Source organism: Candidatus Manganitrophaceae bacterium (genome assembly GCA_016200325.1).
Lineage (GTDB): Bacteria > Nitrospirota > Nitrospiria > SBBL01 > Manganitrophaceae > Manganitrophus.
This window is the reverse complement of sequence record JACQEZ010000006.1, coordinates 1-96,165: the sequence shown is the minus strand read 5'-3', so window position 1 is coordinate 96,165 and position 96,165 is coordinate 1. Positions and strand designations below refer to the sequence as shown.

Below are 96,165 nucleotides of genomic sequence, written 5' to 3'. Positions count from 1 at the left end.
TGGGTCGATGTCTATGTGCCGCAGGGAACCCCTGCCGGCCTCTATAAAGGAACGGCGCAGGTCACCATCGGATCAACGGTCGCCGCCAAGATCCCCGTTCAGCTGACCGTTCGCGATTTTGATCTCCCCTCGGTTCCCACTCTCAAGACCGCTTATTCGGTCGGCATGGGAGAGGCCGCTTCGGGCCACTACGGGACGAGGGACATCTCCGACACCCAATATTGGGAGCTGATCTGCCTCTATACGAAAGAGATGCTCCTCCATCGCCTCTCGAACAGCAATGTCATCTGGCCTGCCCCGGCTTGGAACAGCAGCCTCGGCAAAATTAACTGGTCGCTCCCCGCAGTCTCAACGAGCTGCAACCAGCGCTATCCGGAGTTCCTCACCGGAGGGAATCCGAATCTGCTTCCCAATGGGAAGCTCCCCAATGCGAAAGTCAGCCGTGCGCGGCTGCGAGATGGAATGGGGTTGAGCACGACGGACGTCGAATCGGTCGCCTATTATCGAGATTACACCCGGCATATCGCCGACATGGGATGGAAATCCCAGATCTTTTATTATCTCTGGGATGAAGCCCCTTATCCCTTGGTGGGGGGCGTCCGCCGCTGCGACCAAACCTACAGCGGCGCCGCCACGACCGCTTGGTCCGGGCTCTACAAAAAGGCGAGATACTTTAAGGACAATGCGATTGACGTTCCGCTGATGGTGACCAGCAGCCGTCAGGCGACCGACGATTGCTTCATCAATTATCTGAAAGTGCCCGACTACACCCAATATATCGATATTTGGACCGTTCCCAATATTTGGATGAACGGAAAACCGACGACGAACTTTCCCTTCAACGCCAACCTGCGGGGCAGCTATGACGCGATCATCACCCCCGGCAAAGCGCTCTTGTGGTATCAGGCCTGCGGCAACCAAGGCTGCAACGGCTCGGAGACCGGCTATCCCTCCCCGATGGTCGATCTGCCGGCGATCTACAGCCGTGCCTATGAATGGCTGACCTACCAATATCAGATCGGCCACACCGCCCCCGGCCCTTCCACCGAGCTCTACTTTGAGACCCTGTATGCTTATGCATGGCCCAGCAACGACCCTTGGAAGAACCTCTATTACTATACCGGCAACGGAGATGGCACCTATTTCTATCCCGGGCGCCCGGACAAGATCGGCGGTACCCACCATATTCCGATCCCCAGCATTCGGCTGAAGATGCTTCGGGAGGGAATCGAGGATTATGAATATCTCACCTTGGCCGCGGCAAAGAAGGACGGACAGGGGATAGACGGCCAGGCATGGGTCAAGGCGAATATCCTGAATCCCTATATGGCGGCGGTCGATCCGGCCGATGGGGTCAGCAAACTGGCTACCTATATCTGGAACAAAAACCCGGGGAGCCCCACCTCCGCCACGGGACTGCTGCGGGCCAGAGAAGAGTTGGCGAAAGCGCTCTCTTCGACCACCCCCCTGAAACCCGATTTTAGCGTGACCGCCGCTTCATCGTCGGCGGTGGCCGGGAACAGCAGCGCCTCGAACATCTCGATCTCTTCGGTCGATGGTTTTCACGGCACCGTCAATTTGACCTGTGCGCCGTCCGATCCGACGCTTACCTGTCGCTTTACCTCTTCTTCATTGGCGGTTCCCAGCGACGGCAGGATCAGCACCTCGATGACCGTCGGCACGCAGGGATCGACCCCCGTCGGAACCTATTCGATTGTGGTCAAGGGGGTGTCCGGAACGCTCGTTCATCAAATCACTTCGACGCTGACCGTGCAGGGGTCGGGCCAGAACGTTTCATACGGAGACAACTTCGACCGCGCTTCGGCCACCGGTTTGGGGAACAACTGGAACGACTACCTCCCCCGCTTTGAGATTTTCAACAACCAGGCCCGGAATGAAACCGGAACCACGCTGGAAGCGTTATTTACCCCGGTGATCGGCCCGGACCAGAGCGTGGCCGTCGATTGCAAGCTGACCGTCAGCGGCAATGGCTGCGGCGTGATGGCCCGTTGGTCCAACGCGGACAATTTCTACTATGCGATGGTCGATGTCGGCCAGCAAAACCTCACCCTCTTTAAGAATGTCGGCGGAACCCCCACCCCGCTGGCGACAGCAAAAAGGGCGATGAGTTACAACAGCTATTATCGGGTCCGCCTGGTGGCAAAAGGATCGACGCTCTCGGTTTATTTTGCCGCTGAAACCGGCCCGGCCATTCTGTTGACCGATGCCAGTTTGAGCTTTGGAAATTATGCCGGGATTCGCTCTTATGCCAATGCAACCGCCACGACGTGGTTCGATAATTTCGTTCTAACGACGCCGTGATATCAGATGAATCGCGTTCCGAGTTGAGAGGATGATTGATTCAGGCTGTTGGGAAAGGAAGGTTCTTGGGAAAAGCACGCGATTGTTTTCACCCGATCTTCCTATTCATTTTGGGCTTGTCTTTGTTGATAACTGAGGACTGACCAACTCAAAGCGAAAGACCGGACCCAAGAGTTGCAAGGGCGCTTCCAATTCCACGAAGCTGGGCGCTTCATCGGCCAGGATCGCGCAGCGGTAGTGAAAATCGGCCGGCAGCTTTCCGAAGAGCCTGCCGAAGAATTGTTTAATCTTTCCGATCTGCGGCTCAAAGGTATACTCCATCGCCTTTTTGGAGAGATCGCCTCCGATCCGGACGGTCTGCTCCCCGACCCAATGCAGTCGCAGTCTGATGACTTCAGGCGCAGGGGTAAATGCGAGAATGCTCACCGTTTCATCACTGCTTTTCGGTATATTCTTCAATACGGTGATGAGCATCCCGTTGTAAGCATCCTCCGGCAGATCGACCTCCCCGGTCCGCTCTTCCTCCTTGCCTTCCTTCCCCGTTTGAGATCTGATTTTGTACCGAGCGGTGTTCCGATCGACAGAGACGTCGACCTGCTCGGAAAATGCGGGCCCACGTTGGATCAAGTGATAGCTGACCATCCTAAAGAGGTGCTGCTGCGCGAAAACCACTTTCTCCTCATGGACGGAGCCGTCTTTGAAACGGAAGATCAACCGGCTTTCGACCCGTTCTTTCTCTTTGACGGTTTGGATGAGCTCTCCCTCGCCGACGGTCTCCCCATCGAGTGAACGGACGAGCAGAAAGCCATGGGTAAAGCCCTCCGGAAAGAGGACTGGGACCGGTGCCGCCTCGACAGGAGCATCGAGCAGGGCTCCTATGATTAGAAGAAATGGGATGAAAAAGGCTGTCATTCGTTTAAAGCTGAACCGATCGCCTACAGAAAGCTTCAGACTCAACATCGTTGCGTTATCCTTTTATTTTGAATCAACATTCCGCTAAGGGACGAACCGATAACGCGTTCACTCCAGAGAAGGGGAGGACACAAAAATGAACCGGGATTGAAATTGAACCTAACGAGGTGGGAATACCGCTTTGAATGGAAAGAAAACGGTGAAGGTCGACCCCTTTCCCTTCCCGAGGCTGTGGGCCTGTACGATCCCGCCGTGGAGTTCTACCAAATGGCGGACGATCGACAGTCCGAGGCCGAGACCTTCATGCGGGCGGGTGTTGGAGCTGTCGGCCTGACGAAATCGATCGAAGACATAAGGGAGAAAGCCGGGATCGATCCCCTCTCCGGTGTCGATCACCCGTAACACCGCATCGGTGTTCGTTCGCTCCAGACCGACCTGAACCTGTCCGCCTCGCGGCGTAAATTTGATCGCATTGGACAGGAGGTTCCAGACGATCTGCTGCAATCGGTTCGGATCGCCGAAAAGGGGTCCCGCCGACGGATCGAGGGTCAGGAGCAGCTCGATCTCTTTTGCCTCGGCCGCCGGTCGAACCGCCGCCACCGCCGCCTCGATGGTCGGAATGAAATCGATCTGCTGAATCTCCAGACGCAGTTTTCCGTTGATAATTCCGGAGACGTCTAAAATATCCTCAATCAGCTTCGTCTGCGCGACGGCATTCCGCTCAATCGTCTCCAGGCCGCTGGCGCGGGTATCCTCATCCCACTCCATCGTCCGAAGCGCAACCGCCCATCCGAGAATCGCGTTGAGCGGGGTTCGAAGCTCGTGGGAGAGCATCGCCAGGAATTCGTCCTTCGCGCGATTGGCCTGCTGGGCCTCATCGCGGGCCTCCCGCGCTTCCCGAAGCAGCCGCTCCCGTTCCTGTCCGGCTTCTTGCTCCGCCGTGACGTCGCGGGTGATTCCGACCATTCGCTCGGGCCTTCCGTCTGCGTCGACCACCACCCGTCCCCGCTCCTTGAACCAGACGATGCCGCCGTCCGGCCGAACTGCCCGGTATTCGGCTTCATAGGTCCCGGTCCTGAGGGCGGTCGTGAGCGCCTTGTCGGTATGTTTCTTGTCGTCCGGGTGGAGCATGCGGACGGGGTTCAACTCGGCTCCGAAGGAGCCCCGGGGAAAACCGAAGAGGACCTCCGGGTCGGTCGACCAGGTCATCCGACCTGAGGCGAGGTGCCATTCCCACGCGCCGATCCTCGCCACCTCCATCGCCATGCGCAAGCGTTCTTCATTTTCCTGGACCCCTTGATGTGCGCGGGTGAGCTCCGCCGTCCGCTCTTGCACCCGCCGCTCAAGCTCCTGGTTCGCGAGCTGCAACGCCTCCTGCGCCTGCTGTCGGTCGGCGATCTCGCGGTGCAGCGCGCCATTCAGCTCTCCGAGCGCCCGACTCTTTCGATAAAGGTCGATGAAGACGCCGATTTTGGATCGGAGAATCCCCGCATCGATCGGCTTGCTCAAGAAATCGACGGCGCCGACTCCATATCCGCGCAAGACATCGGGTTGGTCCACCATATAGGCCGTCAGGAAGAGGATCGGAATATGCTGCGATCGCTTCCGCTGCTTGATCAGCGTCGCGAGCTCGATCCCCCCCACCCCCGGCATCTTGATGTCGAGAACGATGGCGGCGAAGTCATGCTGAAGCAGCAACAGCAAAGCCTCGTCGGCGGAATGGGCCCGGACGACCTTGCAGTCGGTCCCTTCCAGCATCGCCTCCAGTGCATTGAGGTTCATCGGTTGATCGTCGACGATCAGGACCGCGGGGGCTTCCAGCTTTTTTAACGTTTTATTGTCGATAATCATCGATACCCCTTAGCGATAGAGCCAGACGCGAAGCAAGGAGAGAAGCTGGTCGGTATTGACCGGCTTGGCGATATAGTCGGATGCCCCCGCGGCGAGGCACTTTTCACGATCCCCCTTCATCGCCTTCGCCGTGAGGGCCAGAATCGGCAGCGTTCTGAATTTGGAATCGGCGCGGATCTCGCGCATCACCTCGTAGCCGTCCATCTCAGGCATCATGATATCCATCAACACCATGCTCAGATCGGCCGTCTCCTGAATCAGCTCGATCGCCCGGCGGCCGTTGGTGGCGCTGATCACCTCCATCTCATGGTTCTCGAGGACGGTCGTCAGCGCAAAGATGTTTCGGGCATCATCGTCGACCACCAACACTTTGCGGTGGCGCAAGACCTCGTTCGATCCATGGAGCCGGTCGAGGATCTGCCGTTTCGAATCGGGCAGATTGGCGATGATCCGGTGGAGGAAGAGGGCCGTTTCGTCGAACAACCGCTCCGGCGATTGAACGTCTTTGAGGACGACACTCTTTGCCGCGACTCGGAGCTGCGCTTCCTCGGCCTCCGAGAGTTCCTTTCCGGTAAAGACCACCACCGGCAGATCTCGAATCGCTTCGTTTCCTTGGATCCGCTCCAGCAGCTCAAAGCCGGTCATGTCGGGCAATCGAAGGTCGATGATACAACAATCGAAGGTGCTCTCGCCGAGCGCGTGAAGGGCTTCGCCTCCGCTCGCGACGCCGGAGATTTCGATGTCGTCGTGCTCCAACAGGGCGATCACACTCTGGCGCTCGATGTCATTGTCCTCGACGACGAGGAGCCGCTTCTTTTGTCGGGCCACGTAAGTTTTGATCCGATCCAACGCCCGCTCGAGGTCCTCCGTGGTCGTCGGTTTGACCAGATAGGAGAAGGCCCCGTGGGAGAGTCCATGCTGGCGCTCCTCCTCGACCGAAAGCATCTGAACCGGAATGTGACGGGTGGCCGGATCGAGCTTCAGGTTATTGAGGACGGTCCACCCGAGCATATCGGGGAGGAAGACGTCGAGGGTGACCGCGGTCGGCCGGTACTGCCGCGCAAGAGACAGGGCCGCCTGGCCCCGGTTCGCGACGATCCCTTTAAACCCTTTGTCGCGGGCGAGTCCGAGGAGGACGCGGGCGTAGTGCGGATCGTCTTCCACGATCAGCAGCACGGTCTCTCCCTCTTCGATCTCGTCCCGATCGTCGGCGACGCTCTCCTCCGCTTTCGCGATCGTCAAGACCGGAACGGTGCTGGAGGGCGGTGCGACCTGGCGAGTCTCGCTGGTCACGGGCGCCGTGACCGCGCGCGCCGGGCCGGCATACGAGAGCGGCAGGTAGAGGGTAAAGGTGCTCCCCAAACCGGGGGTGCTCACCAGTTTGATCTCTCCCCCGAGCAGCGAGGCCAGCTCGCGGCTGATCGCCAGGCCGAGTCCGGTGCCGCCGTACTTTCGGCTCGTCCCCGCGTCAGCCTGTTGGAACGCCTCGAAGATCAGCCGCTGCTTGTCGGCCGGAATACCGATCCCACTGTCGGCGACGTCGATGGCGACTGCGTTCTGGGCGAATCGGAGGATCGGATGGTCGAGCGACCAGCCCGATTTGACCAGCTGAACTTTCATCGCGACCTGGCCGTGCGACGTGAATTTGAAGGCATTCGAAAGGAGGTTCTTCAGAATTTGCTGCAGACGTTTGGGGTCGCTCGTAAAGGTCCGCGGCAACGCAGGATCGATCTCGACATGAAAGGCGAGGCTCTTCGATTCCGCCAGATGGTGGAAGTTCCGCTCGACGCTGTCGCGAAGGAACGGAAATGCGATCTCCTCGGCTTCGACGGTGACTGTTCCCGATTCGATTTTCGACAGATCGAGAATGTCGTTGATGAGGGTGAGAAGGTCGGTCCCGGCCGAGTGGATGTTCTTGGCATATTCGACCTGCTTCCCCGTCAGATTCCCATTCGTGTTGATGCTCAACTGCTGCCCAAGCATGAGGATCGAATTGAGCGGCGTGCGGAGCTCGTGAGACATGTTCGCCAGGAACTCCGATTTGTATTTGGAGGTGAGCGCCAGCTCGGCCGCTTTTTCCTCGAGCGCGCGCCGGGCCTGCTCGACCTCTTTGTTCTTCCGTTCGACCTCGACATTCTGCTCGGCGAGCTGTTTCGCTTTGGTCCCCAGCTCTTCGTTCGTATTCTGCAATTCCGCCTGCCGCGTCTGCAGCTCAATCGTCAGCTGCTGCGATTGCTGAAGGAGGTTCTCGGTTCGCATCGTCGCCTCGATGGTGTTCAAGACGACCCCGATCGACTGGGTCAGCTGCTCGAGGAAGGTGAGATGGGTCGCCGTGAACGACTGGAGCGACGAGAGCTCGATGACCGCTTTGGTCTCCCCCTCGAACAACACCGGAAGGACGACGATGTTCTCCGGCGAGGCGCCCCCCAAGCTGGAATAGACCTGGGTGTAGCTCTCGGGCACTTTCGTGAGGAGGATCCGCTGCTTCTCCATCGCGCACTGTCCGACGAGCCCTTTGCCGATTTCGATCCGCTTGGTCTGCTCGTCGCCGATCGCATAGCCGGCGAGGAGGAGCAATGCCGGTGACGTATCGGTCCCTTCACCCAGCATCTGGTACACCGCGCCCTGTTGCGCATTGACCAGAGGGGCGAGCTCCGAAAGGAGCAGCTTGCCGACGGTTACGAGGTCCCGCTGACCCTGGAGCATCCGGGTGAATTTCGCTAAGTTCGTTTTCAACCAGTCCTGCTCTTGGTTGCGGTCTGTGGTTGCCCGCAAATTGTTAATCATCGTGTTGATGTTATCTTTGAGCTCGGCCACCTCACCCCGGGCCTCGACCTGGATGGAGCGGGTGAGGTCTCCCTTCGTCACCGCGGTTGCGACCTCCGCGATGGCGCGGACCTGGTTTGTCAGGTTCGCCGCCAGCAGGTTGACGTTGCCGGTGAGGTCTTTCCAGGTTCCCGCGGCGCCCGGCACGTTCGCCTGGCCGCCGAGCCGTCCTTCGACGCCGACCTCGCGCGCCACGTTGGTCACCTGCTCCGCGAAGATCGCGAGCGTGTCGGTCATGCTGTTGATCGTTTCGGCCAGCGCGGCGACCTCCCCCTTCGCCTCCACCGTCAGCTTCTGACGGAGGTTGCCGTTCGCGACCGCCGTCACCACCTTCACGATCCCCCGGACCTGATCGGTCAGGTTGGCCGCCATCACGTTGACCGAGTCGGTCAAGTCTTTCCAGGTTCCCGCCACCCCCGGCACTTCGGCCTGGCCGCCGAGTTTTCCTTCAGTTCCGACCTCGCGGGCCACGCGCGTCACCTCGGAGGCGAACGACCGAAGCTGATCGACCATCGTATTGATGGTGTTCTTCAATTCCAAAATCTCCCCTTTCACGTCGACCGTGATTTTCCGAGACAAGTCGCCGCGGGCCACCGCCGTCGTCACCTCCGCGATGTTCCGGACCTGCGCGGTGAGGTTGGCCCCCATGATGTTCACCGAGTCGGTCAGATCCTTCCAGGTCCCGGCGACGCCGGGAACGACCGCCTGCACCCCCAGCCGGCCTTCGGTCCCGACCTCGCGCGCGACGCGCGTCACCTCGGAAGCGAATGACCGGAGCTGCTCCACCATCGCGTTGATCGCCTCTTTGAGCTGGAGGATCTCCCCCCGGACGTCGACCGTGATTTTTCGGGAGAGGTCGCCGTTCGCCACCCCGATCGTTACCTCCGCGATGTTTCTCACCTGTCCGGTGAGGTTGGAGGCCATCGAGTTGACGTTGTCGGTCAAATCTTTCCAGGTTCCGGCGACCCCCGGCACCGCCGCCTGGCCGCCGAGCTTCCCTTCGGTCCCGACTTCGCGCGCCACCCGGCTGACCTCGGAAGCAAACCCGTTGAGCTGGTCGACCATGGTGTTGATCGTGTTTTTGAGCTCGAGAATTTCTCCCTTCACATCGACGGTGATTTTTCGGGAAAGGTCGCCGCGGGCAATGGACGTCGCGACGTCGGCGATATTCCGCACCTGACCGGTGAGGTTCGACGCCATGGAGTTCACGTTGTCGGTCAAATCTTTCCAGGTTCCGGCGACCCCCGGCACCTCGGCCTGGCCGCCGAGCTTCCCTTCGGTCCCGACCTCACGGGCGACGCGGGTGACTTCGGCCGCGAACGACCGGAGCTGCTCCACCATGGTATTGATAGTGTCTTTGAGCTGAAGAATTTCCCCCCGGACGTCGACGGTGATTTTCTTCGAGAGATCCCCGTTGGCGACCGCGATCGTCACCTCGGCAATGTTGCGCACCTGCGCCGTCAGGTTCCCCGCCATCTGGTTCACGTTGTCGGTCAAATCTTTCCAGGTCCCGGCCACCCCGGTCACTACCGCTTGACCGCCGAGCTTTCCTTCCGTGCCGACCTCGCGCGCCACCCGACTGACCTCGGAGGCAAAGGCATTGAGCTGGTCGACCATCGTGTTGATCGTGTCCTTGAGCTGTAAGATCTCCCCCTTCACGTCGACCGTCACCTTGCGGGACAAGTCGCCACGGGCGACGGCGGTCGCCACCTCGGCGATGTTTCTCACCTGCCCGGTGAGGTTGGACGCCATGAAGTTGACATTGTCGGTCAAGTCTTTCCATGTTCCCGCGATCCCCGGCACCACCGCCTGGCCGCCGAGCTTTCCGTCGGTGCCGACCTCACGGGCAACGCGCGTCACCTCCGAGGCGAAGGCGTTGAGCTGGTCCACCATCGTATTGATCGTGTTTTTCAGCTCCAGAATTTCTCCCTTCACGTCGACTGTGATCTTCTTGGAGAGATCGCCGTTCGCAATGGCGGTGGCCACGTTGGCAATGTTTCTCACCTGTCCGGTGAGGTTGGAGGCCATCGAGTTCACGTTGTCGGTTAAGTCTTTCCATGTTCCCGCGACCCCCGGCACCGCCGCCTGGCCCCCTAATTTTCCTTCTGTTCCGACTTCTCTTGCCACACGGCTCACCTCGGAAGCGAAGCCGTTTAGCTGGTCGACCATGGTATTAATCGTGTTCTTTAACTCCAGAATTTCTCCCTTCACGTCCACCGTGATCTTGCGCGAGAGGTCGCCCCGCGCAATCGCCGTCGCGACGTCGGCGATATTCCGCACCTGACCGGTGAGGTTCGACGCCATCGAGTTCACGTTGTCGGTCAAGTCTTTCCACGTTCCTGCGACCCCTGGCACGGCGGCCTGACCGCCGAGCTTCCCTTCGGTGCCGACCTCCCGCGCCACACGACTCACTTCAGAGGCGAAGCCGTTCAGCTGATCGACCATCGTGTTGATCGTATTTTTGAGTTCGAGGATTTCTCCCTTCACGTCGACGGTGATCTTGCGCGAGAGGTCGCCGCGGGCGATGGCGGTCGCCACGTCGGCGATGTTTCGGACCTGACCGGTGAGGTTCGACGCCATCGAGTTCACCGAGTCGGTCAGGTTTTTCCAGGTCCCGGCGACCCCCGGCACGACCGCCTGACCGCCCAACTTTCCTTCCGTTCCGACCTCGCGGGCGACGCGGGTCACCTCGGAGGCAAAGCCGTTGAGCTGATCGACCATCGTATTGATGGTGTCTTTCAACTCGAGGATCTCCCCTTTCACATCGACCGTAATTTTGCGCGACAAGTCGCCGCGGGCGACCGCCGTCGTTACCTCGGCGATATTCCGGACCTGCGCGGTGAGGTTTGTTCCCATCGCGTTTACCGAGTCGGTCAAGTCCTTCCAGGTCCCGGCCACGTCGGGCACCTCGGCCCGGCCGCCGAGCTTTCCTTCGGTGCCGACTTCGCGCGCCACGCGGCTTACCTCGAAGGCGAAGGAGTTCAGCTGATCGACCATGGTGTTGATGGTGTTTTTTAATTCGAGGATTTCCCCCTTCACGTCGACCGTGATTTTGCGCGACAGGTCGCCGCGGGCGACGGCGGTCGCCACCTCGGCGATATTTCTCACCTGTCCGGTGAGGTTGGAGGCCATCGAGTTCACGTTGTCGGTGAGATCTTTCCAGGTCCCGGCGACCCCCGGCACCACCGCCTGTCCGCCGAGCTTCCCGTCGGTCCCCACCTCGCGCGCCACACGGGTCACCTCGGCGGCGAACCCGCGAAGCTGATCGACCATCGTATTAATCGCCTCTTTGAGCTGGAGGATCTCGCCGCGGACGTCGACGGTGATTTTTTTCGAGAGATCGCCGTTGGCGACCGCGATCGTCACCTCGGCGATATTCCGGACCTGGGCGGTCAGATTCCCTGCCATCTGGTTCACCGATTCGGTGAGGTCTTTCCAGACGCCATAGACATCCTTCACCTGCGCCTGTCCACCGAGCTTCCCCTCCGTTCCGACCTCGCGGGCGACGCGGGTCACTTCCGATGTGAAGACCGAGAGCTGATCGATCATTTTGTTCACCAGCTGGGCCGATCGGAGAAACTCCCCTTCCAGCGGACGGCCGTCCACCTCCAGCGCCATCGACTGTCCGAGATCCCCCTTCGCGACCGCGCCGACCGCCCGGGTGACTTCGGTCGTCGGCCAGACCAGATCGTCGATGAGCGTATTGATGGCGGCGACTTCGTCGGCCCATCCCCCGGAAGCGGCCGGCACCGCCATCCGCTGTTTGAGCTTCCCTTCCTTGCCGACCGCATGGCAAACCCGCGCCGTCTCCTGTGCGCGGCGTTCGGTTACAGCGACGATGTTGTTAAAGGCATCGGCGATCTTCCCATCGACGCCGGTCAGGTCGACCGGCATCCGGATGGCGAATTGGCCGTCGCGGAAGGAAAGCATCGCGGTGAGCAGCTGTTTCGAAAACGAATCGCCGTTTAGGGGGTTGCTTGGGGTATTCGGGTCGACGGTCGCACTTGGACTGTTGCTCTTGTCCATCAATAGGCCTCTTAGTAAGGGTTAATCAGGGTTCCAGCAGATGGAGACGGAAAAGAATTCAAATGGTTTTTATGCCCGGGGCTTGAGAGACGGCGATGAAGGATTGCGGAGTTTTCAAGGCGCATGCGCGGGCCTGTTCACCTGCCAAGTTTTGCTGAGTGGCTGACGCTTGGATACGCGAACCAGACGGTTCGTGTTCCCGGCCGCCGCCGGTTCATCCATACAGTAATTTGGAATAATTTTGCTCTAAAGTCAAGCAAAAGTTGGGCTGATCGAAAGCCATGGCCGCCCCGTCCTGGCCCGCCTTGACCCGCCTTGGCCTGCCCTGGATGGCGGGCGGCGCCACCGATCACGGCCGAGCATTGCTTGGAGGCCCCTTCAAAGCGCTTCCGACGAGATGGGGCGGAATCGGATCGATTTCGAGGAAATTACATTTCTTTATGTATAGTCAGAAAAGAGATATCGGGTATAGTTTATTCAAAGGAGCTCCGATGCCTAATAAAAGCACGGTCTTAATTGTCGATGATGAGGAGGGACCGAGGGCCTCTCTAAAAATGGCCTTGATGCCGTTTTATCAAATAGAAGAAGCGACGGACGGTTTTCAGGCGCTCGACATTGTTCGTCGGCGCAAGATCGATTTGGTGACGCTCGATCTGCGGATGCCGCAGATGGATGGAACCGCCGTCATGATGGCCATCAAAATACAGGACCCTCACATTGAAGTGCTGATCATCACCGGATATGGAACGATCCCCAAGGCGATGGAGTTGGTGTTGATGGGGGCTTGCGGTTTTTTAATGAAACCGTTTCAGATTCCCCGGCTCCTTGACGACGTTGCGCGGGCCATCGAGAAGAAGAAAAAATCCGACCGGTTGAATCTCCAATCCCACTAGATCACCGTCCCCTTCCCTGATGTGACACCCCCAAAGAACCCTCACCCCCTTCGTCCGGCCCGACCGTTATCACGCCGGAGTCTCAGGCCATTCGTTGAGGAATCGAGAATCATCCTTGCGCTGGGGCCGCTCGTTGGTATTAAATAAAGGGAGGCTCTTTTATGTCGCTCTGAAGAGAATTTGGTTTATTAGAAGAAGGCGAACCATGATCAAAGTGGCCATTATCCTGGGGAGCACGCGGCCGGGCCGCAACGGCGAAGCGGTCGCCCAATGGGTCTATCAGATTGCAGATTGCAAAAAAACGTACCGATGCTGAATACGAGCTCGTCGACATTAAAGCGTTCAACCTGCCGCTCCTCGATGAGCCGATGCCCCCTCCTTGGGTCAGTATACAAAGCCGCACACCAAAGCCTGGTCGGCCAAGCTCGATCCCTTCGATGCCTATGTTTTCGTCACCCCCGAGTACAACCATGGGACCTCCGGCGCCCTCAAAAATGCGATCGATTATTTATATCGGGAGTGGAACAACAAGGCGGCGGGGTTTGTTGGCTATGGCAGCGCCGGCGGCACGCGCGGTGGAACAACTGCGGCTGGTGATGGCCGAGCTGCAGATTGCCGATGTGCGTGCCCAGGTGATCCTCTCCCTCTTCACCGATTTTGAGAACTTCAGGGTCTTTAAGCCGGGCGCAGGCCAGGAGGAATCGGTCAACATAATGCTCGATCAGGTGATCCGCTGGGGCGGGGCGATGAAGACGCTGCGGAAATAATCTATCCTATTTACGAATCAAAACCATTCTGCACCTAAAGCGAGCGTTTAACCGACAGGACATTCCTCTCGGCGCTCGCTCCACCTCCCTTTAAAAATACCCCGTTTGGGGGATTGTCCAATTCCCTTAAATATTTCAGAATGGCTAAGGATATAGAACATTCTGGTCCGGCCTGATGCTGCCGCCGGAAGCAGATGCGCTTCGATGTTTTTCGCTGGAGGTCTGCCGGACACTCGGATCGAATCAGCCATTCTCTTTGGAGGAGGACTCAATCATGAAAGCACTTGTCTATCACGGTCCGGGCAAACGGGCCTGGGAAGAAAAACCGAAACCGATCATTCAAGCGCCGACCGATGCCGTCGTGAAGATCACGAAGACGACGATCTGCGGAACCGACCTGCACATCCTCAAAGGAGATGTCCCGGAGGTCACCGACGGGCGGATCCTCGGCCATGAGGGGGTCGGCGTGATCGATCAGGTCGGCGATGCGGTCGGCAGTTTCCAGGCCGGCGACCGGGTATTGATCTCCTGCATCACCTCTTGCGGCCGCTGTGCCAACTGCAAGCGGGGGATGTATTCGCACTGCGAGAACGGCGGCGGCTGGATCCTCGGCCATTTGATCGACGGAACGCAAGCCGAATACGTCCGGATCCCTTTTGCCGACACCAGCCTCTACAAAATTCCGGAAGGGGTCGATGAAGAGGCTTTGACGATGCTGAGCGATATCTTCCCGACCGGCTTCGAATGCGGCGTGCTGAACGGCGCGGTGAAGCCGGGAGACCTCGTCGCAATCGTCGGGGCCGGACCGATCGGGCTCGCCGTCTTGGCGACGGCGCAGCTCTACTCCCCGGCCGAGATTCTCATGATCGATGTCGACGACAACCGCCTGGAGGTCTCCAAAAAATTCGGAGCGACCAAAACGATCAACAGCAGCGACGGCCGCGCGGTCGAAAATGTGATGGGGTTGACCGGCGGAAAAGGGGCCGATGTTGCGGTGGAGGCGGTCGGTATTCCGGCGACGTTTGATCTCTGCCAGAAGATCGTCGCCGCCGGCGGACACATCGCCAACATCGGGGTTCATGGAAAACCGGTGACGTTCAATATCGAGAAGCTCTGGTCCCACAATATCACCCTGACGACCCGCTTGGTCGATACCGAGACGACACCGATGCTCCTGAAAATGGTAAAATCAGGGAAGCTGCAGCCGAAGCAATTCATCACCCATCGGTTTAACCTGAATGACGTGATGAAGGCGTATGACACCTTCGGAAATGCCGCCAAGGAAAAAGCGCTCAAGGTCGTCATGTCGGCGAACTAAGCATACCGTCTAAAGGGAGGGGACCGGTTCAATTCCCGCTCTGCCGCTCCCCTCCTTTAACGAATCACCCCCACGGAGACTGAATGTCCAAGGAAAAACCGAAACGTCCGGCATCCCACGTTATCCCGGAGCGGGAGCCGGCCCATGACCTCCTTCGCGCCCGGCACCATCCCCTCGATCTCTTCTTCTCCCCGAAGACGGTCGCGCTCGTCGGCGCGAGCGAGCAGGAAGGGAGTGTCGGGAGGACCCTCCTCCGCAACCTGGTCGGCAGCCCGTTCGGCGGCGTGGTCTTTCCGATCAATCCCAAGCGGGTGAGCGTCCTCGGAATCAAAGCGTATCCCAATATTGCGTCGGTGCCGGAACCGGTCGATCTCGCCGTCATCGCCACCCCGGCGCAGACGGTGCCGGAAATCATCCGAGAATGTGTCGACGCCGGCGTTCGAGGAGCGATCATCATCTCGGCCGGCTTCAAAGAGGCGGGGGCCGCCGGGGCCGAGCTGGAGCGGCAGATTCTTGCCGAGGCGCGGCGGGGAAAGATGCGGATCATCGGCCCCAACTGTCTCGGGGTGATGAACCCGTTGACCGGCCTCAACGCGACGTTCGCAGGGGCCATGGCGCGGGGAGGAAGTGTCGGCTTCATCAGCCAGAGCGGCGCGCTCTGCACGGCGATTCTTGATTGGAGTCTTCAAGAGCTGGTCGGCTTCTCCGCGTTCGTCTCGATCGGATCGATGCTCGACGTCAACTGGGGCGATCTGATCGATTATCTCGGCAACGATCCCCGGACGCAGAGCATCGTCCTCTACATGGAATCGATCGGTGATGCCCGCTCGTTCCTCTCGGCGGCCCGCGAGGTCGCGCTGACCAAGCCGATCATCGTGATCAAAGCGGGACGGACCCAGGCCGCGGCGAAAGCGGCCGCTTCGCACACCGGCGCCCTGACCGGAAGCGATGAGGTGCTGCATGCCGCGTTTCGCCGATCGGGTGTCCTCCGGGTCGACCGAATCGCCGACCTTTTCTACATGTCGGAGGTCTTATCCAAACAGCCCCGGCCCAAAGGCCCGCGTCTGACGATCGTGACGAACGCCGGCGGACCGGGGGTGCTCGCAACCGACGCGTTGATTCTGGGCGGAGGGGTTCTCTCGGAGCCGGCGCCGGAGACGATCAAAGCGCTCAACCAATTTCTTCCCCCGCATTGGAGCCACGGCAATCCGATCGACATCCTCGGAGACGCCAGCGCCGAACGTTACGCGAAAGCGGTGGAGACCGCCGCCCAGGACCCTCACAGCGACGCGCTTCTCGCCATCTTGGCCCCGCAGGCGATGACCGATCCGACCCAAACCGCCGAGCGGTTGAAGGCGCACGCGCGGCTCGACGGCAAGCCGATCCTCGCGAGCTGGATGGGGGGCGCCGACGTGGCCGCCGGCACCCAGATTCTAAACCAGGCCGGGATTCCGACCTTCCCCTATCCCGACACCGCCGTCCGCGCCTTCAACTACATGTGGCGATACAACTATCATCTTCGAAGCCTTTATGAAACCCCGGTGCTTACCACCGAAGAGGGGATCCATCCCGGCGCCGCCGAGCGGCTGATTCGGTCGATCCGCAAATCAGGACGAACGCTCCTGACCGAATTCGAATCAAAGCAGCTGCTCTCGGCCTACGGCATCCCCACGGTCGAAACCCGTATTGCAAAAAGCGAAAATGAGGCGGTCGAGACGGCGGCGGAGATCGGCTATCCGGTCGTCCTCAAACTCGATTCGAAGACGGTCACACACAAGAGCGATGTCGGTGGGGTGCAGCTCAACCTGGCGAACGCCGCCGCCGTCCGACGCGCCTACCGGGCGATCGAGAAAAGGGTACCTGCACGGGATTTCCTCGGGGTCACCGTCCAGCCGATGGTCCGGCAGGAAGGTTATGAATTAATTTTGGGAAGCAGCCTCGACCCGGAGTTCGGTCCGATCCTCCTTTTCGGCACCGGGGGAACCCTCGTGGAAGTCTTCCAAGATCGGGCGCTCGGTCTTCCGCCGTTGACGACGACCCTCGCCCGACGGATGATGGAGCAGACACGGATCTTCACCGCGCTCAAAGGGGTGCGGGGTAAAGCGCCGGTCGACCTTGCGGCGCTGGAGCAGCTCTTGGTCCGGTTCAGCCGTCTGGTGGTGGAACAGCGCTGGGTGAAGGAGATCGACATCAATCCGCTTCTCGTCTCATCGGCGCGGCAGATCGCGCTCGACGCCCGGGTGCTCCTTCATGGAAAAGAGGTCCGGGAGGAGGCCCTTCCGAAATTGGTGATCCGCCCCTACCCGACCCAATATGTCGGTGAATATACGCTCAAAGACGGAACGAGGGTGACGATCCGACCGATCCGTCCGGAAGATGAGCCGATGATGGTCCGGTTTCATCAAAACCTCTCCGACCAGAGCGTCTACCTCCGCTACTTTCAGGCATTGAAGCTCAGCCAGCGGACCGCCCACGAGCGGCTGACCCGGATCTGCTTCATCGACTATGATCGCGAAATGGCGCTGGTCGCGGAGCACAAAGATCCCAAAACGGAAGCGCGGCAAATCTTGGCGGCTGCCCGGCTGACCCAGATTTCAGGGACGGAGGAGGCCGAGTTTTCAATGCTGATCAGCGATCCCTATCAACGAAAAGGACTCGGCACCGAGCTGCTCCGTCGGCTCATCCAGATCGGCCGAGACGAACATCTCAAACGAATCCGCGCCGATATCCTGGCCGACAATCTCCCGATGCAACGGATCTGCAAGAAGCTCGGGTTCCGCCTACGGCGCCAGGTCGGCGATCCGTTGGTTGCGGCGGAGCTCGATCTTTAAGGACGATTCGTCGGCGGTTCGCTTTTTGGACCCCTGAGGCAGATCAGCCAAACGTGAACGCATAAACCGCCACACCCTGATCTAGAAATTCGATCTCGAACAGTCGGTCCGCGATCGGCGTCGGTTGTCGTATCAGCTGATAAAGCCGCGGTTCGGTCACCATGCCGTTGCCCTGTTCGTCCACGTCGACGCCGTGCGCCGCGCCCGGCGGCTCTCCATCGATCCGGACGCGAAACCGGATGGAACCGCCTTGCATGGCCGGCCCCATGACGAGATGAAGATCGCGGGCGTGAAAGCGGGATCCGATCCGCCCGTTGGCCGAGTTCAGCACCGAGGCTTCGTTTCCGACCGTCCAATCCCCTGAAAGGGCCCACTGATTGAGCCCCAATCGCACGGGGGCGGCATAGACGCGGCGCTGGTTCAATGTTGCGCCGCCGGGGGAGGCAAAGCGCTCGGTCCGGTCATATCCGAGATAGTTCTCCGGGGATTTCAAGCGCCCCCAGTCGGCCGTCGCTTCCACACCCCGGGCGTCGACTGAAACCAGGTCACGACCGATGCCGCCGAATCCAGCCTCGGCCAGCAATTGCTGAATGATCCTTTCGGACTGATTATATTTCCCCTCGCCGAATTGATGATGTCGGATTTGTCCCTTCGCATCGATGAAATAGAGCGCCGGCCAATATTCGTTATCGAACGCACGCCAGATCGCATGGTCGTTATCGACCGCCACCGGATAATCGATCTTCATCGCATTCACCGCGCGGCGAACGTTCTCGATGTTTTTCTCGAATGAGAACTCGGGGGCGTGCACGCCGATCACCACCAATCCGTGATCCTTGTATTTCTCAGCCCACGCCCGGACATAGGAAAGGGAGCGGAGCCAGTTGATGCAGGTGTAGGTCCAGAAGTCGATGAGGATAACTTTTTCGCGCAAGCCGGCCGGCGTCAGCGGTTTTGAATTGAGCCACGCGGTGGCATGGCCGAGAGAAGGGAACGTCCCTTCAATCGGTAATTGGGCCGCCGGGGATTTCATCTGCTGCACCTCTCTTTCGTTTTCGGCCAGCGTCTCAATCGACACGCCGAGGATGCCGACGAGTATCACGGTAAGCAAGAGCCGGGTTGCTTTCATGACGGATCCTTCCATAAGATTCCACGCAGGCGAATGCGGATCGATTACGGTCGCCGTCAATGACCGGCTCGGCATCCTGTTCCGGCATTCCGAAGGAAAGAGCGCGCTCCTTTCCAGCCGGTCCAGCCGGCGGTTGTTACGACTTGATGAAAGCCAGCAGGTCGGCGTTAATGGTGTCGGCCTCGGTCGTCGGCATGCCGTGCGGAAAGCCTCTATAGGTTTTTAGGATGCCGTTCTTCAGCAGCTTTGCCGACAGCGGCGCGGAATCGGCATACGGGACGATCTGGTCGTCATCGCCATGCATCACCAGCACCGGCACCGTGATCTTCTTCAGGTCTTCAGTGAAGTCGGTCTGGGAGAAGGCGACGATGCCGTCATAATGCGCCTTCGCCCCTCCCATCATCCCCTGGCGCCACCAGTTCCCGATCACCCCCTGAGACGGTTTCGCGCCGGGCCGGTTATAGCCATAGAAGGGTCCGGCCGGCAAATCGTAATAAAACTGGGCGCGATGGGTGGCGAGCTGCGCCTGAAATCCGTCAAAAACCTCCTTGGGCAGCCCACCCGGATTGGCGGCTGTCTTTACCATCAGCGGCGGCACCGCGCTGACAATCGCCGCCTTTGCCACCCGGCTTTCACCATGGCGCGCCAGATAATGGACCACTTCGCCGCCGCCGGTGGAGTGGCCGACGTGCACGGCATTTTCCAGATTCAGATGCGCGGTCAAAGCCGCGAGGTCGTCGGCATAATGATCCATGTCATGGCCGCCGCCGGTCTGGGTGGAGCGACCATGGCCGCGGCGGTCATGGGCGATCACACGGAAACCTTTGCCGAGGAAGAAGAGCATCTGCGTGTCCCAATCGTCCGCCGAGAGCGGCCAGCCATGGCTGAACACGATCGGCTGACCGGTGCCCCAATCCTTGTAATAAATCTCGGTTCCATCCTTCAGCGTTATCGTACTCATGATTTTCTCCTTCTCAGTTTGATGGTTCTCTTGCGAGACGTTATTGTGCATGACAAGACCAGACCCTGTTCATCACGCCTTGCGCAAAAGGTTCCCCCCTACCCTTCCTTCATTTGAAGGAGGTGCACGCCTCGCATATCGAGCAAGTAGCTCCCCCGGATATGTGTGATGCGGATGAGCGTATTGTCGCACCGGGAACAACGGATGATCGTCCCCATCCGGTGCATGTAGGCAGCGGCCGCGCCGATCACATCGTGGGCGCCGCAGCCGGCGCAGGTGGCCTGGGCGAGGGTCATTTCAAAGGGAAAGATTTCTTGCAAGATGCCGGCGGCAGCGTTACCGTCTAGCTTATTCTCCATCATGCTTTTTCTCTCCGGTCGGTCCGAATCGTTCCGTCTTGAGGCGTGCCGGTTCATGTCCCAGTTTGACCAGAATGGCTGCGGCCGTTTCGACGAAAGGGGTTGGCCCGCAGATAAACGTCAGCGGACGCTGCTCGACCGGCCAGGCCACCTCCCGCAGCATCTGGAGATCGATCCGGCGGGAGTAGCCGGTCCATCCGGGCGGCTGCGCTCGGGTCAGCGTCTGCAACACCTCCAACATCGCGCTGCTTTTCATTCGCCGGTTGAGTTCGTCACGGTAGATCATCTCCTCCAGAGCGCGCGACGAATAGAGCAGACGGGTCGCCACCGTGCCGGCCGCGGCGTCCCGGTGGCGCAGCATCGCCATCAGCGGCACGATGCCCGACCCTCCGGCCACCAGCAGGAGCGGGCCGCCGATCTCCGCCTCCCAGACGAAGTAGCCTCCGATCGGGCCGCGCAGCTCCAGTTTGTCGCCGACGCGCAGCTCCTCGGTGAGGTAGGGGGACACCTCCCCGTCATCGAGCCGTTCGACGGTGAGCGTCACCCGCGGCGCCTCCTCGGGCGGAGAGGCGATAGAATAGCTTCGCTCGGCCCGGTAGCCGTCTTCTGCCGTGAGTCGCACGTCGACGTGCTGCCCCGCGCGATGCCCCGTCCAGCCGGGGAGATCGAGTGTAATGCTCTTCGTCCGGGCGGTTTCCGGCCGCGTCGCCACCACCTCGCCGAGCTGCCAGCTCAGTCGCCCCAGTAGCGTTCTTCCTTCCATGGATCACCGTGATTGTTGTAGCCGAGCGACTCCCAGAAGCCCGGCTCATCCTTCTCAAGCAGACGGAGGCCGCGCACCCACTTGGCGCTCTTCCAAAAGTAGAGATGGGGGATCAGCAAACGCGCCGGGCCGCCATGTTCAGACGCCAGCGGCTCCCCTTCATAGGTATCGACAATCCAAGCCTTCCTCCCCGTCACCTCTTCCAGCGGCAGATTGGTGGTATAGCCCCCATCACAGAAGGCGATCACGTATTCGGCCGCCGTGGCGACCTGCGCGAGCAGGAGATCGAGGGAGACCCCCTCCCAGTACGTGTCGAGCTTCGACCACTTGGTCACACAGTGAATGTCCCGGGTGATTGTCTCGCGTGGGAGCGTATGAAATGCATCCCAGCTCCAGCGTTTCGGCTGATCGACCTCCCCGACAATGGAGAAATCCCAGCTCGCGAGGGGCGTCTGCGGGGTCGGCCCTGCCGAGAGGACGGGAAAGTCACGCTCAAGGTATTGTCCCGGCGGGAGTCTCTCGCTGAGGTCACTCGTCCGGCGTCGACCGTGAAACCCGCGTGAGAAGAAACCTTCACTCATCTCTTCGCCTCCTGTTCTTTCTCGCGTCCGGATCGTGAGCACGGCGATGACCTTGAGAGAGCCCGGCCGTACATATCCTCTCTTCTTCGTTGATCACTCCCCTATTTACGCAGAGGTCGGAAGCCGGCGCGGACCTCTTCTGAAAAGAGTTGCGGCTGCTCCCACGCCGCGAAGTGTGTCCCCTTATCGAGCTTGTTGTAGTGAATGAGCTTCGGATACGCCTGCTCCGCCCAGCTCCGCGGGGCGGTGTAGATCTCCTCGGCGAAGGCGCTCACGGCGACCGGGATCCGGACCCCCCTCGCGTCGAAGAAACCGCCCTTTGCCGGAAGCTGCCGGGTGTCCCAGTAGAGGCGCGCCGAGGAAATCGCGGTGTTCGTCAGACAGTAGAGGGTGACGTTGTCGAGGACGTCGTCCCGCGACAGCCCCTCCTTCTTCCCGTCGAAGACCCGGGCGATCATCTCTTCGCTGCGCGCGTCGTGGTCGAGCATCCAGGCCGCGAGGCCGATCGGAGAGTCGACCAGCCCGTAAAGCGTCTGCGGGCGGAGGCCCATCTCGTTGGCGTAGCCGAGCCCCTTCTTGTAGAAAAAGTCGAGCTGACCCCACGCGTGCCGCTCGTCGGGTGTGAGATCGGTCGGCGGGGCCTCGTTGGACGCGAGCGCCTTTGCAATGTCGGCTGGAACCGTGGCCGGCATGTTGGTGTGAATGCCGAGCAGTCCCGGCGACTGCTGCAGGGCCATCGTCTCCGAGACGGCATTCCCCCAGTCGCCCCCCTGCGCCACGAACCGGGTGTAGCCGAGACGCTGCATCAGCGTCGTCCAGGCGCGAGCGATGCGGGCGGGGTTCCACCCGGGCGCCGTCGGCTTACCGGAGAAGCCGTAGCCCGGCAGCGATGGAATCACGACATGGAACGCGTCCGAGGCGCTCGCACCATGCGCTGTCGGATCGGTCAGCGGCCCAATAACTTTCATCTGCTCGATGATCGAGCCGGGCCATCCGTGCGTGATGATCAGCGGCAGTGCGTTCTCATGCTTCGAGCGGACGTGGATGAAATGAATGTCGAGCCCGTCGATGTTCGTGATAAAGTTCGGCACCCCGTTCAGCCGCACCTCAACCTTGCGCCAGTCATAATCGGTCGCCCAGTAGCGCGCAAGCGATTGCATCGTCGCGAGCTGCACCCCCTGCGAGTCATCCGAGACCGTTTCCCGCTCAGGCCACTTCGTTGCGTTGATGCGCCTGCGCAGATCGGCGAGGTCTGTATCTGGAAAACTCACGCGAAAAGGGCGGATCGCATTCTGATCAGCCACCTGCTCGCTCCCTCGTTGTCTCGGACTGGTTTGGGCCACGGTCTCCTCCCTTTGAGTCGTTTTGGATTTTTGGGTTTGTGCGTAGGCAAGTCAGCGAGCGCGGCGGCTTGAACGCGGCTCGGAGCTCCGCCGTGAAGTGGCGACCCTTGTCGACCTTGTTATATTAGATAAGATAAGTTTGGAATAAAGCGGTACCGGGTCGGCGCGAACGATATTGCGACCATGCACATTTTCCTCTTTGAGTTTGAGTCTATGAACGTCAAACCAGATGTCATATCGCAAATCGAATGCCAACCGTAAGCCATTGAAGTCGTTCGAGCCGCGAATCGCAATGCCTCTTGTTTTCAAGGTCTGGGGTAACGATTCGTTCTTAAACGTATCAAAATGTATCGTAAGGAGAGAAACCCCATTTGGAGATTCCGCCCGGCTCGAATTCACGGCAGCGTTTAGGATGACCAAGGTCTGTTTAATGACGGTCGGTTCTCAACGGATGCGCTTGCGCGATTTAGTAAATCTTTTGATGATTTGAAGAAAAGGGTTTCTGAGCAGCAGCTTCGTCGAATAAAGGACTTGTGAGGAGGTAAACAATAGGCGGACTGGGAGGGTAATGAAACAAACGGTTTATAAAATGGAAAATCTCTGGAAATTCTTACCGAGAATATAATATTTTAGGATAATTGAAAGATCAATTGAATATTTCTTAAGTCGTTTCCGTCCCCGATTCGGGAAATGGTTCCCGAACCGGCCGGCGCCTCTTTTCGCAAAATATTTGACAACGACATACAAAGTGCTACCCTTTCCTATTATTATTTTGTATACAAAGTAAGCGCTCAAGCAGGTGGAGGAAGCGACCTTGTCCCTTCATAAAAAAATAAATAGCCCCGATCCAGGCGGTACGTTGATTAAGGCCGCTTGAGTGAACCCCGGGACCCGCTGCCGCTGTTTTGCGAAATAGGAGAAAGCGGTCCCTTTCTGATCCAACAAAGGAGAAAAAAGATGAACCGATGGAAGATGACCCTACTTCTGCTTGCAACCCTGACGGTTGTTTTGCCGGCGTGTAACCGGAAGATGGAAAACAGCGCCTTAAAGACCGAAGGAACAGAAGCTCCCGGTCTGAGCGCGCATGCCGCCCCTTCGACGGAGGGGATGCCCAGACACGATTTAATGGAAGTGATTCCTCCCTCTTCGAGTTCGGCGCAAGTTCCAAAGCAGACGGCGATGGGGGTTCCCAAGAAGGCGCTTCAACTTCAGGATACCTTCTTTGATTATGACAAGGCGCTCCTTCGGCAAGAAGCAAAAACCGGATTAATAGAGGATGCAAAAGCGTTAAAGGAACATCCTGAAACAAAAGTCACGATTGAAGGGCATTGCGACGAGCGAGGGACGACCGAGTATAACTTAACTCTCGGAAACCGTCGGGCGGAGGCGGTAAAGCGATATCTGATCGATTTGGGTGTTGCCCCCTCCCAGCTCTCGACCATCAGCTATGGAAAAGAGAAGCCGTTCTGCTCCGAACAGAGCGAGGGATGTTACCGTGAGAATCGGCGAGCCCATTTTGTTTCGCCGGGTGCAGAAAATTGAGAGAGGTTGTTTCAGTGTGAATGTTTGAGAGAGGCGCAGGGCCTCTCCCAAACGGTATTCCGTGACCAAAGATTCGAAGATCAAGGATGGTTTTGCATCGTCAGGCCGACTTCAGGCGTTGTCTGCGTTTCCGACGGGCGGGAAACCGGCTTCTGCGCGCTTTGCAAGAGGTCACATCCGCTCTCAATGTAGTGGGGACAGGAGGTGCAGACCTCTTTCGACATTCTCTCGGCGGCGGCCATGATCGCTTCGCTCGCCCGATCGAAAATCCGCCACTCCGGGATGCGGTCGATCAGCTCCATTTTTGTCAATACGGAGCGAACCTGCGGCTGTAACCCGCTGATATAAAGCTTCGCGCCGATATGCTCCGTATGGTCGAGAATGGCACGAAAGGCCATGACGCCGGTGGCGTCGATCATCGTGACCAGCCGGAGACGAAGAATCAGGACTTTCATGTCAAATCTTTTCTTCACCTCATTGACGAACTTCTCCGCCGCGCCGAAGAAGATCGGCCCGCCGACCTCGAAGACCACGACATAGGGACAGACCTGAATCGGCTCGGCCTTTTCGGGGGTTTTGAGGATTGAATCGACCGACTGGTTAAGCATTCCGAGGCCGCTCATTCTCCGGATGAAGAGGAGCCCCGCGGCGATCAATCCGATCTCAACCGCCAGGATCAGATCGAACGCCACCGTGATACCGAAGGTGATCAGCAAGACGATCCGGTCGGCTTCGGGGGCGCGAAAGACCGCCCGGGTGCTCTCCCACTCCACCATGCGGAAGGAGGTCATCATTAAGATTCCGGCCAATGCGGCGAGGGGGATATGGGCGGCGAAGTCGGCGAGGAAAAACATGATGATCACCAGCGTGACACTGTGAAAGATGCTGGAGAGGCGCGACTTCGCCCCGCTCTTGACGTTCACCGCCGTCCGGGCGATCGCGCCGGTAGACGGAATCCCCTGAAAGAAAGCGGTCACAATGTTCGCCAGCCCCTGCCCGACCAGCTCCTTATTGCTGTCGTGGCGTTCGGAGGTCATCATGCTGTCGGCGACCACCGCCGAGAGGAGCGATTCGATGGATCCAAGCGCCGCCAATGCCAGCGCCGGCCGAATCAAAAGTGAAAGATCTCCCCACGACCATTTGGGAAGCTGGGGGCTTGGAAGGAGGTGGGGAATCGCCCCGATCGTCGGGACATTCAGGTGGAGCAGGGCCGCCAGTGCGGTGATCAAGGTGAGACCGATCAAAGAGGCCGGCACCCGGCGGGTGATGGAGACCGGCATCATCCACATGATCAGGAGGATCGCGGCCGTCAGAAGAACCGCCGAAAGGTTCGCCTGCGGAAGGTGGGTAACCGTGATATAGATCTTTTCAAAAAAATTCGCATCTCCGGCGGCCGGGAACTGCAGGCCGAGGGCATTGTTCAGCTGACCGGCAAAGATAATCACGGCGATTCCATTCGTGAAGCCGGTGATCAACGGATGAGGAATATAAAGGACGAACCGCCCCATCTTCGAGAGACCGAGGGCGATCTGGAAGACGCCGGCAAGAATCGCAGCGACCCAGAGCTTCTGTATCCCATACTGCGCAACAATCCCGGCGAGGATCACCGCCATAGCGCCGGTCGGTCCGGTAATCTGTACTTTCGAGCCGCCGAAGAGGGCCGCCACGACAGCGGCGACGATCGCGGTGTAAAGCCCGTATTTCGCATCGACCCCTGAGGCGAGCGCAAAGGCGAGCGCCAGCGGGAGGGCAACAATCGCCGCGGTTATCCCTCCCCAGAAATCGCCCGCCACATCGACGAGATAGTTTGTTTTTGTAAACATCCATACCCGATCGACATAAGAAACCGACGACGTAACCACCGGCGTCGGCGTAACCACCCCCGTTTTCATCTGGTCCCTTTCTCAAATAAATCAATTAGACATGAACAACGTGTTCAAATTAACTATAGCAAATAATGCAACATGTCGCAAATAAATATATGTTGCATTTGCATGATGAATCGTGTAGCATCTGGAGGGTGCATCGTCCACGATGACATCGCCGAGTGGACCGGAGGGAATATGAAAAAACATAAAGATTTGATTGCCGTGCTCCGTCATAATCAGCAGCGGATTACACCGGCCCGGCAGATTTTGCTTCAGTACTTCATCGATCATCATTCGAGGGACCTCTCCCTGCCGGAGATCGTCGCGCATCTTCAGGACAAGCTCCCCGGCATCAACCGGTCGAGCATCTATCGAAATCTGGAGATGCTCAAGCAGCTGAGCGTGATCCAGGAGATCAGCGTTCCGGGAAAAGGGAAGCGGTATCAGTTTATCTTCGAGCAGCCGGTCCACCATTTCATCATTTGCAAAGCGTGCGGTAAAGTCAGCAAAGGGAACCGGAGCTTCTTCGAACAGGTGGAAAGGGCGCTGCGGGAGATCCACGATTTCCAAAAAGCGAATCTCTCGGTCACCTTCTACGGCTTTTGCTCCAAATGCCAGACGGCGTAGGACCGATTCGATCGGGATGGACCGGGTTTACGCGGGCGGCGCCATCAGCTATGGGCCGACACAATTTCAATCGTCCCTCTCATCCCCTTGTGATACGGGCAATAAAAATCGTACAGCCCCGCCTTTTTCTTCGGCACCCTGATTTTCTGGACCCCGCCCGGTTGAACGACCCCTTGATATGCAAACGCCGGGATGATCAGCCCGTGGGTGTTCGCTCCCTTGTTCTCGATTGAAAGGACGCTGCCGCCTCTCACCTTCACCTGAAGGTAACGCGGAGAGTAATAGTTGTCCCGGGCGACGAGGAAGGGGGCGCCGGGGTTTTGCTCGATCAGCTTCGGGACCTTCGGAACATGGACCTGGGGGCCGACGCTGGCCGATCCGAATGAAACGAATCCGAATAAAGCTGATGAGATTAGAAGCGTGACCGCCGTGCGGAGCCGGGCCTTCCTCCCTGTCGAGCCGCTGAACGACGACCGTTTTCCTGAAACCCTTTTCGAAAAATCTCCCCTGCTTTCCATCGGCCCCTCCCAAAATAAAAAAGCCCCCCGCCTGTTTTCTGTGAGGAGCGCCCTTGCTCCAGAAAGGTCCCCGTTGTCCTTCTCCGCTTTAAAAGAGCAAGCCTTATACCAGAGTGGAGTGACAATGCTTTTTGAAGAAAGAGAGGGGGCCGGCATGGGTTTTATACAAATGAAATATATTTTCTATGCATCACCGGCAGGCAGAGGCGCCGATCACTTCATTGGATCGGCCGACGTTTTTGCATGAAATGCGACAGAAAGAAGGGAGACCGGTTTGAGCGAGGGACGATCACGCTGCGTTGGGGAGAGACGACGTTGAAAAAGAGTTCGATTAAAATCTAGGAAGAGGATGCCGTGGCAGGGCCCGGACGGAAAGCAACCGCAGGCCGTTGTGACGTCGGTCGGCTTGCATGAGGGGCCGGTTGGATCGGCTTGAAACGGATGAGCGCGGCCGGCGGACGCTCCTCCGGCGGCTGAAAGGAAGGGGTTTACTACCCTCCTTGGTTTAGGACGGTGCCAAGGATCGGAACCCCCCTCAGCAGATGCAGCGCCCGCTCCACTTCTTCCGTCTGCGTGCGGCCGGCTTGAACGACGAGAAGCATCGCATCGACATAGGGAGAGAAAGCGAGCGCATCGGCGGTTTGGAGAAGCGGGGGGAGATCGAAGAGGACCACCCGGGAGGAATACCGGTACTTTAATTCATTGACGAGCCCCAGCATCTGCGGAGAGGTGAGGAGCTCGCTCGAGTTTTGAACCGCCCTTCCCGCGGGCAGGATGACCAAGCCGGGAATGCCGGGATGGATCAGCAAATCTTCAATCGGTTTTTGATCGACGAGATAATCGACCAGGCCGGGTCCCTTTCCGAGGCCGAAGAGGGTATGAATTCCGGGATTGCGTAGGTGGGCATCGACCAGCAGGACGGTCTGGTGAACCTCCATCGCCAGGCTCATCGCCAAATTGGCCGTGGTCACCGTTTTCCCCTCGCCGCTCCCGGGGCTGGTCACGGCCAGAAGGTTCCATCGATTCTCCCGCATCCGAAGCATCACCTGGGTTCTCAGCATCTTAAAGGCGTCGGCCAAGGGACCCTCCTCTGCAGCGGTAATGATCCGTCGCTCTCTCAAGCGTTCCAGCGAGGTCGGGACGAGACGGGTGCGGGTGTAAACGATCTCCGCCGACCTCACGGTCCGTTGAAGCGGTTGGGAGAGCTCCCCGTTTCCCTTTTTTTCCAGCTGTGGTTTGCGTGTTGACTCGACCCCTTCCATTTCCCCTCCGTTCATCGATGCTCCATCTCTCTTTATTTAGAAACAAACTTTATTTAGAAACAAAATAAAATATTGATTAATATTCGATCCCGAACCGCCGCAGCGTAGAATACCAAATGACATCGAGTGGAACCCAAAAGAGATGGCAGAGGGTCAGGAGCGATGCCACGAGAATCATCGTGATTAAAATCGTTTTGATCCGTCGTCGCCGGCGGAGGCGAAGGTCCTCCGAGGTGACGATATAAGGGACGACGACCAGCGGCGGCGCTTCCGTAATCTGCCAAAGCCGGTCGGCCGTGTAGATCGAGTGGTCGAGGTTCTCTTTGGCCGCCCCATAGCCGACCCCCCCCACCGTCGCGAAGATCATCGACAATAAGAGGATCACAGAGCGGCGCGGTTTCTCCGGTTTTTCCGGGACCGCCGGGGGATCGATCAGCGAGAAGCGCTCTCCCATCCGCTGCGATTCAAGCCCTTCCGAGACCTGCGCTTCGAGCAGCTTCGATCGAATCTCATGGTACTTCAGAACAGAGTTGTCCCGGTCGCGGGTGAGGTCGAGGTATTGCTGTTCGAAAGAAGGGGTTTTCTCAAGCCGGCGAGCCAGATCGGCGGCCCGTCTTTTGAGGCTCTCCCGCGTTGCACGCATGGAGCTCAGCTCGTTGATCGCGGAGGTCAACTGCGTCTGCATCATAATATAAGCGGGGTTTTCCGGCTTGGGAGGGGCTGCTCGCTCCGGCCGGCTCTGCCGGATCTGCTCCTCCAACGATGCAACAATTTTCCGGGCCTGAATGACGTCCGGATGTTTATCGCTGTATCGCTGGGTGAGCGTCGCCAACTTCGCCCGTTCATCGGTCAGCCGCTTCCAAACAACGTCGGAATTGTCCCGCTCCTGCGTCTCTTTTTCCAAAGCCTCCAGCTCCCGTTTCATCTTGATCAGGTCGGGATGCTGCGGCGACAGGTTGGAGGCGGCGCTCAAATATTGGGCCCGCAGCGCCTTGAGCCGCTCGTCGGTATCCAAGATCCGCTCCCCGCTCGCGGTCATGATCGGGGTATTCGGCTTCAGCGTGGCGAGCTGGCCTTCCAGCAAAATCTTTCGGTCCTCCAGGTTCCGGATCTCCCGATCGACATCCATCAGCTCCCGATCCGACTGGTTCATCAGCTGCATGTTCAGCTGCACCATCTCGGGAAGGGCGCCGTCGGCCCGTTGCTTGAAGAGGGCGATTTTTTTCTCCAGCTGCTCGATCCGGTTCGACAGCGTCTGCGCCTCCTTATTCAGGAACGCGGTGGTTTCCTGGACATTCCGCGAACGGGTCCGGATGTTCTCGGAGAGAAAAAGGCTGGTCAATTCATTGGAGACCTTCTGCGCCAGCTCCGGTGTTTCACCGTCGTAAGAAAGGGTAAAGGCAATCGTCGCATGGGTTTGCTGGCCGGTCCGCCGGTCGACCACCTCGGCGTTGATGACCTCGACATTGATATCGTCGGCAAACCGTTTTAACAACGCTTCGGTCGTCTTCTTTTTTCGCATTTTCGGATAGAGCCCGTCTTCGTCGATGATCTTCAGGAGGTTCGCGCGGCTCATCACCTGATGTTTAATCGTCTCGATCCGCTGGTCGGCATAGCTGGTGACGGTCGAACGGACCAGATCGGCCGGCACCTCCTGCTCCTCGATGAGGATCGTGGCGGTCGAGCGGTAGACCGCCGGGAGAGAAAAGGTGACGATTGCGCCGAGGACAAAAAGAGACAAGAAAGGGATGAGCATCTGCTTTCTTCTCCGTTGGAAGAATTGCAGATAATCCCGCAAATCCTTTGTCCGCTCTTCCACGGAGTGGCTCTTTACGTCAATGGCATTTGAAGGAAGCATCGGTTCATTCATTTTAACTCCTTATCGGGATGAAGTCCAGACCGGACCGTGATAGGTCAACATCCCTGAAATCGAATGGGAGGCCACCCTGATATTGCTCCGCTCGTTGGTCACCGCTGCATACCGGTAGGAGAGGACCGCCTCCCACAGCTCGGCCCATTTCCACGACCATCTCGGCTCGACGCTGTATGAATGGCTGTCCGAGATCGGCAGGTCGTTTCGAAGCGGGTGGGTCTGATAGAAATGGGCCGCCAGATGCCCGGCGGTGTTCTCGGTGAAGGAGCGATCGACCGACCCCCAGAGATGATCGACCTGGAGAAGATATCCCGCCCCGCTCGGATCGACCCGACGGCTGAAGCTCCCCTGAAGTTGGGTCCGCTCGAACCTCTTATCGACCGTTCCCTCCGTCAGCCATCCCGACTCGCGATCGTTCCGGTGAAATTCCCCGATCGAAAGGGTCGTCCACATTTCCCGGGCGCCGACCAAGAGCGTTCCATGGAACGTCTCTGAAAAGGCATGAACGAATCCGAACTGAACTCCCGCCACGTTGGATTCAATCCCTGCGTCGGAGGATTGATACGACAAGAGCTGCGCCCCGCCGGTAACCTGCTCCCTCTCCGAGAGGGCATAGGTCAGATCATACGTCGCCAGATGAGACTGGTAATTAAAAAGCCCCGGCGGCTGATGGCTGTAGCGGGCGTCTCCAAATTGATATCGTGCCACCCCGGAGAGCCGCTCGGTGATCACCCGATTCCAGGTTAGATTCATGATTTGCAAATCCCGTCTCCCCGTCCCGAGGACCAGCCCCGTCTCCTGCAACTCGCTCCGCCAGGTCGAGTCATGGGCGGAGCTCCCCTCCAAGCCGAATGTATCGAGCTCGCCCTTATACCGGGCCGAGAGCTTTAAAAAAAGATCGTTCGCGTCGAGTTCTTCCGTCTTCCAAAACCGGGAGAAGACGGCGGAGAGATCGCCGCTCACCTCCCACTGCTCCATCGCCGCGCGCCCCCGGACCGACGGCGAGAGCGAGTATTCCCAGATCGTATCGTGCGGCGCGGCCGTCATCAAAAGGTTCGTGTTCACCTGCTCTCTCAGGAAGAGCGAAGGGACCACGGTGTATTCGACGGCATCGCACGTTCGGGCCGAGATCCAGAGGAAAAGCACGCCGAGGAGAATCGCTGTCCGGCCCATTTCCCACGCCCGGGGACAAGGAAGCCGTCCGCCGAGTGTCTGGCTCACGGCACAACCACCACGTCACCCCGTCTGAGCAGGATATTCTGTTCCAGATGCTCTCCTTGAATCGCCTCCGAATAACGGAAGAGATAGGTCTGCTGCGCTCCGTTTTCCCGGCGCAAGACCCGGATCCGGTTCTCGGCGGCATAAGGGGTCAAGCCGCCGGCGAGGCTGAGCGCCTGCATGACATCGGTCTCATGTCCGACCAGGTATTCGCCCGGCCGGGCGACCTTTCCCAAGACGTAAATTTTGTAGCTGTTCACCTTTTGAACCTCGACCGACAAGGTCGGGTTCGGAATAAAAGGGGTCAGCCGCTTCGTCAGCTCCGCCTTCAGATCTTCCACCGTTCGACCCGCCGCCTGAAGGTCGCCGACCAAAGGGAAGGAGATCCGGCCGTCGGGCCGAACCAACACCTCCCGGGTGAGCGCCTCATCCTTCCAGATCGACACATGTAAGACATCTTCCGGTCCCAGCAAATATCCCGGCTCGATTCCTTTTCCGTCTACGCCGAATAAGATGGAAGCCTGGAAAAAAATCCCCCAAAGGGTTAACCAACCGATACCTTTTTTCATCCTACCCCTTTTTCTCAGCCAACAGCGCTTTTGCCTCTTCCGACCCTGGAAATGTTTTGCCCGATTGGAGCGCCTTTGTCAAGGCTTGTCTCCCCTTTTTGACCTCTCCCGCCTTGTAATAAGCGACCCCGAGGTGATAATGAAAGACCGGTCGGTCGGGCGCTTCCAGCGTCGCACGTTGAAGGAGCCGGACCGCCTGGTCGGCCTGTCCCATTTTGACATAGACCCAGCCGAGGGTGTCGAGAAAGGGGGCCTGCGGGGCGGTATTTTCAAAATCCCGGCTCAGCGCCAACGCGCGCTCCAGACTCTTCGGATCTCCCTTCTTATCGGCCAGGAGGGAGGCCAGGTTGTTGGCCGCCACGACCGATTTGGGATTCTCCTTCACGATCGATTCATAAACCCCGATCGCCCGATCGATCTGCTGGGTGTCGCTCAGCACCGACGCCAGCAGCAGTCGAAGCTCATCCGATTTAGGATTGGAGGCGATCCCCGACTCCAGCAGGGAGACCGCTTCGGCCGGCTGTTTTCGAGAGAGCCGAATTTGTGCCCGCTCGATCCAGGGATTGACCCAATCGGGCTTCAGCCGGCTCGCCTCTTGAAGCTCCCGCTCCGCCGCCGCCCACTCCCTCTGGACCAGCCAGACCTCTCCCAACATCCCGTGGGCGTAGGGATGGGTCGGTCGGGCGGCCACGACCTGCTGAAGATATTGAAGCGACTCGCGCGTCTTCCCCCGGCTTAATTCAATTCGAACCCGCGCAAAAAGCGGGTCGGCCGCGTCCGGGCGGAGCGCGGCGGCCCGATCAAACGAAGCGATCGCTTTGTCCCACTCCCGGCGGGCGGAATAGAGCTCCCCTTCCGCCATCCCGACCACAAAGTCATTCGCCCCGATCGCGCGCGCCTTCTGAAGGGTTACCTCCGCGCCATGCAGATCGGGCTCGGTCATCTGCAGACCGAACAGCATCAAGGTCGATTCCAGATCGTTCGGAGTCTCTTTGAGGATCGCTTCCACCCGGTCACGCGCAGCCTTCCGCTTTCCGGCCGACGCATCGATCCGGGCGAGGGCGCGGCGGGCTTCCAACTGACTCGGGTTCAGTGCGACCGCCCGTTCAAAACTCTCTCGTGCCAGATCCGCTTCTTGGGTCAAGAGATAGGCCTCTCCGAGCTGGGCATGAATGTCGGCCCGGTCGGGCTGGTCTTTCAAGACGCTCCGGAAGGCTTGAATCGCCTCTTTCCCTTCCCCTTTTCCGAGGGACATCTTTCCCTTTAACACCAGCGCCTCGGAGGCGGCCGGATTCTCCTGGAGCACCTCTTTCAACCGGGCCGTCGCCTCCTCCTTTTTCCCTTCGGCGAGATCCAACGTCGCCAGCTTCACCTTTGCTTCAAGCCCTTGCGGATGGGTCCCCTCCTGATCAATAATTTCCTGATAGACCCCCCGCGCCCGGCTCCCCTGCCCGGTCGTTTCATAAAACTGGCCGAGTGCAAACGGAATCTTCATCGACCGGGGGAGCGCCTTTTTCGCCTCCAACAAGATCGCCTCTCCCTCCTTGAGATTGCGCTCTTTCGCGAAGAAGTCGGCGAGGACCAGCCGCCGCTCCTCGCTCTCCGGATCGAGACGGACCGCTTCGCGGAGCGCCGCTTCCGCTTTGGCCGACTCGTTTCGAGAGCGGTAGAACGCCGCCAGCCGGACCCGGTGTTCAAAGGCCTTCGGTTCCATTCCGACGATCTGTTTGAGGATTCCTTCCGTTTCACTGAACCGTTCCAACCGGACCCACGTATTGCCGAGGTTGTTCAGCAGGACGACGTTTTCGGGGTGGAGCTGGACCGCTTTTCGCAAGACCTTTTCCGCTTCCTCCCAGCGTTTCTGGTCGGTATAGACGGCGGCGAGGAGGCTGGTGGCGTCGGGCTCGCCGGGGTTTCGTTGAAGAATCTTCTGGAGCTGCGCGATCGCCTCCCCCTTTTGTCCCTTCTTGAGGAGGACGGCCGCCTGGAAGGTTTCGGCCACCGGATCGTTCGGATGTTTGACCAAGATATGATGGGTCAGCTCCGACACCTTGTCGGTCGCTCCCCCCTCCAGATAAAACCGGCTCAGCTTGATCAGGCCGTCACGATGGTCGGGATCGAGCTCAATGACTTGAGCGTAATAGCGGAAGGCATTCATCCAGTTCTTTTCCTTCTCCTCGACCAGGGCATAGAGATAGGTCGCATCGGCATCTTTCGGATCGATCTTGAGGACGTTGCGAAGGGCGACGCGCGCCTTCGGCCAATTCTCTTCCTGAATATATTGCTGGGCCCGTGCGGTATATTTGGCCTTTCTCGCCTCCGGTCCGCCGCACCCGACCAGAAGGATCAGGAAAACCAGCATTGCTGTTTGGACCACACCCCGCTTCATGACCTTCCTCCCGCCTGGACGCTGACGCCCAAGATATCCGAACCGATCCGATTCAATTCAACCCCATTCACTTCAATCCGACCCCGCCCTTACACCACCCAGGCGCGAACCCCCAAAACCAACAGCGCCCAGAGGGCCGACAGGCCGAGCTGCATCGTCCGCTCCGAAAGCCGGCTGAGGAGCAGCTCATACGCGAAGAAAAGGATGATTAATTTCCCTGCGATCAGGCCGACGAGGATCTCGCCGACCCGCATCTCCGGCAACACCGGAACGATCAACGTGAAAAAAAGAACGAGATAATCGAGCGGGGTCATCTGAAACGGCTGCTCCCGGTTGACCTGGATTGCAATCAGCACCATCACCGCCACCCCGATGAAAAAAAGATTTAAAAAAGTATGGATCGGCCAGCCGCTCCCGCTCGGCGACTGCTCATTCAGATAGACGATAAAAGCCCCTCCGACATAAAGCCCCAGCCGGATCAGCAGCGGCGCGGAGCGTCTAAAGAAGAGCAGCCCCAACAGAAGCAGGCTGAAAAGAATGATCGCCAAGAGTCCGAAATCGCCCGGGATCTGCCGCGGGATAAAGACACTCACCACCAAGAAGAGCGGAATCCCGGCGCCCAACAGCTGGGTCGGAAGCTCGGAGAAGAGGCGGCTCTCCCGGACTTTCCGAACCATGCTGATCGAGAGAGCGTGTTCCCGGTCGGGCCGATGGAGCTGCACCCGGCCCTGCCCGGCGAGAAAGAAAAGAGAGGAGACCGAAAGGGCCATCATCCCCCATGCCGCCATCAGGAACATCTCTCCCCGCCAATGCAGGAGCACCGCCAGGCTGACCATCATCGCTTGAAAGGCGTAAATCAGCGTGACCGCCTCATGATGATAAGAGCCGATCGCCAAAAGCTTGTGGTGAAGGTGGTTCCGGTCGGCGACGAAGAGCGATCGCCCCTCCGTCCATCGCTGCGCCATCACGCCGAGGGTATCGAGGATCGGCAAGCCGAGAATCAGGAGCGCCACCCAAGGGCTGTATCCGCCGCGGATCCCGTCGGTCAAAAGAATCGCGGCGACGCCGAGCGAAAAACCGAGGAACTGACTCCCGCCGTCTCCCATAAAAATCCGAGCGGGATAGGTGTTGAAGCGTAAGAATCCCAAGATTCCCCCCATGGCGGCGAGGGAGAGAGAGAGAACGAGCGGATCGGCGGCCAAATAGGCCAGATAGGCAATCCCGCCGAAGCTGAGGAGCGAGAGCCCTCCCGCCAGGCCGTCGAGACCGTCCGACAGATTGATCGCATTGGTCACCCCGAGCAAGGTCAACACCGTCAGAGGAACGCTGACCCAGACCGGTATCGCCATCTCATCCATAAAGGGGAAGGTGGTCAGATGGACCTCGCCGACCTCCACCACGATCACCGCCGCCGCCAGCTGCGCCAAGAATTTTTTCTTAAAATGGAGGCCGAACCGGTCGTCCAAGACGCCGAAGCAGACGATGACGCCGGCGCCGAGGAGGTAGGCGACCATCAACCGGTCGAGCGGCAGCCAGATAAGGAGCGAGACGAGGGCGCCGGTCGCAAAGGCGATTCCTCCGATTCGCGCGATCGGCTCCGCATGCATCTTTCTCCCGCCCGGAAGATCGACCACATGGAGGTAAGCGGCCGACTTCATCAAGATCGGAATCAATGTCATGCAGATCACCATGGAAGAAACAAAAATAAAAAAGAGATTAATCATCTGATTGCACTTTCTCCCATCCTTGGGTCTCTATTCTGGAATATATCGGTCCAACAGCGGACGGACCGTTTTTGCAAATTGCATCAGCTTCTGGTCGGCGGCGGCATCGTCCGACCCTGCCGGGAGCGGCACCGTTAACCGAACCAACGCCCCGTCGGTCCGGTTTTTCATCAGTGCATCCCAGAGAAGATAAAACTTCACGAGGTATTCGTTGGTAAGCATCCTTCCCCGTTGTTGGAACCAGTAAAAAACAACCTGCCGTTCTTGCCCTTTTTGAATCAAGACCCGATTGACCTGCAGCGCCTCTTTCCCCGCCGCCGGGCCGTCGATCTGCATCTCTTTGAGCGATGTGATCTCCCATCCCCCGCCCGGAATGCAGGTTCGGGGCGAATGCGCCGACTGCCCCTTTTTCTGAGAACGATAGTAGGCGGCGTAGAGGTTGACGGGAGGATCGCCCGGCTGCTGATAGTTGGCGAGAAGATAATCGTCGAAGCGGAGCGCCTCCCGATAAGCCTGGTCCATCACGAGCGGCTTTCCCTTCCATCCGGCGACCCGCATCGGAAAATCGGAAAAGAAAAGGCGGGGGGGGACGATCTCTTCCCGCGCTTCCAGCTGAAACGAGAGGAGGAGGACCGGGACCAGCAATGCCAATGAGAAAAGATAGGTCGGGGCCGAGAGGGCCGGAATCGCGAATCTTCGAGGGGGTCCTTCCGATCGCGTCGACCCTTTTCCCGGAGAATCGGCGCTCTTCCCGAACCACTCTCGAAAGGGGCGGGGCTTTCCTCCCACGCCGATCCGGCTGAGAAGCCACATCTCCCCGAAGAGGAGGGAGAGACAGACCATGAAAAGGAGCCATCCCGAAAAGCTGTGGAAAAATCCCTCCGCCGTTCTCTTTCCGTAAAGCTCGACCAGCACCCCGGTCATCCCGATACGGAATCCGTTCAAGAAAACGGCGATCGGGAGGCTGGAGAGAAAGAGAACGGCCCGTTTCCAGAAACGGTCTTTAAAAAGATAGGCGCAGAGCAACGCGAACGTCGCCAGGGGGAAGAGGTATCGGAGCCCGCTGCAGGCCTCCACCACCTGGAGCTGGATCGGCCCGAGGTCGATGACATTCCCCTCGCGGAAGGCGGTCACGCCGACCCATTGAAGGCAGCCGACCCCGAGCGCCGAGGAGACCAGCTGCAGGCGGCCCGAGAGCCCCTGGTTGATGAAATCGGGGAGCGGAATCATCGCAAGGAGATAGAAGATCGGAAAAGCGATCGCCCGCGTCCCCTCCCGCCCAAGGGCGGCAAGGGTGAGGCCGATCAAGACGATCCAGAGCGACAGATGGACCAGGACATAGAGGGTGGTCAGCTCGCCGACGAGGTAGAAGGCCACCCCGACCAGGAGGACCGGAATTCCCCACCACGACCCTTGCGGCGACATCTCCCGGAGGCGCTGTCGCCGCTGCCAGAGAAGGGCGAGACTGATCAGCGGGACGAAAAAGCCGTGGCCGTAATTCTCGTCGGCGGACCACTTGTAGACCATATACGCAATCCCTTTGCTGTATATGATTCCAAGAAGAACGGCGGGAATGACCATGCCGAGCCAAAAGAATCGATTTGAAAAGAGCGGTTTCGAACGGAGACGCATCACGGTTACCCGGTTACCTTTTGTCGCAATACCAAAAATGCAAATTTCGGCAGGGCGGTCTGTCGCACAAGCCGTTTCGGTTGAGAGGCCAACCGGTAGAACCATTCCAGATGGAGCCTTCGAAAAAAGAGCGGCGCCCGCTTTACCCGGCCCGAGAGGACATCAAACGTTCCGCCGACCCCCTGGCAGACCTTGATTCGAAGCTCGGGAAGATAGCGTTCCATCCAGAGTTCTTGCTTCGGGCTTCCCAAGGCGACGAAGAGGATCTCGGCCCCCGACGCATTGATTTTTCCGATCACCGCCGGCATCTCCTCCTCCGCCACATAGCCATGCTGGCGCCCCACGATCCGAATCTGAGGAAGGCGTTTGCGAAGCACCTCGGCCGTCTGCGCATTCACTTCCGGGCTTCCTCCAAAGAGAAAGATCGAATAGCCCTTTTGAGCCGCCCGCTCGCAGATTGCCGGCATCAATTCCGATCCGGGAACCCGGTCCATCCGGCCGAGCCGGAGGAACCGCGCCGCCAGGACCACCCCGATGCCGTCCGGAATCAACAGACCGGCTCTCCTCAGTTGGCTCAGAAGCCGCGGATCTTGTCTCGCCTTGATCACCTTCTCGGGGTTGACTGCGATTACCGTTTCCGGCCGGTTTCCCGCGACCATCGCCTCCACCCGCTCCAAGGCCCGGCTCATATCGACGCAGTCGGTCGGGACCCCGAGGATGTCGATCCGCTCCGCGCTCATGAAACCCACCTCCGCAACAAAGAGAGCGCTTCCGAAATTCCAGGATCCTTTTCCGAAAGAGAGGGGATCCCGATCCGGGTGATAAACTCGTGCGGCAGCGATCCGCGATAGCGGACCCGCGCGGTCGTGATCGGCTCCTTTATCCCATAGCCGGGCGATTGCCACCCCAAGATCGGCTCGGTCTCCCCCCGATGCAAGGTGAGATCCCCCCCCTCCACTGAAAGCGAAAGCCGCTCCGTCGGATGCGAGAGGAAAAGGGACGTTCCCTCTTTCTCCGGCGTGAGGCCGAGATGCCAATGCAGCTCCAACGTATGCTCTCCTTCGCCGGAGAGCCAGTCCCAGATCAGCCACCCGCGCGGCGGCTGGTAGACCACCGCCCGCCAATGGGTCACCCCGATTCGCGCATAGCCATTGTGGCGGGCGAGCAGGCGCACCCCGCCGCCCGGAATCTCTTCGCGTCGGACGATCTTGGCTCGGAATGGTTTGGACCAAATGAATGGGCTCTCCTGAACCGCCTGATCGAGGCCATCGACCGTGACCGTATTGTGCGCCGCGGTTCCCCGGAAGTACGCCCGCCACCGGGCCTCTCCGTTGTAAGTATAGGTTCCCGGATCGACCAGCATCTCCGTTTCGCCCCTCCGGAGGGTGACCGACAGCGCATCGGCATGGCCATGGCCATACAACGGCGCCATCCCCAGCCCGCCATGATCGAAGAGAAGGGTGCTCTTTTCGGTCCGACCGCTTGGACTCCCGTCGCCGCAGAAGAGCGAATAGCCGCTCTCCTTGAAAGCGGTCCAGCCGGGGTCCCATCCTGTCTGATCCCAAGACCACCGTAAATAGGGAGAGAGGGCCGCGCCCCGGTCGTCATCCCCGATCGAGGGAGGCCGCGCCGCTCCCCCTTGCATTGCGCCGAGAAAGCGACCGCCCCGCTGAACGGCCGCTCGGATGGTCTGCGGAATCATCCGCTGCTTGCAATCGAGCAATTCCATCACGAGCCCATAGAGATCGAGGATAAAGCGAAGATAGCCGAACGCCTGTTCGACCCCGCCGCCGTCGGGCAAAATTTGATGGTTCGCCTCCTCTTCCAACAAGGCGAGACCGCGCGACCGCCACCGGGTCGCCCCCTGCAGCTCCGGGAAAAGGAAGCCGGCATAGACGAGCCCGGCCGCTTCCGCGATCGTATGGTTTCCGGCAGAGGAGTGGAGCGACAACCGCTTGGCGATCAGCGCCGCATGGCTCTCCACCAGCCCGACCAAGGTCGGCCAGATCCGGTCGGGCTGCTGCAATTTCTCCCGAACGAGGTCGAGGGCATGGCAGACGGCGATCAGGCGAAGCGCGCACTCCATCGCGGAGATATAATGAATCCCGACCCCGAACCGGTTGGCCTCCACCCAGGAGAGGAGCTGCGCTTCCAGCAGCGCCACCGCCCGATCGCTGATTTCGGGCGACGACTGCTTCGCCAACAATGCCAGCCCGACCAACTGCTGAAGGCGGGCGGGCTCCCAAGCGATCCGAATATCCCCATATGGATTGCCCGGCCGGTAGCGAATCGCGCCGAAAAAAACCGAAGGCCATTCGCGCCCGGTGTCGGGAGCGGCATGCCAGACCCCGGCCTCCGGCCGCCATTGCCACTCGAATCCGAATCCGGGGAGCTTCCCTGCAAGGAGCTGTTCGGCGAGCGCCGGATCTTTTGGAAAAGACCATTGAAGCTCCGGAAGCCTCGGCTTTGTGCCGAAGCAGAACTCAAACGCCGAGACATCGACATACCGCTGCCGCGCCTGTTTTCGGCCGATCCGGTGCTGCACCTGCATCACCCGAAGGGCGCATTGCTCGCCGACGCGATGAACCAGCTCGGCCGGACCCATCGCCCGCAGACGCCGGACCACCCATCGAAGACCCCCCATTTTCCCTTTTACTTGTGCCATCCTCTTCCTAAAGCGAATAGACCTGACCGGTTTTAAAACTCTCGACCCCCCGCAGACAGGCCAGGGTGACCGCCCGGATCTCTTCAAACGGGATCGCCGGACCCGATCCCCGGAGCACCGATTCGACAAACTGAGCGAGCTCTCCTTGAAACCCTTTGTCCTGCTTTCCCGATTTGAATTTGCTCTGCTTCCCGTTCGCGTGAAATTCGGAGGCGACGAAATCGTCCATCACCCAGGCCTTTCCATCCCCGAACGCCTCGAATCGCTCCTTCGGAAGGGAAGGATCTCCTCCCGCTGCGTATAATAGGGTGCCGATCGAGCCGTCGCCGAAGGTCAAGGAGAGAAGGCTCTGGTCCTCGGTCAACCCGGAGCTGTGTTGCCCGATCTTCCGACCCTGCACTGAGGTGGCGGGTGCGCCGCAGAGCGCCTGCATGAAATCGATAAAATGACATCCTTCTCCGACGATCCGTCCCCCGCCGATCTCGGGGTCCTGGATCCAATGCTCCGGCGGAATCGCCCCGGCGTTCACCCGATACAACATCACCAGCGGGTTCCTCCTCCCCTGAAAGAAGCGTCTCGCCTCTTCCATGTGGGGAGAGAACCGCCGGTTGAACCCGACCATCAGTTGGAGCCCGTCGTTCGCCTTCGCCGAATAGACTGCAGCGATCTCCTCGAGCTCCGCCTCCGTCAGGCAGAGCGGCTTTTCGACAAAGACATGTTTCCCGGCTCGGAGCGATTCGACCACCATCGTTCCATGATCCTGATGGCGCGTGCCGATCAAGACGGCCGTCACGGCGTCATCTTTCAAAACTTCTCGATAGTCGCTGGAGCAGTACACCGCGCCGCTCTTCTCGGCAACCGCCTTGGCATGCAGCCCGTTGCCGGTGCAGATGGCGCGGAGGGTCACCTCTTTCATCTCGGCCAGCTTGGGGAGGAGGCGGTCTTTGACATGGCTCCCCGCCCCGACGATGCCGAGCTGCAGCGTCCCGGTCTGCTTCGCCGGGCGGAGCTGGATCGTCCGATCCTGCGGGCGGCGCTCTTCCGGAGGATAGACGACCAGAATGCCGAGGTACGGCTCCCGGTTTTCCATCATCATCTGATACGCCTGCTCCGCCTCCTGAATCGGATAGCGGTGGGTGACCAGCCGTTTGACATCGATCTTCTTCTGCTGAATCAGGTGCAGAAAGGCCTCCATGTTCCGCCGCTCGGTCCAGCGGACATAGCCGTAGGGATAGTCGTGCCCCTTCTCTTCATAATCGGCATCGTACCGGCCCGGTCCATACGAAGTGGAGAGGCGCAGCTCCAGCTCCTTCTTGTAATAGGGCTCGCGGGGGAGGGTCATTCCGACCGCCCCGACGACGATGACCCGTCCTTTTCTCCGGCAGATCGTTCCGGCCACCTCGACCGGACCATTCTCTTTGGTGCTCGCGGTGATGATGACCGCATCGACCCCCTGCCCTAGCGTGACATCGGCGGCTGCATCGACCAACCGATCGGGCCCGACCGCCTCGTCGGCGCCGAGCGCTTTGGCGAGGATCAACTTTTCCGGATCGAGATCGGTTGCCACGACGTGACATCCGGCCGCCTTCAGCAGCTGGACGGTCAGCTGGCCGAGCAGACCGAGTCCGATCACGGCGATCCGGTCGCCCAACTGCGGCTCGGCTTGGCGGACCCCCTGCAGGGCGATCGCGCCGAGCGCCACGAATGATGCCTCCTCAAAATCGACCCCGTCCGGAATTTTGACGGAGAGATTCATCGGGACAAAGACGATGCCGGCATGGGAGGCGTAATTCTGCCCGGCGCAGGCGACCCGGTCGCCGACCGAGAACCCCTCGACCTTCTTTCCCATCTCCAGCACCGTCCCGGCGCAGCTGTAGCCGAGCGCCGCGGGGGTGTCGAGCCGCTCAAAGACCATCCTCAACGTGTCGGTGATCCCCTCTTTCTTGATTTTGGCGAGCACTTTTTTCACCAGGTCAGGCCGGTCCATCGCTTTTCCCGCCAAGCTCTTTTGCGCCACCTGGACCGTCGAGCGCTCCGTGCCGGCGCTGATCAGAGAGGCCTGGTTCTCAACGAGAAGGCCGCCTTCGCGGACGGTCGGCGCCGGAACCTCGTCTACCTTTAAAACGCCGGTTCGGTAATTTTGAATGATCTGTTTCATTTTCCCCTCAAAATGTCTATTCGATCTCGATCGATTTCCGCCGATCCCCTGTGCACCCCCTTCGACTCTCTCTCCAACGAATCAGGAACAGGATGGAGTGCGCCGGCGTCGACGCTGCTGAGGATATGGACGAACTTGCCGTTCGGTTTGCGCAGCAGTCGATCGGTATATTGGATTGTCACTACCGTCTCGGGATGAAGTTTCTCTTTAAAATGGCGGTAAAGAGAGGCTTCATGGCCCTCCCTGTAATCGGAGGATTTGACCACCAACACGGTCAGCTCCCCTTTTCGCTCCTGCAGATATTGAATGCCGTTGATGACTTGATACAGTTCGTTGTGGAGGTTCAAGGCGGTCGTGGTCACGAAGGTTCCGTCTCCATTGTAGATCCGATTGCCGCTCCAGCGCCCTTGAATGTCCTTGAGAACCGGAAGCCGGCGCCCACACGCGTCGCAGTGATCGCCGACGAGTTCGGCAACGTCGCCGGTCCGATATCGAATGAATGGCATCCCGGGGTTGTGGAAGGAGGTTCCGACGATCTCCCCTTGCCCCCCCGGTTCGCGGACGACGCGGCCTTTTTCGTCGATCAGCTCGAAATAGCCGTAGGTCGGCTCTACATGATAGTGGTCGGTCCCGGCGCAGTAGCCGGCCAAAACCAGTTTTTCACTGTGGCCATACCAATTGTAAAAGCGGATTCCGAGTCGGTTCTGAATGAGCTCCAACTGATAGTCGAAAATATTTTCCGAACCGGAGAGGAACGCCGTAATCAGAGAGGGATCAAGCCCCTTCCGATGAATAAAAGTCGCGAACTCATACGCGGTCGACGGATAGCAGTGGATGAAGCGAATTTTCAGACGACGAAGGGTCTCATAGATGAACAAAAAATAGTCGTCCGTGAGACGGAAGCCGTCGAAGATCACCTCCCGCGTCAATGGATTAATTAAAAAATCCCGGTCGCCCTCCAGCCGATGGTTCCGAATGACCGCCCGGACAGAGAAGTCATACCCCGCCTGCTCCCAAAGAGAATGCATCGTGGCAAGCTCAACCACATAGCGCTTTTTGGGAGCGATGAAGGTGAGCGGCTTGCCGCTGGTCCCGCCGGTGGTCCCGGTGTCATACGCCTCAAGGTTAATCGTTGGACTGACGAACCGATCATAGTTCTCCAAGATCGTGTCTTTATCGATAAAGCCGATTGTCTCCTCAAATTCGGCAACCGAGCGTATCTTCTTCCCGCCGTAAGCGTCGCGGTAATAGCCGACCTCTTTTATTGCACGGTTCACCGCTTCCAAAAGGGAAGGGGTATTGTCGTAGAAAACAGACGCTTCTCGCAGAAAGCCCCGATAACGGGTGTACTCCGCACCGAACAGGTAATCGGGTCTCCGGTTGAGGGCCAGGAGCCAGCGATTCATCCCGATCGGCAGACGGGTAATGTTCTGTGTGGTCCAGGTTTTTACGTTATGAAGAAGCGCCATCATCTACTTTTTAATCCGCCATTGAAAATGAATATGCCGTCTTCCAAGAATCAGAAAATGAACTCGATGTAAATTCAATGTTAATTCTGTCGCCGATCTCTCATCTCCCTTCCCCGCGAGGGAGCTTCCTATCCCAAATTAATTTGCTGCAGTGGTCACATACTCTATTTTCTCGATATGACCTTTCCATCCGAACTGCGGTTCACAGGAGATACAATACGCTTGTGGAAGGTCGTGGATAAGAAACGCTGCTCCGTCCACCTCAACGCGGATTTCTTCCAGATTAAAATCGCAGAGTCGATACTGGTCCACCTGAAAGGCCCGGGCGATGCACGGAATTTTAAGAGGATCAAATCCCATCAGAGAAGCACTGACGGCATCAATCGCTACCGGATTGGTTCCACAAATGAGATATCCCATCTCCACCGGTTCCGGCGCCAGCGGACCATGCCCTTCCCCCGCCAGAATCGCATCCACAATTCCGATATAGCATTTTGCATTGATCAAAAGATCTTGACGAAGGGTGCCATCGGGGTTGCCATAGAAAAGGACCTTGTTCAGGTCGAGAACCATCCGCCAGAGGGTGTCATTGCCATACCAGTTCCCGCTCCGGATCACCTCCCGGGTGTCTCCGAAAACAGCCCGCCCGACGGCATTGAGGGGGCTCAATACCCGGGCCACCATCGGGTTTTTCAGGACATACTGTTTCAGGAACGCCATCAAAGGACCTTCGAGTCTAGCATTGACGTTGTCGGTTGGAAATTGATCTCCCCCCTCGGACGGACCCCCCTCTGAATGATGCGGCAAATAATTCTTATACGTATTGATCCCGACGAGGTTCTTCAAGCAGCAGGTAATACCGGCTTTCCGGTGGGTCTTCAATTTCGGCAGGTTAATGAAGACATCGGCCTCCAGGACACTCCGGGAGACGCTATAGAGATTGTGGTGGCCGTCATGCGCCCGGTTGACCTCGCTTAAGTCATAGTCGGCGCCGCAGTAGCCCCGCTTCGATTTTAGATGCCCACGGAATTCACTCAGTTCATTCACAAGGTCAATCTCCGTTTTCCCACGCGGATCCCCTGGAAGCGCCATCCGTTTTACCACGATTCCGTCCCGGGTCTCCCATTCGTGTTCTCGTAGATCAAAGACCTCCAGTTCGACATGCGCATCGTGCGCCAGCATTTTCCAATCGGCGACCGGATAATGGCTGATCAGCTTGGCGAACGAGGCCTCCGTCGTTGGACCGTCGGTGATGATGACCTTCCCCTCTCCACCGAGCCGAGCCAGGACTTTGCGCAACACGGCTGTAATCACGGCTGGATGGGTGATGACATATTCCCAATCATCGAGACGATACTTGTGTGACTCGCTGACCCAATTCGGTTTCAGGACGACGGTATCGCCCGGCTTAATTTGTAAAAAGAGCGTATCCGGCAGGTAGCGATCGAGATCTTCTCCATATGTTTTGGCAGAGATGACTTGTACTGAATGACTTAGCATCGTTGGTTTAATCCGGTTACATTATTAAAAAGCTCTAGGTCCTACCCTATTTCTTGGTCGTTCTATCGAATCACAGCCGCTCAACCTGAAAGGATCATGGCGTCGACTCCAGGCGTACCCCGCCTCGGTTTTGTCGCCCTGAAGCGATCAGCGTTTGGCCAAAAACCTCCTCCAACCGAAAAACAAACTGCTCCACCGTATAACTCTCCTTCACCCGCTTTGCGGCATTGATCGCTAACTGATCACGTCGGCCGGGATGGCGGATGAGATGAATCACCTTCTCGGCGATCGCTTCGGCCGAATTGGGGGGAACGATAAACCCGGTGACCCCCTCGGCCACCGTCTCCCGCAGGCATCCCCGGTCGGTCGCAACCACCGGAAGCCCTTCGCTCATCGCTTCCAACACCGTGAGCGGCTGCCCCTCCTGTTGCACGCCCGGAAAGATGAAGAGGTCGCCCGATCTCAGAAAGCGGCGCTTTTCCTCGCCGGTGATCTGACCGACAAAACGGACCCGGTCCGTCATCCCATTTTCGGTCAGCCGGCGCTCCGCTTCCCGACGCACATCCTCTGATGCCCACGGGCCGGCGATCTCGAACCCCACGTCCTTCTCCTCGCGAACGATCAGCGGAATCGCATCGAGTAAAACGAACAATCCCTTTTGTCGACAAAGGGTCGATAAGAAGAGAATACGAAATGGTCGTTGCGCGCTCAAACGCCGCTCCGACATTTCAGCCTTTTCCTGGATCACCCCATTCGGAACCACCGAGATCCGATCCGGGGCCGCCCAGCGACCAAAGATCGGCCGGAGCATTTCACCGAGCACAATGAACCGCGCGACCCGCCGAAGGATAAAATCAAGATACCGTTTCCAAAGGAATCCCCCCTGGTCCGCCAAGGATTCGAAATTCGCGCCATGAAGATGAACGATCACCCGAGATCTCATCATTAACGCCGGGAGGATGAAGAGGCTGTCCCGGATGAACCCGATCCGCGTCTGGGAGATCGGAATATAAAACAATGCCGGCCGCTCCCGGACGATCAACATCCCATTCCGGAAAAACTGCTTCACAAAAAGAAAGACATCATAGAGATCGGGCTGATCGACATGGCCGATTCCGCGCCGATCGGTAATGTCGAGGTGCACCAAACGAAACTGCGTCGCAATCGACGAATCAAGAATCGCCTGCATTGCCATCCCGACGCCGTGATACGGCGGCGGGGTCGGTCCGATCAAAAGGAGGGTTGCTTTCTCCGGTATCCCTTTTTTAGACATGATTCACCGCTTTCGAACGGATCGGGTCGGCGCCAATCCTTTCTTTCGATTCAAACAACGATTCCATAAATTGAACCATCTTCTCAGCCGACGGCTCGATATCACATTCCTTGACCCGTTCATAAGCCGCTTCGGTCATGGCGGTTCTCTCTTCCGGTGAGCGCTTTAAGACGTTCAAGATCGTCCCCGCAGCCGCTTCGGTGTCCCGTGGATCGATTCGGAATCCGGTCACCCCTTCTTCGATCAAATCCCCCGTCGCGGCCGCATGAATGGAGGAGACGACCGGGACCTTTGCCGCCATCGCTTCGCTCAGGACCAATCCAAATGGATCATACAGAGTATGAAAAATAAAAAGATCGGAGAGGGCAAGATACCGGGGGAGTTCTGTCTCTTGCACGAATCCGACAAAATGGACATTGTGCCAGCCCCGCTCTCTGGCCTCTTTCTCATAAAGTGCTCGCTCAGGACCGTCGCCCACAATCAGCAGCGACGCTTCCGGACGCGATGCAATGACCCGCTGATAGATCTTAAAGAGCTCTTGATATCCCTTGATGTTCGTTATCCGGCCCACTGAAAGAAGGATCGGCCGTGAATATTTCTCCCGCTGGGGAAGAAACCCTGGTTCACGCCGGGACGCCTCCGCCCTGTCGTAAAAAGCACCGACATTAAATGGGGTGACTGTTTTTAGAACCGTCTCGGGTTTTGCCCCGTAATGAACAAAAAATACAGCCGCCTCTCCGGATGAAGCAATCGAGCCGGCGGAGCGGGTGGTGATCCATCGCCGAATCGATTTTTGAACGGTAGAGAGCCGCATCGGTTCCCGTAGCGTGAGTTCTCCCCACCCGATGAATTTTTTCCCGGAAAGACGACAATAAAGACAGGCAGCTAGGTTTGCAGGACCAAAACCGCCGCTCAACACCATATCAGGATTTAGGCGGCGCAACGCCCGGGTCACGCCATAGTTCAGATGAAGCGAAACCGGACGACCGGGGGGCCTAAGATGGACCCCCGGCAATACCTCCGTCTTAAACCGATAGGAAGAGAGCTTCCAATCGCGGTTTTCCTCCCGCTCCGCCATCAACAATACCGTGAGATCATCTATACGGCGTTGTAAGGCTTCAAACAGAGGAATCCGATATGGGGTTAGGATGTTAGTCAGGACGGCCAGCTTCATCGACTATCCCAGAGTATTTCACTTTTATTCTTACCTAAAAATATCAAGTAACTTTCCCGTAATATGACTCAGATCAAAGGGTATTTCAAGCGATATCTTCGATTTGTATAGACGAACTAAGATACGGTCGCGCGTGTCCAATGCGGCACCGCAGGCGTTTTAAAGACGCCGGTTGAGAGTGTTTGAATCTGCGCATCGCTTAATCGGCTGTAAATGTAGAGAGCTACTCCGTCTCCTGAGCCGATCGTACGAGCTTCGGAGATAATTTGAGCCACCCTCGCAGCATCTCTTGCCACAACGACCCCGGTCGAGGTCACATCGAAATTCCCACCGAGTAATGCGACCGCCTGGGGCCGTTTCATCCCCGCCTGCCAGGTTCGAATTTTTGCAGTATCGGGATCGGGTTGATAATCCATGCAATAGAGTACATCTGATAATCCCTGATCGACCCAATTAATACTGTCATCGCCCTGGAAAGTCAGGTCATAAACACCGGGAGTCGCATTTATGCTAATAAGAATATTTTTCTTTAATCCCCGGATTTTTGTAGACACACGGCGCAGGATGTCGGTCGTTGCCTCTTTTTGCCAAGCAATAAGGTATTGCGCACCGTAACCGGGCAGTTTTCTAAGATTCCAATCAGCTAAAAGCTTTCGTCCGGTATCGGCCGTATACTGATCGATACAAGCAGCTCCCCTACAAATACCCATGGTCGTCATAAAGTCCAGATTGATTCCCTGAACCGGATATCTTAATGCGACTTCAGTAATTAGGGCGGAGATAAAAGCACGAAAATTATCATTGTGTACATCAAATGCATTTTCCGGGCTCCCGCTTTCATAATACTGTTGTAGAAACTCTCTCTGCCGTAGGGTTACGGTGAACCACGGATGAATTTCTATATCATAACCGTCTGCCAGCTTGATAAGGTTGTCCAATGGATCGAACCCTGCGATGCGGGGTGTCTGAGTGGTCCAAGGGGCCAGACTGGAGGGCCAAGTAGTTCCCATCCCATGCCAGACACACGGCATGAAGACATTGAAACCTGCCTTCTTGATCCGATCCAAAAGTCTCACGGCAGACGCATTTGTGACCCAATTCAACCCCTCGTCAAATATGGCGCGACTTTCCAATGTCGGTAGGGTCTGCGCCATCGACATGAGTGGCCGGCAGAACGAGCCGGCCGCGACCAGAGTCGACATTTGGATGAATTGTCTCCGTGAAAATTTTTTGTTGAACATGCCACCTCCCTTACAAAGTTGGAGCGATTAATCTAAGAGATTTATTTTTCATTGTTACATCTCCTCAGATCATATAAATGATCTGCAGCCCACCTGCTTCGTCTTAACCGAAAGCAGAGGGAAGGGGGGAAATCATGAATCGCTCCAAACATATAAAGAAATAGGCAGCCTAAAAAATAAAAAATTGCACGACGCTTCGATCAAGACGGCACCCTTTGTCTCATCTTCAAAGAAAAAAATTGTTTGATCATCCCGATCCAATCAAAGATCTTAGCGTTCCTCACGCAGAATAGATGGGCAATCAGGTATGCCGAAAAGATAAAAGGCCAGGTCTCTTTTGTCGCTATCACTTGAAATAAAATGTATAAGCAGCCCGGTATTAACACCCAAAGAATCTGAGTGGGTCGTATGAGCGTAATATCCCTAAAGCGCCACCTAAACACAAAAAAGTTGCTGAGACTAAAAACCAGAAAGCCTATGAGAATCGATATCGGAACAGACCAGAACGGGTAAGAGGCCAGCAATGCAAAAACACCGATATGAACAATGACAGTCGTGATCTGGATTGCTCCGCTGTAAGAAGAGAGGCCGGAGCCTTCTATCGCTTTATACAAGGTCTCAGTAACATAATAGACGGCGAACGCAACAAAAATGATCGAGAGCATTTCGGCCGCGTTCAGCAGATTAGACCCCAGCCAGAGATTGATTAACTCCCGCGAAAACGATTCAAAAAAAAGAGCGGACGGGATTAATATAGAAAGGGCATACCCGAAGAAGGGTCTTAACACCTTCTCTAAATCCTGCTTACGGTCAGAGAGCATGGCTGAGGTGGCCGACACCCCGAGAAGAGGAGAGACGACGACGGAGATCAGTTGGGTGCAGAGCTTATAGACGATTTCGAAGGTCGCTACATTTGCGAGGCCGTAACTCCTGGCGATCAAGATTTTATACATCGGCTCTCGGAGTGCGATTACCAGCGTGGCGATTTGGATGCCGACCCCATATTTTAAAATGCTTTTGAGTTTTTCCCGCTCGATCTGTTTTAGGCTAACTTTAATAAACGGATACCGTCGGCGGACATACCCATAGAACCCGATATATACGACCACATTGGCAGCGAGAATAACTGCTCCAAGCGCATAAACATCGGGGCTTAGCAACAGCGCCAGAACAGATCCTATCGAATAGACCAGAAGCCACAACAATGAGATCAGATGAGAGTAATAAATTTCTTGATGCCCTTCGATGACAGCTTGGTAAGGAGCGGCCAAAAACCGGACGCCGAAACTACCCATGGTCATCAGCAATACAAAGACAGCTTCGTCGTGAAAGTGTTCCGGGATTCTCAATAAGTCTCTAACGATAACCGTCCTGAGAATGAGGACGGTCGTGAATGCCAACAGGGTGATTACAAAGTAAGTCCAGAATACGGCATTAAAATGCTTATTGATCTCCGCCGGTTTTTCATGTTCCTTCGCGACATAATAGACGAGGCTGTTTTTGAAACCAAAATCTGTCAGGTTGAGGAAGCTGATAATAATTGTGTTGAGCGACCAGACGCCAAACAATTCCGGGCCGAGTTTCTTCAGAATAAAGGGCGTTAAGAGAATATAGATCGGAATGGCCAGCCCAACCCTGAACAAGCCGGCGGCAGAGCCCCAGGCTAATTTTCTCTTGAGTACGGTCAGCTCCATTGAGCGCCACGCTGTTGGATAGGACGGTTGGATGATTTAGAATTTTTTAAAATGCTTTCTACTATATGAAGGTAGTTTGAGGCAAAGATGGATGGGGCGAAAGATGTTTTTGCACTTTCATATGCTTTTATTCCGATGTTTTTTCTCTGGTCAGGATTTTCAATAAGCAATTTGACCTTTTTTGCCAGAGACTCCGCGTCCCCTCCGGGATAGAGAAATCCATTCTGCCCCTCTAAAACTAATTCGGGGTGTGCCCCCTGATCGGATAAGATCACAGGCAGCTTTGCTAACATCGCTTCTACGACGGCGATTCCAAATCCTTCATCGAGGGTCGGATTGACATAGATATCAATCGCATTCAAATATTCTCCCACATCGCGGGTGTAGCCGGTAAAAATCACATCTGTTGTTAGTCCTAAACTTTGAACGAGGGATTTCAACTCGGATTGGACCGGCCCGTCCCCAATCAACACTAATTTTGTGTTTGTAAATTCAGAATGGATTTCACGGAAGGCCTTGATCAATGTTTTTTGGTCCCGCTGTGGAATCATTCCCCCGACATGACCGATTAAAATGTCACTTGATCTTGCCCCCACCTGATCTCTAAATGCCCTTCGCTCCACGCCAACAAGACGCTCTTCCACCGGATTGTAGACGACATGTAATTTTCCTGTAGCGCCCGGATATCCTGTTTGAATCGTATTCATCGTGTATTTCGAGTTACAAATGGTGGCCTCCGCTCTGGGAAGGCAAAATCCTCCCAGCACTCGCCCGATCCCTTTACGATAATGAGCGCTGCTATGCTCATGGTGGATCAGCGGGAGGCCTAGACTCTTTGACGCCAGATACCCCGCTACAAGAGCGCGGGTATAGTGGGTACAGATCACATCGGCTTCAAGTCTCATTGCTTCCAATCGTATTTTCCAAGCCAGTTTTAAAAAGGAAGTGGTATTAAATTTCAGAATCGTCGCGCCATGTTGTGTGAATTCCTTCTCCAGCGATTCGAAGTCTTTGTCCAAGGAAGACGATCTGAAGAGAAGAAAAATGAATTTGCATTGATTCCGATTGGCGTACTTTGTCAGATAGAGTAATTTCCTCGGTGTACCACCAAAATCAGAGAGAGTTTCAAGAATATGAAGCATCGTCACCATGAGAGCGTCCTCTTATTACTGACGATAATTAGGGACTGCTCTCTTTCGATAAGACCCAATGCGATACAGAGCGGCAGTAAAGCAAAACTATAGCTCAATGGCGCATGTACGGGCTGTACTAAAAGAAAGATGACTAGTGTAGATGCCATTGTGAGACATCGAACAGAAAATTGAGGATTCAAACCCCGCCGTGCAAGGCCCAACAGGATGACTACAAGGTAAATGAAGGTCCCATAGAGAAGGGCACCCCCCAAATAGCCGAATTTTACTTCGACATCTACATCGCCTTTATCTACAAATCCTAACGTTTCACCTATAACCTGCTTTTTAACAGCTAAACCGTATTTTGACTCCTTATCGATAAATCCATATCCCAGATATGGGCTTTTATCAATGATCTTTCTTCGCGGCCTTGCAAAAACTTCTCTGCCGACCAAGGCACCACCTGAATTAGTGGCGAGTTCAGTAACACCGGAGAAAACGAATTCGTCTGAGATACCCTCTATCTTATCAAGTCCATTTCCCATAGTGATCCCAACAGTCAGAAGAGCAGCGCCGGCCGTGCCTACCAGGGCAAAGCTCTTCCAAAAGGTTTTGTCCAACCCCTGTTTCGAAAGTAAAAGCATACAAGGAATAACTGATACAGTCGCTAGTAAGTAAGAACGGAAAAAAGTGAGCAGCAACCCGATAAACCCGACCGCGGTACGCAGGTAAGCTCCTCCGAGACCATAAACGGATTCGTAATAGCTGTGGAGGAGCGCTATTAAAATCACCGGCCAAAATTGCAGATAGACTTTCCAAAATATAAATGCCTCTTTTCTATAGGCAAATGCCAGGTGATTTAACAGTGACAATCCAAGAATTTGTGCGATGATCTCAAGAAGGGCATAGTAGAATCCCAGAGCCAATAAAAGAGACCAACCCCACTTCACATCTTTCTCTGTTCGCAAAAACAAAAAAACACCAAAATATGCAAAAATCATCAGAAACTCTTTTGAAGCCTTCAACGAATAAAATAGCGAAGAATAACCTTGTAACACAGGATAAATCACGCCAAATAGCCAGAAGGCTGCCAAGATTAACATCGGAGTAAAGAGTCGAGCTCGTCGCAGATCTCCGAGACGATGAATTGAAAATAAAATTGAACCTGCTAAGATCAACGCAAGCAAAGCATGAATATCAAATGTGCCCTTGATTGCAATCGACATAGGATCGAGGAACCCTAGCATTTGTGACGCAGGCAATAATATCAGAAGGATCAATCCCGCCCGCGAGATAAAAATAATGGCGAGACCTATAAAAAATATTAAAGAAAGATATAGAAGAAAAAGAGAATCCACTATGGTCTGTCCTTGTCCCGTGCCGCCTCTAATAAAAATAAAACTTCCAATTCCGGAAACGATCTGATCTAAGATCAGGACATCTGAATAAAGTCCTTACACTTTTAACCTCTCCAGCGCGGAAGCGCATCTTCCGCGAAGGGACCTTTCTTTAAAGCAATTACCTGCTCATCATTTAACATGCTATAGATGTAGAGCCCTACGCCATTATTAGGCCACTTGTGCTGGGCAAAGGCGGCATACTTGGCAACCAATGCCCCTGGCCTCGGTATTACACTCGATTTTTCGTCAGGCTTATCATAGTTCCCAAACATAACGATTACCTTCTCAGGCTGCTTTAAAGCTTTTCGCAACCGGTCAACCGTTTCAAAATCTATCCTTTCCTTGTAATCCATATCAAAGATTACATCAATTAAACCTTCATTGGCCCACCTCAGTTCATCTCTTCCCTCGAGAGCTCTCTTTTCATCGGGAGGTTTTGGATGGCCGTCAACACTAATAATTAATTTGGGTTTCATTTTTCTTGCGTTGGTTACAAAACTTTGGACGATGTCCGTGACCGCATCATCCTGCCACCTCTCGATACGATCTCTGGCAGGGCCTAAGACTCCTCTTAGCGCATAATCTAATTTAAAGTTATTACCCGTTTTTTCAAGATAATCCTTCTGACAATCATCCGAGGTACAAATGCCGACCGTTCGAATATAATCTAGGTTGATTCCGTCGGCGTCATAGCGCTGTACAAGATCAAGCATCAGATCCGTAATAAACTTTCTAAATTCTGGTTTGTGTACATCATAAGCATCTTGCGGAACTCCTTCTTCATAGAATTTCGGGAGGAGGGTTCCCTGCCTTAGTGCAACCGTAAACCAGGGATGTATTTCAATCCCCATACTATGGGCCTTCTGAATGAGGTAGGCTAACGGATCATATCCACCAGGAATGATCGATGCCAGCTTGGGATCCATGGGTGCTAAAGATGTCGGATAGTAGGTACCGTTTCCATGCCAGACACAAGGGATGTAAACATTGAACCCGGCTGCCTTTACCTTTGTTAAGATGTCGTCGGCTGCTTTTTTGGAAAATGCCCAGTGCATATCTTCATCAAAAATGACTCGGCTCTCCAAAAGTTTTCCTTGGCCATTTCTCTTTTGTTCCAAGGGAATAGAGATTCCCTGTTCAAGCCATTTCCATTTGCCCCCAGAGGCTGTTTGCAGGTTTTTTTCGTCATTTTTATATGACTTTATGACCTCTTCCGTAGAAAGCGGCCGACCAAGGATAGTAAGGTCGTCAAAAAGTGCAACCGCACTCCGTCCCCGCTGATCGGTCGCACCCCTATCAGAGCCTAAATAGATTGGTCCAGCGTTGGTGTATTCTCCCGAGAAGGACTTCGTTTGTTCTACGATTTTTGTGCCGTTTATAAAAAGCTTACAATAGCCATCATTGCCACTTTTCCAGACGGCCGTAATCATAATCCAGGCATCTGGATCAATCTTATATGGTACGGCACAATGCATACCTTCTTGGTTGCTTACAATAAAATAGAGGCGTTGTAGTCCCTGTGGTTCCCACCATCCGAATGAAATCGCCATATAACTTTTTTTGCCATCCGCCCAGGGCATTGTGAGAAAAGTATGCGATCCCTTATCTTCTCCCCAAATCGGCTTGGTCCAGAATGAAATGGTTCCCGCCTTAGCACTGATCCTTTTGGAAGGGTTTATTGTCGCGTAAGTCCCTGCATCGAGTTGTAACGCCTGTCCTCCTTTGTCGCTGGGAGTAAACATGGCATCATGAAGTTCTAAACCGCTTCCTTGAGCGCCGGCAGCTTGCCGATTTTGAATCGGATCAAAATGCTCAGATAGGATGACATCTTCCCCTTCAGTGAGACCGGGAAAACCCTCTTTTGAATAACCAAGGATACCAACTGCCATTATCATGCTTAAGCTAAAAATAATTGGATACATGCGTCCATGCACGGATTACCTCATTGATAAAACATCAAACGATAATAGAATTGTTACTGCTTTTTTATCACTCTTTAACGATATGGAAGTATCTTCTACTGCCCGCACGCTTTATAGGTTTACTTTCAGTGAGCATGCCAGTTGTTTCAGTTAGAGGATCAACAAGACACCAGATTTACATAGAGGGAAAAGAGAGGAACTTGCTCACCGAGAAAAATTGTATCGATTATATTAACATGAATTGCCTAAAAACCAGCCTCCTGAATATCTCTGCGCTCCGCATCATCATTCTTCTTAGAACGACCAGACTCGCAGCTATTCTACAGCAACTTTTGTTTATTCACGACTTAATGTTTGAATCGCTAAAGATGACTGTCTAGAAGATGGCCCATCTCTGTTGAGAGCATCCAAGTCTGTCTGGATGCTCTCAACAGCATGGTTATGCGGCCAATTTCCTTCGGGCAATGGCAGCCAAGCCGATCAGGCTCGATCCAAAGAGAAGAAAAGAGGCTGGAAGTGGAACCGGTGTTAACCCACCGACCCAAACGGACCCTCCGCTTAGGCCAATGATCCGAGAAGCCAACGTAAAGGTCGGCCCTCCCGATCCATCCGCCAGAGACTTGACGTTGAAGTCGTTGGGAGAAAGATTCACTCCATTGATACCCAGATCAAAAGAGAGAGTATCCCCGCTTCCGAGAAGAAAGTCTCGGTTCAGAACAAGCTTTCCGTCGAAAAAGCCCCCACCTTCGACAAAAAGATTTCCTCTTCTTGCCGTGTCGGTCGGAGCCAGACGTGTTCTGAATGCGTCTGAACCCAGCGCGGAACCTTCGACCATGACGTCGCTGAACCTTAAATCACGCGGGTCATGGCCGAGGGGATCGCCACTGAAATTGAAAAAAAGTGACTGAAGCTTGCCCGACGAGATATTGGTAATATCAAATCGGACCTTGTTTCCGTCATCGGCCATGGTGACCACAGCCTGGGGGGGGATATTGGGAATGGAAATGGGGCTGATGAGCTGATCGAGTGGAAAGGTCAACTCGTCCGCATTCGCGGCGCTCTGTCCTCCCGCAATCGTTCCCAACAATAGAGCCAGTACGACTATCAGTTTCTTCATCTTGAACTTCCCTCCTCCTGAAACCCATCCCGAAAATTAATTTCCCGGAATGAGGCATATAGTGTGTTCGCGCGTTCTTGCGCTTGAAGCCAGATGATGCGAATACCGTGTAGCAGTAACTTACATTTAGTGACTCTTTCAACTGCCACCGATGATTAATACCATCGATCCTGTTTTAGCGCAAGGTTATTTTGATAACTAATTTTAAGAATCTTGGAAAAAAATACACATTGAGAGAATTGTCAATGTCGGGATTATCAAAAGAGAATTTCGACTTTTGAAAATGTGACAGTCGGTACCTTTTTAACAGGCCGTTAACAAAATATTTACGTACTATTACCGTAGTGTATTATCGGAACTTGATTTTATATTCACATTCTAGAAAAGGGAGAGAGCAATAGAGACGGAAGGCTTGAATGCGCACCGCATTCCAATCCATTTTGTCTTCGGGAGGGATATTCCTTTTCCATATTTTTAGAATTTATATAACGGTTTGGTGATGTTAGCGGGATAATCTCTAGAAGGAGTTGAGATAAATAAAGAAGGTAAATCTACGCGGACAGCTGGGAGGCCTGGCTGGGGGAAAGGGGAAAAGAGAGGCTCTTCGGGAGAAAAACGGTGAAGGTCGATCCAACCCCGGCGGTGCTCTCGACTTCGATTCGGCCTTGAAGGAGGGTGATGAGGTTTTTCACAATCGTCAGCCCCAGCCCGGTCCCTCCCGCCTTTCGGGTCAGCGAGCCGTCGAGCTGCTGGAATCGCTCGAAAATGCGCGGGATATCTTCGGCCTTCATGCCGACCCCGGTATCTTTGACCGAGATCCGAATCCCTTGTTCGAGATGGCAAGCGGTCAGGGTGACGCTCCCCCGCTCGGTAAACTTCACGGCATTGGAAAGGAGATTTAATATGATCTGTCTGATTTTGGAGGCGTCGCTCTCGATCGGCGAAAGGTCTTCCGGAATATGACAACCCATTTCAACCGGACGGCCTTTGATCAGTGCGTTTGCATCGTGGACGACCTCCGCCAAAAGGGATTTGAGATCGACCGTATCGACATGCACCGGCATCTCGCCCGATTCGATTTTGGAGAGGTCGAGCAGATGGTTGATCAATGACAGCAGGTCGGTGGCGTTACGCTGGACCCCTTCCAACGGTCCCTTGGCCTCTTCCGTAACATCGCCGTAAGCCCCTTCCAACAGGAGGCTGCCGTAGCCGATGATGGCGTTGAGCGGGGTGCGGAGCTCGTGAGAGACGTTGGAGAGAAACTCCGACTTGGTCCGATTGGCTTCCTCCGCCTCCAGCGTCTTCTGCTTCAGCGCTTCTTCATTTCGCTTCTGGTCTTCAATGTCGGTGAAGGTGCCGAGCCAGGCGACGATCTCCCCGTCCCGATTCCGCTCCGGGATGCCGCGGACGAGATGCCAGCGGTATCCCCCTTCGATTCCTCGAAGACGACATTCCGTCTCGAAGGCCCGTCCGGTTCGAATCGCCTCCGCCCATCGGTGGGCGGTCTCGCTGAGATCGCCGGAGTGGACCGCCCGATTCCACCTGTCCCCGACGCTCTCTTCCTCGGAGAGGCCGGTGTAGTCGAACCACCGGACATTGCACGCCTCCATTTCGCCGTTCTTGTCGGCGAACCAGACAATCTGGGGAATGGCGTCGGCCAGGTTTTTGTAACGTTCCCGGAGGGCCAGCTCCTGTTCGAGGAGATGTCGTTCATGCTCCCGCCGCTCGATCTGCCGAAGGAGCTCGGTCTGACGCCGGATCTGTTCTCGACTCCGATAGAGCTCGGTGAAGACCGCCACCTTCGACCGCAAGATCATCGGCTCGAACGGTTTAAAGAGGTAATCGACCGCGCCGATGGCGTACCCTTCGAAGACAAAGCGATCTTCTTTATTGATGGCGGTGAGGAAGATAATCGGGATCTCCCGGACCTTCGGCCGCTTCTTGATCAATGCGGCGGTCTCCAGACCATCGAGATCGGGCATACAAACATCGAGGAGAATGAGGGCGAAATCCTCCTCGATGAGAAGCTTCTTCAGCGCCTCTCTCCCCGAGAGGACGGAGACCAGCTCATAGAGGGGAGAGTCCAAAAGCGCCTGGAGCGCGATGAGATTCTCCCAGTGGTCGTCCACCAATAAGATTTTAATTTTTTGCATGGAGCGGTCTACCGCCTCGCCCTTTTATTTCTGCTTCGACTTCCCTTCACTTTTCCGGTTCAACCAGATCCGGAGAAGCGAGAGGAGGCGATCATTGTCGACCGGCTTGGTGATATAGTCCGATACGCCGGCCTCGATTCCCTTCTCCCGATCTCCTTTCATCGCCTTCGCGGTGAGCGCAATGATCGGCAGCGCCCGATAGGGGGCCATTTTGCGGATCACCCGGGTCGTCTCGTATCCATCCATCTCCGGCATCATGATGTCCATCAAGACGAGATCGATCCCTTTTTTCTCTTTCAGCAGCTCGATTCCTTCTTTTCCATTTTCCGCGTGGAGGACCTCCATCCCGTGGCTTTCGAGCAGGCTGGTCACGGCGAAGATATTCCGGACGTCGTCGTCGATGATCAAGATCCGCCCGCCGTCCAATCCGCTTTCCTGAGAGCCGGCGTTGCTGTACTCCAAGAGCCGCTGCTCTTCGACCAAGGTCTGCTCGCCGAGATCGCCCTCCGGGCCTTGATACTGCTCCGGCAGATAAAGGGTGAAGGTGCTTCCCCGTCCCGGGGTGCTGTCGACATGGATCTCTCCGCCGAGGAGCCGGGCGATCTCCCGGCTGATCGTCAATCCCAGGCCGGTCCCGCCGTATCGGCGGCTGGTGGTTCCATCGGCCTGCTGGAACGCTTCGAAGATTAACTTTTGCTTTTTCTTTGGAATGCCGATTCCGGTGTCGGTGACGGAGAAGGCGATCACCCGGTTCGACTGATTCAGCATCTCCCGCTCGAACGAGACATTTTCATCGGCCGGACCGACCCGGAGCGTTACATTCCCCTGGTCGGTAAACTTGAAAGCGTTGGAGAGAAGGTTCTTGAGGATCTGCTGCAGCCGCTGCTCGTCGGTCTGGATCGTCTTTGGAAGCTCCTCTTCCATGTTGATTCCGAAGTTGAGCCCCTTCTGCTGGGCGACCTCGCTGAAGGTTCGCTCCACATATTCCTGAACATCTTTCAGCAGCACCCGGCTCGTCGCCACCCGCATCTTCCCCGACTCGACCTTGGAGAGATCCAAGATTTCGTTGATCAGGTTCAAGAGATCGCAGCCGGAGGTATAGATCGTCTGCGCATATTCGACCTGTTTCGGGGTGAGGGTCGTGTCTTTGTTCTCGGAGAGCAATCTTGCCAAGACGAGCAGGCTGTTCAACGGCGTCCGGAGCTCGTGGGACATGTTGGCCAAGAACTCCGATTTGTATTTGGAAATCAAAGAGAGCTGCTCCGCTTTCTCCTCCAAGGAGACCGAGGCGAGCTCGACCTCCCGGTTCTTGATCTCGAGGAGGCTCGCTTTCTCTTCGAGCTCTTTCGCCTGGGCTTCGAGTTCCGCGTTCGACTTCTGCAGCTGCTTGAGGAGCTCTTCCGTCCGCATGCTCGCAGAGATCATGTTCAAGACGACGCCGATGCTCTCCATCAGCTGTTCCAAGAAGATGAGGTGGATCGGGCTGAACGGCTGGAACGAGGCGAGCTCGATGACCGCCTTGACCTCCCCTTCGAAGAGGACCGGGAGGACGATAATGCTGAGCGGCGGCGCCTGGCCGAGCCCCGAGTTGATGACGATGTAATCGGGCGGAACCTGCGTGAGGAGGATGCTCTTCTTCTCCAGCGCGCACTGCCCGATCAACCCTTCTCCCAAGTGGAACTGCTGGGCGAGGTTTTTCCGCTCCTTAAAGGCATAACTGCTGACGAGCTTGAAGACCGGCTGGTTGTCCTGCACCTCCGTGATAAAGAAGGTGCCGTGGTGCGCCGAGACGAGCGGCGTCAGCTCCGACATGATCAACCGGGAGATCGCCTTCAGGTCTTTCTGCCCCTGCATCATGCCGGAGAATTTCGCGAGGTTCGTTTTCAACCAGTCCTGCTCGGTATTCTTCTGCGTGGTGTCTTTGAGGTTCGCGATCATCTGATTGATGTTGTTCTTCAGGACCGAGACCTCTCCCTGCGCTTCGACCGTAATCGACCGGGTCAGATCCCCCTTCGTCACGGCGGTCGCCACCTCCGCGATCGCCCGCACCTGGGTGGTGAGGTTACCGGCGAGCTGGTTCACGTTGTCGGTCAGATCCTTCCAGATACCGGCGGCCCCCGGCACCTTCGCCTGTCCGCCGAGCTTCCCTTCGATACCGACCTCTCTCGCCACCGTCGTCACCTGGTCGGCGAAGATCCTCAGGGTGTCGGTCATGCTGTTGATCGTTTCGGCGAGCGCGGCGATCTCTCCCTTCGCGTCGACGACCAACTTTTTATTCAGGTCTCCGTTCGCGACGGCGGTCACGACCTTCACGATCCCGCGCACCTGGGTCGTCAGGTTGCTCGCCATCAGATTCACATTGTCGGTGAGATCTTTCCAGGTACCGGAGACCCCTTTCACCTCGGCTTGGCCGCCGAGCTTTCCTTCAGTCCCCACCTCTTTCGCCACCCGCGTCACCTCGGCTGCAAACGAGTTGAGCTGATCGACCATGATGTTGATCGTGTTCTTTAGCTCTAAGATCTCCCCCTTCGCTTCGACAGTGATCTTCTGCGAGAGGTCGCCCTTCGCCACCGCCGTCGTCACCTTCGCGATATTACGCACCTGAGAGGTGAGGTTTCCTGCCAGCTGGTTCACGTTGTCGGTCAAATCCTTCCAGGTACCGGAGACCCCCTTCACCTCGGCCTGGCCGCCGAGTTTTCCCTCGGTCCCCACCTCTTTCGCAACCCGCGTCACCTCGGCGGCAAAGGAGTTGAGCTGATCGACCATGATGTTGATCGTGTTCTTCAGCTCGAAGATCTCCCCCTTCGCTTCGACGGTAATTTTCTGCGACAAGTCCCCCTTTGCAACGGCCGTCGTCACCTTCGCGATGTTTCTCACCTGAGAGGTTAAGTTCCCCGCGAGGAGATTCACATTGTCGGTGAGGTCTTTCCAAGTCCCGGAGACCCCCTTCACCTCGGCTTGGCCGCCGAGCTTTCCCTCGGTACCCACCTCTTTCGCCACCCGCGTCACCTCGGCGGCAAACGAGTTGAGCTGGTCGACCATGATGTTGATTGTGTTCTTCAGCTCTAAGATCTCCCCTTTCGCTTCGACGGTAATCTTCTGCGACAAATCGCCCTTCGCCACGGCCGTCGTCACCTTCGCGATATTACGCACCTGAGAGGTGAGGTTTCCTGCCAGCTGGTTCACATTGTCGGTGAGGTCTTTCCAGGTTCCGGAGACCCCCTTCACCTCGGCCTGGCCGCCGAGTTTTCCCTCGGTCCCCACCTCTTTCGCAACCCGCGTCACCTCGGCTGCAAACGAGTTGAGCTGGTCCACCATGATGTTGATCGTATTTTTCAACTCGAGGATTTCGCCGCGGGCATCGACCGTAATTTTCTGCGAGAGATCCCCTTTCGCAACGGCCGTGGTCACCTTCGCGATGTTTCTCACCTGAGAGGTGAGGTTTCCCGCGAGCTGGTTCACATTGTCGGTCAAATCCTTCCAGGTTCCGGAGATCCCCTTCACCTCGGCTTGGCCGCCGAGCTTTCCCTCGGTACCCACCTCTTTCGCCACCCGCGTCACCTCGGCGGCAAACGAGTTGAGCTGATCGACCATGATGTTGATCGTGTTCTTCAGCTCTAAGATCTCCCCCTTCGCATCGACTTCGATCTTCTGGGACAAGTCTCCTTTCGCCACCGCGGTGGTGACTTTTGCGATGTTTCTCACCTGAGAGGTGAGGTTTCCCGCCAGCAGGTTCACATTATCGGTGAGGTCTTTCCACGTTCCGGAGATCCCTTTCACCTCGGCTTGGCCGCCGAGCTTTCCCTCGGTCCCCACTTCCTTCGCCACACGAGTGACCTCCGCGGCGAAGGAGTTGAGCTGGTCCACCATGATGTTGATCGTGTTCTTTAGCTCTAAGATCTCCCCCTTGGCATCGACTTCGATCTTCTGGGAGAGGTCGCCCTTCGCCACGGCCGTCGTCACCTTGGCGATATTTCTCACCTGAGAGGTCAAGTTTCCGGCGAGGAGGTTCACATTGTCGGTGAGATCCTTCCAGGTTCCGGAGACCCCCTTCACATCAGCCTGGCCGCCCAGTTTCCCCTCGGTCCCCACCTCTTTCGCCACACGCGTCACCTCCGAAGCGAACGATCGGAGCTGGTCCACCATCGTATTGATCGTCTCTTTGAGTTCGAGGATTTCGCCTCTCGCATCGACGGTAATTTTTTGCGAGAGATCCCCTTTTGCAACGGCCGTCGTCACCTTGGCGATATTACGCACCTGAGAGGTGAGGTTCCCCGCGAGCTGGTTCACGTTATCGGTCAAATCTTTCCAAGTTCCGGAAACCCCTTTCACCTGCGCCTGGCCGCCGAGTTTCCCTTCGGTCCCCACCTCTTTCGCAACCCGGGTCACCTCGGCGGCGAAGGAGTTGAGCTGATCGACCATGATGTTGATCGTATTCTTCAGCTCCAAGATCTCGCCGCGCGCGTCGACTTCGATCTTCTGCGAGAGATCTCCTTTTGCCACCGCGGTGGTGACTTTCGCGATATTACGCACCTGAGAGGTGAGGTTCCCCGCGAGCTGGTTCACGTTATCGGTCAAATCCTTCCAAGTTCCGGCGACCCCTCTCACCTGCGCCTGGCCGCCGAGCTTTCCTTCGGTCCCCACCTCCTTCGCAACACGCGTCACCTCGGAGGCGAAGGAGCTGAGCTGATCGACCATCGTATTCACCGTCGTACCGATCCGGAGGAACTCTCCTTTGACCGGCCGGCCTTCGATTTCCAACGCCATCTTTTGCGACAGATCGCCTTGGGCCACCGCGCTGATGACGCGGGCGACCTCCGTGGTCGGCCGGGCCAGGTCTTCGATCAACGCGTTGATCGATTCGACGGTGGCCGCCCACATCCCCCGCGCACCGCCGGTCGACGCCCGCTCCGTCATCCGCCCTTCTCGTCCCACCTCACGGCTGACCCGAACGAACTCGTCGGCCCGCTGCTCGCTTAATTCGACCACGTCGTTGAACGCATCGGCGATCTCTCCCAAGACGCCGTTCGGGATGATCGGCATCCGGACGGTAAAATTACCCTCCTTGACCGCCTTCAGTGCCTGGAGAAGAAGCAGTAGGGTCTCCTCGCTGGAGCCGTTCCCATTCTTTGCGCCGCCGCTCCTGACGTTCCCATTCTTGAGCGCGCCGCTCTTTGGGGAAGCGATTTTGGGGGGAGCGATCTTGCCGTTCTTCCCCTTTTGCTTCAGCGAAAGTTTGCCTGCTTTTTTGATCTCGGAGTCACTGATGATCACGTTGTCCCCCTGGGTTTAGAGGTGAGTATGTGGACGTTAAAAATAAAAAACGCGAATAATAGCATTATAAAAAAAACGATTTTTAAGAAGCAAGGTTTATTTCGGAATAATCAGAAAAACGAGAGGGAACAGGGAGAAACGCAAGGGTGAATAATTATATAAAATTCAAGCGAAACATTGCAAGCCCCTGGTCGCTGAGGAGGGAGTGACCCACCTCCCCGCTCCCCCTTGAAGCGCCAAGCCACTTCAGGTAGCATGAGCAAAAGGACGATGCCCGCGCATCAACGTTTCCCCTGGTCCTTGAACCCCTCTCCGATGGGAGCGCCCATGAATCCCCTCTTGATTCAGCCCGCCAGCGATCACTCGATCCTCGTCTCGTTCGGCCACCGAATTTCCCGCCGGGCGCGCGAAAAAGTCCAGTCCTTCACCGCGCGGCTCCTCGCCTCCCGCTTTGATTTTATCGTCAACATTCACCCGGCCTATGCCTCGGTCCTGATCGCCTTCGATCCGTTCCAGATCTCTCACCCGGAGGTCGAATCGCACCTCCTTTCTTTATTGAACGATCCGCCGGCGCAAACCGAGACCGCGGCGCGAACGATCGAAATCCCCGTCTGCTACGGCGCGGCGTTCGGGCCCGACCTGGAGGCGGTCGCGGCACATCACCATCTTGTCCCGGAGGAGGTTGTCCGGCTTCACGCCGAAGGGGTCTATCAGGTCGCCTTCATCGGTTTCACGCCGGGGTTTCCTTATTTGGAAGGGCTCTCCGCCCGACTCGCCACCCCGCGACTCCCCTCGCCCCGGACCCGTGTTCCGGCCGGAAGTGTGGCGATCGGCGGGGCGCAGACCGGGATCTATCCGATCGCGACCCCCGGCGGCTGGCGGATCATCGGCCGAACCACGGTCGATCTTTTTGTCCCGGAGAGAACCTCCCCCTCGCTCCTGTCGATCGGCGACCACGTCCGGTTTCGGCCGGTCTCCCGCGCGGAATTCGATCGGCTGCGTGAGCGGCCTTTATCTGAATCGGTTTGAAGGAGCGCTGATGCCGGCCCTTCGGGTCCTCTCTCCCGGATTCCAAACGACGGTCCAAGACCGGGGACGATTTGGGTTCGCGCAGGTCGGCCTCTCTCCCGCCGGCGCGGCCGACCCGGTTGCCTTCCGGCTCGGCCATCTGTTGGTCGGGAATGACGGGACGGCGGCCTCCCTGGAGATGACCCTCGTCGGCGGGACGTTCGAATTCGAGGCGCGCGGCGTCATCGCGATCACCGGCGCCGACTGCGAGCCGACCCTCGACCACCAGCCGATGCCGCTCTGGACGTCGGTTCCGGTCCGCGCGGGACAGACATTGCAATGCCGCGCAATGAAAGACGGCGCCCGAAGCTACCTCTCTCTGCGCGGCGGCCTCATCGTCTCGAAGGTGATGGGGAGCCGGTCGACGCACCTTCAGAGCGGCATCGGCGGTTTCGACGGGCGGCGCTTGAAGAAAGGAGATTGGCTCGAGATCGGCGGCGCGGCGGACGCCGAAGAAAAACGGCGGAGGACGGTCCGTCCCGAGGTTAAGCAATACCTCGCTGAAAAGTCGATTCTGAGGGTCACCGCCGCGCCGCAAACGCCGCAGTTCCCGAAGGGGGCCCGCGATCTTTTTTCCAGATCGGTCTATACCGTTTCGGAGGCGTCGAACCGGGTGGGGCTTCGGCTGAAAGGTCCGCCGATCGTCCGAGAAAAACCGGAAGAGCTTCTCACCGAAGGAATCTCGGTGGGGGCGGTCCAGCTCCCCGCCGACGGCCAGCCGATGATCCTCTTCGTCGAGCACCCGACGACCGGCGGCTATCCCAAGATCGCGAACGTCCTCTCGGCCGACCTCTGCAAAGTCGGGCAGCTCCGGCCGCACGACCCGGTCCGATTCGAGTGGATCGACTTCGAAGCGGCGATCGCGGCGCTTCGGATCCAAACGGGCGCGATCGGACCGGACGCGCTTCAACCAGAGAAGTAGAGGGAGAAGATGAATCAGACGATCGATCTCAACGCCGACATCGGAGAGCGGCCCGAGGCGCTCGCCGACGGATCCGAAGAGAGAATCATCCGCCTGATCTCCAGCGGGAACATCGCCTGCGGCGGCCATGCCGGAGATGAATCGACAATGGAGGAAGTTCTCCGCCTCTGCATCAAGCAGGGGGTCGCGATCGGCGCCCACCCCGGTTATCCCGACCGGCTCCACTTCGGCCGGGAGCGGCTTCCCCTCTCCTCGGAAGAGATCCAGGCGGCAATTCATCATCAACTCTCCGTATTGGGAAAAAAGGCGAGGGCGCTCGGCGCAACGATCACCCAGGTCAAACCGCATGGCGCCCTTTACAACGCGGCGGCGACCGATCGCGCGCTCGCCGTCGCGATCGCATTCGGCGTCGCCCGTTGGAGCCGCGACCTGTTGTTGGTCGGACTGGCCGGATCGGAGATGCTCAACGTTTGGGAAGAGATCGGATTTCGGACCGCCGCGGAAGCGTTCGCCGACCGGCTCTATGAATCGGATGGGACCCTGCGGTCGAGGAGCAAACTGAGTGATCGAGCGAAGGATACAGAAAGATCGCTGATCACCGATCCGATGCGAGCGGCGGAGCAGGCGGCTCGGATCGTCCGGGAGCATCGGGTGATCTCGGCCGATGGGATTGCCGTGCCGATCGAAGCGACGACCCTCTGTGTCCACGCCGACACACCGAATGCGCCGGAGATTTTGTCCGCCATTCGGCAGCGGCTGACGGAGGAAGGGATCCTGATCCAACCGCTGACTTAATTTTTCCACGATCGTCATTTTCGAGGGGAGAAAAGCATGCAGATAAACCTAAAGTATTTATTTAACTCTTTGCGGGTCCTCGGTATGGTTCTCCTGCTCGTCGGAGAGGGGGTGGCGGCGACCGTTCAGGAGTATCCGGTCCCCTCCGGGTCCCACCCGCACGATGTCGCGCCGGCGCCGGATGGCAGCGTCTGGTACACCGCCCAGGCCTCCGGGCAGCTGGGGCGATTAGATCCGGCGACCGGGAAAACGACCGAAATCAAACTCGGCGTCGGCGCCCGGCCGCATGGGGTGATCGTCGGCCCCGACGGCGCGCCATGGATCACCGACGGCGGCCTCAATGCGATCGTCCGGGTCGACCCGGTGAACCGAACGATCAAATCATTCCCCCTCCCCGTCACCCGCCGGAACGCGAACCTCAATACCGCGACGTTCGATCGTCAAGGTCAACTCTGGTTTACCGGACAGAGCGGAATCTACGGACGGGTCGATCCGAAAACGGGCCAGGTGGAAGTTTTCGATGCGCCGAAGGGAGCCGGGCCGTATGGAATTGCGACGGCGCCGGATGGGAGTGTCTATTATGCCTCGCTCGCGGGGAGCTACATCGCCCGGATCGACACGAAGAGCGGGGGGGCGACCGTGATCACGCCGCCGACGCCGGGACAAGGGGCGCGGCGGGTCTGGGCCGATTCACGCAATCGGATTTGGGTGAGCGAGTGGAATGCGGGGAAGGTGGGGAGGTATGATCCGGCGACGAAGCAGTGGAAGGAGTGGCAGGCGCCGGGCGACAAGCCGGCGATCTATGCCCTCTTTGTCGACGACCGGGATCGGGTCTGGCTGACCGACTTCGGGGCGAATGCGATCGTTCAATTTGATCCGGAGACGGAGCGGTTTGAGACCGTTTCGATTCCGAGTGCGGGTGCGGCGGTGAGGCAGTTGTTGGGGCGGCCGGGGGAGGTTTGGGGGGCGGAGTCTGGGAGCGATAAGCTGGTGGTCATTCGGACGAAGTGATCGACCGCATGGAATTTTTTAAAACAGACGGTCAGTTATAAGAAATAAAAAGGCGGAGAATTAAGAATATTCGAGCGGGGTTTTACCCCACGCCCCACCGTGGGGGCCGATTGCCCGGCCCCCTCCGGCCTCCCCGTGCAGCCGGGGGGAGAGATCCCCCCCGCTCCCCCCTTACGGTCACAACTTGCACCACACGCGGGAGGGCACCGCGGATGGTGCTTCGACAGGTGACCTGATTCGGTAGATGAACCGTCTGATATTAAACGCAGCAGCGTGGGGGGGCGTAGCGCCCATGCCGCGCAGTCGCTTACGATCTTTTTTAATTCAAACACAAATAGCACTAGATTTGGGTTTATCCCCTCGGAGGGGAGATACGCCCGCAGCGTAAGGGCCGCACTGGGGGGTAAGGTGAAACCTCACAAGGAGAGGCCAACCACAGGGTGGCCGACGCGAAGCGATCAGAGACGCCGATATCCATTCTTGAGAGGAGCACCCTCCCGCTTTGCTTAAAGGAGACCGACTGCTTCTCAATAATTCAATCCTTATTTCTTCTCGAGAACCCCGACTCCCCGCTCCCTCAAAAACTCGCCCAGGATCTTCGCCGTATGCGAGCCCTTCTTCACCCGCGCGATTTTTTCCGGCGTTCCCTCCGCCACAATCTGGCCGCCCCCTTCTCCCCCTTCCGGCCCGAGGTCGATCAGCCAGTCGGCTTCGGCGATCACATCGAGATTATGCTCGATGATTACCACCGTGTTTCCCGCAGCGACCAGCCGATGCAGCACCCGGATCAGCTTTTCAACGTCGGCCATGTGAAGGCCGATCGTCGGCTCGTCCAAGATGTAGAGGGAGTGATTAGCCGGGTCGATCGTCTCGGTCTTCGCCTTGGCCAGCTCGGTGACCAGCTTGATCCGCTGCGCCTCGCCTCCGGAGAGGGTGGGACTCTGTTGGCCGAGGGTGAGATAGCCGAGGCCGACCTCTTGGAGGAGACTGAGGGCCCGGTGAATTTTGGTGTGGGCGGAAAAGAAAGGGGTTGCCTCATCGACGCTCATCGCCAAGACTTCGGCGATGCTTTTTCCTTTGAACTGGATCGCCTGCGTCTCCGGGGTGAACCGGGCGCCGGCGCAGACTTCGCAAGCGACCGTCACGTCGGGAAGGAAGCTCATCTCAATCCGCTTGAGTCCCTGCCCTTCGCATGCGTCGCACCGTCCGCCGTTGACGTTGAACGAGAAGCGGCTGGCGGTATAGCCGCGCATCCGGGCTTCCGGCGTCGCGGCGAAGAGGCGGCGGATGTCGTCCCAAAAACCGATGTAGGTCGCGGGACAAGAGCGGGGGGTCTTTCCGATCGGTGTCTGATCGACCTCCAAGATATGTTTTACCGGCTCCCACCCTTTGATCCCGGCGCAGCCGATCCATTCCAGACTTTTCCCCGACGTTTTCGATCCGCGCCGCTCGGCCAGCCTTCTCCGGATATTGTCATGGAGGATACTCCGGACGAGCGTGCTCTTGCCGCTGCCGCTGACGCCGGTGAAGCAGACGAGTCGATTCAGCGGGATCGAGACCTGAAGCGCTTTAAGGTTGTTCAACGTCGCGTCAACCACAGTGAGTGCCGGACCGTTCGGATCGATGTCGCGCCGCGCGATTAGCGGATGGCGGAGCGGCGCGGCGAGGCAGCGGCCGGTGATCGAGGCGGTCTGCTTGATTAATTCCGCGACGCTCCCCTGCGCCACGACATAGCCGCCGTTCTTCCCCGCGCCGGGGCCGAGATCGACGACATGCTCGGCGCTCCGGATCGTCTCCTCATCATGTTCGACCACGACAACGGTGTTCCCCTTCGCCTCAAGCGCATGGAGCGTTTCGAGCAACAGCCGATTGTCGCGCGGATGCAATCCAATCGTCGGCTCGTCGAGGATGTAGCAGACGCCGCGGAGATTCGATCCGAGCTGCGAGGCAAGCCGGATCCGCTGCGCCTCGCCGCCGGAGAGGGTCGGCGCCGCCCGGTCGAGCGAGAGGTATCCCAACCCGACCTGCTTGAGAAAAGCAAGCCGAGAGCGGATCTCGGCGAGAAGATCGCGGGCGATCTCCCCTTCCCGCCCGCGGAGCGCCAATGTCTTAAAGAACCGCTCCGCGCCATCGACCGGCAACGCGGCGAAATCGGCGATGCTTTGATCGCGAAACCGGATCGCCAGCGCTTCCGGCCGCAGCCGCTTCCCCTCGCACTCGGGACAGGCGTTTTCTTTTCCCTCCCACCAGTCGTTCCACCAGATCTCTTCGCCGCTTTGCGCTTCATCGAACCCCTGCAGCTGCAGCCCGGTGCCGTAGCAATGCTCGCACCAGCCATGCTTCGAGTTGTAGGAGAAGAGCCGCGGATCGAGCTCGGCGAAGCTCTTCCCGCAGCGGGAACAGGCGCGCTTCACCGAGAAAATTTCCTCCGACGGCGCAAGCTGAACGACCCCTTTTCCAAAATCGAGGGCCCGCCCGATCAGGTCGCGCAACTCGGTCTCGTTCGCCGGACGAACGACGGTCTCGCCGACCGGCAACTCGATGTTGTGCTCTTTGAATCGGTCCAATCGCGGCCAGGGAGAGACCGGCGTCAGGGCCCCATCGACCCGGAGCCGCGTAAAGCCTTTCGCTTCGGCCCACTTCGCCAGGTCGGTGTAGTACCCTTTTCGGGCGGTGACGAGCGGCGCCAGGAGGCTGATCTTTTTCCCCCGTTGGTCGCGCAGAATTCGGGCGAGGATCGCTTCCGGCGTCTGCGCGTCGATCGGGAGGTCGCAATCGGGACAATATTGCGTGCCGAGCTTCACGAAAAGGAGCCGGAGGAAATGATAGACCTCGGTCATCGTCGCGACGGTGCTCTTCCGGCCCCCTCGACTCGTCCGCTGCTCGATCGCCACCGTCGGCGGAATCCCGAAGATCGCGTCGACGTCGGGGCGCGACGACGGCTGGACGAACTGGCGGGCGTAGGCGTTGAGCGATTCGAGATACCGCCGCTGCCCCTCGGCAAAGAGGATGTCGAAGGCGAGGGTGCTCTTGCCGCTGCCGCTGATCCCGGTGATCACCGTGAACCGGTCGCGCGGGATCTCGACATCGACCCCCCTTAAATTGTGCTCGCGCGCATTGTGAATCCGGATCGCATTGTCCGACGCGGCCGCCCGCCGTCGTTTCGGCGCCGCCGGCTTCCAGCGCGACGCGGAGGCGAGCGCCTCTTCATAGGCCCGGAGCGCCACGCCGGTATGGCTTGTCTCGCATTTGATGACCTCTTGCGGGGTGCCGGCGCAGACGATTCGGCCGCCCCCCTCTCCCCCCTCCGGACCGAGGTCGACGATCCAGTCGGCCGCCCGGATCACATCGAGGTTGTGCTCGATCACCCCGATCGAGTGCCCTTCGGCCAAGAGCCGCCGGAACGCGCCGAGGAGCTTCGCGATGTCGTGGAAGTGGAGCCCGGTCGTCGGCTCGTCGAAGAGAAAAAGGAGTTGTCCGACCTCATTTTTGCCCCCCGCCTCCGCGAGGTGTCCCGCCAGCTTGAGCCGCTGCGCCTCGCCGCCGGAGAGGGTCGGGACCGGCTGGCCGAGCCGGAGGTATTCGAGCCCGACCGCCTGGAGCGGCTCGAGCACCCGTCCGACCTCGGGGAGATCGTGAAAGAAGGCAAGCGCCTCCGCCACCGTCATCTCCAACACGTCGGCGATCGACGCCGGCCGGCTCGTCGGGAGCGCGGTCGATGCGAGCTTCACCTCCAATACTTCGGCCAGATACCGCCGGCCGTCGCAGTCAGCGCAGCGGAGGTAGACATCGCTCAAGAACTGCATCTCGACATGCTCGAAGCCGGAGCCGGCGCAGGTCGGACAGCGGCCGGTCCCCGAGTTGAAGCTGAAGGTCGATGCGGTATAGCCCCGCTCGCGCGACAGCGGCTCCGCGGCGAACGCCTTTCGGATCGGATCGAAGGCGCCGACGTAGCTCGCCGGGTTGGAGCGGGTCGTCCGCCCGATCGGCGACTGATCGACCATCACCGCGCCGCCGATCCGCTCCGTCCCTTGCAGCGCCCGATGCCGGCCCGGCATCTCGGTCGGCCGTCCTTTCGCCTTCCGGATCGCGCGGTAGAGGACGTCTTGCATCAGGGTCGACTTTCCCGAGCCGCTCACCCCGGTGAGGCAGACCAACCGGTTCAGCGGAAACCGGAGATCGACCTCTTTCAAATTATTCTCGGCGGCGCCGAAGAGCTCCAACCAGTCGGACGGCGGCGGCGCGGGGGTGGTCTCAGCCGCGACCTCCCGCCGGCCGGTCAGATAATCGGCCGTGAGTGATCGGCGCGCGGCGCTCAGCTCGCGCGGGCCGCCGAAGAAGACGACCTCTCCCCCCCGCTCCCCCGGGCCGGGACCGATGTCGAGAATCCGGTCGGCGGCGAGCATCACCTGAGGGTCGTGCTCGACGACAATCAATGAGTTTCCGGCATCGCGCAGCCGCTGTAAGACGCCGATCACCCGCCCCATGTCGCGCGGATGCAGCCCGATGCTCGGCTCGTCGAGGACGAAGAGGGTGTTGACGAGGGAGGTTCCGAGCGCGGTGGTGAGGTTGATCCGCTGCACCTCGCCGCCGGAGAGGGTCCGCGATTGCCGATCGAGCGTGAGATAACCGAGACCGACTTCGACCAGATAGTGAAGGCGGGTCCGGATCTCTTTCAAGAGGAGATCGGTCGCTTCATCGAAGGGGGCCGGGAGACGAAGTTGATTGAAGAAGAGATCGCAGCGGTCGATCGGCAAGAGCATCACATCATGGACGGTTAACCCCGGGAGATCGGCAGTCGCGGCCGCGTCAAGGTTGACCGACGCCGGCCGAAAGCGCCGGTCGGGGGAGACGCTCCGATCGGCCTCTTCTTTTGTGCCGAGCCGCCAGAGGAGCGCATCGGGACGAAGCCGCGCCCCGCCGCACGACGCGCAGGGAACATAGGCGCGGTACTTCGCCAGGAGGACCCGGATGTGCATTTTGTAACTCTTCGATTCAAGCCAGCGGAAGAAGCCCCGAACCCCGTACCACTTTCGGTTCGTCCACTCCCCTTCCCCTTCCCCTTCGATCACCCACTCCTTCTGCTCCGCCGTCAGCGCCCGCCACGGAACGTCGATCGGAATCCCCCGCTTCTTGGCGAACTGGATCAGATCGCGCTGGCACTCCCGATTGCTCTCGGTCTGCCAGGGGCGGACCGCGCCGCCGGCGAGGCTCTTCCCCTCGTCGGGGATGACCAGCCCGAAGTCGATCCCCATCGTCCGGCCGAATCCCCGGCAGGCCTCGCAGGCGCCGATCGGCGAGTTGAATGAAAAGAGGCTGGGGATCGGATCGCGGTAGGCGAGGTCGCAATCGGCGCAGTGGAACGCGGAGGAGAACCGCCACGGTCGTCCCGCCTCCCCGGCCGCATTGAGCGGATAGACGTTCACCCGGCCGCGCCCCTGGTGGAGCGCCGCTTCGAGCGCTTCGACCCATCGGGCCCGCCGCTCCGGCGCCATTCGAATCCGGTCGGCAATGATTTCCAACTGCGCCGCCTCTTCCCGGTGAATCCGGGTGTAGCCCTGACCGGCGAGGAGGGTTTTCATCTCCTCGGCGGTAAAGGGAGGAATGATCGGGACCGGGAAGGTGATCAATGCCGTCGTCGCGGCGGCGGCGGTCTCCTTTGAAAACAGCTCTTCGACGATCCGCTCCGGCGTGTCGCGGCAGACCCTTCGACCGCAGCCGCGGCAGTAGAGCTGCGCCGCCCGGGCGAAGAGAAGCTTGATGTGGTCGTTCAGCTCGGTCATCGTCCCGACGGTCGACCGGGAGGTCCGGACCGGGTTGGTCTGGTCGATCGCGATCGCCGGCGGTATCCCATCGATCCGGTCGGCCTGGGGCTTGTCCATCCGATCGAGAAATTGACGGGCATAGGGAGAGAAGGTCTCCACGTAGCGGCGCTGCCCTTCGGCATAAATCGTGTCAAAAGCGAGCGACGATTTTCCGGAACCGGAGACGCCGGTGACGACGATGAGTTCGCCGAGCGGCAGGGTGAGATCGAGCCCCTTTAGGTTGTTCTGACGGGCCCCTTTGATAACGATCGATTCATTCGACATCGTGCCAAAACTCCTTCCAATCTGGATCAGATAGACCCTGCATCTTAGCACGATTCTGGAGGGATGAAAACAGGAGGGGGACGGCCCAGCGCAGGAAAGCGGGTTGGTTTTGTAGGGTGATTTCTGGGGACTTCCAGACCCTTTTAATGAGCCGCTTCCGGGCGGAAAACAATCTGAGTCTGTCTCTAAACGTTTGACAGATGAACCGTCCCGAAGTATAGTACGGACACCACTCAACCTGTTGCTTCACCTCTGTCTGTTCATCAGAAAGGCGGTATGAATCGACGGCCGAAACAGATCTCTCCACCGACCCCTCTGGACCTCTCTCTTCTTCCTTTGTCTTCTTCCTTCAACCTTTCCAAGCCAGGGTCTATTGGAGACCGATTAATAAGGATGAACCTGCGAACGAGGGTCTCTTCTCGTGCCTAAAAAACCCGGACCTCCTCCTTCAAACCGGCCAAACCGGCCGCATCCGGCGCCGCGCCGGCGGAAGAAACCGACGACCTCCGCGTCGGAAGATCAATACCGCGCCCTGGTGGAGAACTCTCCAGACGTCATCGCCAATCTCGATCGCCAAGGGACCATTCTATTTATCAATCACACCTTGCCTCAATATACGGTCTCTGAGGTGATCGGGACCAATCTCGCTCGATACCTGTCGGCGGAAGACACCTCGCGGTATCTGCAGGGGATAAAAAAAATGTTCGCGACCGGAAAACCGCAGAGCATCGAAGTCGCCGCGGCCGGCCCCACCTATTGGCTGAGCCGGATCTTTCCGATGCGGCGCAATGGAAAGGTGGAATCGGCCCTGATGATCGCGACCGACGTCACCGAGCGGAAGCGGACGGAACGGGCGCTGCGGGAGAGCAATGAGCTCAACCGACAGATTATCGAGACGGTTCCGGGCGGGATTGTTCAGGTCGATGCGAACGGAGCGATTCGTCTGGCCAACAAAGAGGCCGAGCGTTTTTTGGGGCTGCGATTCGATGAATTGACCCATCTCTACATCACCGATTTTGACACCCAGACGATTCGGGAAGACGGCACCCCTTTTGAGAGCCGAGATTATCCGGTGTCGAGATGCCTGGCGGCGGGGAAGCCTCAGCCGGCGGCGCTGATCGGCGTCCGCCGTCCCGACGGAAGGATCGGGTGGGGGATCTTCAGCGCCATGCCGATGCGGGATCCAAAGAGCGGGGCCCTCTCCGGCGCGGTGGTCACCTTTCTCGACATCTCGGATCGAAAAAAAGCGGAAGAGGAGGTGAAGCGCTCACGCCAGCAACTGCGGGATCTCTCCGCCCGCCTTCAGAAGATGTTGGAGGAGGAGCGGATGCGGATCTCCCGCGAAATTCATGACGAGTTGGGCCAGCAGCTGACGATTCTAAAAATGGAGCTCTCTTGGCTGACGAAGCAGCTGTCGGGCAATCCGCTGCTTCACCTGCGGACCCAATCGATGTCGAAGCTGGTCGACGGCACCATCCAGTCTGTTCGAAAGATTTCGACCCAGATCCGGCCGGGGGTCCTGGATGACCTGGGGATCACCGCCGCGATGGAATGGCAGGTGGAAGAATTTAAGGCGCGGACCCAGATGCGCTGCCACTTTACCGTGCCGCCGGAGGAGATTACACTGGACTCCGGCCGCTCTACCACCGTCTTTCGAATCTTTCAGGAGACCTTAACGAACATCATCCGACACGCCGATGCCGATGAGGTCAAGATCTCGCTGGAGAAAAAAGACGATCACCTGATTGTCATGGTCAGCGACAACGGCCGGGGGATCGAAAGCGATCAGATTACCCACTCGAAATCGCTCGGGCTGCTGGGGATGCGCGAGCGGGCGCTCCTTTGGGGGGGGACGGTTGAGATCGAGGGGAGGCGGGGGCGGGGGACCACGGTATCGGTGAGGATTCCGCTTCCTCCGGCGGGGGGTGAGGAAGGGGGCTCTTGATCAAGGAGGGGGATTTTGCTGGATTGATTTGGGAAGAGAGACAGGTCGGCTGGGCGTGAAGGTGAGCCTTTACATCTGTGCGTGCGCTTTAGATCTGAGTGTCTAAGGGCGTAGAGTGAAACCCCACGACCCTGATTCTATCTGCCCTCTATTGATCCGCTTAATCCCCCATTCAAGCCGAACCCCATCTCGGCCTTCTCTTGCATTGTCCCTTCGCAAATCTCTATAATAATAAATATAGGTTGCGCCTCAGTACCCATTCTAGAGGGTGGACGCGTTATGATACTCGATCTCCTTGAAACCGTTGTGACTAGCTTGGATGAACTCTTCGACTGGATGATGCCGGTCAAGCAGGAGGGGGACGTCATTCAGCACGATGAGCGGCGGCGGCGTTATCGCAGCTTGGCCGAGGCGATGCCGATTATCGTCTGGACCGCCCGTCCCGACGGGCCGATCGATCACATTAATAAGCAGTGGCGCAATTACACCGGCCGGACTTTCGAGCAAAGCGAGGGATGGCGGTGGATGGCGGCGGTCCACCCGGAAGACCTTCAAAACTGCCTCAACCATCTCACCCAGGCGATTCGGGTCGGCAAGCGCTGTTATCTCGAATGCCGTCTCAGAAAAAACGACGGAGACTACCGCTGGCATCGAATCGAAGTGGTCCCGGAGAAGAACCTGAAAGGGGAGCTGATGGGTTGGTTTGGAACCGCCATCGATATTAATGATCAAAAACGGCCGAAGGCCGGGGCGGAAAAAGTGGAAGAAGAAGTAAAGGTCTCTCCCGACGCCGTCCGCTCCAACGCCTGCTCCCCGTTTCATCCATAGCACGGGTCGACCCTCGAAACAGCACGCAAGCCGATCCCTTCTTCTTCAGGCGCTGATATTGCGGCCGGTCTTCAGCAGGAGCCGCCGATCGGTCACGGCGCTCCCGTCCTATCGAAGCGACTCGATCCGCCCATTTCCGAAATCACCTTACAGATACGCTCCCACTAGACCCGATATCGCGCGGCCGCGGTAAGCGCGCGGTAAGCGGTAGATGAACCGGCCGATCACCGTCCCTTCGAACGGCCCCGGGCCCGGTCATAAGCCGATCGGTGACGTCAGCAGAGGGGGAACGCTCGGGAGAGAGAGGTTATCCGAGCGTTAACAAGATCTCCACCGCGGTCAACGCCACCCGGATGACATTCTCCTCTCCGGCGCGGAGCCGCTCCGGCGTGATTTTGTCTTCGCCCCGCTTCCGCCGGCGGTTGACGACCCCGGTGACCACCCCCGCGCGAAGCCCGAGGGCGGCGCACATTGTTAAGAGGGTCGCCGACTCCATCTCGAAGTTGAGGACCTGCAGCCGCTGCAGCTCATCGGTCAGTCCGCGCAGGCGCCGGAGAAGGTAGTGGGAAAAGCCGTCGGTCCGCTCCTCGCCGGCATAAAAGGTGTCGGAAGAGGCGGTGATGCCGACATGGGTCCGAATCCCCTCCTCCTCGTGCCGTCCGGCCGCTTCAATCAAGGCAAGGAGGACCTCGGGGTGGGAGACCGCCGGATATTCGATCGGCGCGTAGTGGGTCGAGGCGCCGTCCAGCCGGACCGATGCGGTTGTGACGACGAGGTCGCCGATCTCCATCCCCGGCTGGATGGCGCCGGTCGTCCCGACACGGAGGAAGGTCCGGACGCCGAGCTTGGCGAGCTCTTCAATGGCGATCGAGGTCGACGGCCCGCCGATCCCGGTCGAGGTGATGAGGATCGGTTCTCCATTCACCTCCCCCAGAAAGCTGCGGAACTCCCGCTTCCAAGCAAGCTCGACCGCTTTCCCGCCCCCCCGCGCTTCGATCTGCGCGGCGATCTTCGGAACCCGGAAGGGATCGCCCGGGAGGAGCGCCAGCTTCGCCCCCTTCAGCATGTTTCGTGAGAGATCGAGGTGGTAGACCTTCGGCATCCTAGTCGATCGCTCCGCGGCGCCGGACGACGATCTCCTTGATGACGGTCACCGGAGAGAGGTGAAGCAGGCCGACGACCAGTTTCCCGATATCCTCCGGAGGGATCATCTCCTCCGGCGGGACCGAGACCCCCGCGACCATCGGGGTGGCGACATAGCCGGGACAGATCGCGGTCGCCCGGATATGGTATTCGATCGCTTCTTCCAGCAGGCTCTCGGTGAATCCGATCAGACCGAATTTCGAAGCCGAGTAGGCGGCCATCCCTCCCGCCCCTTGTTTGCCGGCCAGCGAGGAGAGGTTAACGATATATCCCGAGCGCTGTCGCTTCATTACCGGCAAGACTGCCTGGGTGCAGAGGAAGGCCCCCTTCAGATTGACCGCTTGAATCTGATCCCAGTCGGCCTCGCTGAAGCTCTCGATTCGTCCCGACTTGCCGATCCCGGCGTTGTTGACCAGCAGGTCGATACGGCCATGACGCCGGACCCCTTCGGCGACAAAACGCGCGACCTGATCCTGTTGCGAGACGTCGGTCGGGAGGGCGAAGACCGTCCCCCCCTCTTTCTCAAGCCGGGCCGCCGCCTCCTGGAGCTCCTTTGGATGTCGCGCCGAGAGGCCGACCGCCATTCCTTCCGCGACCAAGGCGGCGGCGATCGCATAACCGATCCCGCTGCTTCCTCCGGTGATCAATGCCACCTGACCTTTCAGATGCGACATGGTTGCCTCCCTCTTTCAATTGAAGACGATTGTAGCAGCAACCGCCCGCCCGATGCGAGCCCCTTTTTATTCACTCCGTTCTTTTGAGACCGGCATCATCCATTCGGGTGATTGCCCTTTTTTTTCTCTTGAAGCATGATGGTCTTTCCCTTGTAATCGGCTTGACGGGGACCCGCCGGAGAGAAGATATTTAAAGAGAGATCGGACCCGAGAGTTCAGCTTCTCTGGGATCGATCCTCCGGACCGTGCCGTGGGAGCCTCATCGAAGAACCTTCCGTCGGAACGACAGATGGCGACGCAGCGCTCAACCGATCTGAAATTGTTAGTGGAACAGAAAGTGCTGGGGGTTTTGCGCGAGTTCCTCGGCGAGATGGGGATGGATCGCGCAGGACGAGCGCTCTCTCCGGATGCTTCCCTCGACCGGGATCTCGGCCTCGGAAGCCTCGAGCGGGTGGAGCTTCTCCTTCGGATCGAGAAGGCCTTCGCCGTTAAAATCCCGGAGCAGCTGATCGCCGAAGCGAGGACGGTGCGCGATCTTGCCGCCGCGGTCCTGCAGGCCGAATCGCCGGACCGTCCCGTCTCATCGGCGCCGCTTCCGGTGCTCAGCGAGGCGACCCCCCCGCCGGCCTCCGCCGCCACGTTGATGGAAGTGCTCCTGATCCGTGCGCAACGAGAGCCGGACCGTCCCCATCTTTATCTGCCGCAAGAGAGTGGAGAGGAGGAGGCGCTGACCTATCGGCAGCTCCTCACGTCGGCCGGGACGATCGCACAGGGTCTGCTGGAAAAGGGATTGAGACGGGGCGATCCGGTGGCGGTGATGCTCCCGACCGGAATTGATTTCTTCTCGACCTTCTTCGGGGTTCTCTTGGCCGGCGGGATTCCGGTGCCGCTCTATCCCCCCTATCGGATCGATCAGATCGAGGAGTATGCCCGTCGGCAGGTGGCGATCCTTCGGAAAGCGGAGGCCCGTTTTTTAATCACCTCGAACCAAGTGGAAGGGCTCGCCCGACTTCTCTCCCCTCTCGTCCCCAGCCTCAGCGGCATCCTCAACGCCGGCGCGTTCGCGCCGTCCACCGACGCGCCGCCGGCGCCGGCGCTTCAGGCCGACGACCCCGGGCTGATCCAGTTTACCTCGGGGAGCACCGGAACCCCCAAAGGGGTCTTGCTGGCGCATCGGAATATCTTGGCAAACATCCGGGCGATCGGCGCGGCGGCAGAGATCGGTCCGACCGACGTCGGCGTCAGCTGGCTGCCGCTCTATCATGACATGGGGCTGATCGGATCGTGGCTCTGCTGTCTTTATTATGGGATTCCGATCACGATCCTCTCCCCGCTGACCTTCCTCACCCGACCGGAGCGGTGGCTCTGGGCGATCCACTATCACCGCGGGACCCTCTCCGCCGCGCCGAACTTTGCGTACGAGCTTTGCGTCCGGAAGATCGACCCGCGGGCGATCGACGGGCTGGACCTCAGCTCCTGGCGGGTCGCCTTCAACGGCGCCGAGCCGATCAATCCCGACACCCTCGCGCGGTTCACCGAGCGCTTCTCCTCCTACGGTTTTCGAAAGGAGACCTTCTTCCCGGTCTACGGAATGGCCGAGTCCTCGGTCGCCCTCACCTTTCCGAAGGTCGGCCGGCCGCCTAGAATAGACGTCATCGCGCGCGAGACCTTTGAGCGGATGCGTCGCGCCGAGCCGGCGTCCCCTTCGGAGAAGACCCCCCTTCGGTTTGTCTCCTGCGGCGTCCCGCTCCCCGGCCACGCGGTCCGGATCGTCGATGCGGAGGGGGCCGAAGTCGGCGAACGGCAGGAGGGATCGCTCCAGTTTCGCGGCCCCTCGACGATGGTCGGATATTACCGCGATCTTGAGGCGACAGCGGCGACCTTTGTTGACGGTTGGTGCGATTCGGGCGACCTCGCCTACCGGGCCGACGGCGAGCTCTTCATCACCGGCCGGCGCAAAGACATCATCATCAAAGCGGGCCGAAACCTCTACCCCCAAGAGGTGGAGGGGGTCGTCGGAGAGATCCCGGGAATTCGAAGGGGATGTGTGGCGGCGTTCGGCGCCCCCGATCCGGAGATCGGCACCGAGCGGCTGGCCGTCGTCGCCGAGACCCGGGAAGAAGACGAAGCGGCCAAAGAACGGCTGATCGGCGAGATCATCGAAAAGGTCGCCGCGGCGACCGATGTTCGTCCCGACCATGTGCTGCTGGTCCCGCCGGGAACCCTTCCGAAAACATCGAGCGGAAAGCTCCGCCGTTCGACGCTTCGGGACGCTTACCTCAAAGGAGAGGTCGTCCGCCGGCGCGACGCCCCGCTGCTTCAAATCACCCGATTATGGATGGCCGGCGCCTCGATCCGGCTGAAGCGATCGGCCGGAACGGCCGGGCAGCTCCTTTACGCAGGCTATATCGGCCTCCTTCTCCTCTTGACCCTCGTCCCGACCTGGCTGGCAATGTCGGTATTGCCGGGGGGCCGGATCGCCGCCGCTCTCGCCCGACGTTGGTCCCGTCTTTTTCTCGCGCTCGCCGGCTGCCGATTGACGGTCGATGGAAGCGAGCATCTGGCCGCCGGCCCGCAGCTCTTCGTCGCAAACCATGCGAGCTATCTCGATGCGGTCGTCATGATGGCGGCGCTGCCGCCCCGATTTCTCTTCATGGCGAAACAAGAGCTCACCCGGATGCCGATCGTCCGGACCTTTATTAAAAAAGTGGGGCATCTCACCGTCGACCGGCTCGATCCGGCAGAGGGGACCGGGAGCTTGCGGCGGATGGAAGCGGCGCTCCGGGGCGGCCACTCCTTGTTGGTCTTTCCCGAAGCGACCTTTTCCAAAGTCAGGGGGATTCGTCCTTTTCGCCTCGGCGCCTTCAAGCTCGCCGTCCAGAACGGGATTCCGATCTGTCCGGTTGCGATTCGGGGGAGCCGGGAGATCCTTTGGCCCGGCCGCCGGCTTCCGAGACCCGGTCGACTCCAGACCATCATCGGCCGGCCGATCGCTCCGAAAGGGAAAGAATGGCGGGAGGTGATCCGTCTGAAAGAGGAGGTGAAGCTGGAGATCAGCCGACAGGCGGGCGAGCCGGCGATCGACCTGGTGGCGGCGGAGATCGCGCCGGAGTAACCGGCGTTACAGCGTCTCGAGGAGAGAGATTGTAAAGTTTTTATAGGGAGGGGAGAAAATGGCGATCGCGACGATCAACCCGGCCACCGGTGAAAAACTCAAATCATTCGAGCCGTTGAACGATCGGCAAATCGACGAAAAAATTCAGCGCGCCGCCGAGATGTTCCACCCCTACCGTCGGAGCTCTTTTAAAGAGCGGGCCGGCTGGATGGTTCAAGCGGCGCAGATTCTAGAGACCGAGAAGGAGCGCTTTGCCCGCCTGATGACGCTCGAAATGGGAAAGCCGATTAAGGCGGCTGTGGCGGAGGCGGTGAAGTGCGCATCGGCCTGCCGCTATTATGCCGAGCACGCCGAACGGTTCCTCGCCGACATCGACGTGAAGACCGAGGCCCGCCGAAGCTTTATCCACTTCCAACCGCTCGGGCCGGTTCTTGCGGTGATGCCGTGGAACTTCCCCTTCTGGCAGCTCTTCCGGTTCGCCGCGCCGGCGCTGATGGCCGGCAACGTCGCGGTGCTGAAACATGCCTCGAATGTGCCGCAGTGCGCGCTCGCGATCGAAGAGATCTTTCGGCGCGCCGGATTTCCCGAGGGGGTCTTCCAGACGCTGTTGATTGGATCGGGCCAGGTGGCGCGGGTGATCGACGATCCGCGCATCCGCGCCGCGACGTTGACCGGAAGCGTCGGCGCCGGCCGGGCGGTCGGAGGAGAAGCGGGAAGACAGATTAAAAAGACGGTGTTGGAGCTGGGAGGGAGCGATCCCTTTATTGTGATGCCGAGCGCCGACCTCGATCAGGCGATTCAGGCTGCGGTCGCGGCGCGGATCGTCAACAACGGCCAGTCGTGCATCGCCGCAAAGCGGTTTATCGTAGCGGAGGAGATTGCCGATCTTTTTGAGCGGCGTTTTATCGAGGCGCTGGGACGCCTGCAGATCGGCGATCCGATGGACGAGAAGACCGATCTCGGCCCGCTCGCTCTGAGCGACCTCGTCGATACATTGGACGAGCAGGTCCGGAAGTCGGCGGCGGTCGGTGCGCGGATCGCACTGGGAGGAGCGCCACTCGATCGCTCAGGAAATTACTATGCCCCGACCCTCCTCGCCGATATCCCGCCGGAGGCGCCGGCCTATCATGAGGAGCTCTTCGGCCCGGTCGCCTCCCTCTTTCGCGTCCCCGATCTGGAGCAGGCGATCGTCCTTGCGAATGCGACCGACTTCGGTCTGGGAAGCAGCGTCTGGACGAACCGCCCGGAGGAGCAGGCCCGCTTCATCGACGAACTCGACGCCGGGATGGTCTTTGTCAATGAAATGGTCGCCTCCGACCCCCGCCTCCCTTTCGGCGGGGTGAAGCAGTCGGGTTACGGACGCGAGCTGAGCGAGGCCGGCATCCGGGAATTCGTCAACATTAAAACGGTATCGATCCAGAGCGGACCCGGCGCGCGGCAGAGCGCGACCGAGTGAGGAGGCGCTCTGCCGGCCGATCGGAAAAGCGTTTCACGGCGATCAGGCCTTTGCTGCAATCTCTCGATCGATCGACCAGCGCCCGCCGCCGGCGAAAACCAACGCGGCACAGATGGCGATCACCAGGAGATGGTATTCATATCCCTCGCCCGGCTGCTGGCCGAGCCAGTTCATGAAAAATCCGGCCGGCCAGTGAACGAGCCCGATGGCGCCGGCCATGATGACTGCCAGGCTGAGCGCCGCGAAGCGGGTCAGGAATCCGGAGATGAGCAAGAGCCCGCCGATCGACTCTCCCAGGATGATCAGGAGAGCGATGATCCAGGGGATCCCCATCTTCTCGGTGAAAAACCCCATCGTCCCCGAAAAGCCGAAACCGCCGAACCAGCCGAGGAGCTTCTGCGCTCCGTGCGGTAAAATAATCAATCCCATCATGACCCGAAGAATCAGGCTCGACCAAGCATCGTCCGTCTGAAACAGCGCTTTCATAACCGACCTCCCCACCGGATGGTGTGTTGATGCGGCAGCGGGTTTGCGACCCGCCGCCGCGGTGATGTTGCTTTTATTATTTCTCGATATCGAGCTCGTGTTCTTTCCAGGCGCGGAAGCCCCCTTCCATCTCCATCACCGGAAACCCTTTGTCGGCGAATTCCACCGCGGCGGCCGCGGCGAGATGGCAGACCTGCGAGTAGCAGTAGAGGACGTTCGTTTTATCTTTTCTTAGACCTTCCAGCGTTTGCCAACGGTCCTTCGGCAGATTGACGGCGCCGGGAAGGTGTCCTTCCGCGTAATCATCCGCGGCGCGAACGTCGACGACGTTCACCTCGTTGGCCCGAATCGCCCGCTCCAACTCTATCGGGCCGGTGGTGAAGGTCATTTTGGCCGCGAAATACTCTTTTGCTTTTGCCGGATCGTTTACCTTTACTTGGGTGGCCATCGTTCATCCCTCCTTTTTTGTGGTTGATTTCATTTCGTCCCGCTCGAAGCTCTCCTTCAGACGAAGCAGGAGCTCCCGGAGCGTTTTCATTTCGGCGGTGCTGAGCGCCCTCTCAAAATAGGGCTTGAGATAACAAATATGATTTGGAAAGGCCTCTCGAAACTTTTTCTCCCCTTTGGAGGTCAGCCGGATGATCGTGACCCGCCGGTCTTCTTGGGACGGCACCCGCTCCACCAGCCCCTTCGCCTCCAGACGATCAAGAACGCCGGTCAACGTTCCCTTGGTGACCAACGTTTTCTCCGAGAGCTGTTTGCAAGTCAACCCCTTTGTATCCCCCAAGGTTGCAATGACATCGAATTGCGAGAGGGTCAATCCGAGCGAACGGATGTGCGGCTGGTCTTTTCCGACAAAGGCAAAGTAAGTCTCCACCAGCGGACGGAGCACCTTTAAGAACGGCTCATCTCCCGGATCTTTCATGGTCGGACCCATTCGCACCTCCAGAGAATGTATATCGTACTTATTAGTATGGTACTAATTAGGACTAATGTCAAGGGGCTTATAAATAAATTTTATGGCTGAGCCTCACCCTATTTCTCTTTAAAGGAAAGTCGCGGTCCTGATTCGAGAGACAAGAAAAGTCAGCCTGATCCTTCCCCTCCCCTCCCCAACTGTAGTACGATAGAAATGTAAACCGAAGCGCTTGGCGCTCGGATGGAGACGTTGAACCCAGGATGGGCGCACTCTCGGCATCCCCCTCCCTTTTGCACATTTCATCCGTTCTCCTCACGCTGAGACGGAAGCGCCCCTGAGTTCAAAGACGACATTACTGTTGAAGACCGGCAAAACAGACCCAAATCGACGCTCCTTCAGGTGGGATCTCCTCTTCCTCACCGCTCTTGCTCTCCTCATCAATCTCACCGTGCTTCTCTCGGCCTCGGCGAAAGAGAAAAAAGAGCGGGTCGATGTTGAAATCGAAGGGGTCCGGAAAGGGTTGTTGGAAAACATCCACGCCTACCTCAGCCTGGAGCATCCTCCCTCCCCGCCGACCGAAGAGGCGGTCCGCCGGCTTTATGACCAGGCGCCCGACGAAATAAGAAAAGCGCTCCAAGCCCTCGGCTATTATCGACCGACGATTCACTCGGAGCTGACCGAGACCGATTCAGGCTGGCGGGCCCGATTTGACATTGATCCCGGATCTCCGGTGCGGATCAAACAGATTGATCTGGAGATTCTGGGGGAGGGGGCCGAAGATCCGGCCTTTGAGGAGGCGGAGAAAAAACTTCCCCTTCACGAAGGAGATCAGCTCGACCATGGGGACTATGAAAAGGTCAAGGCAACGCTTCAGAATCTCGCTGCCGAGCGAGGCTACTTCGACGCCGCGTTTACGACCCATCGGATCGATGTCAATCTGGAAGAAAACAGCGCCGACATTGTGCTTCACTACGACACCGGGCCGCGATATCGATTGGGCCGGGTCCGCTTCAAGCAGGAGAAAGAGGAGTTCAGCATCCATCTTCTAGACCGCTTCGTTCTGTTCGAACCGGGAACCCCCTACCACACCAACCGCCTTCTGGAGCTCAACGGTGCGCTGAGCGGGAGCGACTATTTCAACACCGTGGAGATCCGTCCCCTTCAGGAGGAAAAAGAGGACCTCTTGGTCCCCCTCGAGGTGACGGTCTCCCCCCGAAAACAGTACCAGCTCTCGGCGGGGATCGGGTATGGGACCGATACCGGGCCGCGGGTCAGTTTCGGCTGGGAAGATCGCTACATCAACCCGTGGGGACACCGATTCCGCGCCGAGACGGAGCTCTCGGTCCTTCGAAAGAGCGTCAGCGCGACCTACGAGGTCCCGCGCTCCTATCCGCCGACCGACAAACTCAAATTCCAAATTGGCCTTCTGCAGGAGCGGACCGAAATCGCGGAGAACAAAAGAGGGCTCGTCGGCGTCAGCCGGAGCAAGGGCCGGTCAAACGGGTGGATTGAAACGATCTTTTTAAACTATCAATATGAGACCTTTCGGATCAGCGACCAGAACGGAATCTCCCATCTGGTCCTCCCCGGCATCACCTGGACGCGGACCCGCTCGAACGATCCGGTCTATCCGACGCAGGGCCACCGGCTCACCTTTTTGATCGAGGGGACCGACCGGGCGCTCGGCTCCGACGTCCGAATGGTGCAAGGCCAAATTCATGCGAAATACATCTATCCGCTCGGCAACCGGCAGCGACTTCTCTTCCGGAGCGAGCTGGGGGCGACGAGTGTCTCCAATTTTAACGAGCTGCCGGTCTCTCTTCGGTTTTTCGCCGGCGGCGATTTGAGCGTCCGAGGATATCGCTATAATGTTTTGGGCCCCAAAAACGACCTCGGCGATGTCATTGGAGGACGCTATCTGATGATCGGGAGTGTTGAATATGATCATCGAATCAAGCAGAGCTTTGCCGCCGCCGTTTTTTATGATCTCGGCAATGCGATCAACCACTTCGACGATCCATTGAAGGAGAGCGTCGGGGTCGGCCTCCGCTGGTTCTCCCCGGTCGGGCCGATCCGGATCGATGTCGCTTATGCCCTCCGCGAGCCGGGAATCTCACTTAGATTGCATGTCAACATGGGGCCCGACCTATGATGCGAAAAATGCTCGGCGCCTTGATCGCATTCGTGATTCTGGTCGGGGCGGCGCTCTTCTTTCTCCTTGGGACGCAGCCGGGAAGCCGGTGGCTGCTGGCCAAAGCGCTTCCGAGAGTTTCCGGCCTCCGGATTGAGCGGATCGAGGGGACGCTGCTCAGCCCCCTCACCCTCCGGGAGATCGACTACCGGAGCGACGGGATGCATCTCAGCATCCACGACGCGTCGTTGCGGTGGGAGCCGAGTCGCCTTCTCTTCGGTGAGGTGAGCCTCGAGAGACTCTCGGTCGAAGGGGTTCGTTACGAGCAGACCGAAACCGCGCCGCCAAAGACCACCCCCCCCGGCGAGATCTCCCTCCCCTCCCTCAATCTTCCGGTCGCCGTTGTGATAAAAGAGGCGACGGTCTCATCGATCACCTTCGTGCAGCCGGGAAGCGAACCGAGGGAGATCAACCAAATCTCCCTCGCCGGACGCGCCGATCGAAACGGCATCGCCATTCAATCGTTGCGGGTGAACGCCCCCGCCTTTGAAGTCGCGCTGCAAGGGGCGCTTCGGCCGAAAGAGAACCCGCCGATCGAGGCGGCGGTCGACTGGAGCGCCGCCCCCTCCGGCGACCTCACCCTTCGGGGAAAAGGGAAGGTTCAAGGCGATCTGAAAAACGCCCAGCTGCTGCACGAGCTGACCGAGCCCTTTTATCTCCGGACGGAGGGAGCGATCGGATACCAAAAAGGTTCCCCGACGTTCGACCTTCATGGCGGGTGGGAGCACCTTCAATGGCCGCCGAGCGGTGACGCCTCGGTCGAGAGCAGCAAAGGGAGCTATCACCTCGTCGGCGGAATCGACGACTACCGTCTCTCCCTCGACACCGCCGTCGCTGGCGCACAGATCCCGGCCTCCGATCTGGGATTGGAAGGAACCGGAAATCAAAATGAGTTTGTCCTCAAACGGCTCGACCTTGCGACCCTCAACGGAACGATGCATGGGAGCGGCCGGTTCGGATGGACGCCGGCGGTTCAATGGCAGCTTTCCTTTTCCGGCGCCGACCTCAACCCCGGCGTGAAATGGACCGAGTGGCCGGGAAAAATCGGGTTCGATATCGCGACCGAGGGTCGGCTCGTGAACGGCACGTCGGAAGGAAAGGTCCAGCTCACCCGCCTCGCCGGAAGGCTGCGCGGCTATCCCCTCTCCGCCCGCGTTCAAGCGGCGGCCCGGGAGGGAGCCTATTCGGTCGATCAACTTCTTGTTCAGTCGGGATCGGCCTCCCTCAAGGCGGCGGGCCGGATGGCCGAGCGGTGGGACCTCCGTTGGAGCCTTAAGGCGCCCGATCTCCTGGCGCTCTACCCCGGCGCCCGGGGGCGGCTGGTCGCCGACGGAACCGTCCAAGGGGCGAAAGCGCTCCCGCTGATCAAAGCGCATGCGGAAGGGGGCGCCATTGATGCGGCCGGCGTTCAGCTCAAAGCGCTTCGTCTTGATTTAAATATCGACATGAAAAATCAGAGCGCCTCACACGTCGCCCTCCTTCTCAATGACTTGGCGGCGGCCGGGCAGGCTGTTCACCAGGCGAGCCTCCGGGGAGAGGGGACGGTGGCGAAACATCAACTGCAGCTCGATGTCGACGCCGGAGAGCGCGGCCTGATCGTTCGGATGGACGGAGGCTGGCGTGAACCAGTGTGGCAGGGAAAGTTGACCCAATCTGAGCTGCGCGATCCGGTCGCCGGCCGCTGGGGCCTGGCGCAGCCGGTCTCCCTGACCCTGAGCGCCCAATCGGTCGAGACGGAACGAACCTGTTTTACACAGGAGCGCGCGCGGCTCTGTGCGACCGGAAAGTGGGAAAAAGCCGGCGCTTGGGAGACGGCCGGCGAGTTGAAACAGATTTCGCTCGATCTCTTGAAGCCGTGGCTCCCCGCGGCCCTCTCCCTCAAAGGGGAGGTCGATGGAAGTTGGTCGGCCTCCGGCGAGGGAGAGCGGTTGGAAGGGGAGGCCAAGCTGATCCCCCGTCCCGGCACCCTCCTTCATCAGATCAGCAAGAAGGAATCGCTGACCGTCCCCTACCAGGACGGGATGATCCTGGTGAGCCTGAAAGAGCAGCGGTTGCAGGCCGACGCGGCACTGACGTTGGTCGGCCAGGGCGGTTTCCGCGCGCAGCTCGCCCTCTCCCCGGCTCTCCCCGACTGGCACGAAGGCCGGCTCGAGGGAGAGCTCCATGCCCATCTCGATCAGTTGCAGCTGATCGCCCTCCTGACCCCGATGATCGAGAAGCCGCAAGGAAAGGTTCAGGTGAATCTTGCCTTCCACGGAAAGCCGGCCGAGCCGAAGGTGAAAGGAGAGATCCTCCTGGAAGAGGGTGCGACCCGTCTGCCAAAAGCAGGGATTGATCTTCGACAGGCGAAGATTGAAATCCGAAGTCGAGACGAGGGGATCCTCTCTCTCCATGCCGAGGCGTTCTCCGGTCCGGGGACGATCCAAATCGACGGCCAGCTCCTCCTCAATCCCCAAGAGGGATGGCCGATCCGATTGTCGATCAAAGGCGACCGGTTCGAGTCGGTCGACCTTCCGGAAGCGCACCTCTTGACCTCGCCCAACCTGACGATCGTATCGAAAGGGCATCGGGTCGACGTCGAGGGGGAGATTTTGATTCCGGAGGGGGCGATCACGCTGAAAGAGCTGCCGAAGGGAGCGGTCCAGGTCTCGGAGGATGTGGTGATCGTCGCGGCGCCCAAAGGTACCGATGTCCGATCCGAAACAGCCTCTCCTTGGGAAATTCATTCCCAAGTCCGCATCCGGCTCGGAGAGAAGGTGACCTTCAAAGGGTTCGGGCTGACCGCTCGGCTGGCCGGACATCTGCTGGCGACCGAGGCGCCGAATCGGCCGACGCTCGGAGAAGGAGAGCTGCAGATCCTGGAGGGGCAATACCGCTCCTACGGACAGAAGCTCGATATCGACAACGGCCGGCTCCTCTTCTCCGGTCCGATCGACAATCCGGGCCTCGATATTCGGGCGGTGAGAAAGATTCCCGAGGCAACCGTGATCACCGTCGGCCTTCATATCGAAGGGACGGCGAAGCACCCGCAGACGACCGTCTTCTCCGACCCTCCGATGGAGCAGAGTGAAGCGCTCGCCTACCTGTTGCTCGGACATCCGCTCAATCAAGCGAACAAATCGGAGGGAAGTCTGTTGACCAATGCGGTGTCGGCGCTTGGATTAAAAGGTGGAGACCTCGTCGCCAAAAAGGTCGGCCGGGCGCTCGGGGTCGATGAGGTTCGAATCCAGACCGACGAGCAGACGAATTCGTTCCAGAGCGCGACGTTGGTCGTCGGTCGATATCTCTCGCCGAAGTTTTATGTCAGCTATGGGATCGGGATCTTTGAGGAGAAGAATACGTTGCTGGTCCGGTACAAGATCAATCGGATTCTGACGCTGAAGGCGGAGAGCGGCGACGTGAACGGGATCGACCTGCTCTATACGAAGGAGTACAACTGATCTTCGATCGCGCGTCATTTTGCCTATTCTGGCTGTTTTGCGAGAACCTCTTTGACCATCTGCCCCAATTCGTTCAAACTGAACGGTTTTGGGATGAATCCGCTGAAGCCTGAATCTTTTAGCTCGGATTGGATCGGGTCGCTGCTGTAGCCGCTGACGGCGACGATGCGGGCCTGCGGATCGATCTCCCGCAATCTTTTGGCCGCCTCCTTTCCTCCCATCCCCCCGGGGATCGTCAGATCGATCATCATGAGATCAAACGGCCGGCCCGCTTCGCTGGCATGACGGTAACGTTCGATGGCGTCGGCCCCCTCGCCGGTCGCCGTCACCTCATAGCCGAGGTGGCGCAACATCTCTCCGACGACGTGACGGATCCCCTCCTCGTCATCGACGACCAAGATCCTCCCCTCCCCTTTCAGCGCGGAGAGCTCGGTCGGCTTCTCCATCTCCTGGATGGCGGCGCCGGGCCGCGCCGGCAGGTAAATCGAGAAGGTCGATCCCGATCCGAGCTCCGATTCGACCTCGATGTGGCCGTCATGTTTCTTGATGATCGAATAGGAGGTAGAGAGTCCCAGCCCGGTCCCTTTCTCTTTGGTAGTGAAGTAGGGATCAAAAATTTTCATCAGGTGCTCGCGCGGCATCCCGACCCCGAAGTCCCGGATCGAGATCCGGAGATAAGGACCCTCTTTCAGCGGAACGGTTCGGCTCTCCTCCTCTTCGACCCAACGGTTCTCCGCTTTAATTTCGATCGTTCCCCCCTCCGGCATCGCCTGCTGCGCGTTGAGGATGAGATTGTGAATGACCTGACTGATCTGCCCCTCGTCGATTTCGACCGGCCAGGGCGCCTCATCCAATATAAAACTGCATCGGACGTTCGACCCTCGGACGGCGAAGTTCGAAGACTCTTTGAGGAGGTCGACCACCGAAGCGGTCTTCTTCACCGGCGTTCCTCCTTTGGCGAAAGTCAGCAGCTGCTGCGCGAGGTCGCGCGCCCGATTCGACGCCTTCTCCGCCTGGGTGAGGTGCCGGTGTAGATCGGTGTCGGAATCAATGGAGAGCATCGACAGAGAGAGGTTTCCGAGAATCGAGGTGAGGATGTTGTTAAAATCGTGGGCGACCCCTCCCGCCAAAATTCCGAGCGGCTCCAGCGTGCTCGTCTTGAGGAACTCCCCTTCCATCCGCTCCTTCTCGGTGACATCCCGAAAGACCAAAACGACCCCGATGATCCTTCCCTCTCGATCGCGAATGGGGGCGGCGCTGTCGGCAATGGCATGTTCCTTCCCGTCGCGTGCGATCAGGAGGGTGTGGTTCGCCAAGGCAACCACTTCCCCGGTCTCCAGGACCTCTTGAACCGGATTTTCGACCTTGGCGCGGCTCCTTTCATCGACGATCCGAAAGACGGTCTGCAGCGGCCGGCCGATCGCCTCCTCCGCCCCCCAACCGCTGAGCGCTTGCGCCGCTTTGTTGATGAAGAGAATCGATCCGGCGACGTCGGTCGCCATCACCCCGTCTCCGATAGAACCGAGGGTAACGGCCAACCACTCCTTCTCCGCCGCCAGCGCCTCCTCGGTCCGCTTCCGATCGGTGATGTCGCGGTAGTTCACCACCACCGCCCCGACGCCGGGGTCCTCGATCAGGTTCGTCGCAATCCCTTCCATCCAGCGCCAGGCGCCGTCTTTGTGCCGAATCCGGTATTCGGCCGTGACGCGACGGCCCGGCTCGTGAATCAACCGACCGAAAAGGAGGCGGGTCCGCTCTTGGTCTTCGGGATGGATAAGATCGAATACCTTTTTGGTGATGAATTCATCGATCGAATAGCCGAGCAGCCGGGAGGTTGACGGGCTGGCATAGAGGGTTGTCCCGGACGCCGTCACCAGCGCGATCGCATCCGAACTCTGCTCGATCAGCGCCCGGAACCGCCGCTCCCGTTGGTGAAGTTTCGCCTCGATCTCCTTTCGCTCGGTCAGGTCCCGAAGAAATCCTTGGAACAGCGGCGGCCCGTCCAATGGAATCCGGATGATCGTCAGCTCGACCGGAAATTCGGTTCCGTCGGCCCGCATCGCCGTTGTTTCGATCCGCCGGTTCAAAATAGATCCTTCTTCCGCCGCGAGGTATCTTGCGATCGCCTCCCGATGGCGTTCTCTCAAATGCGGCGGGATGATCCGATCGGCGATGTTCAGGCCGAGGATGCTTCCCTTTGAATAGCCGAACATCCGCTCGGCCGCCGGATTGAACTCCAACACCGTCCCCTCGTGATCGATGGTAATCATGCTGTCGGGGGCCGCCGCCAAGATCGCCCGTTTTCTCGTCTCGCTTTCCCAGAGGGCTCTTTCGGACTCTTTCCGGTCGATGAATTGTCCGATCTGGCTTCCGATGTTCGACAGCAGCTGTAGTCGTTCCGTATTGGGCCGTTTGACCTCGCGGCTGAAAAACTCAATCACTCCGGAGACGCCCGTTCTCCCTCGGATTGGAAAGGCGAGCGCGGCGCGGAGTCCCGCCCGTTGCGCGCTCGCCTTCCGGGTAAAATTGTCGGCTTCGGCAATATCGGGCAACCAGATCGGCTCTCCGTCGGTCCAGACCTGTCCCGGAAGCCCCTCGTCCGGCCAGAAGAGGCTCTCCCGGTTGGTCGACTCAAAGGGGGCGGCATCGATCGCATTGATCGATGCCCGGCTCCAGCTTTCGATACAGGTGAGGACGCGCACCTGATCGTTCGTGATCCAAAAGAGGCCGAGATCCCATTCGAGGTTTTCGCAGAGGATTTGAAGGATTCTCGGGGCCACCTCGGTCAGCGCTCTCGATTTGGCCAGAATCTGCGTCACCGCATGCTCGGCGGCAAGGTGGCGCTCGATCCGTTTGCGATCATTGATCTCGGCTTGAAGGTCGGTATTCATCGCCTGGAGCTGCGCGGTTCGATCGGCGATCCGCCGCTCCAGCGATTCGTTGAGATGTTTGATTTTCTCCTCCGCCTCCACCCGCTCGGTCCCGTCCCGCACCAAGGCGATGATGCGATTGAAACGGGGGTCGGCGTGTTGCTGATAAGAGAAGCTGGTCTCTCCGGGAAAGACCGCTCCGTTCCGCTTTCGGTAGCGGAGGATGGTCAAGGGGACGTTTCTATCCGGCCGACCTTCCGGCAAATCGGCCTCCGCTGCGAAGAGGGAGAAGAGCGTCTTTCCCTTTAACTCAGCATTGGTATAACCGAAGAGAGCGGTAAAGGCCGGATTGCAGTCGAGGAGGGTCCACGCCGCATCGGAGACGACGACGGCCTCGTCGATCCGGTTGAGAGTCTGGTCTATCGGATGGAAGGGAGGATGGGAGGTCTGCGGAGGCGCTTTCCCCTGCCGCAGTGCGGCCCAGAGCGATCCGGATAGGAGAAGGACAACCCCCGCAAAAAAAAGAAGAAAGATCATCTCTGCTCCCTATGATAAACCGTCAAACAGCTCAGTCGATCATCCACATCCTGTTGGAGCAATTCCGCTATTCAGGTCGGGCAAATATACCAGCAGAGACCCGAATTGATATTGTGAACGAAACAAAAAAACATTTCAATAAAAAACAAACCTCTCTCGGCATTCTGTCGAAAATAAAATGGATAAAATGGATTACATGCATTTGCGCAGACGTCTTTTCTATTAGGGAAGTTCGATTTTGAATCGAAAGGGACCCGGCCTGACCGACGCGACCCGGCAGAGAAGCGCCGACCGCAGCGGAGCCGGGTTCATCTACCTTTATTTGCGTCCGGCTGCGGAAGGGGCCTCAGCGTGTCGGTGCCGGCCCCCCCGACGGTCGGACCGGATCAACGGCGTCCGAACGGTTCGGATCAAGGGCATCGCGAAGGCCGTCGCCGAGAAAGTTGAAGGCGAGCATCGTGATTAGAATCGCGAGGCTGGGGAAGATGATCAGATGGGGGTAAAACTTCAGCGCCTTCCATCCTTCATTTGCCAGCGTTCCCCAACTCGCCGCCGGCGGGGTCAATCCGAGGCCGATGAAGCTGAGGGTCGATTCGGCCAAGATCGCCGACGGAATCCGGAAGGTCAAGGTGACGATTAAGACGCCGACGGTATTTGGAAGAATGTGCCGAAAGAGAATCGAAAGATGGGTCGCGCCGATCGCGCGGGCCGCCTCGATGTAAGCGCGCTCCTTGAGGCGAAGGACCTCCCCCCGGATCAGCCGCGCCACGGTGATCCACCCGACGAGGCTCAAGGCCAAAAAGACGCCGAGCACGCCGCGGCCGATCACGACGGTAATCAAGATAATCAAAAGGAGATCGGGAAGGGCATACAGGACATCGATCCCCCGCATCATCAGATTATCGGTCCTCCCCCCAATGTAGCCGGAGAGCGCGCCGTAGAGGGTTCCGACGATCAATGCCGAGAAGGCAGTCAACAAGCTGACCGACATCGAGACCCGGGTGCCGTAGATCAACCGGGAGAAAAGGTCTCGCCCGAGCTCGTCCGTTCCCATCCAATGAAGGCGGCTCGGAGGAGAAAGGGCCCCCGCGGTGTCTTGCAGATCATAGGGATAAGGGGCCATCCCGTTTCCGAAAACCGCGACGACGATCAGCAGCGCAATCAACCCGAGGCTCGCCAGGGCGATCCGATCCCGCCGGAATCTTCTCCAGAATCGGTCTTCTCCCTTTTCCAATGGCTACTCCAGCCTCACGCGGGGATCGATGAGCGTATAGAGCAGATCGACCAGCAGGTTGGCGATCACAATCAGGACGGCATAAAGAAGGGTTACCCCCATGATCAGCGGATAGTCCCGGTTGGTGACCGCCGTGATGAAATATTTCCCCATTCCCGGAACGGAGAAGATGAATTCGACCACGAATGAGCCGGTCACGAGGGTCGCGGTGAGCGGTCCCAAAATCGTGACGACCGGTGTGATGGCGTTCTTCAAAATGTGCCGAAAGAGAATCGCTGTTTCCGAGAGCCCCTTCGACCGGGCGGTCCGGACGTAATCTTGTCGGTTAGTCTCCAAGATACTCGATCGGGCGAGCCGCGCGATGTAGGCGGCCGGGGCCAGTCCCAAGGCGATCGCCGGGAGAACGGCATGCCGGGGGTCTTCCCACAGGGCCGGCGGAAAAATTTTATAGCGATGCGAAAAGAAATAGATCAGAAGCGCCCCCAAAACAAAGTTGGGGGTGGAGACGCCGGCGGTGGCAAAAAACATGCTGGCCCGGTCCCACAGGGTGTGGGCCGTCACGGAGGAGAGGATCCCGGCGATCAGTCCAAAAATCAGCGCGAAGCTGAGCGCCAGGAAGCCGAGCTGCATCGACACCGGAAAGGTATCGGCGATGACGTCGTTCACCGTCCGTCCCAAATATTTGTACGACGGGCCGAGGTCGCCGCGGAGCAGCCCTTCGATGTAGAGGAGATATTGTCTGGAGAGCGGCTGATCGAGATGATACTTCGCCTCGACGTTTGCTTTGATTTCGGGGGGAAGCTTCTTTTCTTTATCAAACGGCCCGCCGGGGACGATGTGCATGATCAGAAAGGTGAGCGTCGCCACGACCCAGAGAACGGGGATCGCCCAAAGAAGCCGACGAAGAATAAAGGTGAGGATCATCTGGACAGTGTAGCGATTCTGATCATTGAAGTCCAGAGTTTCGGATTTCGAGGGGGGGCTTAATATAGAGCGGGGCTGTTTTGGTGGATCTCACTGCATTAAGGCCGTGGGGTTTCACCCCGCCCCCCACCGTGGGGGCGCCTCGTCGCGCCCCCTCCGGCTTCCCCAGACGCCGGGGGTGGAACCCCCTGGCCCCCCTGCGGCCGAACTCGGCGCGACCGCACAAGAGCAGTGCGGACTG

At 58.3% G+C, this 96,165-nt stretch carries 57 protein-coding genes and 2 pseudogenes; 17 read left to right on the top strand and 42 right to left on the bottom strand.

The features are described 5' to 3' along the window. The coding region (locus tag HY282_04365; protein ID MBI3802975.1) for a DUF4091 domain-containing protein at window positions 1-2,322 on the top strand (2,322 nt) is incomplete at its 5' end. Window positions 2,323-2,427: 105 nt separating this feature from the next. Here the strand turns inward: HY282_04365 and HY282_04360 are convergent. The 3 genes from HY282_04360 to HY282_04350 form a co-directional block, all read right to left on the bottom strand. After that, entirely contained in the window at window positions 2,428-3,282 is an 855-nt protein-coding gene (locus HY282_04360) for a hypothetical protein (protein MBI3802974.1), read from the bottom strand. Window positions 3,283-3,393: 111 nt separating this feature from the next. Next, complete coding sequence (locus tag HY282_04355; protein ID MBI3802973.1) at window positions 3,394-5,085, bottom strand: response regulator; 1,692 nt, start codon at window positions 5,083-5,085, stop codon at window positions 3,394-3,396. 9 nt (window positions 5,086-5,094) lie between these two features. Beyond that, entirely contained in the window at window positions 5,095-11,529 is a 6,435-nt protein-coding gene (locus tag HY282_04350) for a HAMP domain-containing protein (GenBank protein MBI3802972.1), read from the bottom strand. An 899-nt stretch (window positions 11,530-12,428) separates the two neighbouring features. Between HY282_04350 and HY282_04345 the strand changes: the two genes are divergently transcribed. From HY282_04345 to HY282_04330, 4 genes and pseudogenes are all read left to right on the top strand, one after another. Further along, window positions 12,429-12,830, top strand: coding sequence for a response regulator (locus tag HY282_04345; protein MBI3802971.1), 402 nt, complete (start codon window positions 12,429-12,431; stop codon window positions 12,828-12,830). Window positions 12,831-13,035: 205 nt separating this feature from the next. Then, window positions 13,036-13,597, top strand: a pseudogene (locus HY282_04340) (NAD(P)H-dependent oxidoreductase). Window positions 13,598-13,871: 274 nt separating this feature from the next. After that, a complete protein-coding gene (locus tag HY282_04335; protein ID MBI3802970.1) occupies window positions 13,872-14,915 on the top strand; it encodes a zinc-dependent alcohol dehydrogenase family protein in 1,044 nt (347 codons plus the stop codon). Window positions 14,916-14,998: 83 nt separating this feature from the next. Beyond that, on the top strand, window positions 14,999-17,746 hold the full coding sequence (locus tag HY282_04330; GenBank protein ID MBI3802969.1) for a bifunctional acetate--CoA ligase family protein/GNAT family N-acetyltransferase: 2,748 nt from the start codon (window positions 14,999-15,001) through the stop codon (window positions 17,744-17,746). Window positions 17,747-17,789: 43 nt separating this feature from the next. On the opposite strand, the gene HY282_04325 is transcribed toward HY282_04330, so the two are convergent. From HY282_04325 to HY282_04300, 6 genes are all read right to left on the bottom strand, one after another. Further along, window positions 17,790-18,950 (bottom strand): redoxin domain-containing protein, encoded by a 1,161-nt coding sequence (locus tag HY282_04325; GenBank protein ID MBI3802968.1) that lies wholly within the window; start codon window positions 18,948-18,950, stop codon window positions 17,790-17,792. 61 nt (window positions 18,951-19,011) lie between these two features. Next, the gene (locus HY282_04320; protein ID MBI3802967.1) at window positions 19,012-19,836 is read right to left on the bottom strand and encodes an alpha/beta hydrolase; all 825 of its coding nucleotides are present in this window, start codon (window positions 19,834-19,836) and stop codon (window positions 19,012-19,014) included. Between the two features lie 98 nt (window positions 19,837-19,934). Further along, on the bottom strand, window positions 19,935-20,195 hold the full coding sequence (locus HY282_04315; protein ID MBI3802966.1) for a hypothetical protein: 261 nt from the start codon (window positions 20,193-20,195) through the stop codon (window positions 19,935-19,937). Next, the gene (locus HY282_04310; GenBank protein ID MBI3802965.1) at window positions 20,185-20,958 is read right to left on the bottom strand and encodes a ferredoxin reductase; all 774 of its coding nucleotides are present in this window, start codon (window positions 20,956-20,958) and stop codon (window positions 20,185-20,187) included. Before HY282_04310 ends, HY282_04315 begins: the two co-directional genes overlap by 11 nt. Continuing rightward, window positions 20,928-21,539 carry a sulfite oxidase-like oxidoreductase gene (locus tag HY282_04305; protein ID MBI3802964.1) on the bottom strand — a complete coding sequence of 204 codons (612 nt, stop codon included), beginning with the start codon at window positions 21,537-21,539 and terminating at the stop codon, window positions 20,928-20,930. The genes HY282_04310 and HY282_04305 overlap by 31 nt, the downstream gene beginning before the upstream one ends. A gap of 101 nt (window positions 21,540-21,640) precedes the next feature. After that, complete coding sequence (locus HY282_04300; protein ID MBI3802963.1) at window positions 21,641-22,882, bottom strand: alpha/beta fold hydrolase; 1,242 nt, start codon at window positions 22,880-22,882, stop codon at window positions 21,641-21,643. Between the two features lie 957 nt (window positions 22,883-23,839). Between HY282_04300 and pal the strand changes: the two genes are divergently transcribed. Further along, window positions 23,840-24,424: a peptidoglycan-associated lipoprotein Pal gene (gene pal, locus HY282_04295; protein ID MBI3802962.1), complete on the top strand. Its 585-nt coding sequence runs from the start codon at window positions 23,840-23,842 to the stop codon at window positions 24,422-24,424. A gap of 80 nt (window positions 24,425-24,504) precedes the next feature. Here the strand turns inward: pal and HY282_04290 are convergent, their stop codons facing one another. Continuing rightward, a complete protein-coding gene (locus HY282_04290) occupies window positions 24,505-26,316 on the bottom strand; it encodes a SulP family inorganic anion transporter (GenBank protein MBI3802961.1) in 1,812 nt (603 codons plus the stop codon). 171 nt (window positions 26,317-26,487) lie between these two features. Between HY282_04290 and HY282_04285 the strand changes: the two genes are divergently transcribed. After that, window positions 26,488-26,919: a transcriptional repressor gene (locus tag HY282_04285; GenBank protein MBI3802960.1), complete on the top strand. Its 432-nt coding sequence runs from the start codon at window positions 26,488-26,490 to the stop codon at window positions 26,917-26,919. Between the two features lie 44 nt (window positions 26,920-26,963). Here HY282_04285 and HY282_04280 read toward each other — a convergent pair whose 3' ends face one another. From HY282_04280 to HY282_04170, 23 genes are all read right to left on the bottom strand, one after another. Continuing rightward, window positions 26,964-27,437, bottom strand: a complete 474-nt coding sequence (locus HY282_04280) for a cupredoxin domain-containing protein (GenBank protein ID MBI3802959.1) — start codon at window positions 27,435-27,437, stop codon at window positions 26,964-26,966. Window positions 27,438-27,928: 491 nt separating this feature from the next. Further along, on the bottom strand, window positions 27,929-28,699 hold the full coding sequence (locus tag HY282_04275; GenBank protein MBI3802958.1) for a CpsD/CapB family tyrosine-protein kinase: 771 nt from the start codon (window positions 28,697-28,699) through the stop codon (window positions 27,929-27,931). A 76-nt stretch (window positions 28,700-28,775) separates the two neighbouring features. Beyond that, window positions 28,776-30,569, bottom strand: coding sequence for a lipopolysaccharide biosynthesis protein (locus HY282_04270; GenBank protein ID MBI3802957.1), 1,794 nt, complete (start codon window positions 30,567-30,569; stop codon window positions 28,776-28,778). A 9-nt stretch (window positions 30,570-30,578) separates the two neighbouring features. After that, window positions 30,579-31,793: a hypothetical protein gene (locus HY282_04265; GenBank protein ID MBI3802956.1), complete on the bottom strand. Its 1,215-nt coding sequence runs from the start codon at window positions 31,791-31,793 to the stop codon at window positions 30,579-30,581. Further along, window positions 31,790-32,359 carry a polysaccharide biosynthesis/export family protein gene (locus HY282_04260; protein MBI3802955.1) on the bottom strand — a complete coding sequence of 190 codons (570 nt, stop codon included), beginning with the start codon at window positions 32,357-32,359 and terminating at the stop codon, window positions 31,790-31,792. Before HY282_04260 ends, HY282_04265 begins: the two co-directional genes overlap by 4 nt. A 1-nt stretch (window position 32,360) precedes the next feature. Next, entirely contained in the window at window positions 32,361-34,748 is a 2,388-nt protein-coding gene (locus HY282_04255) for a tetratricopeptide repeat protein (protein ID MBI3802954.1), read from the bottom strand. A gap of 89 nt (window positions 34,749-34,837) precedes the next feature. Then, complete coding sequence (locus HY282_04250) at window positions 34,838-36,472, bottom strand: undecaprenyl/decaprenyl-phosphate alpha-N-acetylglucosaminyl 1-phosphate transferase (protein ID MBI3802953.1); 1,635 nt, start codon at window positions 36,470-36,472, stop codon at window positions 34,838-34,840. 30 nt (window positions 36,473-36,502) lie between these two features. Next, window positions 36,503-38,104 (bottom strand): VPLPA-CTERM-specific exosortase XrtD, encoded by a 1,602-nt coding sequence (gene xrtD / locus HY282_04245; protein MBI3802952.1) that lies wholly within the window; start codon window positions 38,102-38,104, stop codon window positions 36,503-36,505. Window positions 38,105-38,109: 5 nt separating this feature from the next. Then, on the bottom strand, window positions 38,110-38,763 hold the full coding sequence (locus tag HY282_04240; protein MBI3802951.1) for a WecB/TagA/CpsF family glycosyltransferase: 654 nt from the start codon (window positions 38,761-38,763) through the stop codon (window positions 38,110-38,112). 77 nt (window positions 38,764-38,840) lie between these two features. Beyond that, a complete protein-coding gene (locus HY282_04235; protein ID MBI3802950.1) occupies window positions 38,841-40,769 on the bottom strand; it encodes an alginate lyase family protein in 1,929 nt (642 codons plus the stop codon). Window positions 40,770-40,776: 7 nt separating this feature from the next. After that, window positions 40,777-42,927: a bi-domain-containing oxidoreductase gene (locus HY282_04230; protein ID MBI3802949.1), complete on the bottom strand. Its 2,151-nt coding sequence runs from the start codon at window positions 42,925-42,927 to the stop codon at window positions 40,777-40,779. Further along, window positions 42,924-44,399, bottom strand: a complete 1,476-nt coding sequence (locus HY282_04225) for a phenylacetate--CoA ligase family protein (protein ID MBI3802948.1) — start codon at window positions 44,397-44,399, stop codon at window positions 42,924-42,926. The genes HY282_04230 and HY282_04225 overlap by 4 nt, the downstream gene beginning before the upstream one ends. 135 nt (window positions 44,400-44,534) lie before the next feature. After that, window positions 44,535-45,896: a DUF362 domain-containing protein gene (locus HY282_04220; protein MBI3802947.1), complete on the bottom strand. Its 1,362-nt coding sequence runs from the start codon at window positions 45,894-45,896 to the stop codon at window positions 44,535-44,537. Window positions 45,897-45,990: 94 nt separating this feature from the next. Then, window positions 45,991-47,169 (bottom strand): glycosyltransferase family 4 protein, encoded by a 1,179-nt coding sequence (locus HY282_04215; GenBank protein ID MBI3802946.1) that lies wholly within the window; start codon window positions 47,167-47,169, stop codon window positions 45,991-45,993. Next, a complete protein-coding gene (locus HY282_04210; GenBank protein MBI3802945.1) occupies window positions 47,162-48,343 on the bottom strand; it encodes a glycosyltransferase family 4 protein in 1,182 nt (393 codons plus the stop codon). The genes HY282_04215 and HY282_04210 overlap by 8 nt, the downstream gene beginning before the upstream one ends. A gap of 116 nt (window positions 48,344-48,459) precedes the next feature. Then, window positions 48,460-49,584: a family 10 glycosylhydrolase gene (locus HY282_04205; GenBank protein ID MBI3802944.1), complete on the bottom strand. Its 1,125-nt coding sequence runs from the start codon at window positions 49,582-49,584 to the stop codon at window positions 48,460-48,462. A gap of 200 nt (window positions 49,585-49,784) precedes the next feature. Further along, entirely contained in the window at window positions 49,785-51,278 is a 1,494-nt protein-coding gene (locus tag HY282_04200) for an oligosaccharide flippase family protein (GenBank protein ID MBI3802943.1), read from the bottom strand. Beyond that, window positions 51,269-52,429 carry a glycosyltransferase family 4 protein gene (locus HY282_04195; GenBank protein MBI3802942.1) on the bottom strand — a complete coding sequence of 387 codons (1,161 nt, stop codon included), beginning with the start codon at window positions 52,427-52,429 and terminating at the stop codon, window positions 51,269-51,271. The genes HY282_04200 and HY282_04195 overlap by 10 nt, the downstream gene beginning before the upstream one ends. Further along, window positions 52,423-53,769, bottom strand: a complete 1,347-nt coding sequence (locus HY282_04190; protein MBI3802941.1) for a hypothetical protein — start codon at window positions 53,767-53,769, stop codon at window positions 52,423-52,425. Before HY282_04190 ends, HY282_04195 begins: the two co-directional genes overlap by 7 nt. Before the next feature lie 104 nt (window positions 53,770-53,873). Beyond that, window positions 53,874-55,745, bottom strand: a complete 1,872-nt coding sequence (locus HY282_04185) for a family 10 glycosylhydrolase (protein MBI3802940.1) — start codon at window positions 55,743-55,745, stop codon at window positions 53,874-53,876. A gap of 427 nt (window positions 55,746-56,172) precedes the next feature. After that, window positions 56,173-56,850 (bottom strand): VPLPA-CTERM sorting domain-containing protein, encoded by a 678-nt coding sequence (locus tag HY282_04180; protein ID MBI3802939.1) that lies wholly within the window; start codon window positions 56,848-56,850, stop codon window positions 56,173-56,175. Window positions 56,851-57,401: 551 nt separating this feature from the next. Further along, the gene (locus HY282_04175) at window positions 57,402-59,003 is read right to left on the bottom strand and encodes a response regulator (protein ID MBI3802938.1); all 1,602 of its coding nucleotides are present in this window, start codon (window positions 59,001-59,003) and stop codon (window positions 57,402-57,404) included. 24 nt (window positions 59,004-59,027) lie between these two features. Further along, window positions 59,028-64,046, bottom strand: coding sequence for a HAMP domain-containing protein (locus HY282_04170; protein MBI3802937.1), 5,019 nt, complete (start codon window positions 64,044-64,046; stop codon window positions 59,028-59,030). A 558-nt stretch (window positions 64,047-64,604) separates the two neighbouring features. Between HY282_04170 and pxpB the strand changes: the two genes are divergently transcribed. From pxpB to HY282_04150, 4 genes are all read left to right on the top strand, one after another. After that, the gene (gene pxpB / locus HY282_04165) at window positions 64,605-65,306 is read left to right on the top strand and encodes a 5-oxoprolinase subunit PxpB (GenBank protein MBI3802936.1); all 702 of its coding nucleotides are present in this window, start codon (window positions 64,605-64,607) and stop codon (window positions 65,304-65,306) included. 10 nt (window positions 65,307-65,316) lie between these two features. Beyond that, entirely contained in the window at window positions 65,317-66,267 is a 951-nt protein-coding gene (locus HY282_04160) for a biotin-dependent carboxyltransferase family protein (GenBank protein MBI3802935.1), read from the top strand. Between the two features lie 9 nt (window positions 66,268-66,276). Then, window positions 66,277-67,062 carry a LamB/YcsF family protein gene (locus HY282_04155; GenBank protein MBI3802934.1) on the top strand — a complete coding sequence of 262 codons (786 nt, stop codon included), beginning with the start codon at window positions 66,277-66,279 and terminating at the stop codon, window positions 67,060-67,062. 84 nt (window positions 67,063-67,146) lie between these two features. After that, complete coding sequence (locus tag HY282_04150) at window positions 67,147-68,073, top strand: lyase (GenBank protein ID MBI3802933.1); 927 nt, start codon at window positions 67,147-67,149, stop codon at window positions 68,071-68,073. 542 nt (window positions 68,074-68,615) lie between these two features. Here HY282_04150 and uvrA read toward each other — a convergent pair. After that, complete coding sequence (uvrA, locus tag HY282_04145; GenBank protein MBI3802932.1) at window positions 68,616-74,162, bottom strand: excinuclease ABC subunit UvrA; 5,547 nt, start codon at window positions 74,160-74,162, stop codon at window positions 68,616-68,618. 421 nt (window positions 74,163-74,583) lie between these two features. Between uvrA and HY282_04140 the strand changes: the two genes are divergently transcribed. Both HY282_04140 and HY282_04135 read left to right on the top strand, forming a co-directional pair. Next, entirely contained in the window at window positions 74,584-76,107 is a 1,524-nt protein-coding gene (locus HY282_04140) for a PAS domain S-box protein (GenBank protein MBI3802931.1), read from the top strand. Window positions 76,108-76,386: 279 nt separating this feature from the next. Then, window positions 76,387-76,935: a PAS domain-containing protein gene (locus HY282_04135; protein ID MBI3802930.1), complete on the top strand. Its 549-nt coding sequence runs from the start codon at window positions 76,387-76,389 to the stop codon at window positions 76,933-76,935. Between the two features lie 307 nt (window positions 76,936-77,242). On the opposite strand, the gene udp is transcribed toward HY282_04135, so the two are convergent. Both udp and HY282_04125 read right to left on the bottom strand, forming a co-directional pair. Next, window positions 77,243-78,037 (bottom strand): uridine phosphorylase, encoded by a 795-nt coding sequence (udp, locus tag HY282_04130; protein MBI3802929.1) that lies wholly within the window; start codon window positions 78,035-78,037, stop codon window positions 77,243-77,245. A gap of 1 nt (window position 78,038) precedes the next feature. Continuing rightward, window positions 78,039-78,752, bottom strand: coding sequence for an SDR family NAD(P)-dependent oxidoreductase (locus tag HY282_04125; protein ID MBI3802928.1), 714 nt, complete (start codon window positions 78,750-78,752; stop codon window positions 78,039-78,041). Window positions 78,753-79,041: 289 nt separating this feature from the next. Between HY282_04125 and HY282_04120 the strand changes: the two genes are divergently transcribed. Next, window positions 79,042-81,867 (top strand): AMP-binding protein, encoded by a 2,826-nt coding sequence (locus HY282_04120; GenBank protein MBI3802927.1) that lies wholly within the window; start codon window positions 79,042-79,044, stop codon window positions 81,865-81,867. A 58-nt stretch (window positions 81,868-81,925) separates the two neighbouring features. Further along, complete coding sequence (locus tag HY282_04115) at window positions 81,926-83,323, top strand: NAD-dependent succinate-semialdehyde dehydrogenase (GenBank protein ID MBI3802926.1); 1,398 nt, start codon at window positions 81,926-81,928, stop codon at window positions 83,321-83,323. 42 nt (window positions 83,324-83,365) lie between these two features. On the opposite strand, the gene HY282_04110 is transcribed toward HY282_04115, so the two are convergent. The 3 genes from HY282_04110 to HY282_04100 form a co-directional block, all read right to left on the bottom strand. Continuing rightward, window positions 83,366-83,809 (bottom strand): DoxX family protein, encoded by a 444-nt coding sequence (locus HY282_04110; protein ID MBI3802925.1) that lies wholly within the window; start codon window positions 83,807-83,809, stop codon window positions 83,366-83,368. A gap of 76 nt (window positions 83,810-83,885) precedes the next feature. Beyond that, on the bottom strand, window positions 83,886-84,257 hold the full coding sequence (locus tag HY282_04105; protein MBI3802924.1) for a rhodanese-like domain-containing protein: 372 nt from the start codon (window positions 84,255-84,257) through the stop codon (window positions 83,886-83,888). A 3-nt stretch (window positions 84,258-84,260) separates the two neighbouring features. Next, window positions 84,261-84,734: a MarR family transcriptional regulator gene (locus tag HY282_04100; protein MBI3802923.1), complete on the bottom strand. Its 474-nt coding sequence runs from the start codon at window positions 84,732-84,734 to the stop codon at window positions 84,261-84,263. Between the two features lie 352 nt (window positions 84,735-85,086). Here HY282_04100 and HY282_04095 point away from each other — a divergent pair, with 352 nt between their 5' ends. Both HY282_04095 and HY282_04090 read left to right on the top strand, forming a co-directional pair. Continuing rightward, the gene (locus HY282_04095) at window positions 85,087-86,880 is read left to right on the top strand and encodes an outer membrane protein assembly factor (GenBank protein MBI3802922.1); all 1,794 of its coding nucleotides are present in this window, start codon (window positions 85,087-85,089) and stop codon (window positions 86,878-86,880) included. Continuing rightward, window positions 86,877-90,359: a translocation/assembly module TamB domain-containing protein gene (locus HY282_04090; protein MBI3802921.1), complete on the top strand. Its 3,483-nt coding sequence runs from the start codon at window positions 86,877-86,879 to the stop codon at window positions 90,357-90,359. The genes HY282_04095 and HY282_04090 overlap by 4 nt, the downstream gene beginning before the upstream one ends. A 23-nt stretch (window positions 90,360-90,382) precedes the next feature. On the opposite strand, the gene HY282_04085 is transcribed toward HY282_04090, so the two are convergent. The 3 genes and pseudogenes from HY282_04085 to HY282_04075 form a co-directional block, all read right to left on the bottom strand. After that, a complete protein-coding gene (locus tag HY282_04085) occupies window positions 90,383-93,766 on the bottom strand; it encodes a PAS domain S-box protein (protein MBI3802920.1) in 3,384 nt (1,127 codons plus the stop codon). A 346-nt stretch (window positions 93,767-94,112) separates the two neighbouring features. Beyond that, window positions 94,113-94,907 (bottom strand): annotated as a pseudogene (locus HY282_04080) (ABC transporter permease). A gap of 96 nt (window positions 94,908-95,003) precedes the next feature. Beyond that, window positions 95,004-95,921, bottom strand: a complete 918-nt coding sequence (locus HY282_04075; GenBank protein MBI3802919.1) for an ABC transporter permease — start codon at window positions 95,919-95,921, stop codon at window positions 95,004-95,006. Window positions 95,922-96,165: the final 244 nt, after the last annotated feature.

Bases quoted from the DNA above. Each gene is read 5' to 3' on its own strand.
- HY282_04315 (MBI3802966.1), bottom strand. From the start codon at position 20,195: ATGGAGAATAAGCTAGACGGTAACGCTGCCGCCGGCATCTTGCAAGAA.
- uvrA (MBI3802932.1), bottom strand. From the start codon at position 74,162: ATGTCGAATGAATCGATCGTTATCAAAGGGGCCCGTCAGAACAACCTA.
- HY282_04155 (MBI3802934.1), top strand. From the start codon at position 66,277: ATGAATCAGACGATCGATCTCAACGCCGACATCGGAGAGCGGCCCGAG.
- HY282_04105 (MBI3802924.1), bottom strand. From the start codon at position 84,257: ATGGCCACCCAAGTAAAGGTAAACGATCCGGCAAAAGCAAAAGAGTAT.
- HY282_04175 (MBI3802938.1), bottom strand. From the start codon at position 59,003: ATGCAAAAAATTAAAATCTTATTGGTGGACGACCACTGGGAGAATCTC.
- HY282_04350 (MBI3802972.1), bottom strand. From the start codon at position 11,529: ATGGCGCTGGAGGTGGACGGCCGTCCGCTGGAAGGGGAGTTTCTCCGA.
- HY282_04335 (MBI3802970.1), top strand. From the start codon at position 13,872: ATGAAAGCACTTGTCTATCACGGTCCGGGCAAACGGGCCTGGGAAGAA.
- HY282_04270 (MBI3802957.1), bottom strand. From the start codon at position 30,569: ATGAATGAACCGATGCTTCCTTCAAATGCCATTGACGTAAAGAGCCAC.
- HY282_04290 (MBI3802961.1), bottom strand. From the start codon at position 26,316: ATGAAAACGGGGGTGGTTACGCCGACGCCGGTGGTTACGTCGTCGGTT.
- HY282_04325 (MBI3802968.1), bottom strand. From the start codon at position 18,950: ATGCCGAGCCGGTCATTGACGGCGACCGTAATCGATCCGCATTCGCCT.
- HY282_04120 (MBI3802927.1), top strand. From the start codon at position 79,042: ATGGCGACGCAGCGCTCAACCGATCTGAAATTGTTAGTGGAACAGAAA.
- HY282_04205 (MBI3802944.1), bottom strand. From the start codon at position 49,584: ATGTTCAACAAAAAATTTTCACGGAGACAATTCATCCAAATGTCGACT.
- HY282_04215 (MBI3802946.1), bottom strand. From the start codon at position 47,169: ATGTCTAAAAAAGGGATACCGGAGAAAGCAACCCTCCTTTTGATCGGA.
- HY282_04180 (MBI3802939.1), bottom strand. From the start codon at position 56,850: ATGAAGAAACTGATAGTCGTACTGGCTCTATTGTTGGGAACGATTGCG.
- pxpB (MBI3802936.1), top strand. From the start codon at position 64,605: ATGAATCCCCTCTTGATTCAGCCCGCCAGCGATCACTCGATCCTCGTC.
- HY282_04210 (MBI3802945.1), bottom strand. From the start codon at position 48,343: ATGAAGCTGGCCGTCCTGACTAACATCCTAACCCCATATCGGATTCCT.
- HY282_04225 (MBI3802948.1), bottom strand. From the start codon at position 44,399: ATGATGGCGCTTCTTCATAACGTAAAAACCTGGACCACACAGAACATT.
- HY282_04110 (MBI3802925.1), bottom strand. From the start codon at position 83,809: ATGAAAGCGCTGTTTCAGACGGACGATGCTTGGTCGAGCCTGATTCTT.
- HY282_04090 (MBI3802921.1), top strand. From the start codon at position 86,877: ATGATGCGAAAAATGCTCGGCGCCTTGATCGCATTCGTGATTCTGGTC.
- HY282_04280 (MBI3802959.1), bottom strand. From the start codon at position 27,437: ATGGAAAGCAGGGGAGATTTTTCGAAAAGGGTTTCAGGAAAACGGTCG.
- HY282_04260 (MBI3802955.1), bottom strand. From the start codon at position 32,359: ATGAAAAAAGGTATCGGTTGGTTAACCCTTTGGGGGATTTTTTTCCAG.
- HY282_04305 (MBI3802964.1), bottom strand. From the start codon at position 21,539: ATGAGTGAAGGTTTCTTCTCACGCGGGTTTCACGGTCGACGCCGGACG.
- HY282_04115 (MBI3802926.1), top strand. From the start codon at position 81,926: ATGGCGATCGCGACGATCAACCCGGCCACCGGTGAAAAACTCAAATCA.
- HY282_04345 (MBI3802971.1), top strand. From the start codon at position 12,429: ATGCCTAATAAAAGCACGGTCTTAATTGTCGATGATGAGGAGGGACCG.
- HY282_04360 (MBI3802974.1), bottom strand. From the start codon at position 3,282: ATGTTGAGTCTGAAGCTTTCTGTAGGCGATCGGTTCAGCTTTAAACGA.
- HY282_04255 (MBI3802954.1), bottom strand. From the start codon at position 34,748: ATGAAGCGGGGTGTGGTCCAAACAGCAATGCTGGTTTTCCTGATCCTT.
- HY282_04125 (MBI3802928.1), bottom strand. From the start codon at position 78,752: ATGTCGCATCTGAAAGGTCAGGTGGCATTGATCACCGGAGGAAGCAGC.
- HY282_04355 (MBI3802973.1), bottom strand. From the start codon at position 5,085: ATGATTATCGACAATAAAACGTTAAAAAAGCTGGAAGCCCCCGCGGTC.
- HY282_04220 (MBI3802947.1), bottom strand. From the start codon at position 45,896: ATGCTAAGTCATTCAGTACAAGTCATCTCTGCCAAAACATATGGAGAA.
- HY282_04135 (MBI3802930.1), top strand. From the start codon at position 76,387: ATGATACTCGATCTCCTTGAAACCGTTGTGACTAGCTTGGATGAACTC.
- HY282_04240 (MBI3802951.1), bottom strand. From the start codon at position 38,763: ATGGTCGCGGGAAACCGGCCGGAAACGGTAATCGCAGTCAACCCCGAG.
- HY282_04170 (MBI3802937.1), bottom strand. From the start codon at position 64,046: ATGCCGATCATCCCGAACGGCGTCTTGGGAGAGATCGCCGATGCGTTC.
- HY282_04200 (MBI3802943.1), bottom strand. From the start codon at position 51,278: ATGGAGCTGACCGTACTCAAGAGAAAATTAGCCTGGGGCTCTGCCGCC.
- HY282_04195 (MBI3802942.1), bottom strand. From the start codon at position 52,429: ATGGTGACGATGCTTCATATTCTTGAAACTCTCTCTGATTTTGGTGGT.
- HY282_04085 (MBI3802920.1), bottom strand. From the start codon at position 93,766: ATGATCTTTCTTCTTTTTTTTGCGGGGGTTGTCCTTCTCCTATCCGGA.
- HY282_04100 (MBI3802923.1), bottom strand. From the start codon at position 84,734: ATGAAAGATCCGGGAGATGAGCCGTTCTTAAAGGTGCTCCGTCCGCTG.
- HY282_04275 (MBI3802958.1), bottom strand. From the start codon at position 28,699: ATGGAAGGGGTCGAGTCAACACGCAAACCACAGCTGGAAAAAAAGGGA.
- HY282_04320 (MBI3802967.1), bottom strand. From the start codon at position 19,836: ATGAGTACGATAACGCTGAAGGATGGAACCGAGATTTATTACAAGGAT.
- pal (MBI3802962.1), top strand. From the start codon at position 23,840: ATGAACCGATGGAAGATGACCCTACTTCTGCTTGCAACCCTGACGGTT.
- HY282_04160 (MBI3802935.1), top strand. From the start codon at position 65,317: ATGCCGGCCCTTCGGGTCCTCTCTCCCGGATTCCAAACGACGGTCCAA.
- xrtD (MBI3802952.1), bottom strand. From the start codon at position 38,104: ATGCGTCTCCGTTCGAAACCGCTCTTTTCAAATCGATTCTTTTGGCTC.
- HY282_04230 (MBI3802949.1), bottom strand. From the start codon at position 42,927: ATGAAACAGATCATTCAAAATTACCGAACCGGCGTTTTAAAGGTAGAC.
- HY282_04310 (MBI3802965.1), bottom strand. From the start codon at position 20,958: ATGGAAGGAAGAACGCTACTGGGGCGACTGAGCTGGCAGCTCGGCGAG.
- HY282_04250 (MBI3802953.1), bottom strand. From the start codon at position 36,472: ATGATTAATCTCTTTTTTATTTTTGTTTCTTCCATGGTGATCTGCATG.
- HY282_04235 (MBI3802950.1), bottom strand. From the start codon at position 40,769: ATGGCACAAGTAAAAGGGAAAATGGGGGGTCTTCGATGGGTGGTCCGG.
- HY282_04285 (MBI3802960.1), top strand. From the start codon at position 26,488: ATGAAAAAACATAAAGATTTGATTGCCGTGCTCCGTCATAATCAGCAG.
- udp (MBI3802929.1), bottom strand. From the start codon at position 78,037: ATGCCGAAGGTCTACCACCTCGATCTCTCACGAAACATGCTGAAGGGG.
- HY282_04330 (MBI3802969.1), top strand. From the start codon at position 14,999: ATGTCCAAGGAAAAACCGAAACGTCCGGCATCCCACGTTATCCCGGAG.
- HY282_04150 (MBI3802933.1), top strand. From the start codon at position 67,147: ATGGTTCTCCTGCTCGTCGGAGAGGGGGTGGCGGCGACCGTTCAGGAG.